The organism is Paraburkholderia gardini, assembly GCF_907164575.1.
In the GTDB taxonomy this organism is placed as follows: Bacteria; Pseudomonadota; Gammaproteobacteria; order Burkholderiales; family Burkholderiaceae; genus Paraburkholderia; species Paraburkholderia gardini.
On record NZ_CAJQYY010000005.1, the window covers coordinates 57,672 to 171,776 of the forward strand.

Genomic DNA, 114,105 nt, shown 5'->3' on the forward strand with positions numbered 1-114,105 from the left:
TCCAGCAGCCAGGCGCGAACAGCGTCGCGATGGCGAGAGCGATCCGCGCGAAACTCGCGGACTTTCAGCATCAGATGCCGCCCGGCGTCCATCTTGCGAACTGGTACGACCAGAGCGAACTCGTCATCGCGTCCGCAACCAGCGTGCGCGACGCGATCATGATCGGCGTCGTGCTCGCGGCATTCACGCTGTTCGCGTTCCTGCGCAACTGGAAAATCACGGCGATCGCGGTCGCGCTCGTACCGGTCGTGATGGCCGCGACGATCCTGCTGCTCGACGTGTTCGGCATGGGCTTTAACATCATGACGCTCGGCGGAATGGCGGCGGCAGTGGGCCTCGTGATCGACGATGCGATCGTGATGATCGAGCACATCGTCAGACGCATGCGCGAAGCGGGCGCGTACAGGTTTCACGGCCGTGTCATGACGGCGGCGCTCGAATTCACGCGGCCGCTTGCCGGATCGTCCGCGGCGACGCTGATCATTTTCGTGCCGCTCGCGTTTCTGTCCGGCGTCACGGGTGCGTTTTTCAAGGCGCTGTCGATCACGATGGCAAGCGCGCTGTTCATTTCGTTCCTCGTCACGTGGCTGGCGGTGCCGATCCTGTGCGACCACTGGCTCAAGCCGAAAGACGCCGAGGAGCACCGCGAATCGCGCTTCGCACTATGGATGAACCATCGTTACGCGTGGCTGATCGAGCATGTCACCACGCGCCCGCTGCTGGTGCTCGTCGGACTGGTTCCACTCATCGTGGTCGCTGCATTTGCATTTACCCGCGTCGGCAGCGGCTTCATGCCGACGATGGACGAAGGCGGTTTCGTGCTCGACTATCACACGGAACCGGGCACTTCGATCACCGAAACCGACCGGCTGATGCGGCAGGTCGAAACGATCATCCGCGCGAATCCGAACGTCGCGACGTATTCGCGTCGTACTGGTGCGGGTCTTGGCGGCGATCTTCAGGAACCGAATCGCGGCGACTTCTTCGTGCGGCTCAAATCGGGCAGCCGCGAACCGATCGCAACGGTCATGGAAGAGATCCGCTCGAAGATCGAAACCCAGGTGCCCGGCGTCAGCATCGAACTGGCACAACTGATGGAAGATCTGATCGGCGACCTCACCGCAGTGCCGCAACCTGTGCAGATCAAGATCTACTCCGACGATCAGGCGACGCTCGACGCCACCGCAAGAAAAGTAGCCGCGAACATCGGCAAGATTCAGGGTGTGGTCGATGTGAACGACGGCATCAATCCGGCCGGTGACGCACTGGAACTGCACATCCGGCCCGACGCGGCCGCGGCGGAAGGCATGGACCCGCAGTCGATCGCGCAGGCGGTGTCTGACATGGTGCAAGGTAGCGTCGCGACGCAGTTCCAGAGCGGCCCCAGAACCGTCGGCGTGCGCGTACGGGTTGCCGGCGCGCTCACGCTTACCGATACGCAACTCGGCGAGTTGCAGATCCGCGCGCCGGACGGCCATCTGTTCGCGCTTAAACGCGTGGCCGACCGCGTGACCGTGACGGGACAGCCCGAGATCAGCCGCGACAATCTCAAGCGCATGGTTGCGGTCACGGCACGGATCGACGGCCGCGACCTGGGCTCGACCATCGCCGATGTGCAGAGGACCCTGGCCGATCCGGATCTTTTGCCGAAGGGCATGTATTACGAACTGGGCGGCCTGTATCAGCAACAACAGATCGCGTTCAAGGGACTGCTCACGGTGTTCGGTGCGGCGGTCGCGCTGGTGTTCGGCCTGCTGCTGTTTCTTTACGAACGCTTCCGCGTCGCGATCGCCGTCATGGCCATGCCGCTGCTGGCGACGGGTGCCGTTTTCATCGGCCTGTGGGTGACCGGCATCGAACTCAACATTTCCGCGATGATGGGCATGACGATGATCATCGGTATCGTGACGGAAGTGGCGATCTTCTACGTGTCGGAACTGCAGGGGCTCGTGCGCGATGAAGGCGTGCCGTTCGAAACCGCGCTGGTTCAGGCGGGACGCAACCGTCTGCGGCCGATCGCGATGACGACGATCGCCGCGATTCTCGCGTTGCTGCCACTTGCATTCGCGCTCGGCCAGGGTTCGGCGATGCAGCAGCCGCTTGCTGTCGCGATCATCTCCGGGCTGATCGTGCAATTGCCGCTGGTGCTTTTGCTGCTGCCAGTGCTGCTGCAACTGCTGATGAAGCAACGCAAGCCTGCTGAAGGAAAACCTTCGGAACCCGTTTGATCTGGCGTAGTGCAGGCGGACCCGCTAAAGGGTCCGCATTTGTACTTTCGGTTATCGCGACATCCACAGGCAAAAAAAAGGGCGCCACACGGCGCCCCTTCTTTTCACATCAAGCGAAACGCTCAATGACGCGAATACAACGAGTGCCCGGCTACGTCATGGGAAACGCTGGCCGGCTGACCCGATTGCTCTGAACCATTTGTCGCGGGACCGTAATCGACATTCCCCGCCGGTGCGACGTTAGACGCGACTGCATGCGCGGACCGGTCGAACCGCGGGTAATGCACTTTCGACTGATGCAGCTCACCAGACTGCTCTGCCTGCACGAGCTGCGCGCGAACGGTATCACGGGTGACCGGATAGTTGCCGCCATCCTGAGCGAACGACACAACGGGAACAATCAGCGCACCTGCGACGACAAGCGATGAGATAAGGGCTTTCATGCGAGTTCTCCTTGAACATGACCGCCCGGATAATCCGGACGATACATGCGACAGGATAAGGAGCGAATCCTTAACTAACCCTTAGACGTCATGGCGAAACAGAAACTTCCAGAACCCGAAGGTTGACTGGAAGTTGTGACCCTGAAATAACGCTTACGACCTGACCCTAACCTTAAACCACTGCGTCGTTTTAGCTTAAGCGATGCTTAAAACGCGTGTGGATGGCGGTCGCGGGTTCAAGCTGGTTTTTTGCACCCGAGGCGCGCCTCTTTCATGACATCGGGGAAACGTTGCTGAAAACACTAGCTTGGCATCGCAACAGCGCCACCGGCAAAGACTTCGCGCGGCTCTTCTTCGCGAAGGATGTAGCCAAGACCGCGCAAGGTCATGATTCTCGCGCTCGAATGGGCAAGGTGCTTGCGCAGGCGGTGAATGTAGATATCGATCGCATCGGCGCTCGGCTCGTCGTCGAGGTTGAAGACGCTGTCCATCAGCGCCGCCTTCGAAACCGTCTTGCCCTGTCTGAGAATCAGCGTTTCGAGAATCGCGTGCTCGCGACGGCGTAACGGTAACGGTTCACCGTGCAGCATGAACTCGCGCGTGTCGAACAGGTAGTGCAGATCGCCGCAGTCGAGATGCTGTCCCTTGTCACCCGCAGCCTGCCGCCGTATCAGCGCCTTGATGCGCGCGACCAGCTCGCGTGCATCGAACGGCTTGACGACGTAATCGTCCGCGCCCGCCGAGAAACACGCGACCTTGTCGTCGGTCGAGCCGTTAGCGGTCAGCATCAGCACGGGCACGGTGTCGCGCTTGCGGCGCAGACGTGCAAGCACATCCTTGCCGCCGATGCCGGGCAATCGCAGATCGAGCAGCACCGCGTCGTAGTGCTGCAGGCCGAGCAGCGTTTCGGCGCGTTCGCCGTCCTGGGCCCAGTCCAGTGCGAAATTCTCGACCTGCATGAGGTTGATCACCCAGCGCGCGAGATCGGCGTCGTCTTCGACAAGCAGCAGCTTCATGTCTCTTCCTTCGTGCTATCCGCGCGTGGCGCGGCCTGCCATGGACGCATCTCGACGGTCGCCACGAGACCGATGCCCTTCTCGCCTGATTCAAGCACGACGGTACCGCCCTGCCGCAGCGCGATCTCACGCACGATCGGCAAACCGAGGCCGGTGCCGTCCGCGTGGCTCGACGCGCGATAGAAGCGTTCGAAAACGCGTGCCTTCGCGTCAGCCCTGATCCCCGGGCCATTGTCGATCACGCGCAGGATCACGCAGTCCGGTGAACGGTGCGCCTGCACGGTCACGCGGCCGCCCGTCTGCGTATAGCGCAGCGCGTTGTCCACCAGATTGGTGACGAGCGCCGTGGTCAACGCTTCGTCACCGGTGACGTACAGGCTGTCCTCGAGCTCCGCCCCCAGGTCGATCTCGCGCGCCTGCGCGAATGCGATCAGTGCTTCGAGCACGCTGGCGATCAGCGCGACCAGATCGACGCACTCTTCCGTGTGGGACGGCGCCGCCGATTCCGCCTGTGCGAGCAACAGCAGCTTGTCGGTCAGCGTCGTCATCCTGCGGCTGCTCTTGTGCATGCCGGCAAGCGCTTCGGTTAGCCGCGCGTCACGGCTTTCACATTGCCGCGCGAACTGGATCTGTGCGTCGAGCAGCGTGAGCGGCGTGCGCAACTGATGCGCGGCGTCGGAGATGAACTGCCGCTGCATCACGGTCTGCTGGCCCATGCGCGCAATACACTGGTTGATCGCATCGACGATCGGGCGCAGTTCGACGTGAAGCCGCGCGACGCGCAGCGGTTGCAGCTGCGACGGATTTCTGTCGGCAACGTCGTCCTTCACCTTCATCAACGGCCGTAGTTCGAACGTGAGTCCAAGATAGACAAAGACCATCGCCAGCAGCAACGTCAACACCTCGCCGAAAAGCTGCGGACGCAGCAACTGCCAGACCATCGCATCGCGCGAGGCCTCCGTCTTCGCGACGGCAACGACGACTTCCTCCGTGCGTCCCGAGTCGTACAGCTGACGCACGTAGGCCGCGGCGCGCACGGGGCGGCCGTCGTCGAGACGCGTTGAATACAGCACAGGGACGGGATCCATGCCACGTGGCAACGGCAGTTCGGTGCCGCCCGCAAGCAGCTGGTGCGCGCTTGTCTCGACGCGGTAATACACACTGTCTTGCTCCGGCGATTCGAAGAGTTCCAGCGCGGCGGGGGGAATCTGCACCGCGACCGAGCCGTCATTCCAGTCGATGTCTTCGCCGATGATCCGCATCGACGAAGCAAGCGCGTTGTCCTGCACGAGATCGGCTGTCGCCATTGCGTTGCGAAACGAGATCACTCCCGATATCGACACGAACGCCGCCAGGGGCAGCAGCAGCCACCACAACAGCCGGCCGCGCAGGCTTCCCGGAAACACGGCGCGGCGTTCCTCCCTGTCTGTCGCGCGCGCAGCGGGGCGCAGGCGCGCGGCGGACGCCGCCATGGCTGCGCCGACGATTCGCCCGGCGTAGCCGAAGGCGTGGTTCATTGCGTTGTCTCCGATCTGTCCCGGGGCGGGTTGGCGTCTTTCAGACGTTTTTCCCGGGCAGTCTAGCCGCGCGAACCCTTCTCAATGCTTTCGCGCTTCCATATTTCGCGCGTAATCCGGGTTTGTCCTGAGTGCGAAAACGCCCTTGCGGCAACGATTTGCCCGCCGCCCGGCTTCAATCCTGCTGCCTGATCCGCGAAATCGCGCGCAACGCCTCGGGCGTGGCAGTACCGAATCCAAAGAACTCAAGATAAGCCGGGATCATTTCGAACAGCATGTCGGTGCCGACCTGCACAGGGCATCCCTTGTCCTTCGCCGCGCGCAGAAGCGGCGTGTATTCGGCCTTCATCACGACCTCGCCAACGAACGTGGTGGGTGCGATGCGGTCGATGTCGAACGGCATCGGATCGCCGTCTTTCATGCCAAGCGGTGTCGCGTTGACGATCAGATCGAAGCCCGCTGGGTCTCTGGAACCCGTGGTCACGACAAGTTGCGGATAGTGTTTGCGCAGACGGTCCGCAAGCGCCTCGACCGATGCTCCGGCCGTGTCGAACAGCGCCATTTCCGCGACGCCCGCGCCGGCGAGCGAAGCTGCAATCGCCGAACCCACGCCGCCGCTGCCGAGCACCAGCACGCGCGCGCCCTTCAGCGCACGCCCCTTGCGCTCGACCCCGCGCACGAAGCCCGCGCCATCGAACTGGTCGCCGAGCAGCGTGCCGTCCTCGCGCTTCAGGATCGCGTTGCAGGCGCCCGCGATGGCGGCGGTCGGCGTCACTTCGTCGACGAGGCTCACCGTCGTGACCTTGTGCGGCATCGTGACGAGCGCGCCGCGGATATTGGACATGCGAAACAGCAACGGAAGAAACGCGACGTAGTCCTCGGGCTTCACGCCCATCGGCATCACGATGGCATCGATGCCGTTTTTCTCGAACCATGGGTTATAGATCAATGGCGCCTTGAACGCCTCCGTCGGATAGCCGATGTGTGCAACAAGCGTCGTTTTTCCGCTGATCATCGCGGTGCTCCTTGAAGATGGGTCGTGCTGGATCTCAATGCTAGCAGGCCGCACATCGCCGGGCGGCCAGACGGTTCAGGCGCGTTCGTAATGCACAGCGAGCCAGAACGTCGGTTCGCCTGCGTCCGTCCACGCCACGCGATGCCGGCAATGCGCGGGAATCCGCACGTAATCGCCAGGCTGCATCATGTGTGGCCGCACAATGTCTTCAGAGGGTGTTTCGAATTCGAGCGCGGCGGCGCCCGCGATGAGCAGAACCCATTCTTCGTGAGGGCTGTCGTACCAGAAGCCCTCCGGGCTCGCCTGCCCTGTCGAAATGATTCGCTCGATACGCAGCCCTGTGCGATCGATCAGCGTGTCGAACCGCTCGTCAGGACCCGTGGGTCCCGCCACGTCGAACAGATTGCCGGTCTCGGGTTTCATCGCCTGCGCCTCTTCATGGGCCACAACTCAAACCATCGGCTTGAGGCCTTCGAGCAGCGTTGGAACCAGTTCGCTGATGGTGGGGTGTATGTGCATCGCGTGCATCAGCGTGGTGTACGGTGCGCCGGCTTCGATGGTATCGATGAACGTATGAATCGCCTCGTCGCCGTCCACGCCGAGAATCGTCGCGCCCAGAATCTGCCTTGTACCGGCATCGACGAGCGCCTTCATGAAACCCGCGGTCTCGCCTTTTTCGCGCGCACGTCCGACGCGCGACATCGGCAGCGTCGCGATGAGCGCCTTGCGGCCCGACCTGCGCACGTCGGCTTCCGACATCCCCGCGCGCGCAAGCGGCGGATCGACAAATACCGCGTACACCATCGTGCGGCCGTCGACGCTGCGTCGCTCGCCCGTTCGCTGCGCATCGATCACGTTGGCCGCGACGACCTGAAAGTCGTGATACGACGTGTGCGTGAACGCACCGCGTCCGTTGACGTCGCCGATGGCCCACACGCCAGGCACCGAAGTCCGCAGTTCGCCATCGACGGGAATCATGCCGTGTTTGTCGACCGCGATGCCCGCGGCCTCAAGACCGAGATCGTCGGTATTCGGACGACGTCCTGTCGCGAAGAGCAGATGCGAAGCGTCGAGCGCGGGCGTATCGCCCGAAAAATGAATGCGCACCGCGGTGCCTTCGCCGTCCTCGTAACCGGATGCCTCGAGTCGCGTGGGTTCGGCGTGAAAGCAGAACTCGATGCCTTCGCGCACGAACACATCCTGCACGGCCTTCGCAAAATCCGCGTCTTCGCGGCTCAGCACACGATCGCCGCGCACGATCACCGTCACGCGGCTGCCAAAGCGCCGGAACACCTGCGCGAATTCCAGCGCGATATAGCTCGCGCCGACGATCACCAGATGTTCCGGCAACGTCGTCAGCTCAAGCAGCGTCGAGTTCGTGAAATAGCGGATGTCGTCGATGCCGGGCAGCGCCGGCACGACCGGGCGAGTGCCGGTGTTGATGAAAATCTCATCGGCTTCGAGATCCTGATCGGGCTGGCCGTCGCGTCCTTCGACGTGCAGCGTGTGCGGACCCGTGAAGCGCGCGTGGCCGTTAAAGACGCTTACGTTAGTCGCGCCGCGCAGCCACTTTTCGACGCCGCCTCTGGACTGCCCGATGATCTCGTCCTTGCGCGCCTTCACGCGCGCGAGATCGACCGTGATGTCGCCCGTGATCTGGACGCCGTACGCGGCCGCATGGCGCGCCACGTGGGCGGCGCGCGCGCAGGCGACGTACGCCTTGGTCGGCGTACAGCCCACGTTCACACAGGTGCCGCCGAACGCCGCACGTTCGATGACGGCGGTTTTGCGGCCGCTTTCGCCAAGCCGCACCGCCAGCGGCGAGCCGCCCTGCCCGGTGCCGATCACGATAGCGTCGAAATGCTGGGGCATGGCAGACCTCCGGAAGCCGGTAAGGGGTCGTGCCATCTTACACGTGACTTTTCCGCTGTGCGGTTTCGGGGGTCTTTAGCGCGGGTGAAGCGTCGAGGCGCGATTCAGCGGGCGGTCAGCCTTCGCAGTGGACGTGGCAGATCAGTTCGCGTGAGCGCTCGAGTGCGGCCTTCGCGCCGCGCGTAGCGACGACAAACCCCACCTGGCTCAGGTTGAAATCGTGCGACACCATGAGCTGCATGAGCGACACCATCGGCAACACCACGGCCGGGTGATAAAGCTGGCGTTCGATCAGGTCTCTCATGTCCACTCCGTTGCCCGTGTGCGTCTGGGCACTGCATCCAATGTGTCGATGGAAGCAATTCTAGAGGGGACACGCCCACGGATAAATGCACGAAACGCGAAGTCACTTGTCGGCGGATACGAACAATCGGCAAGCCCCGGCGGCCCGGATCGGGCCAAAGCCGGGGTTTCCAGCCCGGAATTCAGCCCGCGCGGCGTGCCCGTACGGCGGCGGCGAGCCTGTCGAGCACGGGCGCGGTCTGCGCCCACGAAAGGCATGCGTCCGTGATCGACACGCCGTAACGCAGCGGCACGCCGGGTTTCAGATCCTGACGCCCTTCCTCGAGATGGCTTTCAATCATTACACCAATGATGCGGCGATCGCCGGCCGAAAGCTGTGTGGCCAGATCTTCCGCGACGTCCATCTGCCGCAGATGCGACTTGCCGGAATTGGCGTGCGAACAGTCGATCATCACCTGCTCGCGCAATCCCAGTTCGCGCAGCGCCGAGCAGCTCGCCTCGACGCCCGCGCGGTCGTAGTTCGGGCCCTTCTTGCCGCCGCGCAGGATCACGTGCGCGTCATCGTTGCCGCGGGTTTCGAAGATCGCCGCCATGCCCATCTTCGTCATGCCCATGAACGCGTGGCTCGCGCGGGCCGCGACGATCGCGTCGGCGGCCACCTGAACGCCGCCGTCGGTGCCGTTCTTGAAGCCGATCGGGCAGCTCAGGCCGGACGCCAGCTGGCGATGGCTCTGGCTTTCCGTCGTGCGCGCGCCGATCGCGCCCCACGCGATCAGGTCGGCGATGTATTGCGGGCTCAGCAGGTCGAGAAATTCCGTCGCGGTGGGCAGGCCGAGGCTGCTGATGTCGAGCAGCAGTTCACGCGCGCGGCGCAGCCCCTCGTTGATGCGGAAGCTGCCGTCGAGTTGCGGGTCGTTGATGTAGCCCTTCCAGCCGACCGTCGTGCGCGGCTTTTCGAAGTAGACGCGCATGACGACGAGCAGATCGTCTTTTAACGCGCCGGCGGCCTCCTTCAGACGATGCGCGTAATCCATCGCCTGCTGATGATCGTGGATCGAACACGGGCCGACGACGGCCACGAGGCGGTCGTCACGGCCGTGCAGAATGTCCGCGATCGCCGAGCGGCTCCGCTCGACAAGCACCTGGACGTCCGGCGGAACCGGCAGTTCGTCCTGCAGCAGCGCCGGAGAAATAAGGGGGCGGACGGCGCCGATGCGGGTGTCGTCGATGCGGGTGGTGTCCTGCGTCGAGTCGGCGCGGCCGGCTTCCTGATCGTGTAAGGGGTTGTCCAGGCGGCTCAAGATAATCTCCGTAAGGCGGGTTGCGACAGGGCAGACGGCAAACCGCGATTATCGCACCCGCGGCGCGCCCTCGCGACCGGCGAGCACCGCCTACGCATTCGTCCAGGACGCGCACCAGCCGTGCGCCGCGACCTGTTTCGCGCCAAAGAGCGCGCAACCGCCGTACGGATCGCTCGCGCTGCCCTGATAAAGCGAGCAGTTGCTGCAGGTCTGGCTGGCCGCCCAGCCCGGAAATTTCGCGCGGTCGACCTTCGAGGCATCGAGCCGGTAGCCGAGTTTTTGTGCAGCGGGATCGTCCTCGCTGAGTTTCGGTGCGTCGGCGAGGGCCGCGCGGGACAACGCCAGCGACGACACCATGCCGGCGCTGAGAATGAGAAAGCTGCGACGCGATGCTTGCATGACCGGATCCGGATTGTGGGGAGTTTTGTCGAAAACCGCTGTGTTGCGCGACCGGGATTACCACGCGCCGACAGCGTGATTTCAGTTGGCTGGCAGCGCAGCGATCTCACGCGAATTCAATTGACACTATCCGCGTTTACGCGGAACGATCTGCTTTCATGCCGCTCCGACAGAGAGACATATCGTACGCGGGAACACTCATGAATTCGCATCAAGGCCGTTCGATCGAAGTGGATTTTTTCCGCGGGATCGTGCTGATCGTCATCGTGCTGGACCATATTCCCGGCAGCGTGCTGTCGCATCTGATGCTGCACGCGTACGCGCTGTGCGATTCGGCGGAAGTGTTCGTGTTTCTCGGCGGCTATGCATCGGCGGCGGCTTATATGGCCGTGCTCGACCGTCGCGGTCCGGGCGCCGCCCAGAAGCGCTTTTTCAGACGTAGCTGGGAAATCTATCGCGCGTATCTGCTCACCGCCCTGCTGACGCTCGTCTCGGGCGCCGCGCTCGCGCTCTTTCATCTGAACCGGCCGATGGTCGAGCTGTCCGGCTGGCCACCGTTTTCCAGCGAGCCGCTGCGCGCAGCGCTCGATATCGCGGTGCTCAGGCGTCAGCCGTATCTGTCGAGCGTATTGCCGATGTATGTGATCTTCGCGCTGTGCGTGCCGTTCGCGGTGCCGCTCGCGCGCCGCTCGGCACTGCTTGCGATGACGCTGAGCCTCGCTGTCTGGGCGCTCGCGCGTCCGCTAGCCTCGCTTTTCAGCATTGACGACGTCGGCAATTGGGCTTTCAATCCGTTTGCATGGCAACTGATGTTCGTACTCGGCATCCTGTCCCGCCTGCAGCCGGTCGGCGAGCGTTTTCATACGTCGAATACCGCGCGCTGGCTGACACGGATTGCCGTCGCCGCCGTGCTCGCGTTCGCCGTGGTCAAGCTGTTCGTGCTGACACAGGCGTTACCGGGTCATCTCAAACAGAATCTCTCGATGGATCGTGTGATCAATTTCCTCGTCATCGCGTGGCTTGCCGCGCGTTTCGTGCATACCGGCAGCATCGCGCGGCTGGCACGGCGGCTGCCGGCCGTCGTGACCGTCGGACGCACCGGGCTCGTGTGTTTCGTCACGGGCACGCTGGTCTCGCTCGTCGTCGACACCGCGACGCCACGCGGCCTGCCCGGCTTCGGGCACACGGTGGCGGCGCTCGCCGGCGATCTCGTCGCGATCACGGCGATGCTTGTCATCGCGCGCGGCTGGAGCGGGTGGAAAGGCCTGCAGGCGCGTACGGCCGTCAATAGCGCCGGCTGCGGATGAGCGCGCGAGCCGGTTCATCCGGCGCCCCGCGCGCCTTCGTCTCCTTGCGCGTATCCGTGCGTGTGCCGCTGCGTGTGTCCTTTCGTATGCGCGTTTGGTCCGTGTTGCTGCTGGCCGCGGGTGTTGGCAGCGCAGGCGCGGCGGCGGCGGCCGAACCGACGTTCGCGATGCAATGCATCCAGCTCGCCGGACTCACGCTGCCGCCCGGGATCATCGGTCTGCCCACTGGCGGCGCGCGAATCGACACCGCGGAGATGATCGCCGCGACTGCCCACAACAACCAGGACGGCGAATACTGCCGGATCACGGGCAGCATCAAGCCGCTGAAGGTCGGCACGCCCGATATCCGCTTCGACGTAAACCTGCCACGCCGCTGGAACGGCCGCGCGTTGCAGGTGGGCGGCGGCGGCTATAACGGCGTCGTGGTGAGCGGCACGGGTGTGATGCCGTTCTGGCCGGACCGCGCGCCGCTCGCGCAAGGCTACGCGACGTTCGGCGACGATTCCGGCCACGTCGGCAATTCCGCCCTCGCGGTGTTCGGTCTCGTCGACGAAGCGGTCGTCAACTTCGGCTACGCGCATCTGAAGAAGACACACGACGTCGCGCTCGCGCTGATCGGGCACGCCTACGGCCGACGGCCCGAGCACGTGTACTTCGCCGGCGGCTCGACGGGCGGACGCGAAGGCTACACTGTCATGCAGCGCTTTCCCGACGACTACGACGGTGTAATCGCCAACTCGCCCGCGCTGAATTTTTCCGGTGTACGTCTGCTCGGCGTGAAAGTCGGCCAGACCGAGTACGCGACGCCGGGCGGTTTCGTGCCGCGGCCACTGCTTGAGCGCGTCTACCAGCGCACGCTTGAAGTGTGCGACCAGCTCGATGGCGCGGCAGACGGTATCGTGAGCGACGTCAGCGCATGTCGCAGGCACGAGGCGGACATGATCGCCTCGTTACGGTGTCCGCCGGGCGAAGCCGGCGTCGCGAACGACACCTGCCTGTCGAATGCCCAGCTCGCGACACTCGACGTGCTACGCGGCGGGATATCGTTGCCCTGGCCGCTCGCATGGAACGTGACCCGCTATCGCGGCTACAACGTGTTTCAGGGCGCGCTCTTCACCGGCATGCTCGGTCTTGCGCGCAACGACGCCTGTGGCACGTCGCCCACGATCGTCGCAAACGGTTATCTGTTTTCGCAGGGCGACGGCTACGCCCGGTACTTCATCGCGCGCGACCCGGCCTTCGATTCGCTGAAGTTCGACGTGCTGCATCCGGGCCGATACCGTCAGCAGATCGTGGCGCTCTCGCGGACGATCGGCGCGATGAACCCCGACCTGAGCCGCTATATCGCACGCGGCGGCAAGCTGATCACCCTGCACGGGCTCGCAGACGAAGTCATCAGCCCGAACCAGACCATCGCGTATTACGAAGCACTCGTGGACCGCTTCGGCTCCGGCACGGTCGACTCGTTCATGCGGCTTTACATGGTGCCTGGCTTCCAGCACGGCAGCGGCGCGTTCATTCCATCGACGGATCTGCTCGGTGCACTCGACACCTGGGTGACGCGCGGCACCGCCCCGGAGACGCTGATCGCGACTGATATCGCCGCGGCGACCAACGGACGTTCGCGGCCGCTATGCCGGTATCCGATGTTTCCGCGCTATGGCGGCAAGGGGAATGTGAATTCCGCGAGCAGTTTTATCTGCGTGGAGTCTTGAACGATGTGAGACGTACCCGGCCCGACCGGTTCCAGCGGCTCTGCCTGGCAGCAGGGAATAATGGCTGGAACATATCCGCGGCCGCCTGACGCCCTGTGCCCTTCCCTCCGGGTTCCTGCCTGGAGCGGGACGGGATAAACCGCCCGGTAGTCATGTTCGGGTAGCTTTGCCCAGGCCCCATCATTGGAAACACATCGGCGTTCTGATCGATCACGACTTCGAGGAAAGCCAGTCCGTCAAATTCCACGAAGGCCTCAAGTTTGTCCTCGAGTTCGCTTCTTGCTTCAACGCGACACGCAAACACCCTGGGCCTCCCCCTTGGCGCGTGCCATGCCCTGCACGACCGGGTTGACGAATTCCAGATGTGACGGATTGAATGCGAGCACGACATCGACCGGCCCGTCGCCCGTCTGCGTGACACTGCTAAAGCCCTTGTGATGCTTGACGTCGCCTGCCGAAGGGTGGCCCCATCCTTGCCGTCGAACTCGGCGCCCAGCGTGCCGCAATACGTCTCTTCGAGCGCCGTGACGATATCGCGCAGCGTTGCGTCTTCGTCGAAAAGCAACGTGTCGGCCGTGCTGAAGCGCGTGGACATGTCTGCCGCCGACAAGCCGTGGAACAGAGGCGTGAGTTCGACTGGAGCATGTGGCGAAGTCCACAGCAGCGGGTCCAGCTTTGCCTTGCGCGTGCCGACCATGCGGAACGCCGCAATCAGCGACTGCACCGCCACCTGCTTTCTCGCGATCGCAAGACCGTCATCGCGCGTCATCTCCACGATGCGCGACCGCTTGCCCGGATCGATGAAGGTGAGCCTTTGCGTGGAAAGCCGGTGGCATGTATCGTCGCTGACATAGCCGGTTGTTCCCATCCGGTGAATCAAATGTACTTCATGAAAAGGCCGACACCATCCGTGACTCACTCCGATTCACTTCAAGGTCTTCCGGATATTCTGGAACCGGGTCTATCAGTTGTATTTTGCGGAATAAATCCAGGCGTCCGTGCGGCATCGACCGGCCGTCACTTTGCCGGCAGAGGCAACCGGTTCTGGCGGGCCGTTCATCTAGCGGGTTTTACTCCTCAACAGATTCGCCCTGAAGACGACCGCACGTTTCTGCAATATGGTTGTGGCCTGACAACCGTAGTCTCGCGTCCGACGGCACGAGCGGACGAGTTGTCACAATGGGAGTTCGACGCGGCTGCGGCTGAATTCGAGCGGAAGATTGAACGCCATGCGCCGCGATACGTCGCCTTCCTCGGAAAGATGGCGCTCTCGGCAATGTCCGGCAAACGCGATATCTGCTGGGGCCCGCAACCGGCAGCGTTCGGCGGCGCCCGCGCATGGGTACTGCCAAATCCCAGCGGCCTGAACCGCACATTCAGTCTCGACGTGCTGGTGATCGCCTACCGTGAACTTCGTCTTGCAGTCGCAACGGCTGACTCGGTTTAGAGAACCGTATGCGGGCCGTGGTTAGCGTGAACGCCTGTTCATGGAAATTCACGCACGGCCTGCCTGAGCTTTAAGAAACGCGCCCCATCTCCGACAATCAGATAACCCATCGCGACGCGCGCCGCAAGATCGCCTGCATCGCAGCGTCGTGATCGCCTGATAGCGGTCGTTAGCCTGAACCAGCGCGCGCTGGCGATTGCACGACAACCGTACAAGGCAGGCGCAGTCGATTCTCTCGATGTGCTTAACGTGCAAAAACAGTTGTTCGACGCGCAGAGCAACCTTGAGCAAGGCCGCCGCCGACGCCAATCTCATCACGCTATGCAAGGTACTCGGCGGCGGGTGGGAATCAACGTATGCCCAACAGGACATTCCTCGTTGAGCAGGGGGTTTCCGGAGGTCATCATGAAGTCTTTTGCGCGCACTCTTGTCATCGCGGCCCCTGGCCGCACCCGCCTTGTCTTTCGCACAGGAAAGCAGTCCGGCAAGTCAGGCCGGGATGCGCACTGCCCAGTCACAACAGGACAACGATGTTCAGGCATCGAGCTACGGAGGTGCTGCTGACAGCAAAAAATGGCCCCCTGGCAGTGTTGGCGGCTCGGCAGGCGCTTCTTGCCAGTTTCGAGCTCCCAATGAAACAAGGTTTGGCCAAAGAGGCGGAACTCCAACGCAATTTGCTGCTTACCGACGATGCGACCGAAGGGATCGCCGCTTTTGCTGCAAGGCGCGAGCCGCAATACAAAGGCGCTTGAGGCCGGAACTCCCGAATTTCGCTCGATCCTCATGGGGCAAAGGTGGGCACGGACCTGACTGACAAGGTAGCGTGCGTGATAGAATCTCGTCCGTTTTATGACCCTGCCGGGGTGATGAAATTGGTAAACATAGCGGACTTAAAATCCGCCGCTTAACAGCTTGCCGGTTCAAGTCCGGTCCCCGGCACCAGCTAGTATGCCGGTCGATTCCTGGAAACTCCTTAAACCCTTGATGCAGCAATGCTTCGAGGGTTTTTTGTTTCCCGGGAAACTCGGAGGGTTCCGTTGACAATGGGGACATGTGGGGGATGACCGGCAAACCGGCTGCCGTCCATCTCTATTCGAACTGCCATTGTCATAAGGGGATCCTGACGCCAGGCGCACAAGATCTCCGGTTCCTCGCAACGCTCGAATAAATTCCAGTCCAGAAACACGATACGAAACGTCGGTCTATCGCGATCCCGTAGCACACTTAACGAACGCTTCATCACCCTCTCGCAACGCCAGTTTCCTGCGTGTACCGCCACGCATGACCATCGCGACCGTTTGGTAGCAGCGGTATGCCCGTGTTACGATCGCTTACACGCTCTAGTGAAAAACAGGTGTTCGGTAAAGGTGTTTTGTTCGTGCCGGAGGATTGGACGACGTGTAGCGACAGGCAAGTAATGCCGCTAACGGGTAGATTCGCCGACCTGCGTTGTGCCCTCGCCCTGGCCTGTCTTAACCCATCGCGAGGATCGAGTGAGCCGTCTTGTCGTTGTTTCAAATCGTACCGCCGATCCCCGAAAGGCTGCAGCCGGCGGCCTTGCAGTTGCAGTGAAGGAGAGTCTGCAACAGACGGGTGGCCTGTGGTTTGGCTGGAGCGGAAAACTTCGCGATAGCGAATCCGGGACATCCGGCGAGAGCGACATCAAGCTGCAAACGGTCGGCAACGTGCAACTGGCGACACTCGACCTGACCCAGGAAGATCACGATACCTACTACCTCGGGTACTCGAACAAGGTTCTATGGCCGGTATTTCACTACCGGCTCGACCTCGCGAATTTCAACGTTCGATTCGCCGCCGGATACCGGCGTGTCAACCAGCTGTTTGCCCGCAAGCTGATGTCCCTGCTTAGACCCGACGACATCATCTGGGTCCACGACTACCACCTCATTCCCCTCGCTACAGAACTGCGCGCCCTGGGTTGTGGCAACCGGATCGGATTCTTCCTGCACATTCCCATGCCGCCGCCGCTCATCATGGCTGCGATTCCCGAGCACGAATGGCTCATGCGTTCACTGTTCGACTACGATCTGGTCGGCTTTCAGAGCGAGGCGGACGTGACCCATTTCGCCGGATACGTCGAGTCCGAAGCAAAGGCCGACACGCTGCCTGGCAACCGCCTGCGTGCGTTCAATCGCACGCTGCGCGTCGGGGCATACCCAATCGGGATCGATGTCGATGAATTCGCCAGCCTGGCAAGGAGCCGGGATGGCGTCGAAATGTTCGGGCAGATCCGCGAGGAGTACTCGCGCCGCCGCCTGCTTCTGGGTGTGGACAGGCTGGACTACTCGAAAGGTCTGCCGCAGCGGGTCCATGCCTTTCGTGAACTTCTCGCGAAATATCCCGAGAACCGCAACAGTGCGACGCTCATCCAGATCGCCTCGCCAAGCCGGGAGGACGTGGGCGCGTATGACGATCTTCGCGTTGAAATGGACAGCCTGTGCGGCGCGATCAACGGTGACTATGGCGAACTGGACTGGATGCCGGTTCGGTACATCCATCGCAATGTCGCGCGCAAGAAGCTGCCCGGTCTTTATCGCGCGAGTCGTGTCGCGCTTGTAACGCCGCTGCGTGACGGCATGAATCTGGTCGCCAAGGAATTTATTGCCGCACAGGATCCGTCGGATCCAGGCGTGCTGGTTCTATCCCGATTCGCGGGCGCGGCTGAGCAGCTAAAAGAAGCGCTCCTTGTGAATCCGTACGATACGCAAGGAACCGCGCTTGCGATCCAGCGTGCGCTCACGATGTCGATTGAAGAGCGGACTGCCCGCCACACGGCATTGATGCAACGGATCAGGCAGTTCGACGTCCACTGGTGGAGTTCGAGTTTTCTCGCGGATCTCTCATCCACGGAAAGCAGCGGCGATTTCCGGGCAGTCGTGAGCAGTTCGGCAAATCTCCTGAACTAGTCTGCCAGGCGGTCGGCACAACCCACCGGGTGGTAAAGCGGCCTCGTGCGCGATGGCTTAATGGGAAGGCTCGAAGTGTGCCGCCGGCGTATCTTTATCGTGCGTCGCGTACTTCTCGATCATCGTGGCGCTCGCCCGATTCACCCCTGTCGTTTCGACCGCGATGCCGTTGCGACGGAACTTGTGCACGATCCGGTCAAGCGCGTCGATTGCCGTGAGGTCCCAGAAATGTGCGTGCGACAGATCGAGACGCACCGACTGGACCGTCTCCCTGAAGTTGAACTCCGACACAAGCGCTTCCGATGAAGCGAAAAAAACCTGCCCGCGAATGAGGTAGCGGCGCTCGCTTTTCGCTTCGTCCAGCGACGATTCGACGACCAGCACCTGGCGCACCTTCGACGTGAAGAACAGCGCGCTTAGCAATACGCCGATAAAGACGCCGATGGCGAGATTCCCGGTCGCCACGACGACAGCGACTGTCGCCAGCATCACGATCGATGAGCTTTTCGGGTGCGTCCGCAGGTTCCGGATGGAGCGCCAGTTGAATGTGCTGATCGAAACCATGATCATGACCGCGACGAGCGCGGCCATGGGTATCTGTTTGACCCACGGCCCCAGGAACACGACGAGTACGAGCAGGAACGCACCGGCAACGAATGTGGACAGACGCCCTCGCCCGCCGGATCTTACGTTGATAACCGTCTGGCCGATCATCGCGCACCCGGGCATGCCGCCCAGGAAACCCGCTGCGATGTTTGCGAAGCCCTGACCGCGACATTCCCGGTTCTTGTCGCTAGATGTATCCGTGAAGTCATCCACAATGGCCGCCGTCATGAGCGACTCAAGAAGACCCACTACAGCGATGCCAAGCGAATACGGAAAGATGATTCGCAGTGTGTCGAAAGAGAACGGGACGTGTGGCAGCGAAAATACCGGCAATTCATCTGGAAACGAACCCATATCGCCGACGGTGTGCAAACTTAAATGCAGCGCCATTGAAATCGCCGTCAACACGATGATGCACACGAGTGGCGACGGCACTGCCCGCGTGACGCGCGGAAAGAGATAAATGATGCCGAGGCCGCCAGCCACCATCAGGTAGACGTACCACGGCACATTGTGCAGTTGAGGCATCTGCGCGAGGAAAATCAGGATCGCGAGCGCGTTGACGAAACCCGTGATCACCGAGCGCGACACGAAGCGCATTAGCGCACCGAGTTTCAGCAGGCCTGCGCCGATCTGCAGCACACCGGCAAGAATGCCGGCGGCAAAGACATATTCGACACCATGTGTCTTTACGAGCGACGTGAGCAACAGCGCCACCGCGCCGGTAGCCGCGGAAATCATGCCAGGACGGCCGCCAGCGATTGCCGATACGACCGCGATGCTGAACGCGGCGTACAGGCCAACCTTCGGGTCGACGCCTGCGATGATGGAAAATGCAAGTGCTTCTGGAATGAGCGCAAGGGCGACGACAATGCCGGCGAGAATATCCGCGCGGATGTTCGAGAACCACTCCTCGCGTAGCGTATGGGTTTTCATTGGAAAAGCCGGGTGCGGTTGCAGCGCGGCATTCTACCCGATTGTTCACATGCCACTCCGCAGGCGGCGTGGCACCCGCGGCCCGCTGCCGTCATCGCCCAGTCACAAACCTTCCAGATAATCCGCTCGACGAAAACGTTTACAACACGGGGCGAGTGGATGATTCCTACGATCAAGGATGTCGCGGCGCATGCGGGCTTCTCGATTGCAACGGTCTCACGGGCGATCAACGCACCGCATACCGTCAATCCGGTCACGCTCGACAAGGTACGTCAATCGATCGACGCCCTTCACTTCCGTCCCAGTCCGCTTGGCCGCCAGTTGCGTGGCGAGCGCTCGCGCCTGGTCGGCGTCGTGCTGCCGACGCTCGCGAATCCTGTCTTCGCGGAATGTCTGCAGGGCATCGACGAACTCGCTTCGGCACAAGGCTATCGCCTCATGCTGATGACGACGCAATACGATGCCGACCGTGAACGCCACGCAATCGAGACGTTGCGCACACAACGTGTCGAAGGAATGATCCTGACTGTCGCCGATGCCGACACGCACCCCGTGCTCGACGAACTCGACCGCGACAGTTTGCTCTACGTGTTGATGCATAACGATACGGTGCGCCGTCCCTCGGTCTCGGTCGACAACCGGCTTGCCGCATACGATGGCGTGCGCATGCTGATCGCCCACGGCCATCGCCGCATCCTGATGCTCGCCGGCACGCTTGCCGCGTCGGACCGCGCACGGATGCGCCATGCAGGCTACGCGCAGGCGATGCAGCAGGCCGGTCTTCAGCCCGCACCGGCGCTCGAGATCGACTTCAATGCCGACGAACTCGCACCTTCGGTGCTCGCGCATCTGACCCGTGGCCCGGCGCGTCCCACCGCCCTGTTTTGCAGTAATGATCTGCTTGCGATGGTCGTGATGCGCGGCCTGCGCCGCGCGCAGTTCGACATGCCGCGCGATATGTCGATTCTCGGTTTTGACGGGCTCGCGGTCGGCGACCTGCTGTCGCCGCCGCTGGCGAGCATCGGTGCGCCAAATCGCGAGATCGGCTGCGCCGCGTGGCGCCGGCTCACCGGTCGCATCGAAGGCACGTATGAAAGCGATGCGTCGCTCTCGCTGACACTGCCGCACACGCTGCGCGCAGGCGCGACGATCGCCGCCATCGCAAGCGACGGCGGTGTCGCCCGCGCGCGCGAATTGCCGCAGGCAGGCCGGTGAAATCCACGCGCGCGTCCTCTCCCACGCTCACGCTTCATCCGTATGCATTGACACTTCCCCTGAAAGGAGACCTGCTGTGAACCGTCGCCCCTTCGTTATCGATTCGCTGCTGCGCCGGCTCGTGCGCGCGGCAGGCATGACGCTCGTCGCGTCGGCCGCGCTGCTGGCGGCACCGCTCACCCACGCCGAAGAAACCGCGATCTGCTACAACTGCCCGCCCGAATGGGCCGACTGGGCCAGCCAGATCGCGGCGATCAAGCAGAAGACCGGTATTCGCGTGCCGTACGACAACAAGAATTCGGGCCAGGCGATTGCGCAGTTGATGGCCGAGCAGAAAAGCCCAGTCGCCGATGTCGTATATCTCGGCGTGTCCTCGGCGTTCCAGGCGAAGGAAAAAGGCGTGATCCAGCCGTACAAACCGGCGCACTGGAACGACATTCCCGCGAACCTGAAGGACCCGCAGGGTTACTGGTTCGCGATCCATTCCGGCACGCTCGGTTTCTTCGTCAACAAGGATGCACTCGAAGGCAGACCCGTGCCGCGTTCATGGGCGGATCTGCTGAAACCCGAATATAAGGGCATGGTGGGTTACCTCGATCCGTCGAGTGCGTTCGTCGGTTACGCAGGGGCGGTCGCGGTGAATCAGGCATTGGGCGGCACGCTCGATAATTTCGAGCCGGGCCTCGACTGGTTCCGCAAGATGAAGGCCAACGCGCCGATCGTGCCGAAACAGACGGCCTATGCGCGCGTGCTGTCCGGCGAAATTCCGATCCTGCTCGACTATGACTTCGACGCCTATCGCGCGAAGTACAAGGATCACGCGAACGTCGAGTTCGTGATTCCAAAGGAAGGCACGATTTCCGTGCCGTACGTGATGAGTCTCGTGAAGGGCGCGCCGCACGATGCGAACGGCAGGAAGGTGCTCGATTTCGTGCTGTCCGATGAAGGCCAGACACTGTGGGCGAACGCGTATCTGCGCCCTGTACGCGCAGGCGCGATGAGCAGCGAGGCCGCTTCGAAGTTCCTGCCCGCCAGCGACTACGCACGCGCCCAGCCGGTCGACTTCGGCAAGATGGCCGCAAAGCAGACCGCCTTCGGCGAACGCTATCTGCAGATCATGCATTGAACGAAAGCGCGACCTGTGCGCGGTTTTAACGCGCGCAGGTCGCGACAATGCCGGCACGCCCACGTTTATTACGCCTCTCACACCCGTCATGCACGACATCACGTTCCCGTTACGCTGGCGCATCGCGCTGCTCGCACCGGCGCTCGCCGTCTTTATCGCGTTCTGACTGTTCCCCGTCGTCGTGCTGCTGCAGGTCAGCGCCGACGGTCACGCGTTCGAAACGTATCGCATGCTGCTCGGCAATGGCCGCTATATGCGCAGCCTCGGCGCAACCGTCGTCCTGTCCGCCGCGGTCACGCTGACGACGCTCGTGCTGTCGGTGATCGCGGGTCTGCTGCTCGCCCGTCGCGAATTCACGGGCAAGCGCGCGCTGCTCGCATTGCTGACGTTTCCGCTCGCGTTTCCCGGCGTGGTCGTCGGCTTCATGGTGATCATGCTCGCCGGGCGACAAGGTCTGATCGGTGCGCTCTCGCTGAAACTCACCGGCGACCGCTGGGTCTTCGCGTATTCGATGAGCGGGCTCTTTCTCGGCTACCTGTATTTCTCGATCCCCCGCGTGATCGTCACGGTAATGGCATCGGCCACGAAACTCGATGCGTCGCTCGAAGAAGCCGCGCGCTCGCTCGGTGCATCGCCGTGGCAGATCATGCGCGACGTCGTTCTGCCGGCGCTCTCACCAGGCTTGATCGCCGCAGGTGCGGTGTGCTTCGCGACCGCGATGGGCGCGTTCGGCACCGCGTTCACGCTCGCCACCGACATCGACGTGCTACCGATGACCATCTACACCGAGTTCACGCTGAACGCGAACATGGTGACGGCCGCGGGCCTGTCGATCCTGCTCGGCGTCGTGACGTGGCTGGTACTGGCGCTCGCGCGAAGCGCAACCGGATCGGCAGTTGCCGCTACCGCGTAATGCAGGAGGATCAGCGCATCATGAGTTCGCTCGCACACAGCAGTGCATCGACGGCGCCTGCGGGACGCGCGTCCAGGTTTCCCTCTCTGCGTACGTGGCTCGCGCTCGGGCAATGGTGCGTTACGCTCCTGCTGTGCGCGTTCCTGATTCTTCCCGTCGTGATGTCGATCGTCGCGGGATTGACGGTCAACTATTTTCAGGGCGTCGCGAGCGGACTGACGTTGCGCTGGCTCGTCGAAGTGTGGACGCAGTATCACGCGTCGGTGTTTCTTTCGCTCGAAGTCGCGGCGGCCACGCTCGTCATCACGCTGCTGACCGGCGTTCCGGCGGGTTACGCCCTCGCGCGCAGCAAGACGCGTCTGTCACGTGTCATCGAGGAACTGCTGGTACTGCCCGTCGCGCTGCCGGGGCTCGCTTCCGCGCTCGCGCTTCTCGTCGTATACGGCGGATGGACGATGTTTCGCATGAGCGTTGCGTTTATCGTCGCCGGTCATGTGGTGTTCACGTTGCCGTTCATGGTGCGCGCCGTCTCCGCCGTCTGCGCGGGGTCCGATCTGCGTACGCTTGAAGAAGGCGCGGCAAGTCTCGGCGCGAGGTTTTTTCAGCGCTTCGTCACGATCGTCCTGCCGAACGCGAAACCCGGCATCGTCGCGGGCGCGCTTGCCGTGCTCACGCTGTCGATCGGCGAATTCAACCTCACGTGGATGCTGCATACACCCGATACCAGGACGCTCCCGGTCGGGCTCGCCGACACGTATGCATCGTTACGTATCGAAATCGGCAGCGCGTACACGATCCTCTTCTTCCTGATGACGATGCCGCTGCTGATCGTCATGCAATGGCTCGGCGTCGATGCCACCGGGCAGCGGCGCGGCGCTTCGAAACATCGCGCGCGTGCCCCGCTCTCTTCGCCCGATACCCCGAACCATCCGGACGTTACGCCATGAAACTCGCCTCCGTTCCCATCACGCTGAACCGCTGCTCGAAGACGTTTCGCGATACCCGCGTGCTCGAACCGCTCGACCTGTCGATCGAGGCAGGCGAAACACTGGTGCTGCTCGGGCCGTCAGGCTGCGGCAAGACCACGACGCTGCGCATGATTGCCGGCCTCGAAACGCCCGACGCCGGCGGCCGCGTGCTGTTCGGCGACGAAGATGTCACGGCGCTGCCCATCGAGCGACGCCAGGTCGGCATGGTGTTCCAGAGTTACGCGCTGTTCCCGAATCTGAACGTGCGCGGCAATATCGGCTATGGCCTGAAAATCCGGCGCGTCGCGGCCGCGACGTTGCGTGGGCGCGTCGACGAACTGCTCGCGATGATGCGTCTCACCGACCACGCCGACAAGCCGGTCGACCAGCTCTCGGGCGGCCAGCGCCAGCGCGTCGCACTGGCGCGTGCGCTCGCGCTGCAACCGCGCGTGCTGTTACTCGACGAACCGCTGACCGCGCTCGACGCGCGTCTGCGCGACGCATTGCGCGCTGAAATGAATACGCTGCTGCGCGATCTGGGCGTCACGACCGTCTACGTCACGCACGACCAGGCCGAAGCGATGGAACTCGGCGATCGCATCGTCGTGATGAGCGCGGGACGCATCGAGCAGATCGGCACGCCGCGCGGCATTTACTACCAGCCGGCGAACCGCACCGTCGCCGGGTTCATCGGCACGATCAACCGGCTTGCGGGAGAATGGCGCGATGGCGCGTTGATCACGACCGGCGGCGCAGTGCCGGCGGCACGTCCGGCGCACGCGTCCGGCACGGGTACGCGCGAACTGTTTTTCCGGCCCGAGGACGCGCAACTGGTCGACCCGGCGCACGCGCAACTGCGTGGGACGATCGACGGTGCGTCGTTCCTCGGCGAACGTACACGCCTCACGATCCGTGGCGCGGCACCCGATGTGCTCGTCGTCGATGTCGCCGGGCGCGTCGAACTGGCGTGCGGAACACCAGTCGGGCTGTCGATCGCCGAGGACGCGCTGATCGCGCTCGCGTGATAATGCAATACTGTTCAAACGTCTGACTACGTACGTAAGGACCTTTCTTCATGCTTATCGCCCAGATCAGCGACCTGCACATCAAGACCCCCGGCGCGCTCGCCTACCGGCGCGTCGATACCGCCGCCGCACTTCAGCGTTGCATCGTACGGCTCAACGCGCTGGTACCGCGACCCGACGTGGTGCTGATGACGGGCGATCTCGTCGACCAGGGCACGGTCGAACAATATCGTCATCTGAAGTCGCTGCTCGCCGCGCTCGAGATTCCGTATTACCTGCTGCTCGGCAATCATGACGGGCGCGCTGAAATTCGCGAGGTGTTTCCCGAGCGCGCGGAACTGTTCGAAGGCGGCGAGTTCGTGCACTACGCCGCCGACATCGGCCCGATCCGCTTCATCGCGCTCGATTCGCTGCAGCCTGGCCAGAGCGCGGGCCAGCTGTGCGACGCGCGTCTCGCGTGGCTCGTCACGCAACTCGACGTCGCGCGCAATCGGCCCGTGATCGTCGCGCTGCATCATCCGCCGTTCGAATGCGGCATCGGTCATATGGACCGCGCGCGGCTCGATCCGCCCGCCGCCGTGCGTCTCGCAGCGCTCATCGCGCAGCATCCGAACGTCGAGCGCGTGATCTGCGGCCACGTGCACCGGCCGATGTTCGTGCGCTTCGGCGGCACGATTGCGTCAGCTGTGCCCGCGCCCGCCCATCAGGTCGCGCTCGATCTGCGCGACGATGCGCCGTCCGCCTTCGTGCTGGAACCGCCCGCGTTCGCGTTGCACCGCTACGAGCCTGCCACCGGCATCGTCACGCATCACGCGTATGTCGACGCCGCCGACGGCCCGTATCCGTTCCATGAGCCGGCTGGCGCGTTGATCGACTGAGCGCGTCCGCGGCAAGAGCGTACAAAGGCAAAACGACGCGAAGGCGCAAGGGCACAAAGCCATGCCCAGCAGGGTCGCGCGCGCTCCGGTATGATCGGCACGCTCAAGGTGCCGCCGATGCGCGGCACCGCCTCTCCGGCTGGGCAGCTGATTGACTGGCCGGTTGAGCCCATCCCGTTCGCCTTTGCGTATTTCCATGTCCACATCCGGTTCGAGTGCTACCGATCCTTCCCCTGCTTCGCTGCGCGGCCTGTTGTTGCTGCTCGCGACGATCGCCGGGGTCGGCGCCGCCAACATCTATTACAACCAGCCGCTGCTCGACGATTTCCGTCAGTCGTTTCCGCACAGCGCGTCGTGGATCGGCGCTGTACCGGCGGTCACGCAGCTTGGCTACGCGCTCGGCATGCTGCTGCTCGCGCCGCTTGGGGACCGCTTCGACCGGCGCTTCCTGATCCTGCTGCAGACGGCCGGCATGTGCGTCTCGCTGCTCGTCGCGGGCATCGCCCCCAGCCTTACGGTCCTGATTGTCGCGAGCCTCGCGATCGGCGTACTGGCGACGATCGCGCAGCAGGCCGTGCCGTTCGCGGCCGAACTGGCACCGCCCTCGGCTCGCGGACACGCCGTCGGCATGGTGATGAGCGGCCTCCTGCTCGGCATCCTGCTCGCCCGGACCGCCGCGGGTTTTGTCGCGGAGTATTTCGGCTGGCGTGCGGTGTTCTTTGCCTCGGTCGTCGCGTTGCTTGGCCTCTCGGTTGTCATCGTGATGCGCCTGCCGCACAGCAAGCCGACGTCGACGCTCAGCTACGGCAAACTGCTCGCCTCGATGTGGCATCTGAGCGTGGAGCACCGCGGGCTGCGCGAGGCATCGCTCACGGGCGCCGCGCTGTTCGCCGCGTTCAGTATCTTCTGGTCGGTGCTGTCGCTGCTGCTTGCCGGGCCGCCGTTTCATCTGGGGCCGCAGGCGGCTGGCCTCTTCGGCATCGTGGGCGCCGCGGGCGCGCTGGCCGCGCCGCTTGCCGGCAAGTTCTCCGACCGGCGCGGGCCGCGCTCGATCATCACACTCGCGATCGGGCTCGTCGCCGTGTCGTTTGTGATTTTCGGCGTATCGGGCGCGAGCATTGCCGGGCTGGTCGTCGGTGTGATCGTGCTCGATATCGGCGTGCAGGCCGCGCAGATTTCCAACCAGTCGCGCATCTACGCACTCAAGCCCGAAGCGCGCAGCCGCGTGAATACGGTCTACATGGTGTGCTATTTCATCGGCGGTGCGGCAGGATCGGCAATCGGCGCGCTCGCGTGGCAGGCGGCTGGCTGGATCGGTGTGTCGGTTGCCGGTTTTCTGTGCGCCGCGCTCGCGGCATGGAATCATCTGCGCGGTGGTCCGGCAGCGGTCCGCGCGACCTGAACGCGTCGCGCATTCATCTGAACCATCTGGGACCGGTCGCGTGGTCCGTCGACAATCAGACGGGCCGGCTGCCGCGCGAGCGCGCGTAGTCGTGCAACGCGTCGATCACGCGATCGAATTCGAACGATTTGTCGTAGAAGTGGCGGACGCCATACTGCTCGCAGCGCGCGCGGTACGCCGGCAAGGCGTGATTCGTGAGTACCGCCGCAAAAGTCGTGTCGATCAGTCCGTCGCGCTGAAGATAAGCCAGTACCGGCACGCCTGAACCGTGCTTGAGCTGCAGATCGACGATCACGGCGTCGAACCGCTCGCCGTCGAGCAGCGCGATGGCGTCGTCGGCAGTATCGGCCCAGGCGGCCACCTGGAGCGTGCCGGAAGCATCGATCGCTTCCACCAGACTGCGCCGGATCAGCGGCGAATCCTCGATCAGCAGCACGCGTAACGGCGCGCTGCGGGTTTCGTCGGAAAGCGTTTCAGGTTCGCGGCTCATGGGATGGTTTGCCATTGCATGCCTACTCGATCAGGCCGCTCTTGATCGCGTAGTACGTCAGGTCCGCGTTGTTCGTGAGATTCATTTTCTCCAGCACGCGCGCGCGATAGGTGCTCACTGTCTTCACGGAGAGATGCAGTTCCTCGGCGATATCGGTGGGAATCTGTCCGGCGGCAAGCTTGCGGAAGATCTGGAATTCGCGCTCCGATAACTGCTCGTGCGGCTGGCCCGCGGCCGGTTTGTCGAGATTGTTCGCAAGCGTATCGGCTATCGTCTCCGACAGATAACGGTGTCCACGCGCCACCGCGCGGATCGCCCGCACGATCTCGTCGGGCTCGCAGTCCTTGTTCAGATAGCCGTTGGCACCCGCGCGCAGCAGATTGATCGCATACTGGCTCTCGGGATAGCCGGACAGAATCAGCACGCCCTGCTCGGGGCGCACCTGCTTGATGACGCGCAGCGTATCGATGCCGTTCTTGTCGGGCATCGCGATATCGAGCAGCACAACGTCGAACGCCTGCTCACGCACGTGACTGATCGCTTCGTCGCCGGTCGAGGCTTCCGCCGCGACGCACATGTCCGGCTCATCGGCGACGAACTGTCTGAACCCGCCTCGTACGATGGCGTGATCGTCCGCTATCAAGACTCGAATCATCGGTTCCCATCCATGCCGTGGCGATCCATCCAGAGCACCTATTGTAGTGGTGTCCCGGCGCATGCAAGCCGGGACCGCTTCCGTGCCACGCAACCGCACCGCGGCGTTTGCCGTTTCATCCGCCGGCTCACCTACTTGCGGCCTTCGAGCAGATCCGCCATATCGTCGGCATGCTCTTCTTCGACAGCAAGGATTTCCTCGAAGATACGGCGCGTCGTGACGTCCTTGTCGCCGATATAGTTAATGATCTCGCGATACGAATCGATGGCGATGCGCTCGGCGATCAGGTTCTCGCGGATCATGTCGGTCAGATCCTTGCCTTCCTTGTATTCCGAATGCGCGCGCGAAGCGAGGCCGTCGGGCGCGAAGTCCGGTTCGCCGCCCAGTTGCACGATGCGTGCGGCGAGCGTGTCGGCGTGACCTTGCTCTTCATTGGCGTGCTCGAGAAACTCCGTGGCGACGCCTTCCGAATTGATCCCTTTGGCCATGAAGTAATGGCGCTTGTAACGCAGCACGCAGATGATTTCCGTCGCGAGCGAATCGTTCAGCAGCTTGAGCACTGTCTCACGATCCGCGGCATAGCTTTGTGTGACCGATCCTTCGGACATGTGCTGGCGCGCCTGCTCGCGGATCTTCTTCACATCCATCACAAAAGAGCCTTTCGCCGTGCTTTGCCCGCTAGAGGTTTTCGACATTTAGCAACTCCTTGTATTGATCCGTGGGGGGACTGCGCGCATGCTGCGAAAGCGGCCACGCGCTTGATAGTGGCGAATGTTCTGGCTAGGTTCGAAACACGCCGAGCAGCAGTGTGACGACGAAGACGACCAGAAAAATATAGAACAGAATCTTCGCGATTTCCGCCGCGCCCGCCGCGATGCCGGTAAAACCGAACACGGCGGCGATGATCGCTATGACGAAAAATATGAGCGCATAGTGAAGCATGGCGTTTCTCCCTGTGACTGCTGGTTCTGGTTAAAGCATTGAATGGAACGGGCTCCAGAACGCGTTTCGCTAGTCGACGATTTTTTTCGTGATGACGAAGCCGATTACAAGAAACACCACGCACAGGATCAGGAACAGCACGAACAGGAATTTGGCGATTCCCGCTGCGCCTGCTGCAATGCCGGTGAATCCACAGAGGCCGGCGACGACCGCGATGACGGCGAAAATCAGCGCCCATTTGAGCATGATCGTTTCCTCCTGTATGCGTAAAAGACCGGGACTGATTCTCATGGTAAAGATGCACGTCGACGTTGACACTCCGGCTCACGCCGTTTTTCGTGTGAGAATCCGCTTACACGCCATGACGGAAGCTTTACTCGCGCTCATGCGCCGTCTGCGTTGACCGGAGCACGCGGCAGAAGGCATGACAGACGCTACACTGGTGCTTCAATTCAGGAGCGACCTTGAATACAGCGACACGACTCAACGACTGGATGCGCGATCGCAGCTGGACGATTGCGATGACTGTAGCGATCGTCATCACGGTCGGGGGTCTTGTGATTCTCGAAACGGGACGCCAGCGCATCGCTGACGAATACGAAACCGCACTCGAAGCGAAAGATGCAACGGTGCAACTGGGCACGCTCGCCGCACAGCTTGCGCAGCTCACCGCCGACGAAAGCACATTCCTTCTGACGAAACAGCAGCTATGGGCAAGCGGCTATTGCACGACCGCAGGGAAGATTCGTCAGACCTCGCAGCAACTCGACGCCTACTTCCGTCATCGGGCCGACAGCGCGGAAGAGACAAGCTTCCGCCAGATCGCGCGGCTGATCGAGGCGCGCACGGGCGCCGGTCGCGACGCGCTGCAACATGCCGGGCCCGACGCCGGTCTGGCGACCTGTCCGGCCACGACAGAGGCACGTCCCGTCGATACCGCGCTGATCGACAGCACGCTCGCGCTGCTGCGCGACAACGAAGAGCGCCGTGCCCAGCACGCCCTCGATGCGAGCCGCGGCGACCAGCGCATCTCGACGTTCATTGCGGGCGGGCTGTCGACGCTGAACATCGTCCTGTTCATTCTGCTGTTCCGTAACCTCGGCATCCAGTTCGAGCGACAGGCGCGCGTGCAGCGCCAGCTGATCACGCAACAGGAAGAGCTCGACCAGCTTGTCACCGAGCGCACACGCCAGCTCGAAGCGCTCGGCTGGCATCTGCAGGCCGTCAGCGAAAACGAGAAAACGCAGCTTGCGCGCGAACTGCACGACGAACTCGGCGCGATTCTCACGGCGAGCAAGATGGATGTCGCATGGGCGAACCGCAAGCTGAAGGACAACGAGCCCGCGATTTCCGAAAAGCTCGCGCGCGCGCTGGCCAATCTGGATCAGGGTATTGCGCTGAAGCGGCGCATCATCGAGGACATGCGGCCCACCGTGCTCGCCAATTTCGGGCTCGTCACCGCGCTTCGCACGCTCGGCGACGAAGCGGCCCAACGCAATGGCTGGGTGCTCGACCAGCGCCTTCCCGAAGACGACATCAAGCTCGACGAGCAGACGGAAATCGCCCTCTTTCGCGTCGCCCAGGAATCGCTGACGAACGCCGCGAAGTATGCGAACGCGTCGCGCGTGTCGATCGGCCTGACGGTTCACGCAGACCAGGTCGCGCTCGATATCGCGGACAACGGCATCGGCATCACACCGGCCGATCTCAGGCGCACGCACACTCACGGGCTGCTCGGCATGCGCCAGCGGGTCGCCGCGCGCGGCGGTCACTTCGACATCCGGCGCGGCGTTGCCGGCGGCACGGACATTCGCGTCACAATGCCGACGGCCAGCACGATCGCGCCGTCCGACGGGGCGCCCCCGACCTCCGCGCCGCCGGTCACGACACCCGGTGTGCGCACGTAGGACTGCACCGACGCAAACACCGGAGTGTGCCTACAGGAAAATCGCCGCCGCACCGACAGCGCCTGCCTGCCCCCTTTTTTAACATACAATCAGACCCGATCGGCCTGCTTCATCGCCCGGTCGGACGATAGATAGCACGCGTCGAGCCACACGGCGCGTTTGCCAATGCCACACTTCATAAGGGGAACACTCATGACTCGACTGATCGCTTTGCTTCTGCTCGCAGGGTCCGCGATGCTGGTCACCGGCTGCAATACCGTTGCGGGCGCGGGCCAGGATATCTCCAAAGGCGGCAACGCCATTTCGAACTCGGCGGAAAAGGCCAAGTAAATCCGCTGTCCGCGCACGCCTTCAGGTGCGCGCCCTGACTTTGGCCTCCGAGGGCTGCCTGCCCGTCGCGCCGAACGCGACGGGCATTTTTTGTTGTTTGTGCATCCGGTTCGCGGATGCGCATGTATCAAGACAAAACGGCGATCCACGCTCGTGGATCGCCGTCGTGCCCCCCCCCGCCATGTCGCCTGCGTTATTCCAGCGCGAGCCGTTTCACCGGCATCAGAGCCCGGTGAGGGTATCGTTCAGTTCGATCGCGGGCGTGGTCGTATTGCCGCCTTGCGCGACGAGCATATGCAACTGGTTCGGAATCGCCTGGCTCAGCGCGCCCGCGGTCGGCACCGAAGTGATCAGCCAGTCCGCGTTATTGCCGAGCGTGAACGAGCCCGACTGGTAGATCTTCGTCTTGCTGCCCGCCGTCGTCGCGATCAGCACGTACGTGCCGCCGTTCACATAGATCGAATCCTGGCCGCTTGCAGGCACCGCATTCTTGAACGAAAGGCCTGACATCGTCGGGCTCACGGTTGTGATGTCGGTGCCCGGCGCAACGAGATACAGGTCGATGTTCTGGGCGTTCACCGATGCATTGAAGCCACGCACGCGGGCGCTATTGGACAGCAGCCCCTTGTCGAACGGATCGTCGATCAGGCCGATATCCGGTGTCGGCAGCCCGGGGACCGCGAGCACCGTGTATTCATGACCTTTCGCGACATCAGGAAACGAGCCGCTTGCAAGCGGTGTCGTCGTGCCCGTCGCGGCATAAGCCACCGAGGTCTGTCCGGTGTTGATGTTCGCGAAGTTCGTCACTCCCTTGTAGTCGATTTTGGTTTGCAGCGCTGCGCCGTTCACGAGAAAGTCGACAGTCGGGCCGCTCGGGATTGCATGAACGAAGTGAATAACCGGGTTCGTCAACCCGAGCTCCTTGCCGACGTCGTTGGTGCCGCCACCGCACGCCGACAGGATCGATGCCGCGCCAGCCAGCGCCGCCATGGTTCGGATAAGCTTCATGTTCTCCACCTCTCACAAATGGCTTTAAGCCGTTAATGTGTGGTCGCCGTTTTCTGCCGGCACCTGTTTCGTCGATCGTTGAAATGGCGTCATGCAGTACCTTCGTCTAAACGCCGGCGGCCTTTCATATCCCTGGCGGACGTGTCTTCTCCAGACACGATGTCCGCATCGTTCGGACGATCCAGTCGAGCAATTGGTGTGCCTCGGGTCGTCATGAAACGATTACCGCAACGAAAAGCCCCGCGATTCAATGCTTTCGCGGGGGCTAGAATTTTTCCTCGACAGTTTTGCGGCATTGCACACGCATCGCCGTGTATCGTTCGTCGGCATCCCGACTTTACAAGCGACCCTGCATGTCTTACCGCCATCTGCTCGCACCGCTCGACCTCGGCTACACGACGCTGCGCAACCGCGTCGTGATGGGCTCCATGCATACCGGCATGGAAGACCGGTTCTGGCATTACCCAAAGCTGGCAGCGTATTTTCGCGAGCGCGCACGGGGCGGCGTCGGACTCATCATCACGGGCGGCATCTCGCCGAATCGCGAAGGCTGGCTGTTGCCGTTCGGCGGCACGCTCAATTCAGTCCTCGATCTGCACAATCACCGCAAACTGACTGAAGCAGTTCATGAGGAAGGCGGCAAGATCGCGCTGCAGATCCTGCATGCGGGGAGATATGGCTATCAGCCACTGGTTGTGTCCGCATCGGCTGTGAAATCGCCGATCTCGAAGTTCACACCACGCGCGCTCACCGAAGCCGGCATCGCGCGCACGGTGCGCGCCTACGCGCGTTGCGCGCGGCTTGCGCAGCGCGCGGGCTACGACGGCATCGAGATCATGGGCAGCGAAGGTTATCTGCTCAACCAGTTCCTCTGCACGCGCACGAACCGGCGCACGGACGGCTATGGCGGCAGCATCGAAAACCGCATGCGGATCGCACGCGAGATCGTCGAGCACATACGCGCGGCGTGCGGCAGCCCGTTCATCGTGGTGTACCGGCTGTCGCTGATCGATCTGGTCGAAGGCGGCAACACGTGGGACGAAACCGTCCAGGTCGCGCGGGCACTCGAAGCAGCGGGCGTCACGATGTTCAACACCGGTATCGGCTGGCACGAGGCGCGTGTGCCGACCATCGTGACGTCGGTGCCGCGCGCGGCGTTCGCGTCGTTGAGCGCGCGTCTGAAGGCCGCCGTGCGCGTGCCCGTCATCGTATCGAACCGCATCAACACACCCGAAGTCGCCGAGCGGCTGCTCGCCGAAGGCGCGGGCGATCTTGTTTCGATGGCGCGGCCGTTGCTGGCCGATCCTGACTTCGTCGTGAAGACCGCCGAAGGGCGCACGCACGAAATCAACACCTGCATCGCCTGCAATCAGGCGTGCCTCGATCACACGTTCAGGAACCAGCGTGCGACGTGTCTTGTGAATCCGCGCGCGGGGCACGAGACCGAACTCGTGTACCGGCCGCTCGCCAATATGGCGCGGCCGCGCGCGGTGGCGGTGATCGGCGCGGGGCCGGCGGGTCTGTCGGCGGCGACGGTTGCCGCGCTTCGCGGTCATCGCGTGACGCTGTTCGATGCGGGCTCAACCATCGGCGGGCAGTTCAATCTGGCGATGCGCGTTCCCGGCAAGGAGGAGTTTGCCGAAACGATCCGCTATTTCCAGAGCCAGCTCGACCGGCACGGCGTGGACGTGCGCCTTCAAACGCGCGTCGATGCGCCGTTGCTCGCGGCCTCCCACTACGACGACGTGATCGTCGCGACGGGCATCGTGCCGCGTCGCCCGTCGATTCCCGGCATCGACGGCGCGAACGTGCTGTCGTATGTCAACGTCCTGCTCGGCGCGCCGGTGGGCCGCAGTGTCGCGGTGATCGGCGCGGGCGGTATCGGCTTCGACGTCAGCGAGTTCCTGCTGCATCGCGACGGCGAGCCGTTGCCGCAAACGCGCGAAGCGTGGCTCGACGAATGGGGCGTCGACCTCGCCGTCACGACGCGCGGCGGCCTGAAGCCGGTTGAAGCCGCCACGCCGCCACGTGACATCTGGTTGCTGCAGCGCAAGCCGGGCAAACCCGGCGCGGGCCTCGGCAAGACGTCCGGCTGGGTGCACCGTGCGACGCTGATACGTAACGGCGTGCGGATGCTCGATGGCGTGTCGTATCTGGAGATCGCCCCGCGCGGCATCCGGATCGCGCGCAACGGCGAGGAACAGTGGCTGGAGGTGGAAACGATCGTCGTATGCGCCGGGCAGGAATCGATGCGCGACCTGTACCCCGCCGCGCCCGCCTCGCCCCACACAGGTGGCCCGCGTTTTCACGTGATCGGCGGTGCGGCGCTCGCGACGGAACTGGACGCGAAGCGTGCAATCCGCGAAGGCGCGGAACTCGCCGCGCGCCTTTAAATCAGGCTGGTTTCGGCTTCAGTTGTCCGGCGACTGGACTACAGGCCAGACACGCAGGTCGAGAAAAAACCAGTCAGGCGACGCGGCGCCGACGCGAGTCGAACAAGAACGACAGGCCCACGCTCGACAGAATCACCGCGGTCGCGACCACGGTCGAGCGCGTCACGGGTTCGCCGAGCAGCAACGCGCCGAGCGCGACCGCGACGACTGGATTCACATACATGCAACTGCTCGCGATGATCGGGCTCGTGTGGCGGATCAGGTAGCCATACGCGACGTACGCGGCCATCGTGCCGACCAGCATCAGATACAGAAACGCGACCACCGGCAGGAAGTGCACCGCCTGCATCCGCTCGCCGGATACCCACGCGACGAGCGTCGCCATTCCACCGCCGAGGCCGATCTGCAGCGATGTCGACAGAAACAGGTCGGACGGCAGTTTCAGCCGTCCGGCCAGATGCGCGCCGCCCGCCCAGAAGAGCGCGCCGCAAAGAATCGCGAGACTGCCGCCCGCCGATCCCGGCGACGTATCGCCGTGACTCAGGATCGCGATACCGGCAAGGCCGAGACCGATCGCGAACCATTCGCCCTTGCCGATCTTGCGGCCCGCAAGGGCCGCGATCACGGTCGCGAACAGCGGCACGGTGGCGACCATGACGGCGGCCGTGCCGGTACCGACGGTGCGCATCCCGTAAGCCAGCATGCCGCTCGACAAGCCCACCAGCATCGTGCCGACGAGCCCGGCGTTGCGGACTTCCGCCGCCGTCGGCCAGGCCGGCCGGCGACGCACCGCGAAGACAAAGAGGCCAATGCCCGCGAACAGGTTACGCAGCCCCGACAGCAGCAGCGGCGGGAAGGACCCGAGCGCCACGTGTACGGCGAGATACGTCGAGCCCCACACGATATAGACAACCGCCAGCGCGAGCGCGATCCGGCCTTGCGGTGTCTTCGGTGCGCGAAACGGGAAGGTTTCGGGAAACTGGAACGACATGCGCTCAACCCGCCCACGCCGATGAAGGCGCCAGCCGGGAGGCGGCAGCATGGGAACGTGGGGGCGTGCGCCGCCCGGAAGAGGCGGATAAGCGATTGAAGCAGGACGACATGGCGGCAGTACGGCAGGAAACGTTTGCTGGCGGGAAATGGGCCGACTTGACACGCAATGACGCGGATTAAGCGCGGATCGAGCCTGCGTTCAGCGGGCATCGGCAGCATTATGCAATACCGCCGGCCGGTCTCACTGAAAGCAAACGTAATAAATAATCGCTGCGGCCCACGAAAAAGGACCGGGCCCGCGCGAGCGGGTCCGGTCCCTGTTACACCGATACTGGCGGCATGACGGCATCCGCGCGGCGCGCGGATGCCGCGTGTGCCTGTCAGTTCGCCATTGCGCCCGATGCCTCGTGCTTCATGCCCATCGCGTCGCTGCCCTTTTTCATCTTCTTGTGGCTCATCTTGTCTTTCGACATGGAGTCTTTCGACATGGAGTCTTTCGACATGGAGTCCTTCGACATGGAGTCCTTCGACATGGAGTCCTTCGACATGGAGTCCTTCGACATCGAGTCTTTCGACATCGAATCGTGCGACATCGCGCCGTTAGCCATCGCGCCGCTGGCTGCCTGCGCGAATGCCGACGTGCCGCCAGCGAGGGATACGATTGCCAGTGCGGCGATTACGAGCTTTTTCATGAGATCACTCCGTTTTGTTGTCAAAGATTGAACCGGCGTGTGCCGGGTATTGCTGAAGCTTCTGCCGTCCGGGATCATGCCGTGTGGTCCCCATGCAAACCTGTACAAACCTCTGCGGGCCCGCACGCATGATCCGCGCGCGTCAGGAGCCTCCGAACCAGTTGTAGCCCTGATTGACCCAGTAGCCGCCGGGATACGTATTCGTCACGAACATCTCGACGATGTGCTTCGGGTTCTTGTAGCCGAGCTTGGTGGGCATTCGCAGCTTCATCGGGAAGCCGTATTTCGGCGGCAGGCGCTGTCCGTCGTAGTCGAACGTGAGCAGCGTCTGCGGATGCAGCGCCGTCGGCATGTCGATGCTTTCGAAGTAGTTGTCCGCGCATTTGAAGCCGACGTATTTCGCCGATGTGTCCGCGCCCACGCGTCGCAGGAAATCGCCGAACGGCGTGCCGCCCCAGCGGCCGATCGCGCTCCACCCTTCCACGCAGATGTGGCGTGTGATCTGCTCGGCGTGCGGCAATGCGTAGAGTTCGGGCAGCGTCCACGTCTTCTTGCCCGTGATAAGGCCGCCCAGCTGGAGCTTGTAGCTCGACGCATCGACTTCCGGCACGTCGTCGATATCGTAGAACGCGTTGAACGGAAACGGCCGCGTGATCTGCGCTTCGGTGTAGGTCGGCGCCATCTGCTTCGGATCGAAAATGAACGCCTGCGCGCTGTCGTTCAGACGCGACACGGCGGTAAGAAACGTGTTCACCGAATCGTTGTCGGTGATCGAGCAGCCGGTCAGCATCGTGAGACCGCCGAGCGTCAGAATCTGTTTGCCGAACAGGCGCCGTGACGGCATCGCGAGTTCGCGGCGGGCGTCGATCAGGATCGATTCGCGGTCGAGTTTGATAGCGGGTTTGTGTTCCGGCTTCATGATCTGGAACCTCCCTGACGGCCGCGCAGCATCGTGAGCAGCGAGCGCGGCACGAGCGCGACCATCGCGACGTGCACGACGATAAACGCGGCCATCAGCGACATCGCGGTGAAATGAACGATGCGTGCCGTGTCGTAGCCGCCCATCAGTTCGCGAAGCAGCGGAAACTGCACCGACTTCCAGATCGCGAGGCCCGACAGCACGAGCACGATCAGGTCGCCAATGACGAACAGGTACGCGAATTTCTGCACGGCGTTGTACTGACGCAGGTCGGCGTGCGAGAGCTTGCCCGTGAGCGCGGCCACGAGATCGCCGGCGATCGCGCGCGGCGAGAGCGGCAGGAACTTGTGCCAGAAGCGCCCGCCCGCGAGATTGAGCGTGAGGTATACGAGGCCGTTGAAAACCAGCAGCCACATCGCGGCGAAATGCCATTGCAGCGCGCCGCCGAGCCAGCCGCCGAGCGTCAGCGACGGCGGAAACATGAACGCCGGAAAAATCGGCGACGCATCGTAGATGCGCCAGCCCGACAGCATCATGACGATGGCGGCAAGCGCGTTGAGCCAGTGCGTGACGCGCACCCAGGCCGGATGTATCGCGCCACTCGCGGGCGCGGCCGGCGGCGCGGCGCTGGCGTGAAGACGGGACGTATGCATCGAATGCTCCTCAGTTTCCGTGAATCAGTGGATCGGTGGATCCGTAAAGCGACGGTTCAGTGACAGGCGCCGAGATCGGCCACCTGAAGCACATCGCCAGTCGCGGCATTCTCAACGAACGCAACCACACCGAATTTATTCCCTGACGTGGACGTATTTGTGCCGGCGTCGGTACCGGCATCGCGATCGAATGCGCTCAACGCGACATCCTGATGAATCCGCGCGTGACCGGCGACGAGCGGCACCGGCCCGATCCATTGCCGCACGACCCGCTCGTGATGCAGCGTCGCGCCGCTGTTTTCGCCGGCGCGCACCTGCGAACTCAGGTTGTTTTCATAGACCGCCACGTAAGCGTTCAACCTGTCGTTGCCGGTTGCGCGCGCGGTAAAGGTGGCGTCGACATCGAGCGCGGCTGCCGCACCCGTGGCCAGCGGGGCGAGGGCGATCGCGACATCGGCCTGGGCGGGACTTGCCGTCACGTCCTGCACGCGCGATTCGAAGCTGGAACGCTGCGACCAGCTGCGCAGTTCGCGCCCGGAGACGAATACTTCCGGCGTGTAGATCGTGTGACCGCCCGCGCGATCGGTCAGGCTTTGCTGACGCTCGGTGAATCGATGCTGCGAAAAACGGTCCGTCCAGCCGAGGCTGTTCCAGTAATCGACGTGCAGCGCGAGCGGCACAACACTTTCCGGCACGCCGCCGCCCTTCCACTGGCTCAGCCAGCGGTCCGCGGGCGGACAGCTGTTGCAACCCTCGCTGCTGTACAGCTCGACGAGCGCGACGCGATGCGCCGGGCTGCGCGCGGTGCACATCGCGGTAGCGGCCTGCGCGACACCGCTCGTCGCCAGTGCGAGCGTCAGCACGAAAGCACGCACCACGTGCGCGCAACGTGCCGGTTCGCGCGATGTCGACGATCGGGTTGAAAGCATTTGCATGGCAGGCTCCGTCTGGAAATCTGCACGTTTGTCGTTGCGCATCCGCTGTTATGACAGCGCGGGCGAATTTTTTTTGCGGGTATGGCAGCACCGCTGCCGTAAAAGTAAAAGGACGATCGTTACGGGGAGCGACTCATGCCTTTATTGGTGCGCGGCGAGCCCCGAAGATTACGAAATGGTTACCGCCAGACGTGTGTCCGGCAACAACGCAAGTCGAAAGAAAGCCACAAGGTCAGACGAAATGCCGGCATGAATCACGCGCCGCTGGCCGCGGCGATTTTTTCGAGACGGGTTGCCATGCGCCCAAAACCCGGTGTATTGTGTGCGCTGCTAACGCGGGGGTCCTGCGTGGCGCATCGAACGATGGTCGGTGTGCTTCGTGGGTGAGAAATACCCTTTGAACCTGATCTGGATAATGCCAGCGCAGGGAAGCGTACGGATTTCGCCGCCTCACCTGCTTCACGCCACAACGAAATCCGACTCCTTCCGTCTCGTCTCCCGCCTGGCTTCCCCATAGTGCTTTGCATGGGGCCGAAGTAAGCGCTAAAGCGCCAACTCCGGCCGACACGCGAACTCTGGTCGACACACAGGAGATATGCATGAACGCCAATCCGAAGTTTCTTTCCGCCGACGCTCACGTCGATGCTGCTGCTGTCGCCCCCCTGCCGAACTCCCGCAAGGTCTACGTCACCGGTTCGCAGCCGGATATCCGCGTGCCGATGCGCGAAATCACGCAGTCCGACACCTCGGACAGCTTCGGCGGTGAAAAGAATCCGCCGGTCTATGTCTACGACACGTCGGGTCCGTACACCGATCCGGACGCGCAGATCGACATTCGCGCGGGTCTGCCCGCGCTGCGTCAGCGCTGGATCGAAGCGCGCGGCGACACCGAAGCGCTCCCCGGCCTGACGAGCGACTTCGGCCGCGAACGTGCCGCCGATTCCGCCACGGCAGACCTGCGCTTCCAGGGCCTGCATCGCACGCCGCGTCGCGCGATAGCCGGCAAGAACGTGTCGCAGATGCATTACGCGCGGCAAGGCATCGTCACGCCGGAAATGGAATACATCGCGATTCGCGAGAACCAGCGCCGCGCCGAATATCTGGAAAGCCTGCGTACGAGCGGTCCGAACGGCGAAAAGCTCGCCGCGATGATGGGCCGCCAGCATCCGGGCCAGGCGTTCGGCGCGAGCGCGTTCGGCCCCGATGCGCTGAAGGAAATCACGCCGGAATTCGTGCGCGAGGAAGTGGCGCGCGGCCGCGCGATCATCCCGAACAACATCAATCACCCGGAAAGCGAACCGATGATCATCGGCCGCAATTTCCTCGTGAAGGTGAATGCGAACATCGGCAACTCGGCGGTCACGTCGTCGATTGGCGAGGAAGTCGACAAGATGACGTGGGCGATCCGCTGGGGCGGCGACACGGTGATGGATCTCTCCACCGGCAAGCACATTCATGAAACACGTGAATGGATCATCCGCAATTCGCCGGTGCCGATCGGCACGGTGCCGATCTATCAGGCGCTCGAAAAGGTCAATGGCCGTGCGGAAGACCTGACGTGGGAAATCTTCCGCGACACGCTGATCGAACAGGCCGAACAGGGCGTCGACTACTTCACGATTCACGCGGGCGTGCGTCTGCAATACGTGCCGCTCACCGCGAAGCGCATGACCGGCATCGTGTCGCGCGGCGGCTCGATCATGGCGAAGTGGTGCCTCGCGCATCACAAGGAAAGCTTCCTGTACGAGCACTTCGAGGACATCTGCGAAATCATGAAGGCGTACGACGTGGCCTTCTCGCTCGGCGACGGCCTGCGCCCCGGCTCGATCTACGACGCGAACGACGAAGCGCAGCTGGGCGAACTGAAGACGCTCGGCGAACTCACGCAGATCGCGTGGAAGCACGACGTGCAGACAATGATCGAAGGCCCCGGCCACGTGCCGATGCAGCTGATCAAGGAGAACATGGACCTGCAGCTGGAATGGTGCGACGAAGCGCCTTTCTACACGCTCGGGCCGCTCACGACCGACATCGCGCCGGGCTACGACCACATCACGTCGGGCATCGGCGCCGCGATGATCGGCTGGTTCGGCACGGCGATGCTGTGCTATGTGACGCCGAAGGAACACCTGGGCTTGCCGAACAAGGACGACGTGAAGACCGGCATCATCACGTACAAGCTCGCCGCGCACGCCGCCGATCTTGCGAAGGGTCATCCGGGCGCGCAGGTGCGTGACAACGCGCTGTCGAAGGCACGCTTCGAATTCCGCTGGGAAGACCAGTTCAATCTCGGCCTCGACCCGGACAAGGCACGCGAATTCCACGACGAAACCCTGCCGAAGGACTCCGCGAAGGTCGCGCATTTCTGCTCGATGTGCGGGCCGCACTTCTGCTCGATGAAGATCACGCAGGACGTGCGCGAATACGCGGCGCAACAAGGCATCAGCGACGACGAAGCCTTGAAGAAGGGAATGGAAGTGAAGTCGATCGAGTTCCTGAAGAAAGGCGCTGAGATTTATCAACGGCAGTAATTCACGGCGATGGCCATAACTGCCGCAAACACGCGATGCCGCGCGTGAACGGCAGGCAAGGAAGCCCGCTTCGGCGGGCTTCATCTTTTGTGCGTGCCGTGTAGCAGCGGGCTTCGCCCCCATCGGATGGGCAGGAACGCGGGATGCTTCTTCTTTCATCATCCAGACAGGAAGAGGTGTCACCATGAAAGCGATTCAGCGAGTGAGCGCGATTGCGGCCCTGGTCACGGTGGTCGCGAGTCTGTCGGCCTGCGACGGCATGAGTCCGCGTACACGGGACACGGCAATCGGCGCGGGCGTGGGTGGCGCGGCGGGCGCCGCGATCGGCGGCAGCACGCTGTCGACGCTCGGCGGTGCCGCCGTCGGCGGTGTAATCGGGAATCAGGTCGGCAAGTAAGCGATGGAATGACGCTTTGTGTGAGCTGAGCTTGTGCGCGCTGCCGTTGGGGCGCGGCTCATGTGGCTCGAAATCCACGTGCGACGGTCGCGCACGAACAGCGCGCCGGTTTGCGTCGCTTGACTGCCACGGGCAAGGTGACCCTGAAATATGCGGTAACCGCTTCCTAACCCCATATGGCCGACGTCGGCGTAAGCTCGAGGAAGCGCATCGCCCGGCGAGGCGACGCAATGGACGCGGCCACGCATGGGAATGATGTGCTGGCCGCGCGCGGTGTGGCCACGTAGCGTGACCAGTCAGGGAGTGCGTCATGAAGCCCGTCTCCATCATCCTTCGTTCAGCCGGGGCCGCCCTGTTGCTGGCGCTGTCCGGCTGTTACTACCCGTACGGTTATTACCCATACGGTTATTATCCGTACGGCTACAACGCCGTCCCTGCCGCCGCGACCCAACAGGAAATGCCCGCCGGCCAGCAGACTGACCAGAACGGCGTCTACACGCAGGCGGTGCCGCCGACGCAGTCGACGCAGCAAAACACCGCATCGACCGGCTACGTGCCCCCCGCCGTGCCGGCCTACTACCCCGCATACCCTGCATACCCGGCTTACCCCGCGTATTACGGCTATCCCGCCTGGTATGGGCCTTCGGTCGCGATCGGCTTCGGATTCTGGGGCGGCGGATGCTGTTATCACGGCGGCTACTATCACGGCGGCGGGTATCACCACGGCGGAGGCGGCTACTACCACGGCGGAGGACACGGTCACTAGGACCGTATCGTCGCGGTTCGGAACGTAGTCATCCTGCGTGATGGAAGAGCGTGTCCGTTGCCATGCCAACGCATCGAATCAGATCGCTTTCTTTCGTTTTGCCTTCAAATCCTCCTCGCCGGTAGTTTCCCCTCTTAACGGCGCGGGGCAGGGCTCTATGCTGCGACTGGTTTGCGAACTGTCTGTTTAATTAGCGAAACAACGTGTGTAGTCCGACGATGTCGCTTCGGTCCGTCCTGTCTCAAGCGGCGCGACGATCAGATTTTTTATAGCGCGTCGATTCCTGTAACAACGAAGGAGTCTTCTCACTGTTCTGCTCGGGGTTCTCGTCTGGCTGCAGCAGAACGTGCTGACGGGGATGATTCCACATTGATTTTGCATTAGCCGGGCGTGTCCCGCCGTGCATGGCGGGGGGCGGATCCGGATCGTCGTGGCGCCGCCTGCGTGCGGGGCGGCGTCACGATAACGAGAGGTGTCCGCGCAGGCGGTGCGCGCGTGCTTGCTGTTTCACTCCAGCCTGAAGTATTCCCCAGGACGCCGGTGCTACCATGCCTGCGAGTCGCGACCCAACTGCGCGCGACGCTCCTTCGATGACCCTCAAAAATCTCGTCCAGCTACTCATCCTCGCGGCCCTGTGGGGCGCATCGTTCCTGTTTATTCGCGTCGGGGTGAGCGACTTTGGCGTCGCGCCGCTGATGGCGCTGCGCGTCGGCATCGGCGCGCTGTTTCTCTTCGCCGTGCTGCTCGCGCGACGTCCCGCGCGCGAAGCGTTCGGCACACTTCGCAGCCGCGCGTGGCCACTCGTCGTCGTGGGCCTTCTGAACTCGGCGGCGCCGTTCTGCCTCTTCGCTTATGCGGAGCTGACGCTCTCCGCCGGGGTGACGTCGGTCATCAACGCGACGACGCCGCTGTGGGGCGCGCTCGTCGGGTTCCTGTGGCTCAAGGACCGGCTCAGCGCACTGCGCAGCCTCGGCATGGTGATCGGCTTTCTCGGTGTGCTGATGCTCGTGTGGGAGCAGATCGCCGCACCGCAAGGCGCAGGCGTCACGCCCGCGACCACCGCGCTCGCCGCTGCAGCCGCGCTCGGCGCGACGCTGCTGTATGGCATCGCGGCGAATTACACGAAGCGGCATCTGATGGGCGTCGACTCGCTTACCGTCGCCGCCGGCACGATGATGGGCGCGACGATCCTCCTGCTACCGGTCGCCATCGCCACGTGGCCCGTCACGCCGGTCTCCGTGCATGCCTGGGGCGCCGTGATCGCGCTGGGTGTCGCGTGCACCGGCGTCGCGTACATGCTGTTCTTCCACCTGATCGCGGTGGCCGGGCCCGCTCGTGCAATCACCGTCACGTTCGTGATTCCGATCTTCGGCATCCTGTGGGGCGCACTCTTTCTCGGCGAGCAGGTTTCGTCCGCCATGGTCGAAGGATGCGCGGTGATTCTCGTCGGGACGGCGCTGGCAACGGGTGTGATCAAACGCATCCCAGGTTTCGGCGCACGCAGCCGCGAGGCCGGCTAGAGAGTCATCCGCCCTGCCCGCGAGAACCGGAAATTGCCCGCCGCCGGGGAGGCTGGCGGGCAAAACCACTGCCACCGGGTGAGCGAGGTTCGGCGCGCGGGCGCACAGGCCATCAACGGGCGAAACGCTACTTCTTCTGGTTCCGGGCGCAAAAAACCCGCCTGCGGGCCAGCCAGGCGGGTTTGATGTCACACGTCGCTTGAGAACCGCGGCTCAGGCTCAGTGCAGCTGATCGACCACCAGTGCCATGATCTGCCTGGCCGGTGCGGACGAATCGATTTCACCCTTTTCGTCGACGACTGCCACGCGCGTCTGGTTCGGCGTCACCGCACGGACATTCACGCGATACTGCTTTGCGACCTTCTCTTTCTTGCCGTGGAACACCTGGCTCCAGAAGCCCTGCTCAGCCGAGGACATGTCTTTCGGATCCACGTAACGCACGAAGTACAGGCCCTTCGTACGGTCGCGGTCGTCCACCGTGAAGTTGCTGCGATCGAGCGCCAGGCCCACGCGCAGCCAGGCGCGATCGTACGGCTCGCCGAGCGTGAGTTCCGTGGACGTGTACTGACTGCCGCCCGCATCGCGCTCGTCCGGCGTCGGGGTTTGCGCGGCAAGCGCGACGTTCTGCGCCGCCGTGGCGGCCGCGGCCGATTTCGCGGCCGAAGCGCCAGTTGCCGCAGCAGGCGCGGTTTGCGCCCCTGCCGGCGACGCCGCGGCAGACTGCGAGCCGGTCTGGCTGCGCGAGTCGGCCACCGCCAGCGAGGCCATCAGGCGTTTCAGGTATTCGGTCTCGAGGGCGGGATCATTGGGCTTCGCCTGCCATTGGCTCGAGTCGTTGTTCGGACCGGTCAGCGCTTCACGCATGCCCTTCTGGCTCACGAACACGTAAGTGCCGCCATTCGGCGCCGGTTCGAGACGCGTGCGATATTTATTGCGTTCCGACGTCACATACGAGGTGCCCATCGCCTTCGACAGCGTATTGCGGATCAAGCCATCGTTGATCTGCGCGTGCGTTTCGTTCCAGTCGGTTTCCATCACGCCCTTGTCGCGCTGGTCGACGACCAGCAGGAAACCCTGTTCCTGCCAGAAACGGCGGATTTGCGGCCATGCCTGATCGGGTGACCTGTTATCGATCACGAGCCAGCTTTCGGTGCCGTCGCGCTGGATGTGCATGTTCGCGACCGCCGGCACCACTGCGTTCGTGACGGGCGCCGTTTCCTGGACCTGTTTCAGCGTGGACAGCGATGTTTCGCCGCCCTGCGGCGGCAGGGACCGCTGATCGGCCGTTTCTTCGATCATGTTCGGCGGCACGGCCAGCGACACTTCCTTCGATTTCGAATCGCTCTTGTAATCGACTTGAGTGGGCGACGGCGCGCTGCAGCCGGCGACGAGCCCGCCTGCCACCAGCAATGCTGCGAACCGCGGGGTAAGACGACGATCAGTCATGTTCAGGGAATCCTTCCGCTACGCCACGGCAAGTTTCCGTGGATCAACCCGTGATTTTACCGGTCCCGCGCCCGGAAGTGCAAAAACCCGCATTTGGGCGTAAACGGGGGCGACGAATCGCCTCAAATCCAGGGCCCACCGAACCGGGCACAAACGTCTTCCGACACGCCCAAAAATTAACAGTTGGCAATCATTCCGGACGCAATCGGGACTGCACCCAAAATCGTCCTAGATTCCTATTTTGTAAGATATTTTCCGACATCCTCCACCGAAAATTCCGAGACCGATCGAGATTCTTCTCAAAGGACTTCAGATTAATCAGGAAAACCAGGTGTTATCTTGAAATGAACGTTTCAACACCACCTGAAAAGACTCTCCCGGATACATCAATGAGCAAGGTCATTCCGTTTTACGCCGTGTGGGCCGCCGTGCTGGCCGGTGCAATGAGCGCGCCCGGTGCGTGCCGCGCGGAACTGGGCCGCATGGCTGCGCGCCCCCCTGCTGCGGGCACGGCCATCGTGCATTCGCTGAAAAGCGGCTCGTTCCAGGTACGAACGACAACCGACGACGGCGGCACAACGATCAGCGAATACACGACGCCCGCCGGACAGGTCTTCGCCTATACCTGGCAAGGCCCGACGATGCCCGACCTGAAGACACTCCTCGGCAGCTTCTACGATTCGTGGCGCGACGGCGCCGCGTCCGCTCAGGCCCGCGCGAGCACCCTTCACGCGACACGCATTGCGCAACCTGATGTCGTCGTCGAATCGGGTGGCCAGATGCGCAGTTACGTGGGACGCGCCTGGCTGCCCGGCGCACTCCCCGCTGGCGTCTCCGCCGACGACCTGCGCTAAAGGGGCCGACGCAATGGCGAAAAGACTGTTTCTGCCCTGCGTGTTACTGCTTTGCGCTGCAATCGCCGGTTGCGGCGGCGGAGGTACGGGAGAAACGACCAGTGAGGGCGCGGGCGCGCCCGCCTCCGCGACACCCCCCACCGGGACTCCGGTTGCTGCGAGCACGCCAGTCAATCCTCCCGTGCAGCAATCGACGGTTCCCAACCAGCAGCCCGTCACCGTAAGTGCGACGCCCGGACTCACGCGCAACATGCTGATGACGAGCGTCACAGTATGCGAACCGGGCACGGATCACTGCGCGACCATCGACAATATTCAGGTCGACACGGGGTCGCAGGGGTTACGCCTGCTCGCCTCCGCGTTACCGGCGGACCTGACCTTGCCCGCCCTGCCCTCGGCGACCGGCACAGTCGGCCAGTGTGCGGTGTTCGGTACCGGCTACACATGGGGCGCGGTGCGCAGCGCCGACGTGCGCATGGCCGGCGAAATCGCCGCGGCCTTGCCCGTCCACATCATTGCTGACGCGTCCGTGCCGACCGTGCCCGCCGATTGCGGAAGCGCCGGGCTCGCACTGATGACAACGGGCGCGCTTCACGGCAACGGTATTCTGGGCATCGGACTCTTTGCCGCGGATTGCGGCGCAAGTTGCGCCCGCGCCGCGCTACCGCGCTGGTACTACGCCTGTGGGTCCGACGGCACCTGCACATCCACCGCGCAACCCGTCGCATCGCAGGTGACCAATCCTGTCAGCCGTTTTGCATTTGACAACAACGGTGTCGTCATCGACCTGCCGGCTGTTCCTGACACCGGCTCTCCGTCCGTAGCCGGCTCCCTGATTTTCGGCATCGGGACGCAGGCAAACAACAGCCTGGATGGCGTGACGGTTCTCAAGGCGAATTCGGGTACCGGTTACGTCACCACGACCGTCGACGGAAAGCCGTACACGCAGAGCTTCTTCGATAGCGGTTCTAACGGACTCTTCTTCACCAGTTCGACATTACAGGTCTGCGGACTCTGGTACTGCCCGACATCGACGCAAACGTCAGTCGCCACGATCAAGGGAACCGACAGCGCGACGAACACCCAGTCGTTCCCGGTCGGCAACGCCCAGACGTTGTTCGCGACGTCAAACTTCGCGTTCAACAACCTCGCCGGTACCGCAGGGAATGTGTTCGACTGGGGTCTGCCGTTTTTCTTCGGACGCAAGGTCTTCACGGCCATCGATTCCCGTGCGACACCCGCCGGCCCCGGTCCGTACTACGCGTTTTAGCCTGGCCATGTGCGGTGATTGATCGGCGCGGAGCGCGAATCAATCACCGCACGTGGCTTCTTGTCGCCCGAATTACTGCGAGGGCGTTACGGTCTTTTGCCCAACGAACCGGATATCCACGCGCCGGTCGGGTGCCAGACACTCGATCAAGGCTTTCCGGTTGCGCGTTGTACATGCTGTGCCTGGGTCTGCCTTGCCGAAACCTTGTGCGTCAACCGGAATCGTCACACCCTTGCTGATCAGGTATTGCTTGACCGAGTTCGCACGTTCTTGCGACAGCCTGAGGTTGTAAAGGGAAGTGCCGAGCCGGTCCGTATAGCCCGACACGGTCATGCGGTCGGTAAACCCGCTACCTCGCAGCCGGTTCGCAATATCATCGAGTTGAGCGCGCCCTTGTGGCGTGATGGCCGGTACATCGCCCCGGTCGAATGCAAAGAGCGCGTCCGAAGAGAGCGACATGACCTTCGGCAGCGGCGGCGCAGGCACCGCACAACTCGACAGCGCCTGCTCGCTGGCCCGGACCTGATCCTGAAGCGCGTCGGTACGCTGCTTCGCCTTGTCGAACGCACGCGTCCAGGCTTCATGGCCTGCGTACATGAGTTCGACTTCGGAGCACGCGACCAGCTTGCGTGCCTGCGGACACCAGGCAAATCGTGGATCGACCCGAATCTTCGCCAGTTGCTCCCACAGGTCTGGGCGCACTTTTGTCACCGTCCGAAGCGCGGGGTTCGCCTGTGCTTCGGACTGCGCCGCCGCTTGAGCCGTGGATGACGTAGCGCTATCCGCGGCGTCCAGACTTACGGTGAGTCGCGCGGCCTCGCCGATAGCCTCTTCGACGAAGCCCCAGTCGTCGTGCGCAGCAAACGCTTCCTTGCCTGCGTTGATCCAGCACTGCGCTTTTGCGCCCGCATAGCTGTCTTTACGCGGGCCAGCAGCATCGAGCCGGCCCTGCAGGGTGTCCAGCACATCGCCACGGTGTTTGATCTGCGTGTAGACGTCGGTCCATTGCTTCGTGGCCGCGCCCGACGAGATGTCTTGAGGCGTACCGAAACCTCGCTGCAACACAGTTGGGTTCTGAATGTTCAGTTGATCGCGCGAAGCTGTGCCCGCGCAACCGGTAAGCGCGGCAGCCATAGCTGCCGCGAGAATCGAGTGTTTCATAACTTTCCTTCGGAACGGGCGACGATCAATCGATGTATCGCGCCACCCGCTCCCTCACACAGTGCCGGACGCCCGGATTCCATCAATCGCCAAGAACGATGCCGATGCCGGCACGCACGATCGTGCTGGTGCTGCCCGAGGACGCGACACCCGCGTTGAAATTGATCGTGCCTTTCTCGTTCCAGCGCGACACGCCAAGACCCAGCGCGGCCTGTCCGCGATAGCCCGCCACGCCCGCGTTCAGCGTCGTGCGGCCCGGCAGGTACGGCGTGACGATCTGCAACGCAGAAGCCGCGGCAATCCCCTTGCGCGTACTGCGGTCGAGATCCTGGATCGACTGGCTGGTCTGGCCGAGCGCGGCGTTCAACTGGTTGACGTTCACCGCATCCGTGCCCTGCGTGCCAGGCGCCACGTTCGTGATCTGCCGCTCGGCACCGACGCTGCCCACCGAAACCGAATTGGCCCGATCGGCCACCGAGCCGGCGCCCAGCGCGACCGCTCCATCGGCGCTCGCCGAGCTACCCCAGCCAAGCGCCGTCGCGTTCGTGGCTCGCACACTGGCGCCCGACCCGACCACGGTCGCGCCGTTTCCTGTGGCATTGGCGTTCGCGCCAAACGCGACCGCATCGGTGCCGTTCGCTACCGCGTTCGCGCCCAGAGCAGCCGCGTGTGTACCGCTTGCCAGTGCCGGTTCGTTGTCGCGGTCGCCGTTCACACTCAGGAACGGACTGCCGCCGCTCGCGATGTCGTTCGAGATTTTCCCCAGCGCGTCGTTCAACTGCCCGACGTTCACCGCGTCGGAATCGAGTGTGCCGGTCCCGACGTTATGCAGAACCGTGCCATTCGCGGCGCCGTTTCCAAACGTGACGCTGGCGTAGTCAGTCACACCGTCCTGGCTGTCGTAGGTGACGGCTGTCTTTGTGTTGCCATTGCCATCGATGACGCCTGCCTGCTTCAGCTGCGCGACGTTGACCGCGTCCGTATCCGCCGTACCGGCGGCGACGTTGGTGATCTGCCGTTCGTGCCCGACCGAGCCGACCGATACGGAATTGGCCCGGTCCGTCGTCGAATTCGCCCCGAGCGCCACCGAGTTATCGAAACTCGCCCGTGCATTGCCCCCGATTGCCACGGCATCGGCGCCCGACGCGACCGAATCGTCGCCCGTCGAATTGACGTGCACATACTTCACGCTGACGCCGGAGTTCGTGATGTTGTTCAGGATCTGCGTGAGATTCGTGATCGAATTCGTGTTGGTCGTCACGCGCCCGTCAATGTTCGTCACCACGTCGCCGATACTGTGGTACGTGTCGCCATCGATGATGTACGTGGGCTGCGTAATCGAGCCGTCCGGATTGACAGCGGTGCCCCCGCCAAGCGCATCGGCGACCGTGCTGGCCAGGTTGTACATCTGGCCACCGTTCGTGGCATCGGTACTGTTGGCCACCACCTGACCCGACGCGACGTTACCCAGATGTACGGGTGTCGTGGAATCCGAGCCACCCAGCGTAATGCCCGTGTGATCCGGATCGTCGTACATCACCGCGTCGGCGACGCTGCCCGCGACCACCGATTTCAGCTGGCTCACATTGACGGCATCGGTATCTGCCGCACCCGCTGCAACGTTCGTCACACGACGCTCATTGCCAGCCGACCCGACCGACACTTCACCGACGGGCACAGCACCCGCCACCGTGCCCGAGCCAGGCCGATACGCTGCCTGGGTAAGATCGGCTGTAGTCGTGGCGTTGGCGCCCAGCGCAACGGAATTATCCGCACTCGCCTGCGCGTTGCCGCCGATTGCGATCGACTCGTCTCCGCTCGCCACGGCATCCGCCAATGTGGAGCGTGTCTGGAAGTACTTGATGCCCACGCCGTTCTGGATATTGTTGACCACGTTCATCACGTTGGTCACATCGCCGTCGATGTGCGTGATCGCGTCACCCACGCTCTGATAGGTGTCGCCACCCACCGTATACGTTGGTGGCGAGATGGCGCCGTCGGGCGTGACAGCCGAGCCGCCACCCATCGCACTCGCGACGCTGTTAGCCAGGTTGTACAGCTGCCCGCCATTAACCGCGTCTCCGCTGTTTTCCGCGACCGCGCCCGTCTTGAGGTTCGAGATGCCAACCGGGGCAGCAGAATCCGCGCCGCCCAGCGTGATGTGCCCTTTCGACGTGTCGTCGTACGTGACAAACGCATTCGTGACGTTGCCGTCGCCGTCGGTGTTGATGCCGGCCTGCCGCAACTGCCACATGTTGACGGCATCCGTATCCGCCGTACCGGCTGCGACGTTGGCCAGCTGACGTTCGTTGCCCGCCGCGCCAATGGAAACCGTGTTCGCACGATCAGCGATTGCATTGGCACCGAGCGCGACCGCGTTGTCGGCCGTGGCGCGCGCGTTGCCGCCGATCGCAGCCGACTCCACACCCTCGGCGCTCGAATCATCGAGTGTCGAGTTCACGTGCATGTACTTGATGCCCGCGCCGTTCTCGATGTTGTTGACCACGTTGGTGACGTTCGTCACCGCGCCGTCGACATGCGTGATCGCATCGCCAATGTTCGTGTAGGTGTCGCCCCCGATGTTGTACGTCGGGCCTGTCATCGAGCCATCCGGGTTGACGCTCGCGCCGCCCCCGATCGCGTCAGCAACACTGCTCGCCAGACCGTAGAACTGCCCACCGTTGATCGCATCCTGACTACTTTCGGCGACAGCGCCCGCCTTGAGGTTCGAAATGCCAACCGGGGCAGCGGAATCCGCGCCGCCCAGCGTGATGTGCCCTTTCGACGTGTCGTCATACGTGACAAACGCGTTCGTGACGTTACCATCGCCGTCGGTGTTGATGCCGGCCTGCCGCAACTGCCACATGTTGACGGCATCCGTATCCGCCGTACCGGCCGCGACGTTGGCCAGCTGACGTTCGTTGCCCGCCGCGCCAATGGAAACCGTGTTCGCGCGGTCTGCGACTGCATTGGCACCGAGCGCGACCGCGTTGTCGGCCGTGGCGCGCGCGTTGCCGCCGATCGCAGCCGAGTCCACACCCTCGGCGCTCGAATCATCGAGTGTCGAGTTCACGTGCACGTACTTGATGCCCGCGCCGTTCTCGATGTTGTTGACAATGTTCGACACGTTCGTTACCGCACCATCTACATGCGTGATCGCGTCGCCAACGTTTGTGTACGTCTCACCGCCCACTGTGTAGGCGGGCGGCGTCATCGAACCGTCCGGATTCAGTGCCGCGCCACCGCCCATCGCGTTGATCACCCCCTTCAACTGCGTGACGTTCACCGCATCGTTGTCCTGGGTGCCGCCCGCCACGTTGACGATCTGCCGCTGTGTCGTGCTGTTGCCCACCGAGACGGTGAACTCGCGATCAGCAACCGACGCACTACCCAGTGCCACGGTATCGCTCACGTTTGCCGCGGCATTCGCCCCAAGCGCCATCGAACGGTCCGCTTCGATGGCCGTGATCGCGTTCGTGCCGATAGCAGCGGAATCCTCACCGCGCGCGGTGGTCAACCCGCCCAGTGCCAATGTATTTGCGCCGTACGTTTTCGCGAAGTGACCGATCGATACCGAGTTTTCCGCGTCCGAACCAGTCGTGGCGCTACTTCCGATCGCGGTCGCGTTCAGGGCGAGCGCCCCCGCCGTTGCACCGACCGCCGTCGAACCGTCGTAGGCCGCGAACGACCCGGCGCCGATCGCCGTTGAGTTTTCGCCGATGGCCGACGATACCGGGCCAATGGCCATTGCGTTCGTCGCATCGCTGGCGTGCGTCGCGTTGCCCTGTGTCACGTTCGGGCTCACGGCGATATAGATCGTCGGGTCAGGCGCGGCGGTAAGCACAGGGGTCTGTGTAGTCGCGACCGACCCGGCAAGCAAGGTAGCGAGCATGGTCTGCATCTGTCTGGCGTCTTCCGCTTCAACAGCGCCGGCTGAGGGCGCAAGCGTCATCGCGCCAAGACCAGCCATGGCCACGGCCACGCCGGCCCGCCGTGAAGCCTTACTCCGTCTTGCCGTAGCGAGTTCCGACACAGCGACCCACGTGTTCGTGACGTCGTTCCAGACGACGCGGTGCGATTTATTCATTTGATACCTTAAGACGAGTAGTGACTGCCCGGACGACAGCCGGTGTCAACGCGGCTTCTTCGACCTGAAAAGCCACATAGAATCAACACGTCATTCGCAATCCGAATTAACAGAAACAGAACAAGAACCAGGCCGCGCACACGATCGCCATGCGCCCGCCGCCGGCCCGCCCGCGATCCGCAAAAGCATGACGTGCCCGAAAGTGCCACACCGACGCGCAGGACAGAATTCCCCTACACGTACGACAATCGAATCCTACAAATCGGGTCATCTATCAGATACAAGAAAACTCCCAAATTCCTGGAATCGACGCACAGGCGGTCCGGTTTCTGCGAGAATGCAGCGGATGTCGATGGGTATCCGACCACGCCGTTTAGTTAGTCATACAGATTTATCATGTGGATGAACATGCCTCAGAACCTGTGCCTCGACCTGCTCGAGCAGCGCGTGCATACCGGCGAGACCGGCCATGCGCTCGACCAGTTCATCGCGATCCTCGCCCATCTGCGCGCAAGGCACGGCGAACTGGGCGACGATTTCAGCGCATCGTCGATGACGGGGCTGACTGCAGCCGGGCAGCATGAGCGCTTTCTCACCCGTCTTGCGGGCGCGGCGGGTTCGCTACTGGCGAATCCCGGCTGCATCCCCACGCCGTTGCAATACGCGGCGTTACTGGGCTTGCATCCGTGGATCGGTGCGATCTTCGCGGCAACGGCACTGGGGAATGCGGACCACGTCGCGCGCTATCTGGACGGGCGCGGTGCGCAAGACGCCACCACCCCGCGCCAGGGCCCGGCCCGCTCGAAGCGCTGGCTGCTCTACTCGAACGAGTCGGATCTGGCGCTCGATCTCGACGCGCTCTGGGTCAGGAACAGCGCACTCGCCGCGGGACTCGCGCTCGCCCTGCTCTCACCCGAATTCCAGGGCTCGCCTGCCGCGCACGCCAAACGCGAGGCGCTGCTCGCCTGGTTGCCCGGCAAGCTCGCACAGATCGACGACCTCGACGCGCTGCCAACGGACATCCTGCACAACGTCTATATGTATTGCAGCTACGCGGATTCACCGGCACGGCACGCAATAAAAAAGGACGTCAACGTGCTGGTCCGGCGCAAGCTCGCGCGGCTGGGCCTCGCGGACCTCGACCCTGGGTCGGGACGGCCATCCGGGCGCGGCCGTCGAAAGCCGCTGATGATCGTTGTCGTGGAATGGTTTTCGGGCGGCCACTCGATCTACCGCACCCATTCGCGTGCAATCGAAGCGGCACGGCAGCATTTCGAGGTTGTCGGTTTCGGTTTCGGGTATGCCGTCGATGCTGCGGGGCGCGCGATATTCGACCGGTTCATCGAACTGGAGGAGCCCGACTATATCGGCGAGTGCCTGGGCACGATCCGCGAATTCGCAAAAGCCCGCGAGGCGCAGGTGCTGTACATGCCGAGCGTCGGCATGTTCGTGCTGACGGTGTTCCTGTCGAATCTGCGTGTCGCGCCGTTGCAGGTAGCGGGACTCGGCCATCCGGCCACCACGCACTCCGCGCAGATCGATTATGTGAGCGTCGAGGAAGACTACGTCGGCGACCCGGCATGCTTTAGCGAAACGCTGCTGACGCTTCCTGTCGACGGGCAGCCCTATCGTCCGTCAGCCGCGCTTCCGGAAATTGTCCCGCGCGTGCCGGCACGGCGCGGCGTCGTGAAAATTATCGTCACGGCGAGCGCCATGAAGATCAATCCACGTTTTCTCGAAGCCTGCGCGCGGATTCAAAAGCGCGCAGGCGTGCCCGTGCAGTTTCATTTCATGACAGGCACACGCAACGGACTGCAGCACGCGCACATGCGCACAGTCATCGCACGCGTTCTGCCGGGCGCGCATGTTCACGGCTTTCACGATTACCCGGCCTATCTCGCGCGCGTGAACGACGCCGACATGTTTATCAGCCCGTTCCCGTTCGGCAATACAAACGGCATCGTCGATGCGCTCACGGTCGGCCTGCCGGGCGTCTGCAAGACCGGGCCCGAGGTGTTCGAGCATATCGACGGCGCGATGTTCACGCGTGCGGGCATGCCTTCGTGGACCATAGCCGGAACGGTGGATGCGTATATCGAAGCCGCTGCCCGGCTGGCGACGGACCACGGCGAGCGCGAGACGCTGCGCCAGCGGCTGATCGACGGGAAAGCGGTTGAGCGCTTCTTCGCGGGAAATGCGGCGCAATTTGGTGAACGGCTGGCCCGGTGCGTACGGTCGGCGCGGCACAGGCATCCGGCGAATGCCCAGCCGGCGATGCCCGCCGTACTATGAACCGCGCGCCAGCACCTTTTCGAGCGCCATCGAGCGGGCCGCTTCTTCGGCTTCGTCCGCCGTGTCGAACACGCTTCCGGAGATGTGAACCTGGTGCCACTCGGGCCGGTCGGCCGCGTCGCGAAAAATGCGGAACCGCGCGCAGAAGCCACGTGGATTGACGGGCACAACGTCGATGTCCACCGACGCGCCTTCTATCTGATGTCTGACAAAGCCGTCCATCATGGTCCTCCCGGTCGGCGGTGGTTCAATCGTAGCACTGTGAACCAGGCCCCGCCGTGCCACACGTATTCACAGGGAGATTTTATTCCGACGCTTCGTCGTCGGGATTCGCGAGATCGGCTGGAGCGAGCCAGCGAAACGCTGTCAGATCCGGTCCGGAGAATATGCACTCCGCAGCCGTGGCGGTGTAGACCTTCTTTTTCTTGCCGGTTGCAACAACCGCCGGCGTGCCCGAAGCGGCGACGACGCCCGAAGCCGCCACCCCGGACGCCGCTTTGGGCGGCGCCTCGAACTGACCTTCCACGACGACCCGCTCACCGCGAATGGCCGCGCCGGTATGCGAAACCGTCAGCTTCTGCGGATACTTTTCGGCGAGTTTCTCACGCGTCATCTGCTCGCACGCGTCCGAATTCCTGTAGACGGCCGTACATCCTGCCGAGAGCATCACAGCAGTCATCGCACAGGCGAGAGATAGAGTCCGAATCTTCATTGATTTTCCGTTGTTCAGGCCGCCGGCAATTGTATCGCACGGGCGCCCCCACGCATGCCCCGCATCGGCCGCCATGCGCCGGAATTCACCGGCTGCGGGAAAACGCAAAACGAATGCCCCGGCCTCGATGAATCGTCGACGAATCAACCCTTCGCTGGCTGCGGGGGTACGAGTTCGCCGACGCGTTCGAGAAGACGATGCATCGAAACGGGCTTGCGGTAGAAGACGGTCCACGGCGCGGCACTGATACCCGGCGGCGAGGAGGCCGAGACCATCATCACCGGAATCGACGCCAGCGCCGGCTGACGCTTCATCTGGAAGCACAGTTGGACGCCGTCCATGAGCGGCATGTTCCAGTCCGTGATCACGACGTCCGGGCGCTCGCGCTGCACCGAAAGCAACGCCTCGGCGCCGTTATCGGCGGTCAGCACCCGATGCCCTTCGTGCTCCAGAACGCGCTTGAGCGCTTCTATGTCGTGGACGTTGTCGTCAGCCAGTAAAACAGTGCACATGGAACTCCCGACGCGTTGACGCGTGTTCTTTCATAACGCTGTCGTCAGCAACGACTGTTCCCGCGGGAGTGATTTAATCATCCGGCATCGGCTGCGCGATTGCCGTGCCGCCACAGGCAACGGTTCACCGCGGCCAGGCGTTTGCAGGGCCCATTTTGCCTTTAACCTGAAAGCATCCGGAGTGGCGTCGATCTGACTGGTTTGTGTCACAAGATACACATCCGGCGCGGCCGCTGGCGCGCGCCCTGACCTTCAAAAAACGCGTCGACGTCCGCGCCCGCCTGCGTGGATATGAACCGCGCTTCGTCGCTACATCACTACGTCACTGCCCCGCCGGCTGCACGTAAGTGCGCACACCCGCGAGCGGTGAACCGTAGCCACCGGCCTGCGTATTGTTCGGCAAACCGTTGACGAGTTGCGCGCGCGGATCGGTCGGATTCAGGTTCATCTCACCGGCCTGCTGGTTTCCGTGCGACGGATATTCGCTGCCCAGCGGCGCCTTCGGCATGAGCTTCGGATTGTTGACCGGCAGACTCAGATCGTCGGGCACGGAAAGTCCCTGTGCAACAACCGGTCCTGTCGCCGCGCACAGCGCGACGAAAACGACAGATGACAACAGCCGGGATGATCGCGACATGCTCGACTCCTTCGATATCGTGGATCGACTCATCCAGTGTAGACGATGGAAATCGCGTGCGCGGCCGCCGGCAGGCGGAACGTCGCGACCGTCTCGTTCACCTGCTGCCTCCGCGCTTCGAAGCCGGGATCAGTCGTCCCAGCTGTCCGGCAGCTTTTGCGTGAGTGTGGACACGAAGCTGGCGGTTTCCGGCCGCCCCGGGCGCGTGAAGATGTCGCGCGCCGGACCCGATTCGACCACCGCGCCGTCGGTCAGGAACACGACGTCGCGCGCGATCGATGCGGCAAGCCGCAGGTCGTGCGTCGCCATCAGCATCGTCATGCCTTCCTTCGCAAGCTGGCGCAGCACGTCGACGACTTCCGCGGCGAGCCCTGGATCGAGCGCCGAGGTCGGCTCGTCGCACAGCAGCACGTCCGGCGAAGGCGCCAGCGCCCGCGCAATCGCGACGCGCTGCTGCTGGCCGCCGGAGAGCGTCGAAGGCCACGCGTCCGATTTGTGGGCGATGCCGACTTTCGTCAGCAGTTCGTGCGCCCGCGTGCGTGCGCGCGCGACGTCCCACTTCTGCACGGTGATGAGCCCTTCCATCACGTTTTCGATGACCGTGCGATGCGGAAACAGCTGGAAATTCTGGAACACCATGCCGGTACGCCGACGGATCGCGAGCACCGCGTCGCGCGAGGGTTTTTCCGTGCGGCTGAATTCGAGCCGCTGGTCGCCGAGTTCGAGCGTGCCGGCTTCGGGAATCTCCAGCAGGTTCACACAGCGCAGGAGTGTGCTCTTGCCGCTGCCGGACGGACCGATCAGCGCCGTGACGTTGCCCTGGGCGAGCGAAAGATCGACCGCGTTCAACACCCGGTGATCGCCAAAGTACTTTTCGATTTTCTGCAGCTTGATCATCCGTTACCACCCGTGAAAAGCGCGTGGCGCCCGAAGCGTCGTTCGAGCCTGACCTGCGCCGACGACAGCACCGAACTGAACACCAGATAGATCAACGCCGCTTCCGAGTACAGAATGAGCGGCTCATACGTGACCGACGCGATGCGCTGCGCAGCCTGGAAAATTTCCGGCACGGTCAGCACGGCGGCTAGCGACGTGTCTTTCACGAGCGCGATGAACGAGTTCGACAGCGGCGGCAGTGCCACGCGCGCCGCCTGCGGCAGGATCGCGCGACGCAGCGCCTGGCCGCGCGTCATCCCCATCGAATAGGCGGCTTCCCACTGCCCTTTCGGGATCGATTCGATGACGCCGCGGATCACCTCGGAATTGTAGGCGCCGACGTTCAGCGAAAAACCGATGATGGCCGCCGTCAACGGATCGAGCACGATCCCGACATTCGGCAGCCCGTAGAAGATCACGAACAGTTGCACGAGCAACGGCGAACCGCGAATCAGCCAGACGTAGAACCGCACGATGGCGACGGCCCAGCCGGGTCCGAAAAGCCGGATCAGCGCGACGGCGAACGCCAGCGCCAGACCCAGCACGAAGGAAATCAGGGTGAGCGGCACGGTAAACACCAGCCCCGCGTACAGCAGGGGCCAGAGCGACCCACCCATCAAATGCAGCCATGCCGGCATGATTCAGGCCCGCTTCCCAGGGTTCTCAGGATTCTCAGGATTCTCGGGCATTACTTCGATACGTCCTTGCCGAAGTACTTGATCGAGATCTTGTCGTAGGTTCCGTCGGCCTTCATGTCGGCGAGTGCCTTGTTGATGGCGGCCTGCAGTTCCGGACTACCCTTGCGGATCAGGACGCCCGACTGGTCGCTGTCGGTATTGTCCAGCGCGACGATCTTCACCTTCGCGTCTGGCTTGTGCTTCTTGAAGTCGAGGTACGACAGCGAGTCGTTCACCGTCGCATCGACGCGGCCCGACGTCAGCAGATCGACCGATTCGTTGAAGCCCTGCACGGCGACCACATCCGCGCCATGCGCGAGCGCGATCTTGCCGAAGTTGCTGGTCAGCGTATTCGCCGATTTCTTGCCCTTCAGGTCGTCGAACGTCTTGATGGTGGTGTTATCCGAGCGCACGATCAGCGCCGCATGCGACGTGATGTACGGGCTCGAGAAATCGTATTTCGCCTTGCGCGCATCGGTGATCGACACTTCGTTGATGACGGCATCGTAACGGTTCGCGTCGAGGCCGGCGATCAGGCCGTCCCACTTGCCTTCGATGAATTCCGCCTTCACGCCGAGCCGCTGCGCGATCGCGCGGCCGATCTCGACGTCGAAGCCCGTCAGCTGGTTCGATGCGTCATGGAACGTGAACGGTGCGTACGTGCCTTCCGTACCGATCTTGAAGACACCGGCCGACTTGATCTGCGCGAGTTCGTCGGCAGCGAACGCCGACGTTGCGACAACTGCCTGCAGCAGGCCGATCAGCAGAATGGAACGAATCGATTTCATCAAATAGTCCTCTTGGTGTTGTGTGTCCAGCCTGAACGTGCATTGCGTGTTGGCGATGCTACCGGTCCGAAGTGCGCAGCGGACTGTAGCAAACGGGCCTTATTTCCACAAAGCATTTCGAAGGAGATCAATATTTCTTCTGGTTATAAAGCGATCGCGGTGCATTGAGACCCTAAATTGTGCCAGCGTCTTGCTTTTCGCGGTGAAACGTATCACGAAACAAAAATTGTGGAAGCCCGAAGCGTCGGGATGATTCATGCCGGAATACAAACCGGGCCCGCCCCGGTTTCGATCTGGCCACAGCACCGCTGCCGGACGGCTAGCGTGCGGGTTCGCCCTGCGCTGCATCCTCAACGGGCGCGACGTCGTAAAAGGCCATCGCGTAGTCGACGAAGGCACGCACCTTGGCGGGCATGAACTTGCGGTTGCTGTATGCCAGCCGCAACTCGATGTCGCTGTCGACCAGTTCGTAGTTTTCCAGCAAAGGCACGAGCCGGCCGTCGCGCAGTTCGTCTTCGACCAGCGAGCGCGGCAACGCGCCAAGCCCGAATCCGTGCAGCACCATCTCCTTGCGCAACGTCGCGTTGTTCGTCGATATCTCGACGTTCAGATCGACCGACGTCTCTTCATCGCCGCGCCGGAAACGCAGCGGCAAACCCTGGATCGACGGCGACAGCGCGACGAATTCGTGCCGCGCGAGATCGTCCGGTGTGTCGGGGCGCGGGTGCGTCTTCAGATAGTCGGGCGATGTCACCACGACCATCGCGATGCGCGTCAGCGGGCGCGTGATCATCTGGTCGGTCGTCAGCATGAACGGCAGCAGAATGCCGAGATCGTAGCCCTCTTCGATCAGATCGACGGGCCGCTCGCTCAGCGTGAGATCGAGATGCACCGTCGGATATTGCTTCTTGAATCCGGCTATCAGCGGCACGAGCAGATTCACGGTGACTGTCGTGTGCGCCACGACTCTCAGCACGCCCGTCGGCTCGCTGACGCCGTGGCGCGCCTGCGCTTCCAGCACGTCGAGTTCCGCGAGGAGGCGCGAACAGCCCTTGAAAAACTGTTCGGCGACTTCGGTTGTGGAGATATGCCGCGTCGAACGATGAAAGAGGCGTACACCCATGCGGGATTCGAGTTCGCTCACCGAGCGCGAAATAGCGGGCGTCGAAAGACCGTGGACCTGCGCCGCACGCGTGAAACTGCGAACTTCGACCACGGTGCAGAAGACACGCAGCGATTCGAGATGATCCATGAACGTCCTTTTGCGCGTCGCACGTGCAGTTGATCGCGCTGCAGCCGGAACGCGCGAAACGTGACGACGCCCCGATGCGTGAAGGCGTGCAGGAATATTGTAGGCGTCGGCGGACAAACGCGTGGCAGGCGGTCCAGAATGCTTACAGACGCGAGGAAAACAGTGCCATGCACGGCGCTGTCGCGGTGCGCGGCAGGATCGCGCCAAAGGTGGGAGAATCACAGGCCCGGTCGCGCAAATGCGGCCCGGCGCCTTTCATGCACCGACCACGCAGGACATACGATCATGTTTCAGGGAACCGTCTCCGCCGCGTTGCCAAAACGCGAGTTCTATATCGAGCTGACTGCGCAGGCGCGCGGTCTCCTCGCCGGTGAAACGAATCTCGTCGCCAACGCCGCGAATCTTTCCGCGCTGCTCTTTAACGCGATGCCGGATGTGAACTGGGCAGGCTTCTATTTTCTCGTCGAAGGCGAACTCGTCGTCGGGCCGTTTCAGGGCAAGCCCGCCTGCGTGCGTATCGCGATGGGTCGCGGCGTATGCGGCACCGCCGCGCAAACCCGCGAGACGCAACTCGTACCGGACGTCCAGGCGTTCTCCGGTCATATTGCGTGCGATTCGGCATCGCGCTCGGAACTGGTCGTGCCGCTCGTGATGCCCGATGGCGCGGTGCTTGGCGTGCTCGATATCGACAGCCCGCTAACCGCCCGTTTCACCGAGGAAGACCGCGACGGCATCGAGGCCGTCGCCGCCGTGCTGGTTGCGACGCTCGCGCCCGCGGGCGCCGTGCTGTAGCGGGTTTTCCTCGCACCATAAAAAAACCGGATGCCCTGAATGGACATCCGGTTTTCACTGCCGTGTACCGCGCGATACGCGCACGCTCAACGTACCACCGGCTCCACTTCCTTGAGGCGATTGGCAACCCGGATCGCCTCGAAATACGCCGGGTTCGGCGGCCGTTTCAAATAGCGCCCCGCGCCACGCTGCGCCCGCAGATCGCCGTTGGCCCACGCCACGTAGCCGCGCGAAAGCGTATGCGTCGCCACGCCCTGCACGTTCATCCCTTCGAACACGTTGAAGTCGACGTTCTGGTGATGCGTCTTCACGGAGATCGTGCGTGTCGCCTGTGGGTCCCAGACGACGAGGTCCGCGTCGGCGCCCACTTCGACCGCGCCCTTGCGCGGATAGAGGTTGAAAATCTGCGCGGCGTTGGTCGACGTCACGCGCACGAACTCGTTCGGCGTCAGGCGCCCGGTGTTCACGCCGTGATGCCAGAGAATCGACATGCGGTCCTCGACGCCGCCGCATCCGTTCGGGATCTTCGTGAAGTCTTCACGTCCCATCGCTTTCTGCGAAGCGCAGAACACGCAGTGATCCGTCGCCGTCGTGTGCAGATGGCCGCCCTGCAGGCCGCGCCATAACGCATCGCGATGCTCCTTCGTGCGAAACGGCGGGCTCATCACGTGCGCGGCCGCGCGTCCCCAGTCGGTGTCGCGATAGACCGATTCGTCGATCACGAGATGGCCGGCAAGCACTTCGGCGAACACGCGCTGGCCTTCGCTGTGCGCGCGGATCACGGCGTCGAGCGCGTCTTTCGCCGACACGTGCACGATATACACCGGCACGCCGAGTACCTGCGCGATACGGATCGCGCGATTGGCCGCTTCGCCCTCCACTTCCGGCGGCCGCGACAACGGATGCGCCTCCGGTCCCGTGAAGCCACGCGCCAGCAACTGACGCTGCAACTGGAACACCAGTTCGCCGTTTTCCGCGTGCACGGTAGGCAGCGCGCCGAGTTCGAGCGCGCGTGCGAAGCTGTTCACGAGAATTTCGTCGTCGGCCATGATCGCGTTCTTGTAGGCCATGAAGTGCTTGAAGCTCGATACACCGTGCTCGTGCACGAGCGTGCCCATGTCGCGATGCACCGATTCGTCCCACCATGTCACCGCGACGTGAAAGCCGTAATCGGATGCGGCCTTCTCCGCCCAGCCGCGCCATTCGTTGAACGCCGCCATCAACGGCTGACGCGGCGACGGAATCACGAAGTCGATGATGCTCGTCGTGCCGCCCGCGAGACCGGCTGCCGTGCCGCTATAGAAGTCGTCGCTGGCGGTCGTGCCCATGAACGGCAGTTCCATGTGCGTGTGCGGATCGATGCCGCCTGGCATCACGTACTGCCCGCCGGCATCGATGACGGTCGCGCCGGCGGGCGCCGTGAGATCGACGCCGATCTGCGCGATCGTGCCGCCTTCCGCGCTGTCATGACACAACACGTCGGCGCGATAAGTCTGGTTGGCGTCGACTACCGTCCCGCCACGAATCAGGGTTGCCATGCTGCCGTCTCCTTCAGTTGACCCTCAACCGCCATACATCACCGCCGCCCGCTCACGCGCGGGCGATACGCGGGCTTGCGCGCTTGCCGAGTTTCATCCATACGCCATAGACGATGGCCGCCAGCGCGAGGCCCACGAACCATGCATACGTATAGAGCGTGTTGAACATCTCAGGCACGTTCGGAAAAGCCGCGGGAAACGCCGTGTGCAGAAAGCCCGGCAGATTCGGCAGCACGCCGATTATCAACGCGACCACCGCCGCGATATTCCAGCCACCCGTGTACGAATATTCGCCGTTTTCGTCGAACAGTTCGTGATGATCGAGACGCGTGCCGCGAATCAGGAAGTAATCGACCATCATGATGCCGGCCACCGGCCCGAGCAGCGCCGAATAGCCGACGAGCCACGTGAAGATATAGCCCTGCGTGGTGGCGAGAATCTTCCACGGCATCATCACGATGGCGATCGTCGCGGTAATCATGCCGCCGGCCTTGTACGAGATGCCCTTCGGCCACAGGCTCGAAAAATCGTAAGCCGGGCCGACGAGATTCGCCGCGAGATTGCAGCACATCGTGTCAAGCGTCAGGATGATGAGCGCGATGCCGACGCCGACGCCCGTCATGCGGCTCGTCAGATCGATCGGGTCCCAGATCGCCTTGCCGTAGATCACGACAGTCGCCGAGGTGACCACCACCGAGATCACCGACAGCAATGCCATCGGCACCGGCAGGCCGATCGCCTGGCCGACCATCTGGTCGCGCTGCGTCCTTGCAAAGCGCGTGAAGTCGGGAATATTCAGCGCGAGCGTGGCCCAGAAACCGACCATCGCCGTGAGGCCAGGCCAGAACGTGACCCAGAAGAGGCCTTCCTTCTTGCCGCCGGCGACGAACTGCGAAGGCGTCGAGAGCATCGAACCCGCGCCGCCCGCTTTCGATGTCGCCCACCACACCAGCGCGATGCACATCACGACCTTGATCGGTGCCGACCAGCTTTCAAGCCAGCGGATCGAATCGGTACCGTTGACGATGAAGTAGATCTGCAACGCCCAGAACGCGAGAAAACACGCGGCCTGTCCGATCGAAATGTCGATGAACGGCAGCGGCGTGCCGTGCAGCGCATTGCCGGTGAGAATGTTGAGCAGCACATAGATCGCGCTGCCGCCGAGCCACGTCTGGATGCCATACCAGCCGCACGCGACGATCGCGCGCAGGAGCGCGGGCAGTTTCGCGCCCTGCGTGCCGAACGACGAGCGCACCAGCACCGCATACGGAATGCCGTGCTTCGCGCCGGCATGACCGATCAGCAGCATCGGCACCAGCACGATCAGGTTGCCGAGCAGCACCGTCGAGACGGCCTGCCATGGCGACATGCCCTGCTCCGTCAGGCCGGCCGCGAGCATGTATGACGCGATGTTCATCACCATGCCGACCCACAGCGCCGCGAAGTGATACCACTTCCACGTGCGCTGCGATTTGCCGGTTGGCGCGAGATCGTCGTTATAGAGCGAGCTGTTGCGTGCCGCCGGTTGCAGTAGCGAATCGCTGGTTCCCACAGACTGGTTCATCGAAGACTCTCCCATTGTCGAAAAGCCGGCGCAGCGTCATTCAGTGCGATGCGTCCAGCGCGCATGTCAACCATCAGACCGCGTGTGCGGATACAGGTGCCGGTGCTTCGGTTTCCTGCGCCGCGGCGTTGGCGTTCGCCGCGGAAGGATTGTTCGGATGCGTCGTCCAGTTCGAATACGCGCCCGCGTCGACGCGCTCCATCGTGATGCACTGGTCGACCGGACACACATGCATGCAAAGATTGCACCCGACGCATTGCGCGTCGACCACTTCGAAATGACGCACGCCGTCTTTCTCGCGCAGGATGGCCTGATGCGCGGTGTCTTCGCACGCGATGTGACACAGGCCGCACTGGATGCACTTGTCCTGGTCGATGCGCGCCTTGATGTCGTAGCTCAGGTTCAGGAATTTCCAGTCCGTGACGTTCGGCACGGCACGTCCGCGAATGTCGTCGAGCGTCGCGTAGCCTTTTTCGTCCATCCAGTTCGAGAGGCCGTCCGCCATATCGGAGACGATCCGGAAGCCGTAGTGCATCGCGGCGGTGCATACCTGCACGCTGCCCGCGCCGAGCACCATGAACTCGGCCGCGTCGCGCCATGTCGTGATGCCGCCGATGCCCGAGATCGGCAGGCCCGGCGTTTCCGCGTCGCGTGCGATTTCCGCGACCATGTTCAGCGCGATCGGCTTGACCGCTGGACCGCAATAGCCGCCGTGCGTGCCCTTGCCGTCGACGGTCGGCATCGGCGCCATCGCGTCGAGATCGACGGCGACGATCGAGTTGATCGTGTTGATGAGCGACACGCCATCGGCGCCGCCCTTGTATGCGGCGCGCGAACCGAGACGGATGTCGGTGATGTTCGGCGTGAGCTTCACGAGACACGGCAGGCGCGAGCCTTCCTTCACCCAGCGCGTGACCATCTCGATGTATTCCGGCACCTGCCCCACCGCCGCGCCCATGCCGCGCTCGCTCATGCCATGCGGACAGCCGAAGTTCAGTTCGACCGCATCGGCGCCGGTGTCCTCGACGAGCGGCAGGATCCATTTCCAGTCGCGCTCGTTGCACGGCACCATCAGCGAGACGATCATCGCGCGATCGGGCCAGTCGCGCTTGACCTGCGCGATCTCGCGCAGGTTCTCGTCGAGCGGACGGTCGGTGATCAGTTCGATGTTGTTCAGGCCAGCGATGCGCTGACCGTTCCACTGCACCGCGCCATAGCGTGAACTCACGTTGACGACGTGCGGGTCGAGGCCCAGCGTCTTCCATACGACGCCGCCCCAACCCGCCTCGAAGGCGCGATTGACGTTATAAGCCTTGTCGGTGGGCGGCGCCGAGGCCAGCCAGAAAGGATTCGGCGACGTGATGCTGGCGATGGTGCAACGAAGATCGGCCATATCTGGCTCCGTGGGGTGAAACGCTTTTTATCGCTGCGCGTAGCGTCGAGGCCCGCGCTTTCCGTACAACGTGCTGCTATGTTCCGCTTCGTCCCGCTACGCCGCGCGTTTCGCCGTGCGGGCGAACACGCGGTTGATCGATGCCGCCGCGAGCTTGCCGTCCTGCACGGCCTGGACGGTCAGATCGAGACCTGTGGCCGCACAGTCGCCGCCTGCCCAGACGTTCTCCAGCGACGTACGCCGTTCTTCATCGACGGCGATGCGCGTGCCGTCCGTCGTCAGGATGTCGGCGTCGAGCCCGGTTGCGACGAGCGTCTGGCCGATGGCCTTCAGCACGACGTCGGCTGCAATCGTGAAGCGCTCGCCGGTGCCGCTGAGGCGTCCGCCCTCTTCACGCGTGCGCTCGAATTCGACGCCCGTGACCGTGCTGCCGTCGCCCAGCAAACGGACCGGTTGCGCGTACAGCACGATCGAGACGCCCTGCGTCTGCGCGAATTCCTGTTCGGCCCAGGTCGCGCCCATCGCCTCGACGCCGCGCCGGTACACCATCGAAACGCTTTCGGCGCCGAGCTTGCGGCTTTGCACCGCGGCGTCGATCGCCGTGTTGCCGCCGCCGATCACCACCACGCGACGCCCGACCGGCAGCGTCGAAAGATCGTCTGCCTGACGCAGGCGCGCGATGAAATCGACCGCGTTTTCCACGCCTTCGAGCGCCTCGCCTTCGATTCGCAACGCCTTCACGCCCGCGAGACCCACGGCAAGAAACACGGCGTCGTGCTGCTGGCGAAGCGCATCCAGCGTCACGTCGCGGCCCAGCGCGATACCCGTCTTCCGTTCGATGCCGCCCACCGACAGCAGCCAGTCGACTTCCCTTTGCGCGAATTCATCGACGGTCTTGTACGCGGCAATCCCATATTCGTTAAGACCGCCTGCTTTCGAATGCGCGTCGAACAGCGTCACGCGATGACCGTCGAGTGCCAGACGATGCGCACACGCAAGACCCGCCGGACCCGCACCGACGACCGCCACATGCCGGCCGGTTTCCGCCGCGCGGGTGAAGAGCTGGAGATCGCGCGCCATCGCCCAGTCGGTTGCATGACGCTGCAACGCGCCGATCGCGACGGGGTCTGCATCCTGATGGTTGCGCACGCATGCACCTTCGCACAGGATTTCGGTCGGGCATACGCGCGCGCACATGCCGCCTAAAGGATTCGCGGAAAGAATGTCGAGCGCGGCGCCTTTAAGATTGCCGTTGCCGATCTTGCGGATAAAGCCGGGAATGTCGATCTGCGTAGGACACGCGTTCACACACGGCGCGTCGTAGCAATAGTGGCAGCGGCTCGCGGCAATCGCCGCCGCGCCGGGTTCAAGCAGGGGTGCGACGTCGGTGAACTGACACGCGAGCTGGTCGGCCTGTAGCCGGCCCGCGGCGATATCGCCGGTTTCCTTCGTAGCCATGCGCGTTCCTTCGGCAAGAGAAACAACACGAACCCGCTGGCTTCGCCTTTAGCAAAGCCAGCGTCGAAATCTGGAAACAGCCTTCAAAGAGTGTCTGCTGCAGCGGTTCAGGCAGGGCCTATGAAGCAGGCTCGCACGCGCGCTCGAGCATCGCGTGCAGCAGCACGTTCGCACCCGCTTCGATCCATTCGATCGTCGCGTCCTCGATCTCGTTGTGACTGATGCCGTCGACACACGGCACGAACACCATCGAGGTCGGCGCGACCTGCGACAGATAGCAGGCGTCATGGCCCGCGCCCGATACGATGTCGCGGTTCGGATAGCCGAAGCGTTCGGCGGCCGCGCGCACTGACTTCACGCAGGCTGCATCGAAGGCGACCGGCTTGTAGTAGAAAATCTGTTCGAGCTGCGTTTCAAGGCCGATTTCGCCCGCGATGCGCGCGACGCCCTCACGCAGTTCCGCATCCATCCGCGCCAGCACGGCGTCGTCCGGATGACGAAAATCGACGGTGAAAAACACGCGTCCGGGAATCACGTTGCGCGAGTTCGGATAGACCTGCATCATGCCGACCGTCGCGCAGCCAAAGGGCGCGTGATTCAGCCCAACGCGATTCACGAGATCCACCACGCGCGAGGCGCCGAGCAATGCATCGCGCCGGCGCGGCATCGGCGTCGGCCCCGCATGCGCCTCCTGCCCGGTCAACACGATCTCGTACCAGCGCTGGCCTTGCGCATCGGTCACGACGCCAATCGTCTTGTGCTCCGCTTCGAGAATCGGGCCCTGCTCGATATGCAGTTCGAACGCGGCGTGAACCGGCCTGCCGCCGCACGGCACGTCGCCCGCGTAGCCGATGCGTTTGAGTTCCTCGCCGATCGTCTTGCCGTCGACGTCCTTGCGCGAAAGCCCATAGTCGAGCGTGAAGACGCCCGCGAATACACCCGATGCAACCATGGCCGGCGCGAAACGCGAGCCTTCCTCGTTGGTCCAGATCACGACTTCGACCGGATGCTCGGTCTCGATGCCATGGTCGTTCAGGCTGCGGATCACTTCGAGGCCGCCAAGCACACCGTAGATGCCGTCGAAGCGGCCGCCCGTCGGCTGAGAATCCGCGTGCGAGCCTGTCATCACCGGCAGCGCCGACGGATTGCGTCCCGCGCGCCGCATGAACACGTTGCCCATCTGGTCGACGCTCACCGTGCAGCCCGCCTCCTTTGCCCAGCTCACGATCAGGTCGCGCCCTTCCCGGTCGAGATCCGTTAGCGCAAGACGGCAGACGCCGCCTTTAGGCGTTGCGCCGATCTTCGCCATCGTCATGAGGCTGTCCCAAAGACGCTGACCGTTCACCTTGATCGACACGTCGAGTCCTGTCTCCGTCACTGCGTTCATCAGTCTCTCTCCTCAGCGAATCGGGTCATTCAAAAGCGGGGTTGTGTACGCAAACGCGGTGCATCGGCGGCATGTCGTGGGGCATCGCGCCCGTCTGCGGTGCACCTTCCGCACACCGTTGTTTACGTGTTTTCCCTGCTCGTCCAATCCTGTCCAGTTGGACAGGTTGTAGACGATTACCGACTATATTTCAATGACTTCTCTCTGAGCGAAAAGCGTGCCATTGCGCTGCAACATGACGTAAGGCACGTCGTTCGCATGGGCACGGCACGCCGCATTTGCGTGCCGCATTGCGACTACAATGAGGCGCGACACGGCAAGCGCGCCAAACGAGGCCATGATGAAAAGCGACGATGCGCCGGCGATGACCGTCGAAAGCGAAGAAGCGGCAAAGCCAATGCGGCGGCGCAAGGCACACATCCGCAATACGAACGAGGCGCATCTGCTTGCCTGCGCCGAAGCCGTGTTTGCCGAACGCGGTCTTGAAGGCACGAGCACGGCGATGATCGCGGAACGCGCCGGCCTGCCCAAGGCGAACCTGCATTACTACTTCCCGACCAAACTCGCGCTCTACCGGCGCGTGCTCGACGACATCTTCGAGGAGTGGTACCGCGCCGCCGATACGTTCGACAGCAGCGACGATCCGGTGGAAGCAATCGGCGGTTACGTGCGCGCGAAGATGGAACTGTCGCGACGTCGACCGCTGGCATCGAAGGTATGGGCAAATGAAATCATTCGCGGCGCGACGCACATGCAGGACATCCTGTCGGGTCGCGTGAAACCCTGGATGGAAACGCGCGTCGTCGTGATCAACGACTGGATCGCGCGCGGGCTGCTTGCCCCCATCGATGCGCGTGCGTTCCTTTTCATGATCTGGGCGATGACCCAGCATTACGCGGATTTCGATGCGCAGATCGAAGCGCTGGCGGGCAAACGCGCGCTGTCAAGGAAGGCATTCGAAGAAGCGACCGAACAGGTCGTCGCGCTGGTGATTCGCGCCTGCGGCGCGAGGAGCGCGCACGCGGAATAGCAAAAGGCCGTGGCGTAGGAACGTTATCCCCGATGAAGCCGCCGCGCGGGATCGATGCGGCATGCATGCGAGCATTGAAGCGAGCGCTTCATTCGCCTGCGGGCCGCGCCGCGCTGCGCCCCGCCCCGGGTCGGTCTCTCGCGAAAACCCGGCAGGCACGCGCGCGGGGCACTATTGTTCCTCGTGCGCCCTCACGCTCTTGAAAGGAGGAAAGCATGACCACGACTTCCTGGGTTGTCGTCGCGGACGGCAATCGCGCCCGTATTTTCGAAACCAGCGGACTCAAGCTCGACCTGCGTGAAATCGAAGGCTTTGCCGACCCGCAGGCCCGCACGCGCGACCCCTCGTTGCGCAACGGCGAACCGGGCCAGAACGCGAAACCCGCCCAGAACAGCCCCGACGACACCGCGCGTGACCAGTTCGCCCGCATGCTCGTCGATTATCTGGATCAGGGGCGTCTGCAGCAGCGCTTCCAGCGGCTGCGCCTTGCGATCGAGCCCCGGTTTCTCGGTCTCGTGCGCCGTCACATGACCGATGAGACACGCAAGCTCGTCTTTGACGAGATATCCGGCGACATCTCCAAACTGGCCGCGAAGGACATCCAGCGGCATTTCGAACAGCACGGATAAACGACTGAGGGCGTCCGCGGGACGGGCGCCCCACCGCCTTTCCCGCCTTTAATGCGTATTTGCACCAGATTGACTCAAAGCGCGTCAACTTTCTGACTGCCTGACCGTTATAGTACGTATGGCTTTCAACGGGGCAGGCAATTGAGCAGTATCGGTTCAAATAAAGTGTCGGCACGCACCGATACGGTGCACCAGGGGAAACCGGGCTTCTTCGCCCCCTTCTCGCGCGCCCTCGGTCCGATCTGGATCGGGCGGCTGAAATCCCTTCCTCTGCGGCGCGTCGTCGTTCCCGCCCTTGCGCTGGCCGTCTGCGCCATCGTTCTGCTGGTCTTCCAGCATCTGTCGAAAACCGTCGACTATCACTCCGTCATCCGCGGCCTGCGCAATCTGCCGCCGCAGGCGCTCATCACGTCGCTCGCCGCGACCGCCGCCAGCTACGTCGTGCTCGTCGCCCGCGATGCGGTCGGGCTGCGCTCGATCGGCGCAAGCGTGTCGCGCCCAGTGCTGTGGATCGGCGCGACGGTTGCGTCGGCGCTCGGTAACGCCACCGGTTTTGGCGCGCTGACGGGCGGCGCCGTGCGCATCCGCATCTATGGCGCCGAAGGCATCAAGCCGGCACAGGTCGGCCGCATCACACTGTTCACAAGCGTCACGCTCGGCCTCGCGCTCGTGCTGCTTTCGGGCCTCGGCATGCTGTACGCCGCCGGATCGATGAGCCGCATGACGCATCTTTCGCCCACGCCGCTGGTCTGCACCGGCCTCGTCATCGTCGCGCTCTTCGCGGCGCTGATCGCGGCGTGCCCGCCGGTCGCGCGTCAGATCCAGCTCGGCCCGCTCAAGCTCGACGTGCCCGCGCGCCGCGATTTCGTCGCGCAGCTCGCGCTCGCCGCCGCCGATGTCGCCGCCGCCAGTATCGCGCTGTGGGCGCTGCTGCCGCAGACGGACATCGGCTTTGTGCACTTCATCGCGATTTTCTCGGTGGCGATGCTGCTCGGCATGATCGGCCATACGCCCGGCGGTCTGGGCGTGTTCGAGGCGTCGATGGTATTCGCGCTCGGCGGCACCATGCCGACGCCCGCGATGGTCGCGGCGCTGCTCGCCTATCGCGTGATCTACTTCGGCGTGCCGCTGCTGCTGTCGTCGGCGCTCCTCGCCGGTTTCGAAGGTCGGGCGCTCAAGGCGCGCTTTACCTCGCGCAACTCGCAGCAGATCACGCAGCTTGCGCCGCTCTTTCTGAGCGTCGTGACGTTCGCGGTCGGCGGGATGCTGGTGATCTCCGGCGCGACGCCCGCGTTCGCGCGCCGCCTCGCGCTGCTTCAGACCGTGCTGCCGCTGTGGGTGCTCGAAGGCTCGCAGCTGCTCGCGAGCCTGCTCGGCGTGCTGCTGCTGTTCGTCGCGCGCGGGCTGCTGCGCCGGCTCGACGCCGCGTGGTGGCTCACGATGCTGCTCGCCGTCGCAAGCCTCGCGCTTTCGCTGACCAAGGGTCTCGCGTTTGGCGAGGCCGGCGTGCTGAGTGTGCTGATCGCGCTGCTCGCCTTGACGCGCGGCCGCTTCAACCGTTCGTCGTCGCTCTTCGGCGAGCGCTTTACCGTGACCTGGCTGGTGTCGGTCGGGATCGTGATGATCGTCGCGGCGTGGGTGATGTTTTTCGCGTTTCGCGACGTGCAGTACAGCCGCGACCTCTGGTGGGACTTCGCGTTCGACGAACGCGCCCCGCGCGCGCTGCGCGCGACGCTCGGCGCGTGTCTCTTCGCCACTGTCATCGCGTTCTGGCAACTGCTGCGTCCGGCCGCGGGACGCTTCGTGAAACCGCCCGCGCCCGATCTCGTCGACGCCGCGAAAATCGTCCGCGCGCAGGAGCGCAGCGACGCCGGCCTCGCGCTGATGGGCGACAAGAGTTTCCTGTTCTCGAAGTCGCGCGAGGCGTTCCTGATGTACGCGAAGCGCGGCCGCACGTGGGCCGCGCTGCACGATCCGGTCGGACCGCGCGAGGAATGGGTCGAGCTGATCGGCGAATTCATGGCGCTCGCGCATGCGCATGGCGGGCGCGCCGCATTCTACCAGGTGCGCGCCGACGCCCTGCCGCTCTATCTCGACGCCGGGCTTTCGCTGATGAAGCTTGGCGAGGAAGCGCGCATCGTGCTGAGCGACTTCGAACTCGCCGGCTCGCATCGCACGCACCTGCGCTATGCGTTGAAGCGCGGCGAGCGCGACGGCCTCGCCGTCGAGATGTACGAACCGCCGCACGTTCCCGATCTGCTGCCGACGCTGCGCGGTATTTCCGATGCGTGGCTCGACAGCCGTTCCGCGAAGGAAAAGAGCTTCTCGGTGGCCGCCTTCACCGACGACTACCTCGCCGCGCAATCCGTGATGCTGGTCCGCCAGCAGGGCACGCCGGTCGCGTTCGTCACGTTCATGACGACCGACCTGAATCTCGATGCGACCGTGGGCGTGATGCGCCACGCGCCGGATGCGTCGCCGTATGCGATGGAGTATCTGTTCACCAAGCTCGCGCTGCATCTGAAGCAGGAAAATTTCCGCAGCCTGAGCCTCGGCATGGCACCGCTGTCGGGCATGAACCCGACGCCGCTCGCTTCACCGTGGCACCGCATCGCCAGTCTGATGTGGCGTTTCGGTTGCCGCTTCTATAACTTCCGCGGTCTGCGGGGTTTCAAGAGCAAATTCCAGCCGACCTGGGAGCCGCGTTATCTCGCGGCGTCCGGTTCGGTTGGCGTCGTGCTGACCCTCGCCGACCTCTCACTTCTCGCCGAAGGCTGGCGTTCATGAAACTACTGAGTATCGCCGTGGCCCTGGGATTGTCCCCGGGCCTGTTTGCTGCCGCATCGTCCGATGCGCTTGCCGCGACTGCCCCTGCCACCCATACGGCCGCCGCGCCGGTCACCACCGTATCCGGCGGCCGTTTCGGCAACGTCACGGTCACGCATCCCGCGGGTGCGATGCGCGGCTTCGTCGTGCTGTTTTCGAAGGCCAGCGGCTGGCGCGCCAGCGACCAGCAGGCCGCCGACGCGCTCGCGAAAGACGGCGCGATGGTTGTCGGCGTCGACACGTCGCGCTACGTCGCGAGCGCCGCGCCGCAGCCGGAGACCTGTCACAACCTGGTGGGCGACGTCGAAAACATCAGCCACCAGTTGCAGCGCGAAGCGCAGTTGAGCCGCTACTTCCTGCCGGTCGTCGCGGGCACCGGCGAAGGCGGCACGCTTGCCACGCGGATGATCTCCACGGCGCCGTCGAATACGCTTTCCGGCGCGGCATCGGTCGATCCCGATGCGAAGCTCGACGCGCGCTTCAACCCCTGCCCGGCCGATCCGACGATCAGCCGCGGCAACGGCCTGCCAGGTTTCGTCGAAGTCGCGGCCACTACGACCGCCGCCGTCGACGCCCCCGCGCCCATCGGCGGCAAGCCGGTGCCGGTGCGGCGCCTCGCGGCGAACACGTCGACAGCCGACGCGATGGTCGCGCTCGTCACCCCGCATCTGCGTGTGCACGAAGCGGACGAGCAGGACGTGTCCGACCTGCCGCTGATCGAATTGCCCGCCGCCCATCCGACCGACATGCTTGCAATCGTGATTTCCGGCGATGGCGGCTGGCGCGATCTCGACAAGACGATTGCCGAAGCGCTGCAAAAGAAAAACGTTTCGGTGGTGGGCGTGGACGCGCTGCGCTACTTCTGGAGCACGAAGTCGCCGGAGCAGACGAGTCACGATCTCGCACGCATCATGGAGACGTACGGTGCGCGCTGGCATACCCGACACGTCGCGCTGATCGGCTATTCGTTCGGCGCGGACGTGATGCCGTTCGCGTACAACCGCCTGCCCGAATCGCTGCGCGCGAAGGTCTCGCAGATGGCGCTGCTCGGCTTCGCGCACGACGCCGACTTCCAGATCCGCGTGACCGGCTGGCTCGGTATGCCGGCCAGCAGTGAAGCGCTGCCCGCGATGCCGGAAGTAGCGAAGGTGCCGCCCGCGATCGTGCAGTGCATCTACGGCGAGGACGAAGAGGACACGCTGTGCCCGGCGCTCGTCAAAACCGGCGCGAACGTCATACGGACGCCCGGCGGGCATCACTTCGGCCATGATTACAGCAGTCTCGCGGATACCATCCTCGAGAGCTGGCGCAAGCGGATCGCCGCGCGCGAATGTGCTGTGGGGAAGGCTTCGGCGAAGGCTGCCGCAGATCCGGCGTGCGCCGCGACGAAACAGGGCGCGCTGTAAAGACATCGGGGCCGCATGCTTCACGCATGCGGCCCCGACGCTCGCCTGACCCTGTCTGACGCGGCACGACACAGCCGCGTTAAAATCACACGGCCGCCAGCCTGCGCGGCCTTGCATACTCCCCCTGTTATCCGGTCTTCGCCACGCTCTGCTCAAGAGACTCGGCCGCATCATTGCGCTCGCGCGCGAGCACTGGCGCCAGCGCACGACCCGTGTGACTCGCCTTCACCTGCACGAGCCCTTCCGGATGCGTCGCCGCGACGATCGTGCCGCCGCCCACGCCGCCTTCCGGCCCAAGGTCGATGATCCAGTCGGCTTCGGCGATCACGTCGAGATCGTGTTCGATCACCACCACGCTATGGCCCGCATCGACGAGCCGGTGCAGCACGCGAATCAGCTTCGCGACGTCGGCCATATGCAGGCCGACCGTCGGTTCATCGAGCACGTACAGCGTATGCGGCGCCTTCTGCCCGCGACGTGTGATGTCGTCGCGCACCTTGCTCAGTTCGGTGACGAGCTTGATGCGCTGCGCCTCCCCACCAGAGAGCGTGGGTGAAGGCTGGCCGAGCGTGAGATAACCGAGCCCGACGTCCTTCATCAGCTGCAACGGATGCGCGATGTTCGACAGCGGCGCGAAGAACTCGACGGCTTCGTCGATCTCCATGGTCAGCACGTCGCCGATGTTCTTGCCGCGCCACGTCACCGCGAGCGTCTCGGGATTGAAGCGCTGGCCGTGACAGACATCGCACAGCACTTTCACATCCGGCAGGAAGCTCATGCCGATCGTGCGCACGCCCTGGCCTTCGCACGCCGGGCAACGACCGTCGCCCGTGTTGAACGAGAAGCGTGAAGCCGTATAGCCGCGCGCCCGCGCCTCGAGCGTATCGGCGAAAAGACGCCGGATCGCGTCCCACACGCCGATGTACGTCGCAGGACACGAGCGCGGCGTCTTGCCGATCGGCGTCTGGTCGACTTCGAGCACGCGGTCGATCGTTTCCCAGCCGGTCATCGATTCGCAACCCTGCCACGCGTGGGTCACGTTCAGCGCCGGCCGCGGCGCGCTGCGTGCAAGCACGCTGGAACGCGATTGCTTCGCGGGCGCGTCGGCCTGCGCGACCTTGCGCGCACGTTTCGTAGCCGGCGACGACAGCACCGAGCGGCCCACCGCGTCGAGCATGTTCGCCATCAGCACGTCGCGCGCGAGCGTCGATTTGCCGGAGCCGCTCACGCCCGTCACGGCGACGAGCCGCGCGAGCGGAATGCCGACCGTCACGTCCTGCAGGTTGTGCAGCTTGCCGCCGTGCACCGTCAGCCAGTTCTCCGGCACCGCCGCGGCGCTTTTGCGGGCGGGCGAAACGGGACGGCGCGGCTGCAACGGATGCGTGATCGGATTCGCGAGGAACTGCCCGGTCAGCGACCCGGCCTGCGCCGCGAGGTCCTTCACGCTGCCCTGCGCGACGAGATTGCCGCCGCGCTTGCCCGCGCCCGGACCGATGTCGATGATGTGATCGGCGCGCCGGATCGTGTCTTCGTCGTGTTCGACGACGACCAGCGTATTGCCCTTCTCGCCGAGCTTGCGCAATGCGTTCAGCAGGATCTGGTTGTCGCGCGGATGCAGGCCGATGGTCGGTTCATCCAGCACGTAACAGACGCCCTGCAGGTTGCTGCCGAGTTGCGCCGCGAGGCGGATGCGTTGCGCCTCGCCGCCCGACAGGCTCGGCGCCGCACGATCGAGGCTCAGATAGCCAAGCCCGACTTCTTCGAGAAACTGCAACCGGCTGCCGATCTCGCTGACGACATCGCGTGCGATGCCCGCATCGCGTCCGGTGAGTTCGAGCGAATCGACCCACTGGCGCGTCTGCGACACCGTCCACCGCGCGACGTCGACAATGGGTTGCCCGTCGAACGTCACCGCGCGCGCGACCGGGTTCAGCCGCGTGCCGCTGCAGTCCGGGCACGGTTCGTCGCCCACGCCTTCCGGTTCCTGCTCTTCCGAAGGCAGGCTCTGCTCGCGACCGCGATTGTCGTCGACGATCACGGTGTCGTCGTACGCGGCGCGCTGTTCGCGCGTGAGCGCGAGGCCCGTGCCGACGCAGGTCGTGCACCAGCCGTGCTTGCTGTTGTACGAGAACATCCGCGGATCGAGTTCCGGATAGCTCGTGCCGCACACCGGACACGCGCGCTTCACCGACAGCACCTTCACTTCGCCGACATGCCCCGTCTCACCCTTGCCGTTCATCGCGGCGTGCAGGCCGTCGAGCGGCGCGAGCAGATGGATCACGCCCTTGCCGGCTTCGAGCGTGTCGTCGAGCGCGCGGCGCAGCTGCGCCTCGTGATCCGCCGAGACGACGAGATCCGCCACCGGCAGTTCGATCGTGTGTTCGCGGAAACGGTCGAGCTTCGGCCACGGATCGACCGGCACGAATTCGCCGTCGACACGCAGATGCGTATTGCCGCGCGCCTTCGCCCATTTCGCGAGATCGGTGTAGACGCCCTTGCGGTTCACGACGAGCGGCGCGAGCAGCCCGACGTGCTGGCCCCTGTGATCGCGCAGCAGCTGCGCGGCGATCGATTCGACGCTCTGCGCGGTAACCGGCGTGCCGTCGTGGATGCAATGCTGCAGCCCAAGCTTGACGTAGAGCAGCCGCAGGAAGTGCCACACCTCGGAAGTCGTCGCGACCGTGCTCTTGCGCCCGCCGCGCGACAGACGCTGCTCGATCGCGACCGTCGGCGGAATGCCGTAGACCGCATCGACTTCCGGCCGACCGGCCGGCTGCACGATCGAACGCGCATACGCGTTCAACGATTCCAGATAACGGCGCTGGCCTTCGTGGAAAAGAATGTCGAACGCGAGCGTCGACTTGCCCGAACCGGACACGCCCGTCACGACGTTGAACTTGCCATGCGGAATATCGACGTCGAGCGACTTCAGATTGTGCTCGCGCGCGTTCACGATCCGCACGACGTCCTCGCCTTCCACCGCACGACGCGCGCGCGCCGCCGTCAGCGCCGTTTGCAGCGGCACGCCCTGCGAAGCCGGCGCGACTTCCACGCCCATCGATTCGTCGTATTGCAGCAGCGCCCGGCCGGTATGCGATTCCTCACATTCTTTCACTTCGTCCGGCGTGCCGGCGCACAGCACACGGCCGCCGCCATCACCGCCTTCCGGACCGAGGTCGATGATCCAGTCGGCCGCGCGGATCACGTCCAGGTTGTGTTCGATCACGATCAGCGAATGCCCGCCCGCGAGCAGCTTGCCGAATGCCTGCATCAGTTTCGCGATGTCGTCGAAATGCAGGCCCGTGGTCGGCTCGTCGAACATGAAGAGCTTGCCCGCGGCGGCGGCTGCCTGTTTCGCGCCGCGCGGCGTCTTCGCCTGCGCCGTTTCCGCGAGAAAGCCCGCGAGCTTCAGACGCTGCGCCTCGCCGCCCGAGAGTGTCGGCACCGGCTGGCCGAGCTTCACGTATTCGAGCCCGACATCGACGATAGGCTGCAACACGCGCAGCACTTCGGCATCGGCGGCAAAGTATTCAGTGGCTTCGTGCACCGTCAGTTCCAGCACGTCCGCGACGGAGAGCGCGCGCGACGGGTTACCGCGTTCGATCTTCACTTCGAGCACTTCGGCGCGATAGCGGCGCCCGTCGCAGTCCGGGCAACGCAGATAGACGTCGCTCAGGAACTGCATCTCGATGTGTTCGAAGCCGGAGCCGCCGCAGGTCGGACACCGCCCGTCGCCGGAATTGAAGCTGAATGTGCCGGCCGTGTAGCCGCGTTGCGCCGCGAGCGGCGCCTTCGCGAACAGCTTGCGGATTTCGTCGAACGCGCCGACGTAGCTCGCCGGGTTCGAGCGCGCCGTCTTGCCGATCGGCGACTGGTCGACGAACACGACATCGCTCACGCGGTCCGCGCCTTCGAGACTGCGAAACGCGCCCGGCGAATCCGTCGCCTTGCCGAAGTGCCGCGCCATCGCGGGATGCAGCACGTCCTGCAACAGCGTCGACTTGCCCGAACCGGACACGCCCGTCACGCAGACGAGACGTTGCAGCGGAATCCCGACCGTCACGTCGCGCAGATTATGTTCGCGCGCACCCTCCAGCACGATGCGCGGCGTGCCGGCCTCGACCGGACGGCGCGACCAGCGCGACGCATCCGCCACATGCCGGCGCCCGCTGAGGTACTCGCCCGTAAGCGTGCCCGCCGTGCGGATGTTGTCGGGCGTGCCATCGTAGATGATCGTGCCGCCGCGCTCGCCGGGGCCCGGCCCCATGTCGATCAGACGATCCGCCGCGAGCATTACCGAAGGGTCGTGCTCGACGACGACGAGCGTATTGCCCGCATCGCGCAGCCGGTGCATGGCCTCGACGATGCGGTTCAGGTCGCGCGGATGCAGCCCGATGCTCGGCTCGTCGAGCACGAAGAGCGTCTTGGTAAGCGACGTGCCGAGCGCGGTGGTCAGGTTGATCCGCTGCACTTCGCCGCCCGAGAGCGTGCGGCTCTGGCGATCCAGCGTCAGATAACCGAGACCCACGTCGCACAGATATTTGAGGCGCGTGCGCACTTCGGCCAGCAGGAGTTTCAGCGCGTCGTCGAGCAGGACGCCCGGCAGCGTGATGTCGTCGAAAAAACGCCGGATGCGCTCGATCGGCAACAGCATCAGATCGTGGACGGTCAGCCCCGGCAGCGCTTCGAGCTGCGCGCGCGACCAGTCGACGCCGCGCGGCAGGAAGCGGTTCGCTGCGTCGAGCACGGCGTCCGCGTTGGGCTTCGTGCCGAGGCGCCACAGCAGGGATTCCGTCTTCAGGCGCGCGCCGCCGCAGGTTTCGCACGGCGTGTAGCTGCGGTATTTCGACAGCAGCACGCGGATGTGCATCTTGTACGCTTTCGATTCGAGGTACGCGAAGAAGCGCTTCACGCCGTACCACTGGCTCTGCCATTTGCCGTCCCAGTCGGGCGAGCCGTCGATCACCCAGTCGCGTTGCGCCTGCGACAGCGACGACCACGCCGTATCGCGCGGAATGTCCGCCTTCGCGGCGTAGCGCATCAGGTCGTCCTGGCATTCCTTCCACGCCGGCGTCTGCATCGGCTTGATCGCGCCGCCGCGCAGCGTCTTGCGCCCGTCGGGAATCACGAGGCCCAGATCGACGCCGATCACCCGGCCAAAACCGCGACACGTTTCGCACGCGCCATACGCCGAGTTGAACGAGAACAGCGCCGGCTGCGGATCGGCGTAACGCAGATCGCTATCCGGGTTGTGCAGCCCGGTCGAGAAGCGCCAGATCCGCGGCTCGGCGCTGTCTTCCGGCACCTGCGGCAGCACGTACACGTTCACGCGCCCGGCGCCGCGTTTGAGCGACGCCTCGATGGCTTCCAGCGCCCGCACCTTCTCCGTCTGGTGCAGGCGGAAACGGTCGGCGACGACATCCAGCACCTTGCGTGCGCCCGTGGGCGACACCACATCGCGCTGCGCCTGCACACGCGTGTAGCCGCTTGCCGAGAGCCACTGCTCGACTTCGACCTGCGTCGCGGTTTCCGGCAGTTCCACCGGAAACGTGACCGCCAGCCGCGGATCGGTGCCCGCCGTGCGCGCCATCAGATCGGCGTAGACGGTTTCCGGCGTGTCGTGCCGCACCGGCTGTGCCGTCACGCGATCGAAGAGTTCGGCGCCGCGCGCGTACAGCAGCTTCAGATGGTCGTTGAGTTCGGTCATCGTGCCGACCGTCGAGCGCGAGCTGCGCACCGGATTGGTCTGGTCGATCGCGATGGCGGGCGGCACGCCGTCGACCCGGTCCACCTGCGGGCGGTCCATGCGGTCGAGGAACTGCCGTGCGTAGGCGCTGAACGTCTCGACGTAGCGCCGCTGGCCTTCCGCATACAACGTATCGAACACGAGGCTCGACTTGCCCGAACCGGATGGTCCGGTCACGACGGTCATTTCGCCGGTGTGCAGGTCGAGGTCGAGGTTCTTGAGATTGTGCTGACGTGCGCCGCGGATGCGGATCGTTCCGCGGTTCGTACCATTAGATGACAATTTATCTGTCCGTCTGAATGAGTTTAGCCAGTGCCGCGGCCTGCCTGCGCCGCCGCGAATGGAAGTGCGCCCAGCCACGCGACGCTCCTGGCGAGGCGGGCTTCGATTGCACACTATACTGTATATTTATACAGGTTCCAACGTGCTGGCCACGGCTGCCCGCGTTTTTCGCGGGCCGGGAAATCCTGTCCCTCAAGCCGGCTGGCGCCGGTTCGAGCCGCCTGTCAAACCGTTCAGAACGGGGCCGGCCACACGTCGACTTCGCAGGATAGCGCGCGACGGCGGCCTTTGCCTGGCACCCCGCGCGGCTCAGACTTCCTTCGAGTCCATGACCAGCAGTTCCGCGCCGGCCTGCGCGAAGTTGCCGAGATCGCCGGCCGCGGCCTTGCCTTCCGGCGTGCCGAGTCCCTGCATCAACGCCTCGCTCGATGCGAAGTGCAGCACGGCGATCAGGTAATACGGCGACTCGCCGCCCAGCAGCTTGACCGGCCCGGTGCTGATTTCGTATTTCTGCAGCCCGGGAATCTTCTTCGCGAGGGGCACGTGGGTCGATTCGTAATGCGCGTCGAACGCCGCCTTGTCGGCCGGATTTTTGTAAAGCACGACGAGTTTTGCCATGATCCTGTCTCCGTTGGGTACGTTGAAGGTACTTTCTTCAAGGGTCCGTTAGAACCATTTGCCACAGCCGCGACGTTACGCCGTTTTTGCGTCAATACCGCGTGACGTCACTGCTTTTCCAGTTGCAGATACAGCCGTTGCACGTTCGCCGGCTGCGCGGTCGGGTAAAGCCGGTATTGCCTGAAATCCGGCGTCTGGACGGTGCGCATCGCTTCGCTCAGTCCGGCGCCCGACGCGTACGCGCGGCGCACGCCCGCATCCAGTTCGCGCAGATAGGCGCCCGTCGGGGCGATGCCGCCGGGCGCCACGGGCGGTCCGAAGCCCGGCACCACGATATGCACATCGAGCGAGCCGATTTTCCGCAGCGCGGCGAGCCAGCCCGGAATGCTCTCGTTGCGCAGTTCGGGAATGCGCCCGACGCTCACCAGTCCGCCGGCGAACAGCACGCCCGTCGCCGTGTCGAGCACGGCGAGGTCTCCCGGCGTGGCGGCCGGGCCGAAATACAGCAGCTGGAGTGCGCGACCGCCGGAATCGAGCGTCGTCGTGCTGTCGACGGTATGGTCGGGCACCGTCACGCGCGAACCCGCCATTTCATCTTCGCCGAGCGTGCGCCGCAGGTTCTTCAGGCAGATCCAGCAACGGTCGCGAATCAGTTCGGCCGCGCGCCGGTGCGCGAGGATCGGGATATCGCGATCGCGAAACGCCGCGGCGCCGAACACGAATTCCGGCGCCTGATGCGTGATGATCACGCGCTCGACCGGCAACGGCGTAATCGCGCGGATCGCCTCGATCATCGCGCGGCCATAGCGGTACGACGAACCGGTGTCGATCACCGTCACACCACGCTTGCCGACGATAAAACCGTTGTTCGCGACGACCCCGCGATTCGCCGGCGCGACGGCTTCGCCATTGCCTTCCATCACATAGACGCCCTGCGCGACCTGAACCGGTACCGGCACGGTCAATGGATGCGGCGGCTGAACGGGCGCTCTATCCGTTGTGGCATCCGCGTGCGCGACCCGCATGGCTACGCACGCCGCGAAAGCGGCCACCCACGCGCGACGCAGGAACTGGTCCGTCCCCTTCAAGGCGTCGCCGACGACGTTTGCTGCGCGGCCGGATGCGGACCGATCGCGACCTGGCTGTCGAACTGCCGGTTCTTCGTATCCTCGATGTGCGCTTTCAGCACGCCGCCATCATGCGGCACGAAGTAGAAGCGGAAGTTCGGATTCTCGCTGATCGAAAAATTCACGTTCGCGGTCATCACGGGTTTGTCCGCGTACGTCACCGCCACCTTGCGCACGAAATACGCCGACGCATACAGGCGCGTCACCTGGTCCATCGCCATGCCGGTACGGTTCGGATGGCGCACCATCAGCTGCACGAGTTGCGGCTTGCCGGGCGTCGACGGTCCTTGCGGCTGCAGGCGCACCTGCCCCGCGTTCGCTTCGGCGGCGGCGTCGTCCTTGCCGGCCGGCGCCGAGCATCCACCGGAAGCCTTGATGAAGCGCACCGCGCTATACAGATGGCCGTCGTTCGTCTCGGCGATCACGCGCATATACGTGTAATCCTCGACGCGGACCCGCGTTTCCAGACTCGCGAGCCCCGACTCCGGCGTGAATTCGAACCAGCCGACATACGGCTCCGGATTTTCGTCGATGAACATGTACAGCTTTTTGATGTAGCGCGACGGCGTCTGCGGAAACTGCGCGGTGATCGAAACCGGCACGACCGCCGCATCGGCGGCGCGCGCGGGTGCGTCGAAGCGGATCACGCTGTCGCCATGCGCATCGATCGGGCGATCCTTGAACGTGCCTTCCCTGAAATCGAGCCAGCGCGCGCTTTTGTCCGGATCGTCGCCGGGCTGCGCGGCGAACGACGGATGACCGGCAAGCGCGGCCAGTGTCGTCAGTCCGGCCAGCGCCATCAGCAAACCGTGCAGCGTGGTTCGCATTGTCGTGCTCATGATGTTCCCCTTCCTCGATCTACTGCTCCCACTCCAGCTCGGCGTACGCGGCGCTCACATTGCGCTGATGATAGATGTCGAAAAGCCGCCACCTGTCGCGCTGATCGAGTCCGATCGTATCGATCGCCTGCTGCATCGTCACACCTTGCCTGATGGCTGCACGCACATCCCGGACCAGCCCGGCGAGATACGCCTCTTCCGCATCGAGCGCGGGGCGCCACGGCGTGTCGATCGGGCCGTGGCCGGGCACCACGCGACGCGGATTCATCTGACGGATCGTCGCGATATCGTCGAGCCAGCCCAGCACGCTGCCGTCGATCACCGGAATGCACTGCACGAACAGCAGATCGGCGAGCCACAGCGTGCCGCTCCTTTCATCGTAGACCGTCACGTCGTTGTTCGTATGCGCTGTTTTCCATGTGCGCAGTTTCAGCACGCGATTGCCGATATCGAGCGTCAGATCGCCGCTGAACGGCAACGTCGGCGGCACGATCGTGCTGCCTTCGGCGAGCGTGCCCAGTTCGCGATGCAGCACGCGCAGATAGCTTTCCGCGTGCGACATTTCCGCTTCGCCGAGCGTCGCGCTGCCGACAAACTGCGGATGATCGTGCTCGAACGCGGCATTGCCGAAAATATGGTCCGGATGCATGTGCGTGTTGATCACGTAGCAGACCGGCAGCGGCGTGACCGCGCGAATCGCGGCGCGCAACGCGCGGCCTTCCTGCGCGGTTCCACCGGTATCGATAACCGCCACGCAGCGCGTGCCGACGATAAAGCCGATATTCGCGATGTCGCCCCGGTTCGCGCGCGTCGCGACATCGTCCTGCCCGCGATGCACGTAAAGACCAGGCGCGATTTCCCGCACTTTCAGCGCACTCGCCGACTGCGCCGCGGACATCATCAACATCAACGCGAAACCTGACAGCGCCACGAGAATCACACGCCGCAGCGCAGTGCTCATTTTATCTGGCCTGGCCCGGCGGACGCCGCACCTTCGAGAATCCGCGCAGCGGCCCGCTTCGGCGGCCTGAACGCGAACTGCGCGTATTCGTTCTCGAGAAACGGCTCGGCGTGTTCGAGCAGGAACCGGCGAAACGCGAGGCAGGTCGGCGACAACTGCTTCGAGCGCGAATGCACGAGTTGCCACGTCCGCTCGATCGGCGTGCCGTTCACGTCGAGCAGCGCGATCTCGCCCGTGCGCAGTTCGAGCCCGAGCGTATGCAGCGAAATCAGGCTCACGCCCATTCCCGCCATGACGGCCTGCTTGATGGTCTCGTTGCTGCCGAGCGTGACGGTGCGCGCGGGCTGGAACAGATGCTGACGAAACGTGTGCTCCACCACGGCGCGTGTGCCCGAACCCGGCTCGCGCAGCAGGAACGTATCGCCTGCCAGCTCCTGCAGATCGAAACTCCGCGCGTCGCGCAGCGGATGCGAGAGCGGCGCGGCGATCACATGCGGGTGATACGCCATCGGCTCGGCGGTCGTGCCGAGTTCAGGCGGCGGGCGGCCCATGATCGCGAGATCGGTCGCGTTGTCCTGCAGCAGGCGCAACAGCGTTTCCCGGTTGCCCACCGAAAAGCGCACGTCCACTTTCGGATACTGCTGCGAATAGAGCGCGAGCAGCTTGGGCGCGAAATAGGTCGCCGAACTCACGATGCTCACCGCAATCGAGCCGCTGTCGGCCTGCGTGAGCGAAGTCATCGCGTCTTCCGCATCCTTGATCTCGCCGATGATGCGGCTCGCGTGATGCGAGAAACGCTCACCCGCCTCCGTCAACGAAAGCTTGCGCGCGACGCGCTCGAAGAGCGGCAGGCCCACCACGTCCTCGAGCTGGCGGATCTGCATCGACACCGCGGGTTGCGTCAGATGCAGTTCCTCCGCCGCGCGCGCAAAGCTCGGGTAGCGGCTCGCCACCACGAAAATCTGCAACTGCCGCAGCGTCAGTGAGCGGATGAAGTTCACGTTCAGCGACTCGCACGCGGCGCCTGCGGTGTCCTGACCGGCGCCGGCTCGCCGGGTTTGGCCGGCGGTGGTGCCAGGCTGCGCAACGCGCCGGTGAAACTCAGCGATTCGGTCTGGAGCGGATGCGCGAAATCGTTGTTCGCGCCCGGCACCTCCGTATGGATCGACATGACTCGCCCCGGCACGGTATCGTCGGCGATGATGAACGTATAGCGCTTGCCGGTGTATTGCGCGAAGCGCGCCGCGTTAGGATCGCCGAGGTACGGCTGGATCACGATCTTGCGCGCCTTGACGGACTTGCCGCCCACCTCCATCACCACGGGCGTGATGGGCGGTCCGGCCGCCAGCGCGAGACGCACGCGGCGCTGGAAATAACGGCGCTGCCCGCCGGTGAGCTGCTCCATCTCCGCAACGTCGTGCTCGAGAAAATAAAGGATCACGGGGTTGCACGGCAGCCCTTCGGAGGAAACGTCGACGTTGCCGCTGCGATCGGTGATATGCGCATCGCTCTTCGCGTTGGCGGGGCTCGTCACCAGCACGCGGACGGTGTCGTTGATCTTCGCCGGCGGGCCGGAAAGAATGAACGCGTAGTCGAGTTCCGTCAGCGCTTCGACGCCGCTCATATGCGTCGTCATGAAGAGCAGTTTCTCCGCGGGCGTGATGTCGCCACCGGCTGTCGTGTCCGCGGCGAACGCCGCGCTGCCTGGCAGCATGAGCGCAAAAGCAATCGCGACGGCGGACACAAACGCAAACGCGCAGCAACCCGCACTGCGCGTCGCATACCCCATCCGGCACTTCATTGCGAAGCGGTCGGCGCGCTCGCGACCGGCAGTATCGGCACCTGGAAGCTCGTGAGAATCTTGTCGATCTTGTTCTGGTTCGCACCGATCCACTGATCGACCTTGGTATTCCACGTTTTCTCGCCGTAGCGCGTGCCCATCGAGATCTCATAGTCGAAGCGGATGCCGGGTGTCGGCGGGAACGGCACGAGTTTCACCTTGTCGCCCTCGCGCTTCGCGAAGTAGCCCGCGATCGGCCCCCACAGGAACACCACGTCGACGTTGCCCGCGACCAGATCGTGTTCGATCATCTCGCCCGGAAACGCAGCAGGATCGCCGCTTTGCGCCTGATACGACACAGCCTGGTCAATCAGGTTGTTGCCGAGCAGCCAGTCGACGGCCGGCGTCTGCGAGAAAATGCCCAGACGCAGCTTGCTTAATGTCCCGGGCGGCAGCTTCAGCAGATCGCTGGGTGTATTGATGCTCGCCAGTTCCGGGCGGTTCGAGAACACCATCGCGTACGTGGAATGCAGATACGGACGCGTTGTCGCCGTCATGTCGTAGCCTTTCGGCACGCCGATGACCAGATCGCACCTGAAGTTTTCCGTATCGGGCACCTTGTCGCGCAACGTGTGCCGCACAAAGCCCATTCGCTGCGGAAAATACGTGTATTCGAGCTTGTAGCCGAAATCGCTCGCCATCTGCGCGGCGATATGGTTTTCGTAGCCTTCACCCTTGTTGTTCGACAGGGGCATGTTGTTTGGGTCCGCGCAGACGCGCAGCACGCCGTCGTTGCCATCGTTGTTCGGCAAGGGCGGATCGGCGTACGCGGCATGCGCCGCCAGTCCTGCACAGCACAACGTGGCGACGCGCGCGAGCGCGAGCGGGCCCTGCTTGCGATCAGCCATCGATACCTCCGGGAGAACGGGACGAGCGGCTCACGAGGCACGACACAACACTCACATACGTTGTATCGCCTGTTATATCGCGCACTGCTTCATGTATTGCTTCATTTGGCATCGATGGCCTGCAGATCGCCGGGGTTGATCTTGCCGTCGGAACGGCCCTTCAGATACGCATACAGATTTTCCCAGTTCTTCTGCATCATCGTGCTGGTGCTGAAATCCGGCATGCCTTTATCCACGCGTCCGCCAAATACGGTGCGATGGAATTCGGTCTTGTCGAGCGTCTTGAATGCGTCGATCAGCGAGGGGCCGACGAGGCCTTCCTGCTTCGCGCCGTGACACCGTTCGCACGCGAGCGCGCGCCACGTTCTCCATCCCTGCAAGGTATCGGCATCGACCTTGTTGCCGTCGACGACCTTGTAAGCCACCGGTTTCATCGCCCCGCCGCTGGTCTGGGCAAAGGATGCGGGCATCACGACGAGTGTCATCGCGAGCGGCAGGAAAAATCGGCCTTTCATGCGTTCGTCTCCATCGGTTTATGGGTTTCGCGCGCATGCCTCTGTGCGGCACGCGTCGCGAAACGAAATTACTCCGGCCAGCAGCATATATGTCGTGCCGCTACCGCTGACGCCGCCGCGCAACCCTGAACCGTTGCGCGGCGGGCGTCGTTCCTCACTTCATCGTCCAGGCATACGATCAGCCGTTGCCGCCTGGAATGGCGAACACGAAGAGCGTGCCGCCGAGTGCCGTGTACTTCGCCAGTTCGCGATAGCCGCCGACCGCGCCGAGACCTTCCGTCGATTTCTGGAGGCCCGCGGCCATGCCGATACCCGCCCAGCCGCCGATGCCCGAATAGACGCCGACGAACTGCTTGCCCTGGTACTCGTACGTAAACACGTTGCCGATGATCCCGGACGGCGTCTTGAACTTCCACAGTTCCTTGCCATCCTTGATGCGCACGGCCTTGATATAGCCTTCAAGCGTGCCGTAGAACGCTATGCCGCCAGCCGTCACGAGCGGGCCCGACCACACCGAGAACTTCTCCGGCTTCGACCAGACAATCTTGCCCTTCGCCGCATCCCACGCGATGAAATTGCCCATCGCGCCGTTCTCGTTCGGACCCGGATACATCGACAGCGTCGCGCCCACGAACGGCTGACCGGACACGTAGTCGACATCGAACGGCTCGTAATCCATGCAGACGTGGTTGGTCGGCACGAGGAACAGCTTCGACGCGGGGTCGAAGGCCGCCGGCTGCTGGTCTTTCGAACCGAGCGCGGCCGGGCAGATGCCCTTGACGTTGTGATCCGGACCGGCTTTCTGCGTCGAGTAGGCCGCGTCGCGCACCGGCAGGCCCGATTTCACATCGACGCTGCTGGCCCAGTTCACCGCCGGGTCGAACTTGTTGGCAACCAGCAGCTGGCCGGTCACACGATTCAATGTGTAACCAAAGCCGTTACGGTCGAAGTGGACGAGTGCCGGGGTCGTCTTGCCGCCGATCGGCAGGTCGACGAGGATCATTTCGTTGACGCCGTCATAGTCCCATTCGTCGTGCGGGGTCATCTGGTAGACCCACTTCGCCATGCCGGTGTTCAGGTCACGCGCGAAGATCGACATCGACCACTTGTTGTCACCGGGACGTTGCGACGGGTTCCATGTACCCGGATTGCCGGTGCCGTAGTAGACAAGGTTGAGCTTTGGATCCCATGCGTACCAGCCCCACGTGGTGCCGCCGCCCAGCTTCCACTGGTCGCCCTTCCAGCTCTTGAGCGACGAATCCGCGCCGACCGGCGTCATCTTGCCGTCCGACCACGTCATCGTCTTGTCGGGATCGATCAACATTTCCGAGTCAGGGCCCGTGCTGTAGGCCTTCCAGACCTCCTTGCCGGTCTTGATGTCATACGCGATCAGACGGCCGCGCACACCGAACTCGCCGCCCGAGATGCCGGTGATCACCTTGTCGCCGAATACGTGCGGCGCGTTGGTGTTGGTTTCACCCGCTTTCGGATTGCCGTTCTGCGCGGTCCAGATCACATCGCCCGTCTTCGCGTCCAGCGCGACGAGTTTCGTATCGGCCTGCTGGAGGAAGATCTTGCCGTCGCCGTAAGCGAGGCCGCGATTGACCGTGTCGCAGCACATCACCGAAATCACCTGCGTGTCCTGCTTCGGCTCGTATTGCCAGATGAACGTCTGATCCTTCAGGTTGATCGCGATGACCTTGTTAGGAAACGGCGAGTGGATATACATCGTGTCGCCGATGACGAGCGGTGAGCCTTCATGACCGCGCAGGACGCCAGTGGACATCGTCCACGCAACCTGCAGCTTGCCCACATTGCTTTCGTTGATCTGCTTGAGTGGACTGTAGCGGTGATTCGAGTAATCGCCCGCCTGTGCCGCCCAGTTCGATGGGTTCTTGATCAGCGTGTCGAGCTGCGGATCGGCCTGTGCAACAAATGAATTCAGGGCCGTCGCCGCTACCACCGCCAGTCCGAGAACCAGGGTGCGTACGTTCATGTCTCCTCCAGATTGATGAAGCCGTCCGATTCGTCAATGACCGCGCTACCGTGTCGCACCGAGTGCGCCTGGCTCGGATACGGGTAACGACCGTGCTTCGCCTGATTCGTCGCCAGGTTCTTGCTTCCGGAGAGCGTTTGCATATTCCATGCCGGAACAGGGCTAACGCGCCTGGCACGCGCGTTTCGCCGCGAAGTGACACAGCCGCCCGCCGCTGGCGACACACGATCATTCGGATTGCGACACATACTGTGTCAAATACGCGATTTGTCATGCGTGCTGATTCGCTCGCAAGCACATGCTGTCATGCGGCGACGCAGCATGACCGATCGCCGGCACCTGCCTGTCCCCTATGCAGCCTCACGCAAGGCCGGTGCAGCGGCATGTTTCACGCATCGACCGGGGCGAGCGAAAACACGGCTGCCGGGGGGGGGCGCCGCCGCACGACTGGCGCGCTGCTTGCAGCCCTTTCAGATTCAACCTGCCGATACGACGGAGACCCGCACCATGACTCAAGCTGAACACGTGTATTCCGACGAGGAGATCCAGCAGCGCCTGCAGGGTCCGTTGCAGCACTGGTACCTCGACGATGGCTGGCTGCGCCGCAAGTTCAAAACGGAAAGCTGGAAGGGCACGCTGATGGTGGTGAACACCGTGGGCCACCTGGCCGAAGCGGCATGGCATCACCCGGACCTGACCGTTTCGTATGCGTTTGTCGTCGTGAAGCTGAAGACGCATTCGGCCAAAGGCATCACCGACAAGGACTTCGCGCTCGCCACGAAAATCGAGGAAGTGATCCAGTGGCAACCCGGCCTCGAAGGCGGTCCGCTCGAAGGCACGCCAGCAGACGACCAGCGCTTTCGCTACATCAAGTACGACGCGCCGAAGGCCTGAGCGCCACACGCCCGCGGACAACGACGTCCACGGCTCTGGTACGGCTCTTGCCTTGCAGTTTCCGGCGTGCTGTCCGCGTGACACGCGAGATGCGAGGCGATCCGCGCGTGGCGCGGGTCTTCGCCGGTCCGGACGCCGCCCGCACCCCTGCCAACGAGGAACGCTCACGATGCAGAGTCAATCCGGAGGCCTTGCCCCGCTATCGGCCGTGACGGTCGACGCGCCCGCGCGCCTGCATCTCGGCTTTCTCGATCCGAACGGATCGCTCGGCCGCGCGTTCGGCAGCGTCGGTCTCGCCATCGACGAACGCAGCACGCGCGTGACGATGCGGCTCGCCGACGCCATGCGCATCGAAACCACCCGTGGCGATGCCGCGCACGCACGCGTCGAACGCTACGTGGAGACGCTGCGCGCCGCGTGGGACGGACCCGCCGTCGCTATCGATGTCCAGCGCGCGCCGCGTGCGCACACGGGCCTCGGTTCTGGCACGCAGCTCGCCCTTGCGATCGGCACGGCTTACGCGCGCCTCGCCGGCCGGTCGCCGGGCAGCGCGGAAATCGCACGCATGCTGGGGCGCGGCGCGCGCTCGGGCATCGGCACGCTCGGCTTCGATCACGGGGGCTTTCTGGTCGACGGCGGACCCGCGCAGGCGCACGATCCGGCGGGCCACGTTCATACCGAAGCGCCGCCGCTACTGTTCCGCCAGCCGTTTCCGGACGCATGGCGCATCCTGCTCGTCGACGACACCACGCGCGAAGGCCTGCATGGCGACGCCGAAAAACGCGGCCTCGCCTCGCTCGCGCCGTTTCCGCAGGCGCTCGCCGCCCATCTGTGTCATCTCGTGCTGCTGCGCATTCTGCCCGGCGTCGCGGAAAGCGACTTCGACGCCTTCGCCGACGGCATCACCGAAATGCAGCAGACGATCGGCGAATATTTCGCGCCGGTGCAGGGCGGCGTGTATTCGAGCCCCGCCGTCGCCGCCGCGCTCGAAGCGGTCGCGGCGCGGCAGACGGCCGGCATCGGCCAGACCTCGTGGGGGCCGACCGGTTTTGCGTTCGTGCGCAGCGCGGAAGAAGCCGCGCACGCGCTCGCCACGGCCCAGCACGCGACGCGCGGCAGACCCGGCATCGCGTGTTCGATCGTCACGGGCCGCAATCGCGGCGCGACGCTGCGCGCCGTCGACCTGCAGCAATGCGGAATCGGCACGCCATGACACGTCCCGGTTTCAGCGCCGCCCTTCGCGGTCCGCACACGTTGCGCCCGACCTGTTCCGTCGTCCCGCCGCACCGCGCGTGACGCCCACCTGAAACGAGCCTACGCCCATGTCCGAAGCCACTGAAAGGCCTTACATCCTGCACATGTTCACGGCCACGCCGCAGATGAGCCCGTTCGACGTCAACATGGCCGCCGACGCCGGCTACCAGATCGTCGTGCCGTACTGCAACGTCGGCGAGGAGAGCGTTGTGCAGCTCACCCAGGACGCCATCTTTTCGCGCGGCCCGAAGGGGGTGTCGCGCACCGGCATCTTTATCGGCGGACGCGACGTGATGCTGGCCGCCGACATGCTCGACCTCGCCCGCCAGGCGATGGTGCCGCCGTTCGAGGTATCGGTATTCGCGGACCCGAGCGGCGCCTACACCACGGCGGCCGCACTGGTCGCGCTCGTCGAGCGTCATCTGAAGAAGGAGCACAAGACTGAACCCGGCGGCAAGCGCGTGCTGATCCTGGGCGGCACGGGCGCCGTGGGACGCGTCGCGGCGGCGATGGCGGCCTCGCTTGGCGCGGACGTCGTGATCGCGAGCCACACGAGCCGCGCGCGCGCCACCCAGGTCAGCGACGAAATCAACCGCCGCTTCGACATCGCGACCTCGGGCGTGGCGGCCGGTTCGCCCGCGGACCTGCACGCGGCGCTCGCCCGCGCGGAAATCGTGTTCGCGACGGCCGCAGCGGGCGTGCAGCTGATGACGCCCGCCGATCTCGCCCACGCGAAGCACCTGCTGATCGCCGCCGACGTCAACGCGGTGCCGCCCGAAGGCATCGCGGGCGTGAACGTCATGGACGACGGCAAGCCGCTCGCCGGCGCCGCGCGTCACGACGCCATCGGTATCGGCGCGCTCGCGATCGGCAACGTCAAGTATCAGGTCGAGCACCGGCTGTTCGTGCGGATGCGCACGGGCGGCAAGCCGGTCTATCTCGGCTTTCCCGAAGCGTTCGACGAAGCCCGCGCGATCGCATCCGGCAGCGCCTGAGCGGATCGCGTTCATGTCATCGACGGGGTCGTCGTCGCGCGCCATGAGGCCAGCGCTTGCGCGCTCGCCGTACGTCGCGGTCGTGGGACTGTCGGCGCGGATGCTGGCGCAATCGGCGGCGCGCGCCGGGCTGAACGTCGTCGCGCTCGATATCTTCGGCGACCGCGATACGCGGCAGCACGCCGGCCTCTGGTTCGATATCGGCGACGGCAGCGGCGCGTTGCGGATCGATCGCGAACGGCTCCTCGACGCGCTCGCGCGCGTGGCGCGCATCCCTCATCTGCTGGGGTACATCGCGGGCAGCGGCATCGAACCGCTTGTGCCGCGCCTGCAGCGCGCGCCGCACATGCCGCATTTTCTCGGCAACAGTGACGCTGCGTGCGCCGCCGTGCGCGACCCGCGGCGCTTTTTCCCGCTGCTGGATGCGCTCGATATCGCGCATCCGGCGGTGTCGTTCGCGCGGCCCGCCGACGGGCCGACCGGCTGGCTCGTCAAGCATGCGCACGGCTGCGGCGGCACGCATATCGAGCCGCTCGACACGTCCGCGCGAAACGAAGCCGTTACCGGGACCTATTTCCAGCGCCTCGTTCCCGGGCAACCGATGTCGGCGCTTTTCGTCGCGGCGCGGCGCGAAGCGGTTGTCATCGGTTACGCGCGGCAACTCGTCGTGAAAGCGGGCCCGCTGCCCTTCGTGCATGCGGGATCGACCGGTCCCGTCGAGTTGCCTCGCAGCGTCGCCGGAACGCTCGACGCGACGATTCGCGCGATCGTTTCGCGTGCCGGGCTGACGGGCCTGAACAGCATCGACTTCATGCTCGACGGCGAATCGGTGCAGGTGCTCGAAATCAACGCACGTCCGTCCTCGACGATGGCGCTGTACGAAACCGTCTGGCCCGGACAATGGCCGCGTGGCCTGATCGCCTGTCACATCGACGCGTGCCTGCACGGCACCCTCCCCGACGCCGCACCGCCCGATCGTGCCGGACCGCGCGCCGGCCAGCGCGTGCTGTTCGCGCCGCACGGCTTCACCGTCACGCAGGCGTTCAGCGATGCCTGCCTCGACGATCCGGTCTGTCGTGATGTCCCGCAGCCGGGCACGCGCATCGAAGCAGGCCAGCCGGTCTGCACGCTGTTCGTCACCGCGCCCCGCGCCGACGACGTCCCGCGCGCGCTGGAACGCGAACGCGCGCGCCTCCTGCAACGCATTGCAACCTGTCGCGAGTCCGCCCATGACGTCATCCCCGGCTGATCCTTCCGGCACGCCGCCCGCGCCCGCGCTGAGCGTGAACGCACTCAGCGCGCCACTCGTCGCGCAGCTCGTCGACGAAGCGGCGCAACTGCGCGTCGCCGTGTCGCGCACCGATGCGGGCACCGTCATCGTCGATGCCGGTATCGAGGCGCCGGGCAGCATCGAGGCCGGCCTGCTGGTCGCGCGCATCTGCATGGGCGGCCTCGGACACGTCACGACGCACATGAACGCCGACGCCGCGCCGTTCTGGCCCGTCACGATCGACGTCCGGACGTCGTCGCCGGTGCTGGCCTGCCTCGGCAGCCAGTACGCCGGCTGGAGTCTCTCGGCGACGAAGGAACAGACCGGCGGCAAGAAGTTTTTTTCGCTCGGCTCGGGGCCGGCGCGCGCGCTGGCGGGCAAGGAGGATCTGTTCGCCGGACTCGGCTATCGCGACCGGCACGACCGTGGCGCGCTGGTGCTCGAAGTGGATCGCCTGCCGCCGCCCGTCGTCATCGACAAGGTCGTGCGCGACTGCGGTCTCGCGCCAGAGCGGCTGACACTGATCGTCACGCCGACACACGCTGTGGCGGGGACGGTACAGGTCGTCGCACGCGTCGTCGAAGTTGCGCTGCACAAGACGCACGTGCTCGGCGTCGATCTGCACGAGATCGTCGAGGCGAGCGGCGCGGCGCCGCTGCCGCCGCCCGCGCCCGACGGCATTCAGGCGATGGGCCGCACCAACGACGCGATCCTGTACGGCGGCCGCGTGCATCTCACCGTGCGGCAGGATGCGGTTGCGAGACGGCTGGCGACGGAGTTGCCTTCCTCGAATGCACGCGACTACGGGCGACCGTTCGCGGAGATCTTCGCGTCGTTCAACTACGACTTCTACCAGATCGACGCGGCGCTCTTCGCGCCCGCCGAGGTGTGGGTCAGCAGCCTCGAAAGCGGCGCGACGTATCACGGCGGAAGCATCAACGCGGCGTTGCTGCAGGCGCAATGGGGCGCGAGGCCGGCGCCATGAGCGACACGCCCGCCATGACCGGCCTGCGCGTCGCGATCATGACCGACGAAACTGGCTGGCACACCACGCGGCTAAAGCGCGCGTTTCGCGCGCGCGGCGTCGAAGCCCGCTGCGTCGATCTCGCCGGTTGCCGCATCGATACGACATGGGCGCCGTACGGACTCGCGCTGCCCGGCTTCGGCCATGCGCTGCCCGATGCGGTGTTCGTGCGCGGCATCGCGGGCGGCACGTTCGAACAGGTGACGCTGCGCCTCGGCATCCTGCACGCGCTGCGCGAGTGCGGCGTGCCCGTCTACAACGATGCGCGCGCGATCGAACGCAGCGTCGACAAATCGATGACGAGCTTCCTGCTCAACCGTCACGGCGTACCGACGCCGCCGACATGGGCCGCCGAATCGACCGTGTACGCCCAGCGCGTGCTGATGCGCGAGGCCGCCGCGGGCCGCCAGGTCGTGCTCAAGCCGCTGTTCGGCTCGCAGGGCAAGGGCCTGCGACGGCTCGGCGCCGGCGCTCAGGGCCAGGATGGCGGCACGCTCAAACCGCTGCCGCCGCTCGGCGCGTACCGGCATGTGGCGTATCTGCAGCGCTATGTCGATGGCGGCGCGCATGGCTTCGACTGGCGCGTGCTCGTGGTCGGCGGTCGCGCCGTCGCGGCGATGCGGAGAACGGGCGGCAAGGGCTGGATTCACAACTTCGCCCAGGGCGCCGCCTGCGAGCCCGCCGCGCTCGACGACACGCTCGCGGGTAGCGCCGTGCGCGCCGCCGTGGCGCTCGGGCTCGACTACGCCGGCGTGGATCTGATCCCCGATCCCGACAATGCGTCGCGCCCGCTCGTGCTGGAAGTCAACGGCGTCGCCGCATGGCGCGGCCTGCAATCGGTGACATCGCGCGATATCGCCGCCCTGCTCGTCGACGACCTGCTGGATCGCAAGCTCGCCGCCTCGCGCGATGCATCGATCGACGTCCTGCCGCTCGCAGGCGGCGCTCATGCAGGCCGCTGACGAGATCGTGCGCGCCCGCGCGCGCGCGGCGTTCCTGCGCGCCTGCCGGCTCGACGTGGAGACGGCGAAGCCCGGCAACGTCAGCGTCGAAAGTGCCGGACACGGCATGACGTCAACCCAGTTCATCGAAAGCGCGACAGCGGCGGCGAACGCGCTGTTTAACCGCGGTGCGGCAATCGGCCCGCGCATTTTCGATGCGGTCACGCTCACGCGCGCGCGCGTCGCGTGCAATACGAATCTCGGCATCGTGCTGCTGGTCGCGCCGCTCGCCGCCGCGCTCGAATCGACGCCCGCGCCGCACGATGCCGCCCATGCCGCCGCCTGGCAGCGCGCCACCGAAGCCGCCCTCGCCGCGCTGGATATCGACGACGCCCGCGCCGCCTACCGGGCGATCGCGCTTGCGAACCCGGGTGGCCTCGGCGATGCGCCCGAGCAGCCAGTCCACGCCGAACCGACGGTATCGCTGCGCGAGGCCATGACGCTCGCCGCCGCGCGCGACAGCATCGCGCGGCAATACGCGGAAGGCTTTCGCGACGTGTTCGAGATCCGCGCCGCCGCGGCGCGCGAATGGCCGCGCGAAACACCGGCAAGCGTCGTCACGCTCGATGTGTATCTCACCTGCCTGAGCCGCTGGCCCGATTCGCACATTGTGCGCAAACACGGTGAGACGGTGGCGCAAAGTGTCACGCGAGAAGCACAGCGTCAGCACGCGCAATGGCGCATCGCGCGCGAGGAAACGCGCGGCGCGGAAGATGGAATCGCCGCAAACGCACTCGCGCGCTGGGACGCCGAACTGAAGGCGCGCGGCATCAATCCGGGCACGAGCGCCGACCTGACGGTCGCCACGCTCTTTGTGGCCGGCGTACTCGACGACGCCGGACCCGCAACCGGCACATGACAAACCCGTAGCGGACGCATGACGGACACGACCGCGTGATGCAGCGCACCACGCATGCGGATCGGGATTGGCACGGAACATGTTAGGAACACCTGGCTTAGCGTGGCGCTCATCCACGTCTTGCGCGGCCGTTGTTGCGGCGTCGCGAGTTGAACGCAGTCCGACACATCGTGTACACAATCACTGGAGGAACAGCATGGCCAAGATCAACCGTGTCATGGTAGGAGAGTCGCTGGTCGGCGACGGCAACGAGGTCGCGCACATCGATCTGCTGATCGGACCGCGAGGTTCTGCTGCCGAGACGGCGTTCTGCCACGCGCTAACGAACAACAAGGACGGGTTCACGTCATTGCTGGCGGTGATCGCGCCGAATCTGCTCACCAAGCCGAACACCGTGATGTTCAACAAGGTGACGATCAAGGGTGCGAAACAGGCCGTGCAGATGTTCGGCCCGGCGCAGCACGCGGTTGCGCTCGCGGTGGCCGACTGTGTCGAGGACGGCACGATCCCGAAGGACGAGGCCGATGACCTGTTCGTCTGCGTCGGCGTCTTCATCCACTGGCAGGCCGACGACGACAAGAAGATCCAGGAGTACAACTACAAGGCGACCCGCGAAGCGCTCCAGCGCGCGGTAGCCGGCGAACCCAGCGCGGCGGAGGTGGTCGCGAAGAAGGCGGGTGCGGCGCATCCGTTCGCGCCCAACTGAGCGCCGGCCGGGCGCCCAACCGGGCGGCAGGCAGCGCGCCAGAGCCGCGGCGAGACCCGCATCGAGCCTCGCCGCGGCGAACGCAGATCGATGCATTGACAACGAGGTTCCGGCATGACTTCACCCTGTCGCGCCCTGCTGGTGCTCGCGTGCTGCGCGCTGGCTGTGGCGCCGGCGGTATCGTTCGCGCAGAATGCTTCGGCGACCGGCGCGCACGCGGCGCAAGGTCACGACTATCCCACCCAGGGACGGGTCGAATACGTACTCAGCTGCATGGACGACAACGGCCACGATTTCGCCAACGTCTACAAATGCTCGTGCGCCATCGACCATATCGCGGCGGTGCTGCCCTACGACGATTTCGTCGATCAGTCGACGTTCGCGAAGTACGCGACGCTTGGCGGCGAAGGCGGCGGAGAATTCCGCATCGACCTGGCGCGGGCGCAGTCGAAGAAATTCCTTACCCTGCAGGCAGAGGCCTATCGCGCCTGTGGTGTCAGCAAAACCGCGGCGGCCGCGGCGCCGGCGAGCAAATAACGCAAACGCGTGCGGACTCCGGCGGCGCGCGGGTCGCCACGCCGTTTCACGTCATGCCATGTCGTTTCATCACACGGCATGATGAAGCCGTGCCTAGTCGGGAATCAGACCCTTGCCGAGCGAAACCCACGTCGCATTCGCCGTGCCCCGTGCATCGCGCCGGCGCTCGATCAGCACGCCGACCGATTCGACGTCGTCGAATTTGCCCGGTTTCGCGAGTGAAACCCGCACCCAGTGCGCGCCGAAATCCGCGATCAGCAGTTGCGCGACCTGTTCCGCGAGCGCTTCGAGCAGTTGCACGCCGTGCGTTCTGAGCAGACCGTGCAGCGCTTCGCGCACCGCTGCATAGTTGATCGTGTCGTCGATGCGGTCCGTTACACAGGCGCGGATCGACGGCACGCCGATCGCGAGGTTCATCCGCACCGGCTGCGGCGCGTGCAGTTCCGACGTGTCAATGCCGATCACCGTCTGGCCCGTGAATCCTTCGATATAGACGATGTCCATGGGCGCCGCGACCTCATCCATCGTCGAAAATCCGGTGTCGGTATGCTGCATCGCGTCGGAAATCCGGGAAACCGCGGAAAAACCGCTATGGCGAATCGCGTCGAAACGGTCCATGGTGTGTCCTCTGGCATGTGAGAAACCGCGCATTCCGGCGGATCAGGCAACCTTCGGACGCACGCCGGACACAATGCGCCGTTTATGACGCACAAACCGGAACACAACGCCGGATCGTTCGGCTTCCAGAAGGGTGCTGCACAGCAAAGCAAATTCCGGGCGCACACACGCATATTGTTGCGACTAATGATTGAACACTGCCGCTATCGGTTGTAGAGTTTGAAAGGGTGAGGCCGACGTTTGCAGGCACTCGCTGCAATATGAACATTCACCCGCAGTTGCGGAACAGGATAGGCCTGGTTGACGCGCATGCGTGCCCCGAGACACAGCAGCGCGAGGGGGAACCTACATAGATACGCGCCGGGGAGGCGCCACGCAACGTGCGTGGTGCACGCGCCGGACGCCACGGAGACAAGGCCCCATGTCGTTGCTTGCAGACATCAACATGCATGTCCGGGAAGTGCTCAACACCGTCAATCACCAGGTGGCGACGCGGCCCACCAGTGCCTCGGTGGCGCAGTCATGGACGCGCTGCCTGAACGAATTCAGGCTCGATCCCGCGCATTTCGTGATGCCGCCCATTCTCACGCAGCAGGAACTGGCCGCGCGGCGCGAAGCCGCGAGCGACCTGATCGCCTGCTCGAAGCTCGAAATGACCACGCTGTACCAGCAGCTCGCCGACCCTGAACTGGCCGTCGTGCTGGTGGACGCGGAAGGTGTGATCGTGCATCAGGTGTCGTCGGTGCCATTTGGCGAAACCGTGGCCGCCGACGGCCTGCGTGTCGGCGCGCTATGGAGCGAGCGCGAAGCCGGCACGAACGGCATGGGCACCTGTCTTGCCGAACGCGAATGTATCGCGGTTTACCAGCACGAACACTTCTATCCGCGTTACACGTCGCTGACCTGCTCGGCCGCGCCGATCTTCGACGATCAGGGCGCGGTTGCCGGCGTGCTCGACGTGACGAGCCGCTCGAAGCTGTTGCAGCAGCATTCGCTGGTGCTCGTCGGCATGTCGCGGCAGATGATCGAAAACCGCCTGATCGACGCGCGCTACCGTCGCGCGCACATGATTCATTTTCATAGCCGGCCTGAGTTCGTCGGCACGTTGCATGCCGGCAAGCTCGCCGTCAGCGACGAAGGCGTCGTGCTGGCCGCGAGCCGCAGCGCCCTCTTCCAGCTCGATTTCCGGTCGCACGCGGAACTGGTCGGCAAGCGCATCGAGGAAGCGTTCAACTCCTCGCTCGAGGACATGCTCGCACGCAGCATCCGTGGCTCGTTCCATCCGGTGACCGTGTACAGCGCGAACGCCAACAGCCGCTTTTTCCTGATCGCGCAGACGCCGCGCGACGCCACCAGCACCGCGACGCGCATCCTGATGACCGATCCGGGCGCGCGCGAATATCCGTCCGCCGCACGCAGCAGGAGCGTCAAGCCGCGCGACAGCCGGGAAGTCCGCGAGGCGCGGGATGCCGGTAACGTCCGCGATCAGGCTAACCGGCTCGACAAGCTCTCGCATCTGGAATTCGGCGACCCCGGCATGGCTTCGCAGATCCAGCTCGCCGCACGTGTGATCCAGCGAAAGATTCCGATCATCCTGCGCGGACAGACCGGCACCGGCAAGGAAGTGTTCGCGAACGCGCTGCACAGCATCAGCCCGAACAGCGCGGGCGCGTTTGTCGCGGTGAACTGCGCATCGCTGCCGGAGAACCTGATCGAAAGCGAACTGTTCGGCTATCGCGCGGGCGCGTTCACGGGCGCGCAGCGCGAGGGACGGCGCGGCAAGATCGTGCAGGCGAACAGCGGCACACTCTTTCTCGACGAAATCGGCGACATGCCGATGGCGCTCCAGGCGCGCCTGCTGCGTGTGCTCGAAGAACACGAAGTCACGCCGCTCGGCGCGGAAGTCACCGTCAAGGTGGATTTCCAGCTGATCAGCGCGAGCCACCGCAACCTGATGGAACTCGTGCAGAACGGCATATTCCGCGAGGACCTGTATTACCGGCTGAACGGCATCGAAATCAATCTCCCCGCGCTGCGCGACCGTGCCGATGCGCTCGCGCTGATTCACCACATCCTCGAAAGCGAAACGGACGATCCGCCCACGCTCAGCGCGGAAGCCCAGCGCGCGCTGCTCGGTTACGCGTGGCCCGGCAATATCCGCCAGTTGCGTCACGTGCTGCAGATGGCAATGGCGCTATGCGACGGCGGTGAAATCCGCTGCTCGCATCTGCCCGCGGATATCTGCGGCGGCGTTCCCGGTGCCCCCGGCACGATGGGCACCACGAACGCGTACAGCGCGCCAGGTCTTGCCCGCGCAACGGGTTTGTCCGGTGCCGCCACGCCCCCGCATGCGGCCGACGACGCCGACACGTCCACGCTCAACGCCATCCAGCTGAAAGAGCGTGAGACGGTGCTGGCGCTCCTCGACGAACATCGCTGGAACGTCAGCAACGTCGCGAAGGGGCTGGGCATCAGCCGCAACACGCTGTACCGGAAGATGCACCGGCTGCAGATCCGGCTCTCCCACGACGGGTCTTCGCCTTCCGACGCATGAACGCACCCACGCCCGCTCGCCGGCTCGACGAGTTCAAGCCCGACGCGCGGTTTGCGTGGTGCGTGACCGGCTCGGGTCACATGCTCGAGGAATCGATCGACCTCGCGCGCCAACTGCCGGGCGTCGACCTGTTCCTGTCGGCCGCGGGCGAGGAAGTCTTGCCGCTCTACGGCTGGACGATCGCGAAACTGCGCGAGCACTTTCGCGTGATGCGCGACAACAGCGCGAGCAGCGTGCCCGTCGGCATGATCTACAACGGCGAATATCACACCGTCATCATCGCGCCCGCGACGAGCAATACCGTCGCCAAATGTGCGTTCGGCATCTCGGATACGCTGCCGACCAATCTCTTCGCGCAGGCCGGCAAGCAATGTGTACCTGGCATTGTTTTCGCATGCGATACGGCACCGAGCGTCATCACGCAGACCCCGCACGAGTGGGTCGAGGTGCGGCCGCGTGCGATCGAACTGGAGAACGTCGAGCGGCTCGCGCGCATCGAGTACACGACGGTGGCGCGCTCGCTCGATGAGCTCAGGGCCGCGCTCGAACAACGATTAACCCACCTCAGGCTTGCATGGACCACATCGTCTTCCTGACCGGCAGACTGGCCGAGAAAAGCCTGAAGCAGGTGCTGGAAGGCATGGCGCCCACGCCGTTCACGTGGGAAATCCGCGAAATCGGCTTGCAGGTCGCCGGCCTGATGACCACCGACCTGATCCTGCGCCGCGTGCCGAGGCCGCTTGGCGCGAACCGGATGATCCTGCCGGGCCGCTGCCGTGGCGACCTCGACGCGTTGCGTACGCACTATGACGTGGCGGTCGAACGCGGTCCCGAAGAGGTCAAGGACCTGCCGCAGTTCTTCGGCCGCGAAGCCCGGCACTTTGACCTGAGCCGTCATGACACCGCGATTTTCGCGGAGATCGTCGATGCGCCGAAGCTCGATCTCGACGGCATCGCGGCGCGCGCGAAACATTACGCCGCTCAGGGCGCGGACGTGATCGACATCGGCTGCCTGCCGCAGACGCCGTTCCCGCATCTCGAAGACGCCGTGCGCATGCTGAAGGAGCACGGCTATCGCGTGAGCGTCGATTCGATGCAGACCGACGAACTCGTGCGCGGCGGCCGCGCGGGCGCCGATTATCTGCTGAGCCTGAATCTGGATACGCTGTGGATCGCCGATGAAGTCCCGGCGACGCCCATTCTGGTCGCCCGCGAGCCGCGCGATCCGGCCTCGCTCGACGCGGCCATCGAAGCGTTAAGCCGGCGCGGCCGCGCGTTTCTCGCCGATCCGGTTCTCGATCCGATCCCGTTTGGCCTCGCCGCTTCGATTGCACGCTATGTCGGGCTGCGCGAGCGCTATCCGCATATCGACATCATGATGGGCATCGGCAACGTCACGGAATTGACCGAAGCCGATACCAGCGGGATCAACGCGGTGCTGCTCGGCATCGCGGCCGAACTCCACGTCAGTGCGGTCCTGACGACCTCCGTCAGCCTGCACGCGCGCAGGGCGATACGCGAAGCGGATGTCGCGCGGCGCGTGATGTACGCGGCCCGCGAAGCGCAGGTGTTGCCCAAGGGCATTTCCGGCGAGCTTTCCGCGCTGCACGCAAAGCGCCCGTTCCCCTACGACGCGAAGGAGATCGATGAAGTGGCGAACGCCATACGCGATCCGAATTTCCGCGTGCAGGTCGCGACTGATGGCATTCACGTCTATAACCGCGACGGCCATCAAACCGCCGGCGATCCGTTCGCGCTGTACCCGGGCCTCAAGCTCGAAACCGATGGTGGTCACGCGTTCTATATGGGCGTGCAGCTGGCGCGCGCTGAAATCGCGTGGCAACTCGGCAAACGCTTCGATCAGGACAAGGCGCTCGACTGGGGCTGCGAAGTCGATCGCCCCGAGGAAGACCTCAGCGCATGGCAGGCACCGGGCGCGACAGTCAAAAAGCGCTAGGACTCATTCGTCCGTTTTCCATTTGATCGAGCATCCCAGCGCAGGATACCGCGGCCCTTGTGCCACGCCCACCTGGGCGATTTCACGCATCGCTTCGAAGAGATCGCGCCTCGCGTCGGGAACCGGCGCATAGCGCGACGCGTCAACCCGACCTTGATAGCGCAGCTTCAAGCCTGCGTCGTAGCCGAAGCACTCCGGCGTGCACACCGCGCCATAAGCGCGCGCGATCTGCTGCGATTCATCGTACAGGTAAGGAAACGGCAACGTCCATTGCGCGGCGAACGGCACCATCCGTTCGAACGCATCGTCCGGATACGTCGCCGCATCGTTCGAACTGATACCGACGACGTTGACGCCGTGTGCCGCCAGTTCCTGCGCGTCGCGGACCAGATGCGGCAGCGCGCCCAGCACATACGGGCAATGGTTGCACATGAACACGACGACAAGGCCGTGCTCGCCGCGCACGTCGTCGAGTGTCAGCGTGCGCCCGTCCGTGGCGGGCAGCGAAAAGGCGGGCGCGGGCGCGCCCAGTTCACCTGCGGGAGATTCGGTTGCCATCATGCGCTCCTCATCCAGTCAATCCAGCGGGATCCTGAACCGCCAGAATACGCACATTCGTCCAGTCCTTCAGGGCGATACATGCTGTCGCGCACGATGGCCTCTTTCGCATGGAAAGGTTCGAAAGATCAGTGGTAACGCCGCGCCATCGCATCGAGCGCAAGCGGCTTGATGCGATCGGCCTGCCCCGCGCAGCCGAACGCCTGAAACCGGTCGATGCAGAGATTGCGTGCCGCCGCCGTCGCGGCCTTCAGCGCGTGCCGCGGATCGAATTCCCCACGCGCCGACGCCATCGCCTGACGCATCGCACCCGTCATCGCGAGGCGGATATCGGTGTCGATGTTCACCTTGCGCACGCCGTTCGCGATGCCGCGCTGGATCTCCTCGACCGGCACGCCCCACGTCGCGGGAATCTCGCCGCCAAATTCGCGTATCGTCGCGAGCCATTCCTGCGGCACCGAAGACGACCCGTGCATCACGAGATGCGTATCCGGCAAGCGCCGGTGAATGTCCACGATGCGGTCGATCGCCAGAATGTCGCCGGTCGGCTGGCGGCTGAACTTGTACGCCCCGTGCGACGTGCCGATCGCGATGGCGAGCGCATCGACGCCGGTGGCCTCCACGAACGCGCAGGCCTGCTCGGGATCGGTCAGCAGATCGTCGCGCGTGAGCGTGCCCTGTGCACCGACACCGTCTTCCTCCCCTGCCTCGCCGGTTTCGAGCGAGCCCAGACAGCCGAGTTCGCCTTCGACAGACACGCCCACCGCATGCGCCGCCTCGACCACGCGCCGGCTCACGTCGACGTTGTAGTCATAGGTCGCCGGCGTTTTCTGGTCGGGCAACAGCGAGCCGTCCATCATCACCGACGTGAAGCCGGAACGGATCGCCTGCTGGCACACCGACGGACTCGCGGCGTGATCCTGGTGCAACACCACGGGAAGATCGGGATGCGCCTCGATCGCAGCCAGCACGAGGTGACGCAGATAGGCCTCGCCCGCGTATTTGCGCGCGCCCGCCGACGCCTGCAGGATCACCGGGCTGCGGGTTGCATCGGCGGCCTGCATGATCGCCTGGATCTGCTCCATGTTGTTGACGTTGAACGCCGGGATGCCATAGCTGTGCTCTGCCGCGTGATCCAGCAGCTGACGCAATGCGATGAAAGCCATCACACTCTCCTTGAAGTTAAGGGAAACCGGTTCTTCAGGCACGCGCGCGACGATCGACCAGTTGCAGGATCATCGGCGTGAAAATCAGCTGCATCGCGAGCCCCATCTTGCCGCCGGGCACCACGATCACATTCGGGCGCGACATGAACGAGTCGTGCAGCATCGTCAGCAGATACGGAAAGTCGATGCCTTTGGGCCGCGCGAACCGGATCACGACAAAGCTCTCATCGGCGTTGGGAATCTCGCGCGCGGTGAAGGGATTCGACGTATCCACGGTCGGCACGCGCTGGAAATTCACATGCGTGCGCGAGAACTGCGGGCAGATGTAGTTCACGTAATCGGGCATGCGGCGCAGGATCGTGTCGACTACCGCTTCATGCGAGTAGCCGCGCATCGTCTGGTCGCGATGCAGCTTCTGGATCCACTCGAGATTGATGATCGGCACGACGCCGACCAGAAGATCCGCATGCCGGGCAACGTCCACGTTTTCCGTGACCGCCGCGCCGTGCAGACCTTCGTAAAACATCAGGTCGGTTTTGTCGGACACATCCATCCACGGCGTAAACGTGCCGGCGTCCTGATTGCAGGCCGCGGCTTCCGCGTCGTCGTGTATATAGCGGCGAAACTTGCCGCTACCGGTCTCGCCGTAACTCGCGAAAAGCTGCTCCAGTTCTTCGAGCAGATTCGCTTCGGGGCCGAAGTGACTGAAGGTAAGCGCGCCATCGCGTTCGCTCTGTTTAAGCGCGTCACGCATGCCCTTGCGGTCGTAACGATGAAACGCGTCGCCTTCGACGATCTGTGCGTTGATGCGCTCGCGCCGGAAAATATGCGTGAAGCTCTTCATGACGGTGGTCGTGCCGGCGCCACTCGAACCGGTCACCGCGATGATCGGATGTCTGACTGACATGCGCGTCTCCCTGAGTCTGAAACCTGTCTGCTCATACGATCTGGAAGCGCGTTCCCGCCGGGCCCCTACGCGGGTGTTTCCGGCAGAAACAGCGAGCGTTCGTTGAAGAGCGGGGAGGTGAACGGCTTGTCCTCGCCGCGATCGTATTCGCTGTGATAGCGGCCGATGCGCGCCACTTCGTTGCGTGAACCGAGAATGACCGGGACACGCTGATGCAGTTTCTGCGGCACGACGTCGAGAATCCGTTCGCGCCCGGTGATGGACTGCCCGCCCGCCTGCTCGACCAGAAAGCTCATCGGGCTCGCCTCATACAGCAGACGCAGGCGCCCTTCCATCGCGGGCGTTTTAAAGTCGCGCGGATACATGAAGACGCCGCCGCGCATCAGGATGCGATGCACTTCGGCCACCATCGATGCAATCCATCGCGTGTTGAAGTCCCGCGCGCGACAGCCGCTGCGCCCCGCCTTGCATTCCTGCACGTAGCGGCGCACGGGCGGCTCCCAGAAGCGTTCGTTCGACGCGTTGATCGCGAATTCGCCGGTGTCCTCCGGAATCCGGATGTCGGAATGCGTCAGCACGAAATTGCCGACGTCGCGTTCCAGCGTGAAGCCGTGCGTGCCGGTGCCGACCGACAGCACGAGCATCGTCGAAGGCCCGTAAATCGCGTAGCCGGCCGCGACCTGTTCGCGGCCAGGCCGCAGGAACGCGCTTTCCGCGAGCGGCGCGTCGCGCTGGTCGTCCCGCACACGCATCACGGAGAAGATCGAACCCACCACGCCGTTGATGTCGATGTTCGACGAACCATCGAGCGGATCGAACGCGAGCAGGTAGTCGCCGCGCGGATACGCTTCCGGTATCGCGTAGACCTCGTCCATTTCCTCCGACACCATGCCCGCCAGCAGACCGTCCCACTCGCAGTGCTGCAGGAAGATATCGTTGGTCGCGAGGTCGAGTTTCTGCTGCTCCTCGCCGTGCGTGTTGAGCGAATGCGCCGTGCCATGGTGGCCGCCCAGCGCGCCTTTCGTCAGCGCGGCGGAAATCGTCTTGATCGATGCCGCCACGTCGATCAGCAGCGCGGACAGGCCTGGCGCCGTTACGGATACAGGCTTGCGGTCGAGCGTATCGATGAGAAACTTCGAAAGCGTGGTGCGTCCGTCCTGCATGGCCATCTCCTCGGGAAACGATTCAAGCCGGTGTGGGCGGCGCCGCTGCCGTTGCTGTTTCTGTTTCAGCAAACACGCGGCTCGCGCGGATATCCGCCGCGCCCAGCAGCGTCAGCGCGGCTGCATCCGCGGGCATGCCGCCTTTCAGCGCATCGGCGAAAAGGCGATTCGCCTGGCGCAGACGCGAGCGGTCCAGCGCGTTACGCACCGAGCGCGCGTTCGCGAAGTTCGGCTGGCGGATGCGGCGATCCAGGTATTCGCTGAACGCGGCGCGCGATTCGCCATCGAGCCGGTAGTGCATCTTCGCCAGCATGCGTTCGGCGATGTCGAGCAGTTCTGCTGCGTCGTAGTCGGGAAACATGATGTGATGCGCGATCCTCGACCGGAAACCGGGGTTGCTCTGAAAGAAGGTCTCCATTCGCGCTTCATAGCCCGCGAGTATCACCACCAGGTCGCTGCGCTGGTTTTCCATCGTCTGCAGCAGGATCTCGATCGCTTCCTGGCCGTAATCGCGTTCGTTCTCGGGGCGGTACAGGTAATACGCCTCGTCGATGAACAGCACGCCGCCCAGCGCGCGCTTGAGCACGTCGCGCGTTTTCGGCGCGGTGTGGCCGATGTACTGCCCCACCAGATCGTCGCGGGTGACCGAAACCAGATGATTGCGGCGGATATAGCCAAGGCGGTGCAGCACTTCGGCCATGCGCAGCGCCACCGTCGTCTTGCCCGTACCCGGATTGCCCGAAAAACACATATGCAACGTCGGCGCTCCGCTTGCGATGCCCAGCGTTTCGCGGGCGCGTTCGACGATCAGATGCGCGGCAATCTCGCGTATGCGGGTTTTCACGGGCGTGAGGCCAACCAGATCGCGATCGAGTTCAGCCAGCACGTCGCCGATACCCGAGTCGCGAAAGAGACCGACGAGGTCGACCGCCGCGTCGGCGGCAGGCGTTTGCGTACGCGGCACCGCCGCGGGCAGATCGGGTTCAGCTACGACGGTCATATGCGATTCTCCGGTTGCCTTCGGTCCTGCATCCCTGCGGTCGTCATGGCACTCACTGCGATGCGGGGTAGCGCTCGCCCGCCGGACGGTCCGACGCATAACTCTTCATGCTGTAACGCTGCACACGTCCCTGCGCTTCCGTGCGCTCCAGACGGAAGCCCGGCTCGACCGCCGGCCGGTTGACGATGAACGACATGCGCATTGTCTCGAAGCCGCGCACGGAATCGAACGCGTTGATCTTGATGTAGTGCTGCGGATACACCTTGCGGCATGCGTTCACTTCCATCAGCACGCCCGCCGCATCGCGCAGGTCGAACATCGGCAGGCCCCACATTTCCCAGTACGTGTTGCGCGGATGGGGATCGTCGGTGAATTCCACCGAGCACGACCAGCCTTCGCGCAACGCGTAGTCGATCTGCAAGCTGATTTCCGCGTCGGTGAGTTCCGGCAGAAACGAAAAAGTGCCTTGAGTGATTCGCATGGCGTGCTCTCTTCAGGTCAGGTGACGTTCAGGCCGCGGTCGGTGTCGCGGCGAAATCGGGCGTGTCGGTCGATGCGTAGTTGAACGTGACGTCGCGCCATGTATCGAGCGCCTGCTTGAGCGGCGTACACCAGCGCGCGGCGGCTTCGAGCAGTTCGGGGCCTTCGTTGACGATATCGCGCCCTTCGTTGCGCGCCTTCACGATCGCTTCGAGCGCCACGCGGTTCGCCACCGCACCCGCCTGAATGCCGCCCGGATGTCCGATCGTGCCGCCACCGAACTGAAGGATCGAGTCGTCGCCGAACAGATCGATGAGCTGGTGCATCTGTCCCGCGTGAATGCCGCCGGACGCGACCGGCATCACCTTGCGCAAGCCTGCCCAGGGCTGGTCGAAGAAGATGCCGCGCGACAGATCGACCTCGTTATGCGATGCACGGCACACGTTGTAATAACCCTGTACCGAAAGCGGATCGCCTTCGAGTTTTCCAACCGCGGTGCCCGAGTGCGCGTGATCGACGCCCGCCATGCGCAACCACTTCGCGATCACGCGAAACGAGATGCCGTGATTGCGTTGCCGCGTGTACGTGCCGTGTCCCGCGCGATGCAGATGCAGGATCATGTCGTTGCGGCGCGCCCATTTCGACATCGACTGGATCGCGGTCCAGCCGATCACCAGATCGATCATCACGATGCACGAGCCCAGTTGCTTCGCGAATTCGGCGCGCTCGTACATGTCTTCCATCGTGCCGGCCGTCACGTTCAGGTAATGGCCCTTCACCTCGCCGGTCTCGGCCTGCGCGCGGTTCACCGCTTCCATCGAGAACAGAAAGCGGTCGCGCCAGTGCATGAACGCCTGCGAGTTGATGTTCTCGTCGTCCTTCAGAAAATCGAGGCCGCCCTTAAGCCCTTCGTACACCACACGCCCATAGTTCTTGCCCGAGAGTCCCAGCTTCGGCTTGACGGTCGCGCCCAGCAGCGGGCGTCCGTATTTGTCGAGCCGTTCGCGCTCGACGACGATGCCCGTCGGCGGCCCCTGAAACGTCTTCAGGTAAGCGACCGGAATGCGCATGTCCTCGAGCCTTAGCGCCTTGAGCGGCTTGAAGCCGAACACGTTGCCGATGATCGACGCGGTGAGATTCGCCACCGACCCTTCCTCGAAGAGATCGAGCTCGTACGCGATGTACGCGAAGAATTGCGGCTCCGTCGCGCTCGACGCGGGCACGGGCTCCACGCGATACGCCTTCGCGCGATACATGTCGCACGCGGTGAGCCGGTCGGTCCACACGACCGTCCACGTCGCGGTCGACGATTCTCCGGCCACGGCGGCCGCGGCCTCTTCAGGTTCGACGCCCGGCTGCGGCGTGATGCGAAAAAGCGCGATGACGTCCGTGTCTTTCGGCGTGTAATCCGGCTGCCAGTACCCCATCTCGCGGTACTTCATGACACCGGCTGCATAGCGGGAACGCGGATCCGATGGATTGCGTTCGTGCGAATCGGGCTCGACGGCGGCCTTGCTGAAGTCGTTCATGAACTGTCCTCGATGGTTGGAGACGCACCCGGCGATGCAGACTAAGGAGCGACGCGGTCAATGCGTTCAACCCGCGTCCATGTCTGCAATGTAGGCGTGCCCCTCATCGAAGGGAATTCACGAATTTCTTCTCCATCCCTAAGCAGTTCTTTGGCTAACGGTGCGAATCGATGCGTGCACAACGGCCAGAAACTCGTATGATGGTGAAACACTCTGCTGCGTTTTCGCGACAGTAAGGCGCGTAAGCCAGCCGGGTTCCCAGCGTCCGCTTCACTGTGCTGTTTCTGGCACGGCGCTTGCGTGATTTCCGGTGCTGATCCGTTCCGGCGCTGCTTCATGTGTCGGCGGCGAAAGCCCCAACCAACCCTGGAGGATGACTATGCAGTGGACGACACCGAGTTACACCGATATGCGTTTTGGTTTTGAAATCACGATGTATATCGCAACCCGTTAATCCCGCACGCGCCGCCTTTGTGCGGCTTCCGTGCGGCCATCGCAGTCACTCACTCAGCTAACAGCCAGTTTGCAAACCGCCGGCTCGTAGTTCGCCGCAACGTCCAGCGTTCTCCGCCATGATTTTCGAAACGATCATTACGACTGCGGCGCGCGACGGCCGGCCTCACATTGCGCCGATGGGCGTGCGCTTCGAAAACGGGCGCGCGATCCTCGCGCCGTTCAGACCCTCCGCCACGCTCGACAACATCCTCGCCACCCAGGCCGCCGTGATCAACTTCACGACCGACGTGCGCGTTTTCGCGGGCTGCGTAACAGGCTATGCATTCGACTGGCCGACTTCACCCGCCACACGCGTGGCGAGCGTGCGGCTCGACGGCGCGCTTGCGCACACCGAGCTGGAACTCGACGAAGTACGCGACGACACCCAGCGTCCCACGCTCTACATGCGCTGCGTGCATCAGGAAACGCACGCGCCTTTTCCCGGTTTCAACCGCGCACAGGCGGCCGTCGTCGAAGGCGCGATTCTCGTCAGCAGACTTTTCATGCTGCCTGCCGTGAAGGTCGATAACGAAGTGGCGTATCTGAAGATCGCCATCGACAAGACCGCGGGCGACGCGGAACGTGTCGCGTGGGCATGGATCATGGATGCGATCGCGCGTTACCGCGCGCAGGCGGGCAAGACGCCGGACACAACGCCGGGTAGCTCGCGCGCCGCGTGATGCGCCGCGGCAAAACCGCTTTCTGGAGACTTCCATGACCGCACTGCTCGCGAGCGTCCGCTCGTATGACGAAGCCTGCGACGCCGCCCAGGCCGGCGCCGAGCTCATCGATCTGAAAGAGCCCCGCGAGGGCGCGCTGGGCGGCGTAGCCGTCGACGAAATCGCGCGCATCGTGCAGGCGCTGCGCGGACGGTTCCCGGTCAAGCCGATCAGCGCGACGATCGGCGACGTGCCGAACGAGGCGCTCGACGAGATCGCCACGCGTGTGATCGGCGTGAGCGATACGGGCGTCGACTACGTGAAGGTGGGCGTCTCGCCGGGCGCGTCGGCGCGGGCGTGCCTCGCGCATCTCGCGAGCCTGCCTGCCGCCGTGGTGCCGGTGCTGCTGTGCGACGAAGGTGTCGACGCCGCGCTGTCCGACTACGCGGCCGGGCTGGGTTTTGCCGGCATCGTGTTCGATACGGCCACCAAGAACGGTCGCACGCTGTTCGATTGCGTCGATATGGACACGCTTGCGCGCTGTCTCGCCACGATCGGTGCGCGCGGCGCGATGACGGGAGTGGCGGGGTCGCTCGGCTGGGCACAGCTCGCGCAGATCCACGCGCTCAAACCGGATATCGCCGGGTTTCGCACGGCCCTTTGCACCAAAGGGCGTTCGACGAGGCTCGATCCAGGACATGTCGCGCGATGGGCCGACGCGCTGCATCACGCGCCTCAGGATGCGCGCACGATGTGACGCGTGAGGTTGCTATCGCTGCTGCCGCATGCCGTGCCGCATGCCAGGCTACGCGGCCGGCACGTGCAGCAGACGATCGCGCATCAATGCCACGTCGCGCCGGTTCAGCAGTTCGACCACGTAATTCGCGTCGCTGACGTGATCGACGAAGCGCGCATCCAGCACGCCATCGCGCGTCAACGCCGCGAGCGGCGCACCCGCTTCCACGTCGCATGATTTCACGACGATCAGGCGCTCCGCATTGAGCGTCGTCGAAAGCCATGCGGCGAGGCTGTCCGAGGTGGTGTCCCAGGTGGTCATGTCGTCGGGCGTGTCGCGCATGAGGCCGGTAGGCACCCACACGGCGACGTGTCCGTCACGCAGCGCGCGGCGGATGCGCTCCTCGTTCGCGGCCAGCACGAGCTCGGGCCGCACGCCCTGCATCAGGATCGCGTACTGCGTCATCGCGAGCAGGCACATGTTGTGGGCCGCGAGGTCGTCGAAACGCCATTCGGTCTGGTACTGGCGAACCTTGTCGGCGAAATCGCCACCACCCGGCACGATCACCACGCGACCGCCGCCGAGTTCCCAGAGCTGCGTCAGCCACTCGCGCAGCAGCGGGTCATGGCTAAGGCTTCCGCCGATTTTTACCACCCACATGACCGATGCCCTCGCTCCAGGTTGACGTCATCGACGGCCCGTTTTCCACATCCGGCCGACGCGCTCCGCATTCTCTGCTACATCGGCGTTTCATGCAGTCTGGGCGCCTCCATGCCCGTGCCCATGCCTGTGTCCGTACCGGCGAGCAGCGCTACCGCCACGCCCGGCGCGCACGTCGCGACCCATTCCTCCAGGTCCGCGCTGGAAGGCGTCACGCCAGCCAGCACGGCGAAATCGATGTAATCGCGCCCGTCGTGCCGCGCGAGCGCCGCCGCCAGAAAACGCCCACATCCGGCGCCGACGATCGGTGCCCCGGCGAGCGCCGGATGCGCGATACGCACGCGCGACAGGTTCGTCGCGAGGATCGCGAGCTGCTCGTGACGCCAGCGCTGCGCGAAGCGACGCCATTCGGTTTCGGTGGCGTCGGCTGCGTCGAAACCGATCATCCGCGCGAGCCGTGCGCGGCTCGCGGCTTCGGTTTTCGGGCCGTTGTCCGCGGACGGATGCTGGTCGTGCGCGGGCCACAGTTCGCCCGTCAGCCGGTAGACGTCGGCACTTGTCGCGAACCATTCGTTCATGACGTTCGTCGTCTGGTCGCGAAACACGATCCGATGCGCGATGCCGCACAACGGCGTGCGCACCACGCCCTGATAGACGAGCTCGCCGGAGACGAGCCGCGCGGCGTCGTTCGCACCCTGCGCGACCACCCTGCCGCCGACGACCGGAATGATGTCCGTGGTCGTGCTGCCGATATCGACGAGCAGCGCGTCGGGCACGCGCGTCGCGAGCCATTGCGCCGTCGCAAGCCAGTTCGCCGATGCAACCGCGCGCCACCTGTCCCCGCACGCGGCGGCGTCGAGCCAGCCGTCCACGCCCGCGAAGAAACGCGTTCGCGGGCCAAGGCGCGCCGCGAGCGCGCCCGAGAGCGCACGCACGCCTGCCGCGCGATCGGGAAACAGGTCGACCATTTCGCCCGTCATCGTGATGACGTGTTGCACAGCAGCAGCACGCGCCTCGGGCCAGCGTTCGAACACATGATCGACGGCCCGCTCCAGATGGTCGAGTCCCTGCCACAACGGACACGCCCATTGCGCGACGTCGCGCGGCACGCCGGACGAATCCGCCCTTGACACCTTCACGTGCGCGCCGCCGACGTCCCAGCCGAACACAGGCGCACCGGCAGTGGAGGCGATGCGCGCGGCCTTCATGACGCGGCCCCGCACGCGAGCGTTCCGGTATGGCATTGCGCGGCGGACGCGCTCACCGTCACGCCATGCGATTCCAGCAGCGCGCGGGCCAGATTGCGCCCGAGCCGCGCGGACAGGCCGGCATAGGCCGCCGTCAGACGGGGGTTCACCTCGATCACGACCGGGCCGCGTTGCGGATGCCACACCAGATCGATACCGGCAAACCCGCGCAAGCCCGGCAACGCGGCGACCACACGTTGCGCGAGCGCTTCGAGCACGCGCCCCGCGTCGCTCTGCAAGGCGATCTGGTCGACCTGCACGCCGCTGAACTCGACGACCCGCTCCGCGTGGCCCGGCGCGGCGTGATCGGGCACGCCGATCTGCTGCCGGTTGATGCTGATGAGTTCCGCACGCGTTTCGCCGCAGATCAGCGAGAGACTCAGCGGTTCGCCTTCGACCCACGCCTGGAGCACCGGATTGCGCCCGGCCGCGAGACGCGCGCGATATTCCGCGCAGGCATCGTCGAAGCGGTCGAAGACAAACGTATCGAGCCCACCCGCGCCGTCGTCCGGCTTGACGACCCAGCGGCGGGCCGCCGTCGTCAGCGCTTCGGCGTGGCCGGGTTCGCTTCCACGGCTTCCATGTTCGGGCGGTAACGCGGGCGTCACGGCGATGCCGTGCGCCGCGAGGCATTCGGCCGTCGCGCGCTTGCCCGATGCGATATCGATGGCGTGCGGCGTGCAGCCAAGCCAGCGCGCTGCGCCGACAGCGTCGTATAGCTGGCGCA

101 protein-coding genes, 1 tRNA gene and 4 pseudogenes (2 of these 106 running past the window's edge) are annotated in these 114,105 nt (G+C 64.2%); 45 read left to right on the forward strand and 61 right to left on the reverse strand.

Annotated elements, in window-relative coordinates; translation table 11 throughout:
• A protein-coding gene (locus LPA34_RS05615) for an efflux RND transporter permease subunit (protein WP_228975819.1) crosses the window boundary here: on the forward strand, window positions 1-2,228 show its 3' portion. It extends 850 nt beyond the left edge of the window; only the last 2,228 of its 3,078 coding nucleotides appear in the window; the start codon falls outside the window, past its left edge; it ends in the stop codon at window positions 2,226-2,228.
• A gap of 122 nt (window positions 2,229-2,350) precedes the next feature.
• On the opposite strand, the gene LPA34_RS05620 is transcribed toward LPA34_RS05615, so the two are convergent.
• The 9 genes from LPA34_RS05620 to LPA34_RS05660 form a co-directional block, all read right to left on the reverse strand.
• Window positions 2,351-2,671 carry a DUF4148 domain-containing protein gene (locus LPA34_RS05620; RefSeq protein WP_228975822.1) on the reverse strand — a complete coding sequence of 107 codons (321 nt, stop codon included), beginning with the start codon at window positions 2,669-2,671 and terminating at the stop codon, window positions 2,351-2,353.
• Window positions 2,672-2,973: 302 nt separating this feature from the next.
• A complete protein-coding gene (locus tag LPA34_RS05625) occupies window positions 2,974-3,687 on the reverse strand; it encodes a response regulator transcription factor (protein WP_228975825.1) in 714 nt (237 codons plus the stop codon).
• Complete coding sequence (locus tag LPA34_RS05630; RefSeq protein WP_228976096.1) at window positions 3,684-5,093, reverse strand: sensor histidine kinase; 1,410 nt, start codon at window positions 5,091-5,093, stop codon at window positions 3,684-3,686. Before LPA34_RS05630 ends, LPA34_RS05625 begins: the two co-directional genes overlap by 4 nt.
• 286 nt (window positions 5,094-5,379) lie before the next feature.
• A complete protein-coding gene (locus tag LPA34_RS05635; protein ID WP_228975827.1) occupies window positions 5,380-6,219 on the reverse strand; it encodes a shikimate dehydrogenase family protein in 840 nt (279 codons plus the stop codon).
• A 75-nt stretch (window positions 6,220-6,294) separates the two neighbouring features.
• On the reverse strand, window positions 6,295-6,642 hold the full coding sequence (locus LPA34_RS05640; protein WP_228975829.1) for a cupin domain-containing protein: 348 nt from the start codon (window positions 6,640-6,642) through the stop codon (window positions 6,295-6,297).
• 27 nt (window positions 6,643-6,669) lie between these two features.
• Window positions 6,670-8,091 (reverse strand): FAD-containing oxidoreductase, encoded by a 1,422-nt coding sequence (locus LPA34_RS05645; RefSeq protein ID WP_228975833.1) that lies wholly within the window; start codon window positions 8,089-8,091, stop codon window positions 6,670-6,672.
• A 115-nt stretch (window positions 8,092-8,206) separates the two neighbouring features.
• A complete protein-coding gene (locus LPA34_RS05650; protein WP_228975834.1) occupies window positions 8,207-8,395 on the reverse strand; it encodes a hypothetical protein in 189 nt (62 codons plus the stop codon).
• Between the two features lie 181 nt (window positions 8,396-8,576).
• Complete coding sequence (locus LPA34_RS05655; RefSeq protein ID WP_324251707.1) at window positions 8,577-9,695, reverse strand: 3-deoxy-7-phosphoheptulonate synthase; 1,119 nt, start codon at window positions 9,693-9,695, stop codon at window positions 8,577-8,579.
• A 90-nt stretch (window positions 9,696-9,785) separates the two neighbouring features.
• Window positions 9,786-10,094, reverse strand: coding sequence for a high-potential iron-sulfur protein (locus LPA34_RS05660; RefSeq protein WP_228975836.1), 309 nt, complete (start codon window positions 10,092-10,094; stop codon window positions 9,786-9,788).
• A gap of 200 nt (window positions 10,095-10,294) precedes the next feature.
• On the opposite strand from LPA34_RS05660, the gene LPA34_RS05665 reads away from it, so the two are divergent.
• Entirely contained in the window at window positions 10,295-11,401 is a 1,107-nt protein-coding gene (locus LPA34_RS05665) for an OpgC domain-containing protein (RefSeq protein ID WP_228975839.1), read from the forward strand.
• A gap of 86 nt (window positions 11,402-11,487) precedes the next feature.
• Complete coding sequence (locus tag LPA34_RS05670) at window positions 11,488-13,116, forward strand: tannase/feruloyl esterase family alpha/beta hydrolase (protein ID WP_228975842.1); 1,629 nt, start codon at window positions 11,488-11,490, stop codon at window positions 13,114-13,116.
• 67 nt (window positions 13,117-13,183) lie between these two features.
• Here the strand turns inward: LPA34_RS05670 and LPA34_RS05675 are convergent.
• Both LPA34_RS05675 and LPA34_RS27055 read right to left on the reverse strand, forming a co-directional pair.
• Window positions 13,184-13,417, reverse strand: a pseudogene (locus LPA34_RS05675) (biosynthetic-type acetolactate synthase large subunit); the annotation flags it as partial.
• Window position 13,418: 1 nt separating this feature from the next.
• Window positions 13,419-13,612 (reverse strand): annotated as a pseudogene (locus LPA34_RS27055) (hypothetical protein); the annotation flags it as partial.
• Between the two features lie 393 nt (window positions 13,613-14,005).
• Here LPA34_RS27055 and mug point away from each other — a divergent pair.
• The 5 genes and pseudogenes from mug to otsA all read left to right on the forward strand — a co-directional run bounded on the left by mug (window position 14,006) and on the right by otsA (window position 17,490).
• Window positions 14,006-14,563, forward strand: coding sequence for a G/U mismatch-specific DNA glycosylase (mug, locus tag LPA34_RS05680; RefSeq protein WP_228976101.1), 558 nt, complete (start codon window positions 14,006-14,008; stop codon window positions 14,561-14,563).
• 141 nt (window positions 14,564-14,704) lie between these two features.
• Window positions 14,705-14,945, forward strand: a pseudogene (locus LPA34_RS05685) (TolC family protein); the annotation flags it as partial.
• A gap of 172 nt (window positions 14,946-15,117) precedes the next feature.
• A complete protein-coding gene (locus tag LPA34_RS05690; RefSeq protein ID WP_228975844.1) occupies window positions 15,118-15,315 on the forward strand; it encodes a Clp protease/crotonase-like domain-containing protein in 198 nt (65 codons plus the stop codon).
• Between the two features lie 105 nt (window positions 15,316-15,420).
• Window positions 15,421-15,505: transfer RNA gene (locus LPA34_RS05695), tRNA-Leu, on the forward strand.
• A gap of 551 nt (window positions 15,506-16,056) precedes the next feature.
• Entirely contained in the window at window positions 16,057-17,490 is a 1,434-nt protein-coding gene (gene otsA / locus LPA34_RS05700; protein WP_228976102.1) for an alpha,alpha-trehalose-phosphate synthase (UDP-forming), read from the forward strand.
• Between the two features lie 57 nt (window positions 17,491-17,547).
• Here otsA and LPA34_RS05705 read toward each other — a convergent pair whose 3' ends face one another.
• The gene (locus LPA34_RS05705) at window positions 17,548-19,032 is read right to left on the reverse strand and encodes a SulP family inorganic anion transporter (RefSeq protein WP_228975846.1); all 1,485 of its coding nucleotides are present in this window, start codon (window positions 19,030-19,032) and stop codon (window positions 17,548-17,550) included.
• A 159-nt stretch (window positions 19,033-19,191) separates the two neighbouring features.
• On the opposite strand from LPA34_RS05705, the gene LPA34_RS05710 reads away from it, so the two are divergent.
• The 7 genes and pseudogenes from LPA34_RS05710 (at window position 19,192) to LPA34_RS05740 (ending at window position 26,559) form a co-directional block, all read left to right on the forward strand.
• Entirely contained in the window at window positions 19,192-20,247 is a 1,056-nt protein-coding gene (locus LPA34_RS05710; protein ID WP_228975850.1) for a substrate-binding domain-containing protein, read from the forward strand.
• Between the two features lie 136 nt (window positions 20,248-20,383).
• Window positions 20,384-21,373 (forward strand): ABC transporter substrate-binding protein, encoded by a 990-nt coding sequence (locus LPA34_RS05715; protein ID WP_228976104.1) that lies wholly within the window; start codon window positions 20,384-20,386, stop codon window positions 21,371-21,373.
• 88 nt (window positions 21,374-21,461) lie between these two features.
• Window positions 21,462-22,286 (forward strand): annotated as a pseudogene (locus tag LPA34_RS05720) (ABC transporter permease).
• 20 nt (window positions 22,287-22,306) lie between these two features.
• Window positions 22,307-23,233, forward strand: a complete 927-nt coding sequence (locus LPA34_RS05725; RefSeq protein WP_228975853.1) for an ABC transporter permease — start codon at window positions 22,307-22,309, stop codon at window positions 23,231-23,233.
• Entirely contained in the window at window positions 23,230-24,279 is a 1,050-nt protein-coding gene (locus tag LPA34_RS05730; RefSeq protein WP_228975855.1) for an ABC transporter ATP-binding protein, read from the forward strand. Before LPA34_RS05725 ends, LPA34_RS05730 begins: the two co-directional genes overlap by 4 nt.
• Before the next feature lie 50 nt (window positions 24,280-24,329).
• On the forward strand, window positions 24,330-25,157 hold the full coding sequence (locus LPA34_RS05735; RefSeq protein WP_228975859.1) for a phosphodiesterase: 828 nt from the start codon (window positions 24,330-24,332) through the stop codon (window positions 25,155-25,157).
• A gap of 196 nt (window positions 25,158-25,353) precedes the next feature.
• Entirely contained in the window at window positions 25,354-26,559 is a 1,206-nt protein-coding gene (locus LPA34_RS05740) for an MFS transporter (protein ID WP_228975870.1), read from the forward strand.
• Window positions 26,560-26,614: 55 nt separating this feature from the next.
• Here the strand turns inward: LPA34_RS05740 and LPA34_RS05745 are convergent, their stop codons facing one another.
• The 5 genes from LPA34_RS05745 to LPA34_RS05765 form a co-directional block, all read right to left on the reverse strand.
• Window positions 26,615-27,049 (reverse strand): response regulator, encoded by a 435-nt coding sequence (locus LPA34_RS05745; protein ID WP_228975871.1) that lies wholly within the window; start codon window positions 27,047-27,049, stop codon window positions 26,615-26,617.
• 22 nt (window positions 27,050-27,071) lie between these two features.
• Window positions 27,072-27,704, reverse strand: a complete 633-nt coding sequence (locus tag LPA34_RS05750) for a response regulator (RefSeq protein WP_228975873.1) — start codon at window positions 27,702-27,704, stop codon at window positions 27,072-27,074.
• A gap of 131 nt (window positions 27,705-27,835) precedes the next feature.
• Window positions 27,836-28,399 (reverse strand): ferritin-like domain-containing protein, encoded by a 564-nt coding sequence (locus tag LPA34_RS05755; protein WP_228975875.1) that lies wholly within the window; start codon window positions 28,397-28,399, stop codon window positions 27,836-27,838.
• Window positions 28,400-28,484: 85 nt separating this feature from the next.
• Window positions 28,485-28,646 carry a DUF1328 domain-containing protein gene (locus LPA34_RS05760; protein WP_228975878.1) on the reverse strand — a complete coding sequence of 54 codons (162 nt, stop codon included), beginning with the start codon at window positions 28,644-28,646 and terminating at the stop codon, window positions 28,485-28,487.
• A gap of 69 nt (window positions 28,647-28,715) precedes the next feature.
• Window positions 28,716-28,892: a DUF1328 domain-containing protein gene (locus tag LPA34_RS05765; protein ID WP_228975880.1), complete on the reverse strand. Its 177-nt coding sequence runs from the start codon at window positions 28,890-28,892 to the stop codon at window positions 28,716-28,718.
• 248 nt (window positions 28,893-29,140) lie between these two features.
• Here LPA34_RS05765 and LPA34_RS05770 point away from each other — a divergent pair, with 248 nt between their 5' ends.
• Both LPA34_RS05770 and LPA34_RS05775 read left to right on the forward strand, forming a co-directional pair.
• Window positions 29,141-30,553: a sensor histidine kinase gene (locus LPA34_RS05770; RefSeq protein WP_228976107.1), complete on the forward strand. Its 1,413-nt coding sequence runs from the start codon at window positions 29,141-29,143 to the stop codon at window positions 30,551-30,553.
• Between the two features lie 192 nt (window positions 30,554-30,745).
• Complete coding sequence (locus LPA34_RS05775; protein ID WP_228975881.1) at window positions 30,746-30,883, forward strand: entericidin A/B family lipoprotein; 138 nt, start codon at window positions 30,746-30,748, stop codon at window positions 30,881-30,883.
• 222 nt (window positions 30,884-31,105) lie between these two features.
• On the opposite strand, the gene LPA34_RS05780 is transcribed toward LPA34_RS05775, so the two are convergent.
• A complete protein-coding gene (locus LPA34_RS05780) occupies window positions 31,106-31,891 on the reverse strand; it encodes a DUF4397 domain-containing protein (protein ID WP_228975884.1) in 786 nt (261 codons plus the stop codon).
• 353 nt (window positions 31,892-32,244) lie between these two features.
• On the opposite strand from LPA34_RS05780, the gene LPA34_RS05785 reads away from it, so the two are divergent.
• Window positions 32,245-34,284 (forward strand): NADPH-dependent 2,4-dienoyl-CoA reductase, encoded by a 2,040-nt coding sequence (locus tag LPA34_RS05785; protein WP_228975886.1) that lies wholly within the window; start codon window positions 32,245-32,247, stop codon window positions 34,282-34,284.
• 73 nt (window positions 34,285-34,357) lie between these two features.
• Here the strand turns inward: LPA34_RS05785 and LPA34_RS05790 are convergent, their stop codons facing one another.
• The 5 genes from LPA34_RS05790 to LPA34_RS05810 form a co-directional block, all read right to left on the reverse strand.
• Window positions 34,358-35,275: an EamA family transporter gene (locus tag LPA34_RS05790; RefSeq protein WP_228975888.1), complete on the reverse strand. Its 918-nt coding sequence runs from the start codon at window positions 35,273-35,275 to the stop codon at window positions 34,358-34,360.
• 382 nt (window positions 35,276-35,657) lie between these two features.
• Window positions 35,658-35,969, reverse strand: coding sequence for a pentapeptide MXKDX repeat protein (locus LPA34_RS05795; protein WP_228975890.1), 312 nt, complete (start codon window positions 35,967-35,969; stop codon window positions 35,658-35,660).
• Between the two features lie 142 nt (window positions 35,970-36,111).
• The gene (locus tag LPA34_RS05800; RefSeq protein WP_228975892.1) at window positions 36,112-36,888 is read right to left on the reverse strand and encodes a molybdopterin-dependent oxidoreductase; all 777 of its coding nucleotides are present in this window, start codon (window positions 36,886-36,888) and stop codon (window positions 36,112-36,114) included.
• Complete coding sequence (locus LPA34_RS05805; protein ID WP_228975894.1) at window positions 36,885-37,541, reverse strand: cytochrome b/b6 domain-containing protein; 657 nt, start codon at window positions 37,539-37,541, stop codon at window positions 36,885-36,887. Before LPA34_RS05805 ends, LPA34_RS05800 begins: the two co-directional genes overlap by 4 nt.
• Window positions 37,542-37,597: 56 nt before the next feature.
• Window positions 37,598-38,470, reverse strand: a complete 873-nt coding sequence (locus LPA34_RS05810) for a DUF1223 domain-containing protein (RefSeq protein WP_411178819.1) — start codon at window positions 38,468-38,470, stop codon at window positions 37,598-37,600.
• 605 nt (window positions 38,471-39,075) lie between these two features.
• On the opposite strand from LPA34_RS05810, the gene thiC reads away from it, so the two are divergent.
• From thiC to LPA34_RS05830, 4 genes are all read left to right on the forward strand, one after another.
• Window positions 39,076-41,007, forward strand: coding sequence for a phosphomethylpyrimidine synthase ThiC (gene thiC, locus LPA34_RS05815; RefSeq protein ID WP_228975896.1), 1,932 nt, complete (start codon window positions 39,076-39,078; stop codon window positions 41,005-41,007).
• Between the two features lie 184 nt (window positions 41,008-41,191).
• Window positions 41,192-41,404: a glycine zipper 2TM domain-containing protein gene (locus tag LPA34_RS05820; protein WP_228975898.1), complete on the forward strand. Its 213-nt coding sequence runs from the start codon at window positions 41,192-41,194 to the stop codon at window positions 41,402-41,404.
• Window positions 41,405-41,714: 310 nt separating this feature from the next.
• Window positions 41,715-42,170, forward strand: a complete 456-nt coding sequence (locus tag LPA34_RS05825) for a hypothetical protein (protein WP_228975900.1) — start codon at window positions 41,715-41,717, stop codon at window positions 42,168-42,170.
• Window positions 42,171-42,760: 590 nt separating this feature from the next.
• The gene (locus LPA34_RS05830; RefSeq protein WP_228975903.1) at window positions 42,761-43,690 is read left to right on the forward strand and encodes a DMT family transporter; all 930 of its coding nucleotides are present in this window, start codon (window positions 42,761-42,763) and stop codon (window positions 43,688-43,690) included.
• Window positions 43,691-43,909: 219 nt separating this feature from the next.
• Here LPA34_RS05830 and bamC read toward each other — a convergent pair whose 3' ends face one another.
• Window positions 43,910-45,136, reverse strand: a complete 1,227-nt coding sequence (bamC, locus tag LPA34_RS05835; RefSeq protein WP_228975904.1) for an outer membrane protein assembly factor BamC — start codon at window positions 45,134-45,136, stop codon at window positions 43,910-43,912.
• A 389-nt stretch (window positions 45,137-45,525) separates the two neighbouring features.
• Here bamC and LPA34_RS05840 point away from each other — a divergent pair, with 389 nt between their 5' ends.
• Entirely contained in the window at window positions 45,526-45,990 is a 465-nt protein-coding gene (locus LPA34_RS05840; protein WP_228975906.1) for a DUF2844 domain-containing protein, read from the forward strand.
• Between the two features lie 13 nt (window positions 45,991-46,003).
• A complete protein-coding gene (locus LPA34_RS05845) occupies window positions 46,004-47,260 on the forward strand; it encodes a DUF3443 domain-containing protein (protein ID WP_228975908.1) in 1,257 nt (418 codons plus the stop codon).
• A gap of 72 nt (window positions 47,261-47,332) precedes the next feature.
• Here LPA34_RS05845 and LPA34_RS05850 read toward each other — a convergent pair whose 3' ends face one another.
• The gene (locus LPA34_RS05850) at window positions 47,333-48,421 is read right to left on the reverse strand and encodes an OmpA family protein (RefSeq protein WP_228975910.1); all 1,089 of its coding nucleotides are present in this window, start codon (window positions 48,419-48,421) and stop codon (window positions 47,333-47,335) included.
• A gap of 82 nt (window positions 48,422-48,503) precedes the next feature.
• Window positions 48,504-52,508, reverse strand: coding sequence for an ESPR-type extended signal peptide-containing protein (locus tag LPA34_RS05855; RefSeq protein ID WP_228975912.1), 4,005 nt, complete (start codon window positions 52,506-52,508; stop codon window positions 48,504-48,506).
• Between the two features lie 408 nt (window positions 52,509-52,916).
• Between LPA34_RS05855 and LPA34_RS05860 the strand changes: the two genes are divergently transcribed.
• The gene (locus LPA34_RS05860; protein ID WP_228975914.1) at window positions 52,917-54,800 is read left to right on the forward strand and encodes a glycosyl transferase family 1; all 1,884 of its coding nucleotides are present in this window, start codon (window positions 52,917-52,919) and stop codon (window positions 54,798-54,800) included.
• On the opposite strand, the gene LPA34_RS05865 is transcribed toward LPA34_RS05860, so the two are convergent.
• From LPA34_RS05865 to LPA34_RS05900, 8 genes are all read right to left on the reverse strand, one after another.
• Complete coding sequence (locus LPA34_RS05865; RefSeq protein ID WP_228975921.1) at window positions 54,795-54,983, reverse strand: hypothetical protein; 189 nt, start codon at window positions 54,981-54,983, stop codon at window positions 54,795-54,797. The genes LPA34_RS05860 and LPA34_RS05865 overlap by 6 nt on opposite strands.
• 121 nt (window positions 54,984-55,104) lie before the next feature.
• The gene (locus LPA34_RS05870; RefSeq protein WP_228975923.1) at window positions 55,105-55,512 is read right to left on the reverse strand and encodes a hypothetical protein; all 408 of its coding nucleotides are present in this window, start codon (window positions 55,510-55,512) and stop codon (window positions 55,105-55,107) included.
• A gap of 143 nt (window positions 55,513-55,655) precedes the next feature.
• Complete coding sequence (locus LPA34_RS05875; RefSeq protein ID WP_228975925.1) at window positions 55,656-56,024, reverse strand: response regulator; 369 nt, start codon at window positions 56,022-56,024, stop codon at window positions 55,656-55,658.
• Window positions 56,025-56,346: 322 nt separating this feature from the next.
• Window positions 56,347-56,661 carry a hypothetical protein gene (locus LPA34_RS05880; RefSeq protein WP_228975927.1) on the reverse strand — a complete coding sequence of 105 codons (315 nt, stop codon included), beginning with the start codon at window positions 56,659-56,661 and terminating at the stop codon, window positions 56,347-56,349.
• A 129-nt stretch (window positions 56,662-56,790) separates the two neighbouring features.
• A complete protein-coding gene (locus LPA34_RS05885) occupies window positions 56,791-57,558 on the reverse strand; it encodes an amino acid ABC transporter ATP-binding protein (RefSeq protein ID WP_228975929.1) in 768 nt (255 codons plus the stop codon).
• Entirely contained in the window at window positions 57,555-58,235 is a 681-nt protein-coding gene (locus LPA34_RS05890; protein WP_228975931.1) for an amino acid ABC transporter permease, read from the reverse strand. The genes LPA34_RS05885 and LPA34_RS05890 overlap by 4 nt, the downstream gene beginning before the upstream one ends.
• Before the next feature lie 50 nt (window positions 58,236-58,285).
• Entirely contained in the window at window positions 58,286-59,062 is a 777-nt protein-coding gene (locus LPA34_RS05895) for an amino acid ABC transporter substrate-binding protein (RefSeq protein ID WP_228975934.1), read from the reverse strand.
• Between the two features lie 319 nt (window positions 59,063-59,381).
• Window positions 59,382-60,314 (reverse strand): LysR family transcriptional regulator, encoded by a 933-nt coding sequence (locus LPA34_RS05900; RefSeq protein ID WP_228975935.1) that lies wholly within the window; start codon window positions 60,312-60,314, stop codon window positions 59,382-59,384.
• Between the two features lie 285 nt (window positions 60,315-60,599).
• On the opposite strand from LPA34_RS05900, the gene LPA34_RS05905 reads away from it, so the two are divergent.
• Window positions 60,600-61,106 carry a GAF domain-containing protein gene (locus tag LPA34_RS05905; protein WP_228975937.1) on the forward strand — a complete coding sequence of 169 codons (507 nt, stop codon included), beginning with the start codon at window positions 60,600-60,602 and terminating at the stop codon, window positions 61,104-61,106.
• A gap of 86 nt (window positions 61,107-61,192) precedes the next feature.
• Here the strand turns inward: LPA34_RS05905 and hydA are convergent, their stop codons facing one another.
• From hydA to LPA34_RS05930, 5 genes are all read right to left on the reverse strand, one after another.
• A complete protein-coding gene (hydA, locus tag LPA34_RS05910) occupies window positions 61,193-62,644 on the reverse strand; it encodes a dihydropyrimidinase (protein WP_228975939.1) in 1,452 nt (483 codons plus the stop codon).
• A 52-nt stretch (window positions 62,645-62,696) separates the two neighbouring features.
• Window positions 62,697-64,208, reverse strand: coding sequence for an NCS1 family nucleobase:cation symporter-1 (locus tag LPA34_RS05915; RefSeq protein WP_228975940.1), 1,512 nt, complete (start codon window positions 64,206-64,208; stop codon window positions 62,697-62,699).
• Window positions 64,209-64,281: 73 nt separating this feature from the next.
• Window positions 64,282-65,601 (reverse strand): NAD-dependent dihydropyrimidine dehydrogenase subunit PreA, encoded by a 1,320-nt coding sequence (gene preA / locus LPA34_RS05920; protein WP_228975942.1) that lies wholly within the window; start codon window positions 65,599-65,601, stop codon window positions 64,282-64,284.
• A 96-nt stretch (window positions 65,602-65,697) separates the two neighbouring features.
• A complete protein-coding gene (locus tag LPA34_RS05925) occupies window positions 65,698-67,059 on the reverse strand; it encodes an NAD(P)-dependent oxidoreductase (RefSeq protein ID WP_228975944.1) in 1,362 nt (453 codons plus the stop codon).
• A gap of 118 nt (window positions 67,060-67,177) precedes the next feature.
• Window positions 67,178-68,446, reverse strand: a complete 1,269-nt coding sequence (locus LPA34_RS05930; protein ID WP_228975946.1) for a Zn-dependent hydrolase — start codon at window positions 68,444-68,446, stop codon at window positions 67,178-67,180.
• Window positions 68,447-68,786: 340 nt separating this feature from the next.
• Between LPA34_RS05930 and LPA34_RS05935 the strand changes: the two genes are divergently transcribed.
• The 4 genes from LPA34_RS05935 to LPA34_RS05950 all read left to right on the forward strand — a co-directional run bounded on the left by LPA34_RS05935 (window position 68,787) and on the right by LPA34_RS05950 (window position 74,337).
• Window positions 68,787-69,476, forward strand: a complete 690-nt coding sequence (locus tag LPA34_RS05935) for a TetR/AcrR family transcriptional regulator (protein WP_228976110.1) — start codon at window positions 68,787-68,789, stop codon at window positions 69,474-69,476.
• A 215-nt stretch (window positions 69,477-69,691) separates the two neighbouring features.
• Window positions 69,692-70,105, forward strand: a complete 414-nt coding sequence (locus tag LPA34_RS05940) for a host attachment protein (protein ID WP_228975949.1) — start codon at window positions 69,692-69,694, stop codon at window positions 70,103-70,105.
• Between the two features lie 240 nt (window positions 70,106-70,345).
• A complete protein-coding gene (mprF, locus tag LPA34_RS05945; protein ID WP_228976111.1) occupies window positions 70,346-72,892 on the forward strand; it encodes a bifunctional lysylphosphatidylglycerol flippase/synthetase MprF in 2,547 nt (848 codons plus the stop codon).
• A gap of 23 nt (window positions 72,893-72,915) precedes the next feature.
• Window positions 72,916-74,337 carry a virulence factor family protein gene (locus tag LPA34_RS05950; RefSeq protein ID WP_411178821.1) on the forward strand — a complete coding sequence of 474 codons (1,422 nt, stop codon included), beginning with the start codon at window positions 72,916-72,918 and terminating at the stop codon, window positions 74,335-74,337.
• Between the two features lie 127 nt (window positions 74,338-74,464).
• Here the strand turns inward: LPA34_RS05950 and uvrA are convergent, their stop codons facing one another.
• From uvrA to LPA34_RS06005, 11 genes are all read right to left on the reverse strand, one after another.
• A complete protein-coding gene (gene uvrA, locus LPA34_RS05955; RefSeq protein ID WP_228975953.1) occupies window positions 74,465-80,365 on the reverse strand; it encodes an excinuclease ABC subunit UvrA in 5,901 nt (1,966 codons plus the stop codon).
• A 309-nt stretch (window positions 80,366-80,674) separates the two neighbouring features.
• Window positions 80,675-80,983: an EthD family reductase gene (locus tag LPA34_RS05960; RefSeq protein ID WP_228975955.1), complete on the reverse strand. Its 309-nt coding sequence runs from the start codon at window positions 80,981-80,983 to the stop codon at window positions 80,675-80,677.
• Between the two features lie 107 nt (window positions 80,984-81,090).
• Window positions 81,091-82,071, reverse strand: a complete 981-nt coding sequence (locus LPA34_RS05965) for an MBL fold metallo-hydrolase (RefSeq protein ID WP_228975958.1) — start codon at window positions 82,069-82,071, stop codon at window positions 81,091-81,093.
• Window positions 82,068-82,949: a quinoprotein dehydrogenase-associated SoxYZ-like carrier gene (locus LPA34_RS05970; protein WP_228975960.1), complete on the reverse strand. Its 882-nt coding sequence runs from the start codon at window positions 82,947-82,949 to the stop codon at window positions 82,068-82,070. Before LPA34_RS05970 ends, LPA34_RS05965 begins: the two co-directional genes overlap by 4 nt.
• Window positions 82,950-82,968: 19 nt before the next feature.
• A complete protein-coding gene (locus LPA34_RS05975) occupies window positions 82,969-83,910 on the reverse strand; it encodes a quinoprotein relay system zinc metallohydrolase 2 (RefSeq protein WP_228975962.1) in 942 nt (313 codons plus the stop codon).
• Window positions 83,907-84,911, reverse strand: coding sequence for a LysR family transcriptional regulator (locus LPA34_RS05980; protein WP_228975964.1), 1,005 nt, complete (start codon window positions 84,909-84,911; stop codon window positions 83,907-83,909). The genes LPA34_RS05975 and LPA34_RS05980 overlap by 4 nt, the downstream gene beginning before the upstream one ends.
• A gap of 2 nt (window positions 84,912-84,913) precedes the next feature.
• A complete protein-coding gene (locus tag LPA34_RS05985; RefSeq protein ID WP_407672461.1) occupies window positions 84,914-85,699 on the reverse strand; it encodes a hypothetical protein in 786 nt (261 codons plus the stop codon).
• An 8-nt stretch (window positions 85,700-85,707) separates the two neighbouring features.
• Entirely contained in the window at window positions 85,708-86,598 is an 891-nt protein-coding gene (locus LPA34_RS05990; RefSeq protein WP_228975966.1) for a quinoprotein dehydrogenase-associated putative ABC transporter substrate-binding protein, read from the reverse strand.
• Between the two features lie 101 nt (window positions 86,599-86,699).
• Window positions 86,700-87,113 (reverse strand): c-type cytochrome, encoded by a 414-nt coding sequence (locus LPA34_RS05995; protein WP_228975969.1) that lies wholly within the window; start codon window positions 87,111-87,113, stop codon window positions 86,700-86,702.
• Window positions 87,114-87,291: 178 nt separating this feature from the next.
• Window positions 87,292-89,109: a methanol/ethanol family PQQ-dependent dehydrogenase gene (locus LPA34_RS06000; RefSeq protein WP_228975971.1), complete on the reverse strand. Its 1,818-nt coding sequence runs from the start codon at window positions 89,107-89,109 to the stop codon at window positions 87,292-87,294.
• Window positions 89,106-89,252: a hypothetical protein gene (locus LPA34_RS06005; protein WP_228975973.1), complete on the reverse strand. Its 147-nt coding sequence runs from the start codon at window positions 89,250-89,252 to the stop codon at window positions 89,106-89,108. Before LPA34_RS06005 ends, LPA34_RS06000 begins: the two co-directional genes overlap by 4 nt.
• Before the next feature lie 364 nt (window positions 89,253-89,616).
• Between LPA34_RS06005 and LPA34_RS06010 the strand changes: the two genes are divergently transcribed.
• From LPA34_RS06010 to LPA34_RS06050, 9 genes are all read left to right on the forward strand, one after another.
• A complete protein-coding gene (locus LPA34_RS06010) occupies window positions 89,617-90,003 on the forward strand; it encodes a 4a-hydroxytetrahydrobiopterin dehydratase (RefSeq protein ID WP_228975974.1) in 387 nt (128 codons plus the stop codon).
• A 169-nt stretch (window positions 90,004-90,172) separates the two neighbouring features.
• A complete protein-coding gene (locus LPA34_RS06015; protein WP_228975976.1) occupies window positions 90,173-91,216 on the forward strand; it encodes a beta-ribofuranosylaminobenzene 5'-phosphate synthase family protein in 1,044 nt (347 codons plus the stop codon).
• A gap of 109 nt (window positions 91,217-91,325) precedes the next feature.
• The gene (locus LPA34_RS06020) at window positions 91,326-92,252 is read left to right on the forward strand and encodes an NAD(P)-dependent methylenetetrahydromethanopterin dehydrogenase (RefSeq protein WP_228975978.1); all 927 of its coding nucleotides are present in this window, start codon (window positions 91,326-91,328) and stop codon (window positions 92,250-92,252) included.
• 13 nt (window positions 92,253-92,265) lie between these two features.
• The gene (locus LPA34_RS06025; RefSeq protein WP_228975980.1) at window positions 92,266-93,501 is read left to right on the forward strand and encodes an ATP-grasp domain-containing protein; all 1,236 of its coding nucleotides are present in this window, start codon (window positions 92,266-92,268) and stop codon (window positions 93,499-93,501) included.
• Entirely contained in the window at window positions 93,482-94,507 is a 1,026-nt protein-coding gene (gene mch, locus LPA34_RS06030) for a methenyltetrahydromethanopterin cyclohydrolase (protein WP_228975982.1), read from the forward strand. Before LPA34_RS06025 ends, mch begins: the two co-directional genes overlap by 20 nt.
• Entirely contained in the window at window positions 94,504-95,508 is a 1,005-nt protein-coding gene (locus LPA34_RS06035) for an ATP-grasp domain-containing protein (RefSeq protein WP_228975984.1), read from the forward strand. The genes mch and LPA34_RS06035 overlap by 4 nt, the downstream gene beginning before the upstream one ends.
• Window positions 95,495-96,406, forward strand: a complete 912-nt coding sequence (locus LPA34_RS06040; protein WP_228975986.1) for a triphosphoribosyl-dephospho-CoA synthase — start codon at window positions 95,495-95,497, stop codon at window positions 96,404-96,406. Before LPA34_RS06035 ends, LPA34_RS06040 begins: the two co-directional genes overlap by 14 nt.
• A 196-nt stretch (window positions 96,407-96,602) precedes the next feature.
• Window positions 96,603-97,112, forward strand: a complete 510-nt coding sequence (gene fae, locus LPA34_RS06045) for a formaldehyde-activating enzyme (RefSeq protein ID WP_228975988.1) — start codon at window positions 96,603-96,605, stop codon at window positions 97,110-97,112.
• 114 nt (window positions 97,113-97,226) lie between these two features.
• A complete protein-coding gene (locus LPA34_RS06050) occupies window positions 97,227-97,649 on the forward strand; it encodes a hypothetical protein (protein WP_228975990.1) in 423 nt (140 codons plus the stop codon).
• 93 nt (window positions 97,650-97,742) lie between these two features.
• Here LPA34_RS06050 and LPA34_RS06055 read toward each other — a convergent pair whose 3' ends face one another.
• Window positions 97,743-98,267, reverse strand: coding sequence for a dihydroneopterin aldolase (locus LPA34_RS06055; protein WP_228975992.1), 525 nt, complete (start codon window positions 98,265-98,267; stop codon window positions 97,743-97,745).
• 421 nt (window positions 98,268-98,688) lie between these two features.
• Between LPA34_RS06055 and LPA34_RS06060 the strand changes: the two genes are divergently transcribed.
• From LPA34_RS06060 to LPA34_RS06070, 3 genes are read left to right on the forward strand one after another with little or no spacing between them, the layout of a single operon-like run.
• The gene (locus tag LPA34_RS06060) at window positions 98,689-100,821 is read left to right on the forward strand and encodes a sigma-54-dependent Fis family transcriptional regulator (RefSeq protein ID WP_228975993.1); all 2,133 of its coding nucleotides are present in this window, start codon (window positions 98,689-98,691) and stop codon (window positions 100,819-100,821) included.
• A complete protein-coding gene (locus tag LPA34_RS06065) occupies window positions 100,818-101,417 on the forward strand; it encodes a flavoprotein (protein WP_228975995.1) in 600 nt (199 codons plus the stop codon). The genes LPA34_RS06060 and LPA34_RS06065 overlap by 4 nt, the downstream gene beginning before the upstream one ends.
• Window positions 101,396-102,778 carry a DUF6513 domain-containing protein gene (locus LPA34_RS06070; protein ID WP_228975997.1) on the forward strand — a complete coding sequence of 461 codons (1,383 nt, stop codon included), beginning with the start codon at window positions 101,396-101,398 and terminating at the stop codon, window positions 102,776-102,778. The genes LPA34_RS06065 and LPA34_RS06070 overlap by 22 nt, the downstream gene beginning before the upstream one ends.
• Window positions 102,779-102,781: 3 nt before the next feature.
• Here LPA34_RS06070 and LPA34_RS06075 read toward each other — a convergent pair whose 3' ends face one another.
• From LPA34_RS06075 to LPA34_RS06105, 7 genes are all read right to left on the reverse strand, one after another.
• Window positions 102,782-103,339 (reverse strand): thioredoxin family protein, encoded by a 558-nt coding sequence (locus tag LPA34_RS06075; RefSeq protein WP_324251708.1) that lies wholly within the window; start codon window positions 103,337-103,339, stop codon window positions 102,782-102,784.
• Between the two features lie 125 nt (window positions 103,340-103,464).
• On the reverse strand, window positions 103,465-104,502 hold the full coding sequence (fba, locus tag LPA34_RS06080) for a class II fructose-bisphosphate aldolase (RefSeq protein WP_228975998.1): 1,038 nt from the start codon (window positions 104,500-104,502) through the stop codon (window positions 103,465-103,467).
• A gap of 34 nt (window positions 104,503-104,536) precedes the next feature.
• The gene (locus LPA34_RS06085; RefSeq protein ID WP_228976001.1) at window positions 104,537-105,409 is read right to left on the reverse strand and encodes a phosphoribulokinase; all 873 of its coding nucleotides are present in this window, start codon (window positions 105,407-105,409) and stop codon (window positions 104,537-104,539) included.
• Between the two features lie 65 nt (window positions 105,410-105,474).
• On the reverse strand, window positions 105,475-106,572 hold the full coding sequence (locus tag LPA34_RS06090) for a class 1 fructose-bisphosphatase (protein ID WP_228976003.1): 1,098 nt from the start codon (window positions 106,570-106,572) through the stop codon (window positions 105,475-105,477).
• A 22-nt stretch (window positions 106,573-106,594) separates the two neighbouring features.
• On the reverse strand, window positions 106,595-107,572 hold the full coding sequence (cbbX, locus tag LPA34_RS06095; RefSeq protein ID WP_228976004.1) for a CbbX protein: 978 nt from the start codon (window positions 107,570-107,572) through the stop codon (window positions 106,595-106,597).
• Between the two features lie 52 nt (window positions 107,573-107,624).
• Window positions 107,625-108,053: a ribulose bisphosphate carboxylase small subunit gene (locus LPA34_RS06100; protein ID WP_228976006.1), complete on the reverse strand. Its 429-nt coding sequence runs from the start codon at window positions 108,051-108,053 to the stop codon at window positions 107,625-107,627.
• A 28-nt stretch (window positions 108,054-108,081) separates the two neighbouring features.
• On the reverse strand, window positions 108,082-109,581 hold the full coding sequence (locus LPA34_RS06105; RefSeq protein WP_228976007.1) for a ribulose-bisphosphate carboxylase large subunit: 1,500 nt from the start codon (window positions 109,579-109,581) through the stop codon (window positions 108,082-108,084).
• 379 nt (window positions 109,582-109,960) lie between these two features.
• On the opposite strand from LPA34_RS06105, the gene pqqA reads away from it, so the two are divergent.
• The 3 genes from pqqA (at window position 109,961) to LPA34_RS06120 (ending at window position 111,492) form a co-directional block, all read left to right on the forward strand.
• Window positions 109,961-110,035 (forward strand): pyrroloquinoline quinone precursor peptide PqqA, encoded by a 75-nt coding sequence (gene pqqA / locus LPA34_RS06110; RefSeq protein ID WP_013342881.1) that lies wholly within the window; start codon window positions 109,961-109,963, stop codon window positions 110,033-110,035.
• A gap of 118 nt (window positions 110,036-110,153) precedes the next feature.
• A complete protein-coding gene (locus LPA34_RS06115) occupies window positions 110,154-110,756 on the forward strand; it encodes a DUF447 domain-containing protein (protein ID WP_228976009.1) in 603 nt (200 codons plus the stop codon).
• A gap of 34 nt (window positions 110,757-110,790) precedes the next feature.
• A complete protein-coding gene (locus tag LPA34_RS06120; RefSeq protein ID WP_228976012.1) occupies window positions 110,791-111,492 on the forward strand; it encodes a (5-formylfuran-3-yl)methyl phosphate synthase in 702 nt (233 codons plus the stop codon).
• A 48-nt stretch (window positions 111,493-111,540) separates the two neighbouring features.
• Here LPA34_RS06120 and LPA34_RS06125 read toward each other — a convergent pair whose 3' ends face one another.
• The 3 genes from LPA34_RS06125 to LPA34_RS06135 all read right to left on the reverse strand — a co-directional run.
• Window positions 111,541-112,131 (reverse strand): amino acid kinase family protein, encoded by a 591-nt coding sequence (locus LPA34_RS06125; RefSeq protein ID WP_228976014.1) that lies wholly within the window; start codon window positions 112,129-112,131, stop codon window positions 111,541-111,543.
• Window positions 112,132-112,208: 77 nt separating this feature from the next.
• Entirely contained in the window at window positions 112,209-113,339 is a 1,131-nt protein-coding gene (locus LPA34_RS06130; RefSeq protein WP_228976016.1) for a hydantoinase/oxoprolinase family protein, read from the reverse strand.
• Window positions 113,336-114,105: the 3' portion of an ATP-grasp domain-containing protein gene (locus LPA34_RS06135; RefSeq protein WP_228976018.1), read on the reverse strand. It continues 310 nt past the right edge of the window; 770 of the gene's 1,080 nt are visible here — the last part of the coding sequence; its start codon lies beyond the right edge, outside the window; it ends in the stop codon at window positions 113,336-113,338. The genes LPA34_RS06130 and LPA34_RS06135 overlap by 4 nt, the downstream gene beginning before the upstream one ends.

Excerpts from the sequence above, each read along its gene's own strand:
- LPA34_RS05620 (WP_228975822.1), bottom strand. The coding sequence starts at position 2,671 with ATGAAAGCCCTTATCTCATCGCTTGTCGTCGCAGGTGCGCTGATTGTT.
- LPA34_RS05625 (WP_228975825.1), bottom strand. The coding sequence starts at position 3,687 with ATGAAGCTGCTGCTTGTCGAAGACGACGCCGATCTCGCGCGCTGGGTG.
- LPA34_RS05635 (WP_228975827.1), bottom strand. The coding sequence starts at position 6,219 with ATGATCAGCGGAAAAACGACGCTTGTTGCACACATCGGCTATCCGACG.
- LPA34_RS05640 (WP_228975829.1), bottom strand. The coding sequence starts at position 6,642 with ATGAAACCCGAGACCGGCAATCTGTTCGACGTGGCGGGACCCACGGGT.
- LPA34_RS05645 (WP_228975833.1), bottom strand. The coding sequence starts at position 8,091 with ATGCCCCAGCATTTCGACGCTATCGTGATCGGCACCGGGCAGGGCGGC.
- LPA34_RS05650 (WP_228975834.1), bottom strand. The coding sequence starts at position 8,395 with ATGAGAGACCTGATCGAACGCCAGCTTTATCACCCGGCCGTGGTGTTG.
- LPA34_RS05660 (WP_228975836.1), bottom strand. The coding sequence starts at position 10,094 with ATGCAAGCATCGCGTCGCAGCTTTCTCATTCTCAGCGCCGGCATGGTG.
- LPA34_RS05665 (WP_228975839.1), top strand. The coding sequence starts at position 10,295 with ATGAATTCGCATCAAGGCCGTTCGATCGAAGTGGATTTTTTCCGCGGG.
- LPA34_RS05670 (WP_228975842.1), top strand. The coding sequence starts at position 11,488 with ATGCGCGTTTGGTCCGTGTTGCTGCTGGCCGCGGGTGTTGGCAGCGCA.
- mug (WP_228976101.1), top strand. The coding sequence starts at position 14,006 with ATGAAAAGGCCGACACCATCCGTGACTCACTCCGATTCACTTCAAGGT.
- LPA34_RS05705 (WP_228975846.1), bottom strand. The coding sequence starts at position 19,032 with ATGAAAACCCATACGCTACGCGAGGAGTGGTTCTCGAACATCCGCGCG.
- LPA34_RS05710 (WP_228975850.1), top strand. The coding sequence starts at position 19,192 with ATGATTCCTACGATCAAGGATGTCGCGGCGCATGCGGGCTTCTCGATT.
- LPA34_RS05715 (WP_228976104.1), top strand. The coding sequence starts at position 20,384 with ATGACGCTCGTCGCGTCGGCCGCGCTGCTGGCGGCACCGCTCACCCAC.
- LPA34_RS05725 (WP_228975853.1), top strand. The coding sequence starts at position 22,307 with ATGAGTTCGCTCGCACACAGCAGTGCATCGACGGCGCCTGCGGGACGC.
- LPA34_RS05730 (WP_228975855.1), top strand. The coding sequence starts at position 23,230 with ATGAAACTCGCCTCCGTTCCCATCACGCTGAACCGCTGCTCGAAGACG.
- LPA34_RS05735 (WP_228975859.1), top strand. The coding sequence starts at position 24,330 with ATGCTTATCGCCCAGATCAGCGACCTGCACATCAAGACCCCCGGCGCG.
- LPA34_RS05740 (WP_228975870.1), top strand. The coding sequence starts at position 25,354 with ATGTCCACATCCGGTTCGAGTGCTACCGATCCTTCCCCTGCTTCGCTG.
- LPA34_RS05745 (WP_228975871.1), bottom strand. The coding sequence starts at position 27,049 with ATGAGCCGCGAACCTGAAACGCTTTCCGACGAAACCCGCAGCGCGCCG.
- LPA34_RS05750 (WP_228975873.1), bottom strand. The coding sequence starts at position 27,704 with ATGATTCGAGTCTTGATAGCGGACGATCACGCCATCGTACGAGGCGGG.
- LPA34_RS05755 (WP_228975875.1), bottom strand. The coding sequence starts at position 28,399 with ATGTCGAAAACCTCTAGCGGGCAAAGCACGGCGAAAGGCTCTTTTGTG.
- LPA34_RS05760 (WP_228975878.1), bottom strand. The coding sequence starts at position 28,646 with ATGCTTCACTATGCGCTCATATTTTTCGTCATAGCGATCATCGCCGCC.
- LPA34_RS05765 (WP_228975880.1), bottom strand. The coding sequence starts at position 28,892 with ATGCTCAAATGGGCGCTGATTTTCGCCGTCATCGCGGTCGTCGCCGGC.
- LPA34_RS05770 (WP_228976107.1), top strand. The coding sequence starts at position 29,141 with ATGCGCGATCGCAGCTGGACGATTGCGATGACTGTAGCGATCGTCATC.
- LPA34_RS05775 (WP_228975881.1), top strand. The coding sequence starts at position 30,746 with ATGACTCGACTGATCGCTTTGCTTCTGCTCGCAGGGTCCGCGATGCTG.
- LPA34_RS05780 (WP_228975884.1), bottom strand. The coding sequence starts at position 31,891 with ATGAAGCTTATCCGAACCATGGCGGCGCTGGCTGGCGCGGCATCGATC.
- LPA34_RS05785 (WP_228975886.1), top strand. The coding sequence starts at position 32,245 with ATGTCTTACCGCCATCTGCTCGCACCGCTCGACCTCGGCTACACGACG.
- LPA34_RS05790 (WP_228975888.1), bottom strand. The coding sequence starts at position 35,275 with ATGTCGTTCCAGTTTCCCGAAACCTTCCCGTTTCGCGCACCGAAGACA.
- LPA34_RS05795 (WP_228975890.1), bottom strand. The coding sequence starts at position 35,969 with ATGAAAAAGCTCGTAATCGCCGCACTGGCAATCGTATCCCTCGCTGGC.
- LPA34_RS05800 (WP_228975892.1), bottom strand. The coding sequence starts at position 36,888 with ATGAAGCCGGAACACAAACCCGCTATCAAACTCGACCGCGAATCGATC.
- LPA34_RS05805 (WP_228975894.1), bottom strand. The coding sequence starts at position 37,541 with ATGCATACGTCCCGTCTTCACGCCAGCGCCGCGCCGCCGGCCGCGCCC.
- LPA34_RS05810 (WP_411178819.1), bottom strand. The coding sequence starts at position 38,470 with ATGCTTTCAACCCGATCGTCGACATCGCGCGAACCGGCACGTTGCGCG.
- thiC (WP_228975896.1), top strand. The coding sequence starts at position 39,076 with ATGAACGCCAATCCGAAGTTTCTTTCCGCCGACGCTCACGTCGATGCT.
- LPA34_RS05820 (WP_228975898.1), top strand. The coding sequence starts at position 41,192 with ATGAAAGCGATTCAGCGAGTGAGCGCGATTGCGGCCCTGGTCACGGTG.
- LPA34_RS05825 (WP_228975900.1), top strand. The coding sequence starts at position 41,715 with ATGAAGCCCGTCTCCATCATCCTTCGTTCAGCCGGGGCCGCCCTGTTG.
- LPA34_RS05830 (WP_228975903.1), top strand. The coding sequence starts at position 42,761 with ATGACCCTCAAAAATCTCGTCCAGCTACTCATCCTCGCGGCCCTGTGG.
- bamC (WP_228975904.1), bottom strand. The coding sequence starts at position 45,136 with ATGACTGATCGTCGTCTTACCCCGCGGTTCGCAGCATTGCTGGTGGCA.
- LPA34_RS05840 (WP_228975906.1), top strand. The coding sequence starts at position 45,526 with ATGAGCAAGGTCATTCCGTTTTACGCCGTGTGGGCCGCCGTGCTGGCC.
- LPA34_RS05845 (WP_228975908.1), top strand. The coding sequence starts at position 46,004 with ATGGCGAAAAGACTGTTTCTGCCCTGCGTGTTACTGCTTTGCGCTGCA.
- LPA34_RS05850 (WP_228975910.1), bottom strand. The coding sequence starts at position 48,421 with ATGAAACACTCGATTCTCGCGGCAGCTATGGCTGCCGCGCTTACCGGT.
- LPA34_RS05855 (WP_228975912.1), bottom strand. The coding sequence starts at position 52,508 with ATGAATAAATCGCACCGCGTCGTCTGGAACGACGTCACGAACACGTGG.
- LPA34_RS05860 (WP_228975914.1), top strand. The coding sequence starts at position 52,917 with ATGCCTCAGAACCTGTGCCTCGACCTGCTCGAGCAGCGCGTGCATACC.
- LPA34_RS05870 (WP_228975923.1), bottom strand. The coding sequence starts at position 55,512 with ATGAAGATTCGGACTCTATCTCTCGCCTGTGCGATGACTGCTGTGATG.
- LPA34_RS05875 (WP_228975925.1), bottom strand. The coding sequence starts at position 56,024 with ATGTGCACTGTTTTACTGGCTGACGACAACGTCCACGACATAGAAGCG.
- LPA34_RS05880 (WP_228975927.1), bottom strand. The coding sequence starts at position 56,661 with ATGTCGCGATCATCCCGGCTGTTGTCATCTGTCGTTTTCGTCGCGCTG.
- LPA34_RS05885 (WP_228975929.1), bottom strand. The coding sequence starts at position 57,558 with ATGATCAAGCTGCAGAAAATCGAAAAGTACTTTGGCGATCACCGGGTG.
- LPA34_RS05890 (WP_228975931.1), bottom strand. The coding sequence starts at position 58,235 with ATGCCGGCATGGCTGCATTTGATGGGTGGGTCGCTCTGGCCCCTGCTG.
- LPA34_RS05895 (WP_228975934.1), bottom strand. The coding sequence starts at position 59,062 with ATGAAATCGATTCGTTCCATTCTGCTGATCGGCCTGCTGCAGGCAGTT.
- LPA34_RS05900 (WP_228975935.1), bottom strand. The coding sequence starts at position 60,314 with ATGGATCATCTCGAATCGCTGCGTGTCTTCTGCACCGTGGTCGAAGTT.
- LPA34_RS05905 (WP_228975937.1), top strand. The coding sequence starts at position 60,600 with ATGTTTCAGGGAACCGTCTCCGCCGCGTTGCCAAAACGCGAGTTCTAT.
- hydA (WP_228975939.1), bottom strand. The coding sequence starts at position 62,644 with ATGGCAACCCTGATTCGTGGCGGGACGGTAGTCGACGCCAACCAGACT.
- LPA34_RS05915 (WP_228975940.1), bottom strand. The coding sequence starts at position 64,208 with ATGAACCAGTCTGTGGGAACCAGCGATTCGCTACTGCAACCGGCGGCA.
- preA (WP_228975942.1), bottom strand. The coding sequence starts at position 65,601 with ATGGCCGATCTTCGTTGCACCATCGCCAGCATCACGTCGCCGAATCCT.
- LPA34_RS05925 (WP_228975944.1), bottom strand. The coding sequence starts at position 67,059 with ATGGCTACGAAGGAAACCGGCGATATCGCCGCGGGCCGGCTACAGGCC.
- LPA34_RS05930 (WP_228975946.1), bottom strand. The coding sequence starts at position 68,446 with ATGAACGCAGTGACGGAGACAGGACTCGACGTGTCGATCAAGGTGAAC.
- LPA34_RS05935 (WP_228976110.1), top strand. The coding sequence starts at position 68,787 with ATGAAAAGCGACGATGCGCCGGCGATGACCGTCGAAAGCGAAGAAGCG.
- LPA34_RS05940 (WP_228975949.1), top strand. The coding sequence starts at position 69,692 with ATGACCACGACTTCCTGGGTTGTCGTCGCGGACGGCAATCGCGCCCGT.
- LPA34_RS05960 (WP_228975955.1), bottom strand. The coding sequence starts at position 80,983 with ATGGCAAAACTCGTCGTGCTTTACAAAAATCCGGCCGACAAGGCGGCG.
- LPA34_RS05970 (WP_228975960.1), bottom strand. The coding sequence starts at position 82,949 with ATGAGCACGACAATGCGAACCACGCTGCACGGTTTGCTGATGGCGCTG.
- LPA34_RS05975 (WP_228975962.1), bottom strand. The coding sequence starts at position 83,910 with ATGAGCACTGCGCTGCGGCGTGTGATTCTCGTGGCGCTGTCAGGTTTC.
- LPA34_RS05985 (WP_407672461.1), bottom strand. The coding sequence starts at position 85,699 with ATGGGGTATGCGACGCGCAGTGCGGGTTGCTGCGCGTTTGCGTTTGTG.
- LPA34_RS05990 (WP_228975966.1), bottom strand. The coding sequence starts at position 86,598 with ATGGCTGATCGCAAGCAGGGCCCGCTCGCGCTCGCGCGCGTCGCCACG.
- LPA34_RS05995 (WP_228975969.1), bottom strand. The coding sequence starts at position 87,113 with ATGAAAGGCCGATTTTTCCTGCCGCTCGCGATGACACTCGTCGTGATG.
- LPA34_RS06000 (WP_228975971.1), bottom strand. The coding sequence starts at position 89,109 with ATGAACGTACGCACCCTGGTTCTCGGACTGGCGGTGGTAGCGGCGACG.
- LPA34_RS06005 (WP_228975973.1), bottom strand. The coding sequence starts at position 89,252 with ATGCAAACGCTCTCCGGAAGCAAGAACCTGGCGACGAATCAGGCGAAG.
- LPA34_RS06010 (WP_228975974.1), top strand. The coding sequence starts at position 89,617 with ATGACTCAAGCTGAACACGTGTATTCCGACGAGGAGATCCAGCAGCGC.
- LPA34_RS06015 (WP_228975976.1), top strand. The coding sequence starts at position 90,173 with ATGCAGAGTCAATCCGGAGGCCTTGCCCCGCTATCGGCCGTGACGGTC.
- LPA34_RS06020 (WP_228975978.1), top strand. The coding sequence starts at position 91,326 with ATGTCCGAAGCCACTGAAAGGCCTTACATCCTGCACATGTTCACGGCC.
- LPA34_RS06025 (WP_228975980.1), top strand. The coding sequence starts at position 92,266 with ATGTCATCGACGGGGTCGTCGTCGCGCGCCATGAGGCCAGCGCTTGCG.
- mch (WP_228975982.1), top strand. The coding sequence starts at position 93,482 with ATGACGTCATCCCCGGCTGATCCTTCCGGCACGCCGCCCGCGCCCGCG.
- LPA34_RS06035 (WP_228975984.1), top strand. The coding sequence starts at position 94,504 with ATGAGCGACACGCCCGCCATGACCGGCCTGCGCGTCGCGATCATGACC.
- LPA34_RS06040 (WP_228975986.1), top strand. The coding sequence starts at position 95,495 with ATGCAGGCCGCTGACGAGATCGTGCGCGCCCGCGCGCGCGCGGCGTTC.
- fae (WP_228975988.1), top strand. The coding sequence starts at position 96,603 with ATGGCCAAGATCAACCGTGTCATGGTAGGAGAGTCGCTGGTCGGCGAC.
- LPA34_RS06050 (WP_228975990.1), top strand. The coding sequence starts at position 97,227 with ATGACTTCACCCTGTCGCGCCCTGCTGGTGCTCGCGTGCTGCGCGCTG.
- LPA34_RS06055 (WP_228975992.1), bottom strand. The coding sequence starts at position 98,267 with ATGGACCGTTTCGACGCGATTCGCCATAGCGGTTTTTCCGCGGTTTCC.
- LPA34_RS06060 (WP_228975993.1), top strand. The coding sequence starts at position 98,689 with ATGTCGTTGCTTGCAGACATCAACATGCATGTCCGGGAAGTGCTCAAC.
- LPA34_RS06065 (WP_228975995.1), top strand. The coding sequence starts at position 100,818 with ATGAACGCACCCACGCCCGCTCGCCGGCTCGACGAGTTCAAGCCCGAC.
- LPA34_RS06070 (WP_228975997.1), top strand. The coding sequence starts at position 101,396 with ATGGACCACATCGTCTTCCTGACCGGCAGACTGGCCGAGAAAAGCCTG.
- LPA34_RS06075 (WP_324251708.1), bottom strand. The coding sequence starts at position 103,339 with ATGATGGCAACCGAATCTCCCGCAGGTGAACTGGGCGCGCCCGCGCCC.
- fba (WP_228975998.1), bottom strand. The coding sequence starts at position 104,502 with ATGGCTTTCATCGCATTGCGTCAGCTGCTGGATCACGCGGCAGAGCAC.
- LPA34_RS06085 (WP_228976001.1), bottom strand. The coding sequence starts at position 105,409 with ATGTCAGTCAGACATCCGATCATCGCGGTGACCGGTTCGAGTGGCGCC.
- LPA34_RS06090 (WP_228976003.1), bottom strand. The coding sequence starts at position 106,572 with ATGCAGGACGGACGCACCACGCTTTCGAAGTTTCTCATCGATACGCTC.
- cbbX (WP_228976004.1), bottom strand. The coding sequence starts at position 107,572 with ATGACCGTCGTAGCTGAACCCGATCTGCCCGCGGCGGTGCCGCGTACG.
- LPA34_RS06100 (WP_228976006.1), bottom strand. The coding sequence starts at position 108,053 with ATGCGAATCACTCAAGGCACTTTTTCGTTTCTGCCGGAACTCACCGAC.
- LPA34_RS06105 (WP_228976007.1), bottom strand. The coding sequence starts at position 109,581 with ATGAACGACTTCAGCAAGGCCGCCGTCGAGCCCGATTCGCACGAACGC.
- LPA34_RS06115 (WP_228976009.1), top strand. The coding sequence starts at position 110,154 with ATGATTTTCGAAACGATCATTACGACTGCGGCGCGCGACGGCCGGCCT.
- LPA34_RS06120 (WP_228976012.1), top strand. The coding sequence starts at position 110,791 with ATGACCGCACTGCTCGCGAGCGTCCGCTCGTATGACGAAGCCTGCGAC.
- LPA34_RS06125 (WP_228976014.1), bottom strand. The coding sequence starts at position 112,131 with ATGTGGGTGGTAAAAATCGGCGGAAGCCTTAGCCATGACCCGCTGCTG.
- LPA34_RS06130 (WP_228976016.1), bottom strand. The coding sequence starts at position 113,339 with ATGAAGGCCGCGCGCATCGCCTCCACTGCCGGTGCGCCTGTGTTCGGC.